The 95,221-nt window shown below is 72.1% G+C and carries 80 protein-coding genes and 2 riboswitches (1 of these 82 running past the window's edge); of the genes, 41 read left to right on the top strand and 39 right to left on the bottom strand.

All coding sequences use genetic code 11. From position 1 onward, the window contains the following. Positions 1-111: 111 nt before the first annotated feature. Positions 112-2,667, top strand: a complete 2,556-nt coding sequence (locus tag ACIBQ1_RS21200; protein ID WP_397279751.1) for an MXAN_6230/SCO0854 family RING domain-containing protein — start codon at positions 112-114, stop codon at positions 2,665-2,667. A 538-nt stretch (positions 2,668-3,205) separates the two neighbouring features. After that, positions 3,206-3,856, top strand: coding sequence for a hypothetical protein (locus ACIBQ1_RS21195; protein ID WP_397279750.1), 651 nt, complete (start codon positions 3,206-3,208; stop codon positions 3,854-3,856). Positions 3,857-4,015: 159 nt separating this feature from the next. Here the strand turns inward: ACIBQ1_RS21195 and ACIBQ1_RS21190 are convergent, their stop codons facing one another. The 5 genes from ACIBQ1_RS21190 to ACIBQ1_RS21170 all read right to left on the bottom strand — a co-directional run bounded on the left by ACIBQ1_RS21190 (position 4,016) and on the right by ACIBQ1_RS21170 (position 11,115). Then, positions 4,016-7,171: a S8 family serine peptidase gene (locus ACIBQ1_RS21190; protein ID WP_397279748.1), complete on the bottom strand. Its 3,156-nt coding sequence runs from the start codon at positions 7,169-7,171 to the stop codon at positions 4,016-4,018. Between the two features lie 79 nt (positions 7,172-7,250). Beyond that, the gene (locus ACIBQ1_RS21185; RefSeq protein WP_397279746.1) at positions 7,251-8,075 is read right to left on the bottom strand and encodes a hypothetical protein; all 825 of its coding nucleotides are present in this window, start codon (positions 8,073-8,075) and stop codon (positions 7,251-7,253) included. A 72-nt stretch (positions 8,076-8,147) separates the two neighbouring features. Beyond that, positions 8,148-9,203, bottom strand: coding sequence for a CU044_5270 family protein (locus ACIBQ1_RS21180; RefSeq protein ID WP_397279744.1), 1,056 nt, complete (start codon positions 9,201-9,203; stop codon positions 8,148-8,150). Beyond that, positions 9,196-10,068, bottom strand: a complete 873-nt coding sequence (locus tag ACIBQ1_RS21175) for a sigma-70 family RNA polymerase sigma factor (RefSeq protein WP_397279742.1) — start codon at positions 10,066-10,068, stop codon at positions 9,196-9,198. The genes ACIBQ1_RS21180 and ACIBQ1_RS21175 overlap by 8 nt, the downstream gene beginning before the upstream one ends. 123 nt (positions 10,069-10,191) lie before the next feature. Next, positions 10,192-11,115, bottom strand: a complete 924-nt coding sequence (locus tag ACIBQ1_RS21170; protein WP_397279740.1) for an SDR family NAD(P)-dependent oxidoreductase — start codon at positions 11,113-11,115, stop codon at positions 10,192-10,194. A gap of 142 nt (positions 11,116-11,257) precedes the next feature. Between ACIBQ1_RS21170 and ACIBQ1_RS21165 the strand changes: the two genes are divergently transcribed. Further along, a complete protein-coding gene (locus tag ACIBQ1_RS21165; protein ID WP_397279739.1) occupies positions 11,258-12,118 on the top strand; it encodes a helix-turn-helix transcriptional regulator in 861 nt (286 codons plus the stop codon). A gap of 165 nt (positions 12,119-12,283) precedes the next feature. On the opposite strand, the gene ACIBQ1_RS21160 is transcribed toward ACIBQ1_RS21165, so the two are convergent. From ACIBQ1_RS21160 to ACIBQ1_RS21125, 8 genes are all read right to left on the bottom strand, one after another. Then, complete coding sequence (locus ACIBQ1_RS21160) at positions 12,284-12,895, bottom strand: TetR/AcrR family transcriptional regulator (RefSeq protein WP_397279737.1); 612 nt, start codon at positions 12,893-12,895, stop codon at positions 12,284-12,286. After that, positions 12,892-14,526, bottom strand: coding sequence for a class I adenylate-forming enzyme family protein (locus tag ACIBQ1_RS21155; protein WP_397279735.1), 1,635 nt, complete (start codon positions 14,524-14,526; stop codon positions 12,892-12,894). The genes ACIBQ1_RS21160 and ACIBQ1_RS21155 overlap by 4 nt, the downstream gene beginning before the upstream one ends. Then, the gene (locus tag ACIBQ1_RS21150; protein WP_397279733.1) at positions 14,517-15,251 is read right to left on the bottom strand and encodes a hypothetical protein; all 735 of its coding nucleotides are present in this window, start codon (positions 15,249-15,251) and stop codon (positions 14,517-14,519) included. The genes ACIBQ1_RS21155 and ACIBQ1_RS21150 overlap by 10 nt, the downstream gene beginning before the upstream one ends. A 1-nt stretch (position 15,252) precedes the next feature. Further along, positions 15,253-16,347: an ABC transporter ATP-binding protein gene (locus ACIBQ1_RS21145; protein ID WP_397279731.1), complete on the bottom strand. Its 1,095-nt coding sequence runs from the start codon at positions 16,345-16,347 to the stop codon at positions 15,253-15,255. Next, positions 16,344-17,129, bottom strand: a complete 786-nt coding sequence (locus ACIBQ1_RS21140) for an ABC transporter permease (protein WP_397279729.1) — start codon at positions 17,127-17,129, stop codon at positions 16,344-16,346. Before ACIBQ1_RS21140 ends, ACIBQ1_RS21145 begins: the two co-directional genes overlap by 4 nt. Beyond that, on the bottom strand, positions 17,126-18,019 hold the full coding sequence (locus tag ACIBQ1_RS21135) for an ABC transporter permease (protein ID WP_397279727.1): 894 nt from the start codon (positions 18,017-18,019) through the stop codon (positions 17,126-17,128). The genes ACIBQ1_RS21140 and ACIBQ1_RS21135 overlap by 4 nt, the downstream gene beginning before the upstream one ends. Then, on the bottom strand, positions 18,016-19,089 hold the full coding sequence (locus tag ACIBQ1_RS21130) for an ABC transporter substrate-binding protein (protein WP_397279725.1): 1,074 nt from the start codon (positions 19,087-19,089) through the stop codon (positions 18,016-18,018). The genes ACIBQ1_RS21135 and ACIBQ1_RS21130 overlap by 4 nt, the downstream gene beginning before the upstream one ends. 74 nt (positions 19,090-19,163) lie before the next feature. After that, a complete protein-coding gene (locus ACIBQ1_RS21125; RefSeq protein WP_397279723.1) occupies positions 19,164-19,646 on the bottom strand; it encodes an ATP-binding protein in 483 nt (160 codons plus the stop codon). A 290-nt stretch (positions 19,647-19,936) separates the two neighbouring features. Here ACIBQ1_RS21125 and ACIBQ1_RS21120 point away from each other — a divergent pair, with 290 nt between their 5' ends. Further along, entirely contained in the window at positions 19,937-21,292 is a 1,356-nt protein-coding gene (locus ACIBQ1_RS21120) for an OFA family MFS transporter (RefSeq protein WP_397279721.1), read from the top strand. Positions 21,293-21,395: 103 nt separating this feature from the next. Here the strand turns inward: ACIBQ1_RS21120 and ACIBQ1_RS21115 are convergent, their stop codons facing one another. After that, on the bottom strand, positions 21,396-24,290 hold the full coding sequence (locus ACIBQ1_RS21115) for a CBM35 domain-containing protein (protein WP_397279719.1): 2,895 nt from the start codon (positions 24,288-24,290) through the stop codon (positions 21,396-21,398). 124 nt (positions 24,291-24,414) lie between these two features. Here ACIBQ1_RS21115 and ACIBQ1_RS21110 point away from each other — a divergent pair, with 124 nt between their 5' ends. Genes ACIBQ1_RS21110 through ACIBQ1_RS21090 form a run of 5 tightly spaced genes read left to right on the top strand, consistent with a single transcriptional unit; the run spans position 24,415 to position 28,793 of the window. After that, positions 24,415-24,999, top strand: coding sequence for a hypothetical protein (locus tag ACIBQ1_RS21110; RefSeq protein ID WP_397279717.1), 585 nt, complete (start codon positions 24,415-24,417; stop codon positions 24,997-24,999). An 18-nt stretch (positions 25,000-25,017) separates the two neighbouring features. After that, complete coding sequence (locus ACIBQ1_RS21105) at positions 25,018-25,734, top strand: fibronectin type III domain-containing protein (RefSeq protein WP_397279716.1); 717 nt, start codon at positions 25,018-25,020, stop codon at positions 25,732-25,734. 7 nt (positions 25,735-25,741) lie between these two features. Continuing rightward, entirely contained in the window at positions 25,742-27,031 is a 1,290-nt protein-coding gene (locus tag ACIBQ1_RS21100; protein ID WP_397279714.1) for an ABC transporter substrate-binding protein, read from the top strand. Then, positions 27,031-27,966: a carbohydrate ABC transporter permease gene (locus ACIBQ1_RS21095; protein ID WP_397279712.1), complete on the top strand. Its 936-nt coding sequence runs from the start codon at positions 27,031-27,033 to the stop codon at positions 27,964-27,966. Before ACIBQ1_RS21100 ends, ACIBQ1_RS21095 begins: the two co-directional genes overlap by 1 nt. Then, a complete protein-coding gene (locus ACIBQ1_RS21090; protein WP_397279710.1) occupies positions 27,963-28,793 on the top strand; it encodes a carbohydrate ABC transporter permease in 831 nt (276 codons plus the stop codon). The genes ACIBQ1_RS21095 and ACIBQ1_RS21090 overlap by 4 nt, the downstream gene beginning before the upstream one ends. Here ACIBQ1_RS21090 and ACIBQ1_RS21085 read toward each other — a convergent pair. Next, the gene (locus tag ACIBQ1_RS21085; RefSeq protein WP_397279708.1) at positions 28,768-30,834 is read right to left on the bottom strand and encodes a glycogen debranching N-terminal domain-containing protein; all 2,067 of its coding nucleotides are present in this window, start codon (positions 30,832-30,834) and stop codon (positions 28,768-28,770) included. The genes ACIBQ1_RS21090 and ACIBQ1_RS21085 overlap by 26 nt on opposite strands. Positions 30,835-30,997: 163 nt before the next feature. On the opposite strand from ACIBQ1_RS21085, the gene ACIBQ1_RS21080 reads away from it, so the two are divergent. The 5 genes from ACIBQ1_RS21080 to ACIBQ1_RS21060 are packed head-to-tail and all read left to right on the top strand — an operon-like array spanning position 30,998 to position 36,232. Next, entirely contained in the window at positions 30,998-31,981 is a 984-nt protein-coding gene (locus ACIBQ1_RS21080; protein WP_397279706.1) for a LacI family DNA-binding transcriptional regulator, read from the top strand. Positions 31,982-32,023: 42 nt separating this feature from the next. Beyond that, positions 32,024-33,274 carry an extracellular solute-binding protein gene (locus ACIBQ1_RS21075; RefSeq protein ID WP_397279705.1) on the top strand — a complete coding sequence of 417 codons (1,251 nt, stop codon included), beginning with the start codon at positions 32,024-32,026 and terminating at the stop codon, positions 33,272-33,274. Next, positions 33,271-34,296: a carbohydrate ABC transporter permease gene (locus ACIBQ1_RS21070; protein WP_397279703.1), complete on the top strand. Its 1,026-nt coding sequence runs from the start codon at positions 33,271-33,273 to the stop codon at positions 34,294-34,296. The genes ACIBQ1_RS21075 and ACIBQ1_RS21070 overlap by 4 nt, the downstream gene beginning before the upstream one ends. After that, positions 34,289-35,134: a carbohydrate ABC transporter permease gene (locus ACIBQ1_RS21065; protein ID WP_397279702.1), complete on the top strand. Its 846-nt coding sequence runs from the start codon at positions 34,289-34,291 to the stop codon at positions 35,132-35,134. The genes ACIBQ1_RS21070 and ACIBQ1_RS21065 overlap by 8 nt, the downstream gene beginning before the upstream one ends. A gap of 54 nt (positions 35,135-35,188) precedes the next feature. Beyond that, complete coding sequence (locus tag ACIBQ1_RS21060) at positions 35,189-36,232, top strand: hypothetical protein (RefSeq protein ID WP_397279701.1); 1,044 nt, start codon at positions 35,189-35,191, stop codon at positions 36,230-36,232. A gap of 24 nt (positions 36,233-36,256) precedes the next feature. On the opposite strand, the gene ACIBQ1_RS21055 is transcribed toward ACIBQ1_RS21060, so the two are convergent. The 5 genes from ACIBQ1_RS21055 to ACIBQ1_RS21035 all read right to left on the bottom strand — a co-directional run bounded on the left by ACIBQ1_RS21055 (position 36,257) and on the right by ACIBQ1_RS21035 (position 44,617). Next, positions 36,257-37,186: an NAD(+)/NADH kinase gene (locus ACIBQ1_RS21055; RefSeq protein ID WP_397279699.1), complete on the bottom strand. Its 930-nt coding sequence runs from the start codon at positions 37,184-37,186 to the stop codon at positions 36,257-36,259. 401 nt (positions 37,187-37,587) lie between these two features. Continuing rightward, entirely contained in the window at positions 37,588-38,850 is a 1,263-nt protein-coding gene (locus ACIBQ1_RS21050) for an FG-GAP-like repeat-containing protein (protein WP_397279697.1), read from the bottom strand. Positions 38,851-38,923: 73 nt separating this feature from the next. Continuing rightward, positions 38,924-39,769: an ABC transporter permease gene (locus tag ACIBQ1_RS21045; protein ID WP_397279695.1), complete on the bottom strand. Its 846-nt coding sequence runs from the start codon at positions 39,767-39,769 to the stop codon at positions 38,924-38,926. Next, the gene (locus ACIBQ1_RS21040; RefSeq protein WP_397279694.1) at positions 39,766-40,656 is read right to left on the bottom strand and encodes an ABC transporter ATP-binding protein; all 891 of its coding nucleotides are present in this window, start codon (positions 40,654-40,656) and stop codon (positions 39,766-39,768) included. The genes ACIBQ1_RS21045 and ACIBQ1_RS21040 overlap by 4 nt, the downstream gene beginning before the upstream one ends. A 121-nt stretch (positions 40,657-40,777) precedes the next feature. Continuing rightward, positions 40,778-44,617 (bottom strand): S8 family serine peptidase, encoded by a 3,840-nt coding sequence (locus tag ACIBQ1_RS21035; protein WP_397279693.1) that lies wholly within the window; start codon positions 44,615-44,617, stop codon positions 40,778-40,780. 115 nt (positions 44,618-44,732) lie between these two features. Here ACIBQ1_RS21035 and ACIBQ1_RS21030 point away from each other — a divergent pair, with 115 nt between their 5' ends. From ACIBQ1_RS21030 to ACIBQ1_RS21020, 3 genes are all read left to right on the top strand, one after another. Beyond that, positions 44,733-45,686: a LuxR C-terminal-related transcriptional regulator gene (locus ACIBQ1_RS21030; RefSeq protein WP_397279692.1), complete on the top strand. Its 954-nt coding sequence runs from the start codon at positions 44,733-44,735 to the stop codon at positions 45,684-45,686. A gap of 49 nt (positions 45,687-45,735) precedes the next feature. Continuing rightward, positions 45,736-46,722 carry a helix-turn-helix domain-containing protein gene (locus ACIBQ1_RS21025; RefSeq protein ID WP_397279690.1) on the top strand — a complete coding sequence of 329 codons (987 nt, stop codon included), beginning with the start codon at positions 45,736-45,738 and terminating at the stop codon, positions 46,720-46,722. A gap of 254 nt (positions 46,723-46,976) precedes the next feature. Further along, entirely contained in the window at positions 46,977-47,339 is a 363-nt protein-coding gene (locus ACIBQ1_RS21020) for a cupin domain-containing protein (RefSeq protein WP_397279688.1), read from the top strand. A 66-nt stretch (positions 47,340-47,405) separates the two neighbouring features. On the opposite strand, the gene ACIBQ1_RS21015 is transcribed toward ACIBQ1_RS21020, so the two are convergent. After that, entirely contained in the window at positions 47,406-48,818 is a 1,413-nt protein-coding gene (locus ACIBQ1_RS21015; protein ID WP_397279686.1) for an N-acetylmuramoyl-L-alanine amidase, read from the bottom strand. A gap of 18 nt (positions 48,819-48,836) precedes the next feature. Beyond that, positions 48,837-49,835, bottom strand: coding sequence for a M23 family metallopeptidase (locus ACIBQ1_RS21010; protein WP_397279684.1), 999 nt, complete (start codon positions 49,833-49,835; stop codon positions 48,837-48,839). A 212-nt stretch (positions 49,836-50,047) separates the two neighbouring features. Between ACIBQ1_RS21010 and ACIBQ1_RS21005 the strand changes: the two genes are divergently transcribed. Then, on the top strand, positions 50,048-52,909 hold the full coding sequence (locus ACIBQ1_RS21005; protein WP_397279683.1) for a BTAD domain-containing putative transcriptional regulator: 2,862 nt from the start codon (positions 50,048-50,050) through the stop codon (positions 52,907-52,909). An 11-nt stretch (positions 52,910-52,920) separates the two neighbouring features. Here ACIBQ1_RS21005 and tenA read toward each other — a convergent pair whose 3' ends face one another. From tenA to ACIBQ1_RS20990, 3 genes are all read right to left on the bottom strand, one after another. Further along, the gene (gene tenA / locus ACIBQ1_RS21000; protein ID WP_397279681.1) at positions 52,921-53,604 is read right to left on the bottom strand and encodes a thiaminase II; all 684 of its coding nucleotides are present in this window, start codon (positions 53,602-53,604) and stop codon (positions 52,921-52,923) included. Continuing rightward, positions 53,596-53,691: riboswitch (TPP riboswitch) on the bottom strand. It overlaps the preceding gene by 9 nt. A 135-nt stretch (positions 53,692-53,826) precedes the next feature. Continuing rightward, positions 53,827-55,959 (bottom strand): hypothetical protein, encoded by a 2,133-nt coding sequence (locus ACIBQ1_RS20995; protein WP_397279679.1) that lies wholly within the window; start codon positions 55,957-55,959, stop codon positions 53,827-53,829. A gap of 120 nt (positions 55,960-56,079) precedes the next feature. Then, positions 56,080-56,298, bottom strand: a complete 219-nt coding sequence (locus tag ACIBQ1_RS20990; protein WP_397279678.1) for a hypothetical protein — start codon at positions 56,296-56,298, stop codon at positions 56,080-56,082. 264 nt (positions 56,299-56,562) lie between these two features. Between ACIBQ1_RS20990 and ACIBQ1_RS20985 the strand changes: the two genes are divergently transcribed. The 13 genes from ACIBQ1_RS20985 to ACIBQ1_RS20925 all read left to right on the top strand — a co-directional run bounded on the left by ACIBQ1_RS20985 (position 56,563) and on the right by ACIBQ1_RS20925 (position 71,576). Next, on the top strand, positions 56,563-57,390 hold the full coding sequence (locus tag ACIBQ1_RS20985) for a class I SAM-dependent methyltransferase (RefSeq protein ID WP_397279676.1): 828 nt from the start codon (positions 56,563-56,565) through the stop codon (positions 57,388-57,390). Positions 57,391-57,577: 187 nt separating this feature from the next. Next, positions 57,578-58,048, top strand: coding sequence for a MarR family winged helix-turn-helix transcriptional regulator (locus ACIBQ1_RS20980; RefSeq protein ID WP_397279674.1), 471 nt, complete (start codon positions 57,578-57,580; stop codon positions 58,046-58,048). Positions 58,049-58,144: 96 nt separating this feature from the next. Continuing rightward, positions 58,145-58,265, top strand: a riboswitch (SAM riboswitch). A gap of 54 nt (positions 58,266-58,319) precedes the next feature. After that, entirely contained in the window at positions 58,320-59,435 is a 1,116-nt protein-coding gene (locus tag ACIBQ1_RS20975; RefSeq protein ID WP_397279673.1) for a PotD/PotF family extracellular solute-binding protein, read from the top strand. After that, complete coding sequence (locus tag ACIBQ1_RS20970) at positions 59,414-60,526, top strand: ABC transporter ATP-binding protein (RefSeq protein WP_397279671.1); 1,113 nt, start codon at positions 59,414-59,416, stop codon at positions 60,524-60,526. The genes ACIBQ1_RS20975 and ACIBQ1_RS20970 overlap by 22 nt, the downstream gene beginning before the upstream one ends. Then, the gene (locus tag ACIBQ1_RS20965; RefSeq protein ID WP_397279669.1) at positions 60,523-61,392 is read left to right on the top strand and encodes an ABC transporter permease; all 870 of its coding nucleotides are present in this window, start codon (positions 60,523-60,525) and stop codon (positions 61,390-61,392) included. Before ACIBQ1_RS20970 ends, ACIBQ1_RS20965 begins: the two co-directional genes overlap by 4 nt. Beyond that, positions 61,385-62,185 (top strand): ABC transporter permease, encoded by an 801-nt coding sequence (locus ACIBQ1_RS20960; RefSeq protein WP_397279668.1) that lies wholly within the window; start codon positions 61,385-61,387, stop codon positions 62,183-62,185. The genes ACIBQ1_RS20965 and ACIBQ1_RS20960 overlap by 8 nt, the downstream gene beginning before the upstream one ends. A gap of 38 nt (positions 62,186-62,223) precedes the next feature. After that, a complete protein-coding gene (locus tag ACIBQ1_RS20955) occupies positions 62,224-64,392 on the top strand; it encodes a hydantoinase/oxoprolinase family protein (protein WP_397279666.1) in 2,169 nt (722 codons plus the stop codon). A 2-nt stretch (positions 64,393-64,394) separates the two neighbouring features. After that, positions 64,395-66,398: a hydantoinase B/oxoprolinase family protein gene (locus ACIBQ1_RS20950; RefSeq protein WP_397279665.1), complete on the top strand. Its 2,004-nt coding sequence runs from the start codon at positions 64,395-64,397 to the stop codon at positions 66,396-66,398. Then, positions 66,395-67,663 carry an amidohydrolase gene (locus ACIBQ1_RS20945; RefSeq protein WP_397279663.1) on the top strand — a complete coding sequence of 423 codons (1,269 nt, stop codon included), beginning with the start codon at positions 66,395-66,397 and terminating at the stop codon, positions 67,661-67,663. Before ACIBQ1_RS20950 ends, ACIBQ1_RS20945 begins: the two co-directional genes overlap by 4 nt. A gap of 200 nt (positions 67,664-67,863) precedes the next feature. Next, entirely contained in the window at positions 67,864-68,088 is a 225-nt protein-coding gene (locus ACIBQ1_RS20940; protein WP_397279661.1) for an RICIN domain-containing protein, read from the top strand. A 123-nt stretch (positions 68,089-68,211) separates the two neighbouring features. Beyond that, complete coding sequence (locus ACIBQ1_RS20935) at positions 68,212-69,156, top strand: hypothetical protein (protein WP_397279660.1); 945 nt, start codon at positions 68,212-68,214, stop codon at positions 69,154-69,156. Next, positions 69,153-70,241, top strand: a complete 1,089-nt coding sequence (locus ACIBQ1_RS20930; RefSeq protein WP_397279659.1) for an NAD(P)/FAD-dependent oxidoreductase — start codon at positions 69,153-69,155, stop codon at positions 70,239-70,241. Before ACIBQ1_RS20935 ends, ACIBQ1_RS20930 begins: the two co-directional genes overlap by 4 nt. 27 nt (positions 70,242-70,268) lie before the next feature. Further along, entirely contained in the window at positions 70,269-71,576 is a 1,308-nt protein-coding gene (locus ACIBQ1_RS20925; RefSeq protein ID WP_397279657.1) for a cytochrome P450, read from the top strand. 60 nt (positions 71,577-71,636) lie between these two features. On the opposite strand, the gene ACIBQ1_RS20920 is transcribed toward ACIBQ1_RS20925, so the two are convergent. Then, positions 71,637-72,536, bottom strand: coding sequence for an ATP-binding cassette domain-containing protein (locus ACIBQ1_RS20920; protein WP_397279655.1), 900 nt, complete (start codon positions 72,534-72,536; stop codon positions 71,637-71,639). 18 nt (positions 72,537-72,554) lie between these two features. Continuing rightward, positions 72,555-73,178, bottom strand: coding sequence for a TetR/AcrR family transcriptional regulator (locus ACIBQ1_RS20915; protein WP_397279653.1), 624 nt, complete (start codon positions 73,176-73,178; stop codon positions 72,555-72,557). Positions 73,179-73,315: 137 nt separating this feature from the next. Here ACIBQ1_RS20915 and manA point away from each other — a divergent pair, with 137 nt between their 5' ends. After that, the gene (manA, locus tag ACIBQ1_RS20910) at positions 73,316-74,473 is read left to right on the top strand and encodes a mannose-6-phosphate isomerase, class I (RefSeq protein ID WP_397279651.1); all 1,158 of its coding nucleotides are present in this window, start codon (positions 73,316-73,318) and stop codon (positions 74,471-74,473) included. A gap of 55 nt (positions 74,474-74,528) precedes the next feature. Then, positions 74,529-75,149, top strand: a complete 621-nt coding sequence (locus tag ACIBQ1_RS20905; protein WP_397279649.1) for a flavin reductase family protein — start codon at positions 74,529-74,531, stop codon at positions 75,147-75,149. 8 nt (positions 75,150-75,157) lie between these two features. Here the strand turns inward: ACIBQ1_RS20905 and ACIBQ1_RS20900 are convergent, their stop codons facing one another. After that, on the bottom strand, positions 75,158-76,732 hold the full coding sequence (locus ACIBQ1_RS20900) for an FAD-dependent oxidoreductase (protein ID WP_397279647.1): 1,575 nt from the start codon (positions 76,730-76,732) through the stop codon (positions 75,158-75,160). Between the two features lie 95 nt (positions 76,733-76,827). Between ACIBQ1_RS20900 and ACIBQ1_RS20895 the strand changes: the two genes are divergently transcribed. The 4 genes from ACIBQ1_RS20895 (at position 76,828) to ACIBQ1_RS20880 (ending at position 79,793) form a co-directional block, all read left to right on the top strand. Continuing rightward, positions 76,828-77,415 (top strand): helix-turn-helix domain-containing protein, encoded by a 588-nt coding sequence (locus ACIBQ1_RS20895; RefSeq protein ID WP_397279646.1) that lies wholly within the window; start codon positions 76,828-76,830, stop codon positions 77,413-77,415. Positions 77,416-77,428: 13 nt separating this feature from the next. Next, a complete protein-coding gene (locus ACIBQ1_RS20890; RefSeq protein WP_397279644.1) occupies positions 77,429-78,025 on the top strand; it encodes a hypothetical protein in 597 nt (198 codons plus the stop codon). Between the two features lie 173 nt (positions 78,026-78,198). Continuing rightward, on the top strand, positions 78,199-78,543 hold the full coding sequence (locus tag ACIBQ1_RS20885; RefSeq protein ID WP_397279642.1) for a YciI family protein: 345 nt from the start codon (positions 78,199-78,201) through the stop codon (positions 78,541-78,543). Positions 78,544-78,614: 71 nt separating this feature from the next. Beyond that, positions 78,615-79,793, top strand: a complete 1,179-nt coding sequence (locus tag ACIBQ1_RS20880; protein WP_397279640.1) for an RNA polymerase sigma factor — start codon at positions 78,615-78,617, stop codon at positions 79,791-79,793. A 288-nt stretch (positions 79,794-80,081) separates the two neighbouring features. Here the strand turns inward: ACIBQ1_RS20880 and ACIBQ1_RS20875 are convergent, their stop codons facing one another. The 11 genes from ACIBQ1_RS20875 to ACIBQ1_RS20825 all read right to left on the bottom strand — a co-directional run bounded on the left by ACIBQ1_RS20875 (position 80,082) and on the right by ACIBQ1_RS20825 (position 93,130). Next, positions 80,082-80,558 (bottom strand): VOC family protein, encoded by a 477-nt coding sequence (locus ACIBQ1_RS20875; RefSeq protein WP_397279639.1) that lies wholly within the window; start codon positions 80,556-80,558, stop codon positions 80,082-80,084. 62 nt (positions 80,559-80,620) lie between these two features. Then, entirely contained in the window at positions 80,621-81,514 is an 894-nt protein-coding gene (locus tag ACIBQ1_RS20870; RefSeq protein WP_397279637.1) for an ABC transporter permease, read from the bottom strand. Between the two features lie 269 nt (positions 81,515-81,783). After that, positions 81,784-82,614, bottom strand: a complete 831-nt coding sequence (locus tag ACIBQ1_RS20865) for a hypothetical protein (protein WP_397279635.1) — start codon at positions 82,612-82,614, stop codon at positions 81,784-81,786. A 101-nt stretch (positions 82,615-82,715) separates the two neighbouring features. Then, positions 82,716-85,739 carry a pyridoxamine 5'-phosphate oxidase family protein gene (locus ACIBQ1_RS20860; RefSeq protein ID WP_397279633.1) on the bottom strand — a complete coding sequence of 1,008 codons (3,024 nt, stop codon included), beginning with the start codon at positions 85,737-85,739 and terminating at the stop codon, positions 82,716-82,718. After that, positions 85,736-86,524, bottom strand: coding sequence for an HAD-IA family hydrolase (locus tag ACIBQ1_RS20855; RefSeq protein ID WP_397279631.1), 789 nt, complete (start codon positions 86,522-86,524; stop codon positions 85,736-85,738). The genes ACIBQ1_RS20860 and ACIBQ1_RS20855 overlap by 4 nt, the downstream gene beginning before the upstream one ends. Positions 86,525-86,614: 90 nt before the next feature. Next, positions 86,615-87,736 (bottom strand): esterase-like activity of phytase family protein, encoded by a 1,122-nt coding sequence (locus ACIBQ1_RS20850; RefSeq protein ID WP_397279629.1) that lies wholly within the window; start codon positions 87,734-87,736, stop codon positions 86,615-86,617. 140 nt (positions 87,737-87,876) lie between these two features. Further along, positions 87,877-88,497: a TetR/AcrR family transcriptional regulator C-terminal domain-containing protein gene (locus ACIBQ1_RS20845; RefSeq protein WP_397279627.1), complete on the bottom strand. Its 621-nt coding sequence runs from the start codon at positions 88,495-88,497 to the stop codon at positions 87,877-87,879. 20 nt (positions 88,498-88,517) lie between these two features. Then, on the bottom strand, positions 88,518-89,387 hold the full coding sequence (locus ACIBQ1_RS20840; protein ID WP_397279626.1) for a putative protein N(5)-glutamine methyltransferase: 870 nt from the start codon (positions 89,385-89,387) through the stop codon (positions 88,518-88,520). Positions 89,388-89,541: 154 nt separating this feature from the next. Further along, on the bottom strand, positions 89,542-92,049 hold the full coding sequence (locus ACIBQ1_RS20835) for a sensor histidine kinase (protein ID WP_397279624.1): 2,508 nt from the start codon (positions 92,047-92,049) through the stop codon (positions 89,542-89,544). Continuing rightward, positions 92,019-92,387 carry a response regulator transcription factor gene (locus ACIBQ1_RS20830; protein ID WP_397279622.1) on the bottom strand — a complete coding sequence of 123 codons (369 nt, stop codon included), beginning with the start codon at positions 92,385-92,387 and terminating at the stop codon, positions 92,019-92,021. Before ACIBQ1_RS20830 ends, ACIBQ1_RS20835 begins: the two co-directional genes overlap by 31 nt. Positions 92,388-92,449: 62 nt before the next feature. Further along, a complete protein-coding gene (locus tag ACIBQ1_RS20825; RefSeq protein ID WP_397279620.1) occupies positions 92,450-93,130 on the bottom strand; it encodes a response regulator in 681 nt (226 codons plus the stop codon). Between the two features lie 175 nt (positions 93,131-93,305). Here ACIBQ1_RS20825 and ACIBQ1_RS20820 point away from each other — a divergent pair, with 175 nt between their 5' ends. The 4 genes from ACIBQ1_RS20820 to ACIBQ1_RS20805 all read left to right on the top strand — a co-directional run. After that, positions 93,306-93,569 (top strand): hypothetical protein, encoded by a 264-nt coding sequence (locus ACIBQ1_RS20820; RefSeq protein ID WP_397279618.1) that lies wholly within the window; start codon positions 93,306-93,308, stop codon positions 93,567-93,569. Then, positions 93,556-94,146 carry a hypothetical protein gene (locus ACIBQ1_RS20815; protein WP_397279616.1) on the top strand — a complete coding sequence of 197 codons (591 nt, stop codon included), beginning with the start codon at positions 93,556-93,558 and terminating at the stop codon, positions 94,144-94,146. The genes ACIBQ1_RS20820 and ACIBQ1_RS20815 overlap by 14 nt, the downstream gene beginning before the upstream one ends. Positions 94,147-94,360: 214 nt before the next feature. Further along, positions 94,361-94,960, top strand: a complete 600-nt coding sequence (locus ACIBQ1_RS20810) for a TetR/AcrR family transcriptional regulator (protein ID WP_397279614.1) — start codon at positions 94,361-94,363, stop codon at positions 94,958-94,960. Next, positions 94,944-95,221, top strand: partial view of an FBP domain-containing protein gene (locus ACIBQ1_RS20805; RefSeq protein WP_397279612.1) — the 5' portion only. Its footprint extends 229 nt past the window's final position; only the first 278 of its 507 coding nucleotides appear in the window; it begins with the start codon at positions 94,944-94,946; the stop codon falls past the right edge of the window. Before ACIBQ1_RS20810 ends, ACIBQ1_RS20805 begins: the two co-directional genes overlap by 17 nt.

The raw sequence follows: 95,221 nt of genomic DNA, 5'->3' as shown, positions 1-95,221 counted from the left end.
ACGAACAGAGTCTGAGGCGATCACGCCGACCGCGGTGGGACCTTGATCGGCGTGTCCCAACGAAACGGGGCAAACCCAAGATGATGCGGCACTAGGCCGCGGGGGTGGCTGGTGAACCGTTCCGGCGAGGTCCTGCTGCGCCGCCGCAGGCTGGTCGCCCTCGGGCCGCTGACCGCGGACGCGCGCGTGCCTCCGCCGGTCGGGAAGCTGCCCAGGCGGCTCGGCATGGTGCGCGCGAACGTGACGTCCGGGGTGGCGGCGCTGGAGTTCGAACTGCTGCAGCTCGGGTTCCTGGTGTCCGGAGAGCTGTACCGGGCGCTGGCGGGGCTCTCGGCGGAGGAGCTGACGAAGGCGGGGCGGCGGTTGCTGCACTGCCTGCGGGACGAGCTCGGGGCGAACGACTCACATATCCCGCTGTTTCGGAAATTTCCGGAGAGCGTGCCATCCGATACGTCCGCCTTCTACGTCCGGCGGGTGTTCAGCCTGCTGCTGCAGGATCCGGCGCGCCCGTGCGTGCTGTGCGGGGAGGCCGGGACCGTGCGTCCCGTGTCGCCGTGCGCCCACCTGGTGTGCCGTACGTGCTGGGACGGCTCCGACTTCAGCGCCTGCCCGATCTGCCATCGCCGGATCGACCTGGACGACCCGTTCCTCCAGCCGTCGGAACAGCAGGTTTCCGCGCACCGCGACACCGTGACCACGACGACGCTGCTGCGGCTGTGCGGCGACCCGGCCGCCGAGTGCCGGGAGCTGGCCACGACCCTGCTGGCGCGCCGCACGCCCATGCAGCCGCCCGAGCGGGCCGACCTCAGGACGCTCCTGGACGACAACTGGCCCGCCGCCGCCTCGTGGCTGCCCGACGCGATCCCGGTCAAGGAGACGAGGGCGGCCGTGGTGGCGTACGGGCTGCGCAGGGGGGCCGACGAGCTGCTGCCGCGCCACGCGGACACCGCGACGGACGTGCTGCGGGTGCTGTACGCGCTGATGGACGCCGATCCCGGGCTGCGCGTCCCGCCCCTGCGGCGCGGGTCACTGCCCCGCCGGGTGCGCCGCGCGGTGCTGGGCTGCCTGGACGCGATGCCGTACCTGCTGGAGGACCTGCTCCGGTACCGCGAGCAGTGGAAGCACCTGGCCGAGGTGCTGCACCCGCACGAGCAGCACGCCCGCTTCCCGCGGGCGGCGGTGGCGTTCGCGGCGGTGCGCGGCACGCGGCTGGACCCTGGCACGCCGTTCGGCCGCGCCCTGCTCGACGGCGCCGCCCGCCATCCCGACGTGGAGGTGCGCGACGGGCGGGTGCGGGTGGCGACGTTCGCCGGGCGGGTGGAGGCGGCCCTGGCCGACGGCCGCCACGCCGACGCGTGCGCCCTGCTGGCCCAGCGCCCCGGCGAGCTGCTGCGCCGCCTGTGCCACCTCCTGCGGCACGGGCCCGTGCCCCTGGACGTGCTGGAGGACGCGGCCCGGCGGGTCGCGCCCGGGGTGCTGCTCGCGGCGCTCGGCCAGGTCAGGACGCCGCCCGGCGGCGTCAGGATGTTCCTGCCGCGCGGCGGCACGTCACGGTTCTGGACGCTGCGCGACGACCGGCCTCCGCTGGCGGACGACGTCGTGCTGGAGGTCGAGCACGTCCTGACCGCGGAGCTGCTGCGGCGGGCGGGCGAGCTGCCGCCGCTGCGGCGCGTGCTGCTGGACGAGGCCGCCGCCGACCTGATCGCCCCCACCTCAGAACGGTCGTCCTCGGCGGCGCTCGTCCGCCTGGCGCGCGGCAGCGTCCAGCCCATCCCCCGCGCCGAGAAGCTCCGCTTCTTCCTGCACTGGGCCGAGCCGCCGGGCACGCGGGTGGACCTGGACCTGTCGGTGGCGGTGTTCGACGAGGGCTGGCGGTTCGCCGGCCTGTGCGACTACACGCGGCTGCGGCTGGGCAAGGGGCTCGTCCACTCCGGCGACCTGACCTCGGCGCCGGTGCCGCTCGGCGCGTCGGAGTTCATCGACGTGGACGTGCGCGCGCTGCCCGCCCGCTATCTCGTGCCGGTCGTGTTCAGCTTCAACGCGGTGCCGTTCGAGGAGCTGGTGCGGGGGTACGCCGGGTTCATGGAGCGGCCGTCGGGGCAGTTCGACCCGGTGGCGGTGCGGCAGCGGTTCGACCTCTCCGGGCCGGCCAAGATCCTGGTGCCGCTGGTGGCCGATCTGTGGACGCGTACGATGCGCTGGGCCGACCTCAACCTGTCCGCCGCCGGCTACGGCAACAACGTGGCGCGTAACGCCGACGAGCTGGCCGCGCTCGGCGCCGCACTGGAGAGCGCCTTCGAGCACCGGGTGACGCTGTGGGAGATCGGCTGCTGGCACGCCGCCGCGCGGGCCGGTGACGTGGTGGTGCGCCGCCGCGACGACTCCCTGGTGCGGTACGAGCGGCGCCCCGGCGAGGACGCCGAGGAGTTCGCCGCCCGCCTGGTGGCGCGCGCCGACGCCCCGCCCCTGGAGGGGCCGCCGGACGGCACGGACCTGGCGGTGCTGGTCTCGGGTGATGTGGAGTTGCCGGGTGCGCGGGCGTACGCGCTGCATCCGTACGCCCTGGGCGAGGCACGCCTGCTGGACGCCGCCGACCTTCTTTCGGGCCTGTCCCCCGCCATGCCGGCGAATGTTCTCCTGGAACCCTCCGAACTCCGGTCGCCATGACCGTCATCGGTTTCTCAACGGCAGTACGCCTACCATTCGTACGCCGATTCGCTCGGGTCAGGACAGGGAAGGGCCGCATCGCATGAAAGCCGTGGTGATCGAGAGCGGACCGGGCGACGCGGCGCACCCGGTGGTGCCCGGTCTGGGCCAGGGCGGCGATTCCCTCCTCAAGCAATTACGCGCTCACCTGCCTCGCCGTCACCTCACGGGTCCTAGTGCCGCCCCTCCTGCTGGCTCATCGTGGTGGAGATCCTGATCAGGAGGCGCGTGGCTCGTCACCAGACTCTCTGATGTCCGGGTGGTGCTCAGCGATCTGGAGCCGTTCAGCAACGCGCCTGCTCAGCGGCTCGCCGGACCTGAGGGAGACCGCGGCGCTCGGCTGCGAGCCGGTGACCTGCTCTCTTTCGACCCGCCCGAGCACATCAGGCTGCCCCGAATGCTCACGCCGGAGTTCGCCGGCCCCCGGATTTTCTCCAACCGCGGATCCAGGACACGGATCTTGCGTCGCCGGCAGGGTTTCCTTGCATAGGTTGAGGTCGTGGATCTTCCTTCCTATTGGCTGCCTCGGCCGCCGTTCAGCCCGGATGACAAGACCTTGGCCGACTTCGCCGCGTTGCTCGCCGACGCGGTCGCCCAAGGACCCGGCAAGCCGATTGCCTATACCTTGGCCGCGCCGAAGTGGCAGTTCCTCTGCTACGTCGCCGATCAAGCCGGATACGTCCTCCACGGCTCGAACAATCCCTCGGTCGAGCGTTTCGATCCACGCCGCTCCTACGACAGCGACGCCTTCGGTGATCGCACAGCCGTCTATGCCGCGTCGGACGGCATCTGGCCGATGTTCTACGCGATACTCAACCGCGATCATCCGCTGTCGATGCTCAACTCGTGCAGCGACCTCGCCGGCGAGACCTGCTACTACTTCTCCATCAGCCGGCCCGTGCTCGACCTCGGCCCATGGCAGGAAGGAACGGTCTATCTCCTGTCCGCCGAGGGGTTCGAGCATCAGCCTCCGGTCCGAGGTGTTCGCCAGCGCCAGGTGGCCAAACTGACGCCGGCCAAGCCAGTGGCCAAGATCCGGGTCATTCCCGAGGACTTCCCCTTCCTCAATGACGTGGCCGGACATGACGACGCGGTGGTTCGCGCCCGATCCGCGGCCGACCCCGACGGCTTTCCCTGGATCGACGGCTGACCAGCGGTCACGGGTAACTCGGCAGCCACACCCATCCTCGGGTGCGAAGGTGTCGTTGTCCTGGGAGGGTCGGCGGCCGCCGGACGGCGTGCAGCTCGGCGGCATCCGCGCGTCGGACACCGACGGCCTCAAGCAAGCCACCACCAACTACTGCTTCGGTTAGGCGACGGCGTAGGCGCGACTGATCGTTTGGATGACGCGGCTACCGGCGGTGTCCGTCGCTGTGGCGCGCAACGAGACGAATCCCGGAGTGCCGGGGTTGGCCAGCAGCGCCGTCCATCCGGAGGTGCCGGACAGCACCGGGATCGGGCGCCAGGTTGCGCCGTCGTCGGTCGACATCTCCAATTTGAGGAACGGCACCGCGGCCTTGGCGGCTCCGGGGTTCCGCTCGATCCAGATCGGGACCCGGGTCACGGATCCCGGACGGGCGCGGTTGGAGTCGTCGAGGCCGGTCGGCGCGTAGCGTACCGCCATCAAGGGCAGCGGTGACGGCTTGGCGGTGCCGGCCGAGCGGAAGGTCCAGACGGCGTCCACCGCCGTGGTGAGAGCCGCGTGCGGCGCCTGCCTGCGTACCGACGCGGTCAGTGTGTAGGTTTCGGCGGCCTGCGGGACCTGAGCTGACAGGCGGCATTTGTCCGGTTCCGTGGGTGCGCAGCCTGTCACGTCGGCTTTCGCGATCACAGCACCGTTCCTGGCGAGGGTGAGGGCGCCGGTGGCCGCGGTATCGGAGCCGCTGCGCCCGGTCACGCCGTCGGTGAACAGCTGTGCGGCCGAGACCTTCACCTCATTCCCGATACGCTCGCCACCGGAGGCGGCGAATCCCGGGCCGACAACCGCGACGTTCCACACCTCTCGGACGGGTCCCCGTTCCAGGCGACCGCTCGTGCCGATCAGCGTGGAGGTGCCGGTCCGGAACTCGCCGTCCCAGACGAACCCGGGCGTTCGGTAGTGCGTCATGGCGCCGGGGAGATCGACGGCGGGTGACGGAAGCGCGAAGGACCAGTCGAGCGTGGGCATGCGGGCTCCGACGGCCGCCGTACCCTGGCCTGGCACGCCCGAGGCCCGATAGGTCGCGCTCACCTTCACCAGGTCGGCCGTGCGTGCGGCGTAGGCGGGGTCGGCCGGGATGCCGCCGGTGTGGTAGTCGACCAGGTCGTAGCGGTAAGGGCTGGGTGAGGTGTCCTTCTTGTGCCAGATGGTGTTGGTCATGTACTGCAGCCCGGGCTGGCGTACGGGAAACACGAAGAAGTCCTGGCCGGGATCCCCGGCGGCTATCCAGCCGAAGTACCAGGCGCCGTTGGCCAGGGTGAGCCCGAGGAACTGCTCCGGGGCGGCGGTCGGCTCGTCCACCGTGAACCGGATCTGCTTGGCCCGGCGCGCGTCCAGCACCAGATCCTGATCATCGCCACCGACGTTCACCGGAAGGTGTGCGGTCGTGGACGTCGAGCCTTCGAACAAGTCCAGGTAGAGGTTCCACGAACCCTTGGGCAGGCGAACCTTGGCCGCGCCTTTCCTGAGCATGACGGGGTGGTAGCTGCCGGTCTTGAGGTTGTAGAACGTACCGAAGCCCGCGGCGGGGCCACCGCTCCGGTTGATGCCCGTGACGGTTACGTCGGCCGATTCCGGCTCCACGTACGCGCCGGCGAGGGTGCGGATGACGGTGTCGCCCGAGGTGGCGGTGACGACGCCGGTGTGCTCGCCGATGCTCTTGCCGTCGGTGTCGATGGTGAGCGTGACCTGGGCCTCCCCTCCCGCCGGCACCTGCAGCCGGTCGGTCGGCAGCTTCAGCACGTCACCCTCGACGGCGAGGTCCAGGGTGACGGGGGCGTCGCCGGAGTTGGCGTAGGTGAGGGTCCTGGTCGTCTGCCGAGCACCCGAGCCGTCCCAGGGGAAGGTTGCCCAGGCGGTGGCCGGTACGGCAACGACCGGCTGCGCGAGCGCGCGGACCAGGTCCACCCGCCCGCCGCCCTGGTCATAAAGGGTGGCGCCGGGGGTGGGGGCGGCGGTGCCGATCAAGGCGGCCTTGAGCCGCTCGCCGCTCCAGCCGGGATGACGCTGGGCGAGGATGGCGGCGGCCCCTGCCACATGTGGCGTGGCCATCGAGGTGCCGCTGTGCGCGACGTAGGTGCCGCCGGCGGCGGCCGCCACGATGTCGACGCCGGGAGCGGTGATCTCCGGCTTGATCGCGTGATCGCCCAGTCTGGGACCACGGCTGGAGAACCCGGCCACCTGGTCCGCACGGTCGACCGCGCCGACGGTCAGGGCGGCGTCGGCACTGCCGGGGCTGCTCACCGCGGCCGGGCCGCCATCGTTGCCCGCGGCCACGACGAACAACGCGCCGGTCCGCGCCGAGAGTGTGTTGACCGCCTCCTCCAGCGGGTCGAGATCCAGGCTGTCGATCCCGCCGATGCTCATGCTGACGATCTTCGCCTTGACCTCGGTGGCAGCCCACTCCATGCCCGCCAGCAACGCGGAGTCGGTGATGCCCTCGGCGTCGCCGACCTTGCCGACGGCGAGCTTGGCCCCCGGTGCCACGCCGCGGTACTTCTCCCCGGCGCCCGCGATGATCGACGCGACGTGCGTGCCGTGGCCGAGCGTGTCGCGCGGGTCGGAGTCGCCCGTGAAGCTGCGCGCCTGCGTGACCACGTTCTTGAGGGCCGGATGGTCGGGGTCGTAGCCGCTGTCGAGAACGGCGACCGTGACACCTTCCCCGGTCATCCCCTGCCGCCAGGCCTCGGTGGCGCCGATCTGCTTGACGCTCTGGTCGAGGGCGAACGGGCGGCGCCCGTCCAGCCAGATCCTCGTCCTGTCCGTGGCCCGCGTCCGGGGCCTGCTGATCAGGTCCTTCCAGGTCTGTCCCGCACTGTTCTTGGGCAGCCGCAGGGCGGTCATGCCGAGCTCGGTGAGCCGCCCGGTCTGCTGTGCGGCTTTCAGCGGTGCCGCCGCCTCCGTGCCTGTACGGGTGATCAGGGGGATGTCGGCCCTGTCCGCATCGCCCAGCCGCCACTGGAACAACTGGGTGACGTCGAACAGGCGCTCGTCCAGAACCCCTTCGACCACCAGTGGCATCGCGTCGGACGGGATCACGTGAAGATGCCCGTCACGGTACTGCGTGAAGTACCTCACCTTCCGCCCCGGTCCGGGCTCCACCCGGTGACCGCCGCCCGTCACGACGACGCGGTCGCCGGTCAGGAGGGTGACGCTACCGGTCTCGTGCGCAGCGCTCGCGCGATCGACGGGAACGGGCTGCTGAACGGCCGCCAATCCGACAGCCCCGGCCAGTACCGCGGCCATCAGCCCACTGCCTAAGCTCATGTCCTGCCTCTCTGAGGTGAAAGATGATCTCCGCTCGGACGCTGCCCGGCGGACCACGCGGTCCGCCGGGCAGCGGTGCTCAGAGCGCGAAGTCCAGCGCGTACTCCTGGTAGACCCGTTCCTGGACAGCCCGTGCCCGGGGCGCGTACGCCGGGTAGAAGGCCTTGCCGCACTCCAGGTCGGCCAGTGCCGCCTTCACCTCCTTGTCCAGGTACGGCTTGGCCTGCTCGGGGGTCAGCCGGGGCATCACGACAGCCCCCTTCGGAAGCGAGCCCTTGCTCTGGGTCCTGGCGACCTCGGTGGCTTGCTTGGTGAACGTGGCCCGCCCTCGATCGGCCAGCGCCGTCGGCCTGGTCTCGGCGATCTTCAGGCAGGCGCCGAAGTCCTTGCCCAGCGCGGACAGCTTCGGATCGGCGTCGAGTTCGCGCAGCCCGTTGCCGAGCGCCGCGTTCACCTCGGAGAGGAAGTCGGCCTCCGAGGTCACCGTCTTGCCCAGCACGGTCTTGACGGACTTGGCGAAACACCTCTCGTCCGCGGCCCGCCAGGCCTTGAGGTCCTTGGCCGACAGGGACATGAGGTGCTTGTTGTTCCTGCTCTCGCCCATGTCCCGGTCGACCGCGGGGTCGCCGGGGAAGACGAGCTTGGACCAGACGCCGAAGCCGTACTTGGCGCGGTAGGCCCGCAGCGCCTCGTGGTCGCCCGCGAGCCGGGCGCGTTCCTCCTTCGTCCGATCGCGCTTGACGACCTTCTCGGGGAGATAGGTGAGGCCCTGCTCCTTCATGCAGTCGGCCCGCATTGATTCGATCTTGGCTTTGCTGGCGTAGGCGGCCTCCGTCCCGGGCGTGGCCAGGCCGCCGAACGAGGTTGCGAGCAGGGCGGCAGCGACCGCCTTGGCAACGAACATGGTGGTTTCCCTTCGTAATCCGGACATGCGAAACAGAACTCCCGGCGCGAAAAGCGCCGGATCGCGGAAGTTTCAGCAGGGGATGCGCAGCCGCGAGGCCTTGGGCGACACCTCCGGCAGCGCGGCGACCAGCTCGACGGTCAGCACGGCAGTGCCCGTCGCCGTACCCTTCGGGGTGGTGTAGACGCCGCCGGGCGCCTTGACCTGGACGTCACTGGTGTTCACCGTGCGTTCACCCAGGTAGAGGTAGGTCCGCCGGTCGAAGATCAGCTCAGAGCGGCGGCCCTTGCCCTCGTCCATGGCCACCGCGACGCCCGGCCGGCCCGCCGCGTCCACCGCGTCCGGGATCAGGCGGATCCCGTCGAGGTCGGACGCCACCTGAAAGAGCGCGGCACTCAGGATCGGGCGGATCACGGACTCCGCGACCAGTTGCTTGAGCTCCGACCACATCCGCAGCGGATCTGTGCCTGCCTGTGCCGCGAGCTTGGCGCGCACTCCTGCGGCATCGGTGGGCCAGGCGCCCAGGCGCACATAAGCACGTCGGCCGGGGCAGGACGACTCGTACAGGGTGTCCTCGACACCTTTGTCCCACAGCCATCTGGGCACTGGGCCCGTGGCGGATTCGGCACGCTCACGGTTCAGCCATGGCTTGTCGGGGTCCGCGGGTTCCCAGCGTTCCTCGTCCGCCGTCACCAGGGCGGTCAGCAGCTGCTCGGTTGACGGGTTTTGCGTGTAGAGCATGCGCTGGACCCGCGTTTTGGTGTGCACGTACTGGCCGGGGCCCGGCACCAGGTCCCGCTGGCCGGCGGCGGCCCGCGCAGCCTGCTCCAACACGGACTGAGCGCTCGCCGGAGGCGCGCCCAGCGGAGCCTCCTGCCCGCCCAGGCCCACCTGCGCTGCGATGATCGCAGCGGTGAGCGCCACCGCCAGCACACCGACCGCGGCCAGCCGGACGGTGTACCGGCGCCGGGCGTGCGCGAGCGACGCCGCAAGCCGGAACCGGAGCGGGCGACGGCGTTCCGGCCGGGCGATCCGAGACACCAGGGCGGCACGGGCGATGGTCAGATCACGCTCGGTGGCCTCGGGGGTGTCCGCCCACAGGTGTCCGAGCTCCTTCATCTCATCCATGATCGGTTCCTTCCAACGCCTGGCGGACCTTGCCTCGTGCCCGGTTGAGCCGCGAGCGGACCGTCCCGACCGGGATGCCCAGCGCGACGGCCACCTCCTCGTAGGTCAGCCCCACCCAGGCCACCAGCAGCAACGCGTCCCGGTCCCCGGTGCGCAGCCCAGCCAGTGCCGCGACCAGCGGCCGGTTGACCGCCAGCGTTCCCACTCCGTCCTCCACCCGGCCGCCACTGATCTCCGCCGGATCCAGGCCGCCACGCGCATACGCCCGATACCTGGCCAGCTCACGGCGCCGCCGCTTGCCGATCACGTTCGAGGCGATCCCGTACAACCAGGGCCGGGCATCGGCCTGGCCTGACTGGTAGCGATGCCGATGTTCGAACGCCGACAGGAACGTCTCGGACACAACGTCCTCGGCCGAGTCCTGGCCAAGCCGGCGGGCCGCATAGCGGTGCAGGGCGGGCGCGTGCCGGTCGAACACCGTGGCGAACGCCTCCGGCTCCCGCAACGATCGGCGGATCAGGTCGTCGTCGGCGGCCTCGGCTATCGCCGGTTCGGCCATGAACTGGTCAGCTCCTTCACGTGGTGCCTGGGCGCGGCAGCGGGCAGATTCGCCTGTACTTACCGCTGCTCCGTCGAAAAGTTCACGCCCGGGCCGAATGACTTCCGAGAAAGCCTCCCCCACCCGGCGCAGAACGCGGCTTTCGTTCACCTGCTCGATGACCCTGCCCAGCACCACGTGGCCGAGGCCGCCGTAGGAGACCGCGGTGCCGGGCGGGCGGTCCGGCGCCACGTCCCGGACCGCCTCGACGTACGTGGCCAGGCAGTCGTCGCCGCGGCCGGAGTCGTGGTCGAAGCCGTTGGTCACGCCGCCGACTCACCAAATGGGACGTCGTCTCAGGTCCAACGGTGGGCTTCCAGGAGGGCGAGTTTCGTCGCTCACCAGCTCACTGCCCGTGAAAGCGTTCCTGGGCCGGAGCTGTCCGGGAGTTCAGGCGGCGTGGGCCGCGGTGAGCCGTTCGGCGGCGTCCCACAACTCGCCTTCGCGCTGCGGGTCGTAGGACTCCTGCGACGACCGGGCCACGCGCACGCGGTCGACGTAGGAGCCGGTCGGCGCCTGGGTCGTGCCGAGGACGAGGTCGGCGAGGTGGCCGCCGGCGGCGCTGCTGGTGGTCGCGAACGGCGTCAGCGTCATCACCGGCAGGATGCGCCGCATCGCGAACCGGGAGACGGGGCCGGCGTTGCGGGCCAGATCGGTGCCAGGGACGAACCCCGGATTGTAGGCGACGACGTCGATCCCGACCGGCAGCCGGCGCGCGTATTCGTGCACGAGGTAGATGGCGGCCAGCTTGCTCGTCGAATACGCGGTACGCCCGCCGGCCGCGGTGTCCGACTTGGCGAAGGCACCGGTACGGGCGAGAACGTCCGGGGAACGCCAGACAGGGCCGGGCACCATGCCCAGGTTGTGCGTGAGATCACCGAAATGTGTATCACTGACCGTGATCACAATCCGGGCTGGACAGACAAATCGGTCTTCAAGCAGGCGGACGAACAGGTGGTTGGCGAGCACGTTGACCGTGAACGTGGACTCCAGCCCGTCGGGTCCCTCGGTGAGCGCGTTCGTGTACTGCACGCCCGCGTTGCCCACGAACCCGCGCAGCGGCGGCAGGCCGCCGCGCTCCAACCGGTCTCGGATCTGCTCGGCCGCCGATCGGACACTCCTCAGCGAGCCCAGGTCCGCTGCGACGTGCGAGACCGCATGCCCACCCTCGGCGAGCTCCCCGGCCAGCCGCGGGCCGGAGGACCCGCGAGCGACGACGAGGAGATGCACCTCCGGCGACAGGCACAGGATGCGCTCGGCCGCGACACGGCCGATTCCGCGACTCGCGCCTGTCATCACGATGGTGTGCCGCATGGGTGACTCCTTCGCTGGTCAGTCGCCCCGGTTGGACGCCCCCCACCTTCGCCGCTCCCGCCACCGTCAACCAGTGCCGTGCCCGTCACTAGGACCGGCAGTACCCAGGCTCATCCCAGCACCTGGCTGCGAGGATGAACCCATGACCGCTTCCCGCTCCGGCTTCGGCGCACTCCTGCGTGCCTGGCGCGACCGCCTCTCCCCGGCCGATGCCGGCTTCACCATGACGCCCGGCCGTCGCGCCCGGGGACTGCGCCGCGAGGAGCTCGCGCAGCTGGCCGGGCTCTCGGTCGACTACGTCCTGCGTCTCGAACAGGGACGGGCGAAGAACCCCTCGGCCCAGGTCGTCGGCGCCCTCTCCCGAGCTCTTCAGCTCTCCCGAGCCGAGCGCGACCAGCTGTACCGAAGCGCCGGACTCCTGCCGCCACAAGACGGCACCATCAGCGCCCACGTGCCACCGGGCATCCAACGGCTCGCCGCGCGCCTCCGAGACGTCCCGATCGGAGTGTTCACGGCCGAGTGGACCCTCGTGTGGTGGAACACCATGTGGAGCGCCCTGCACGGCGACCCCGCCGTCCTCCCCGCCGCCGAACGCAACCTCGCCCGCGCCCTGTTCGGCAACGGCACCGCTCACGCCGCGATGTTGCCCATCCGCTCCGAGCGCGGACAGGATGCCTTCGAAGCATCGATCGTCGCCGACCTCAAGGACGCCGTCTCCCGCTATCCCGCCGACGCCCAGCTCGATCGTCTCGTGCACGACCTGCGAGGAGCGTCCGACACCTTTGCTCACCACTGGGCCACCCAGACAGCCGCCACCCAGCACACCACCGACCGCAAAACGATCCGGCACCCCGATCTCGGCGACATCCTGCTCGACTGCGATGTGCTCATCGTCCCGGGCGCGGACCTGCGCATGGTCACCTACACGGCAGCGGCCGGCACCAGCGACGCGGGCAAGCTCGACCTTCTTCGGGTCACCGGCGCCCATACCGCCACCCCTTGACCGGGCACCAGCCCTCCGTGGCACAAGCCCTGGGCTCAAGTGGACCGGCCACTGGGGTACGGGTGTCGCAGGAGGCCGTCTCCTGGGGTATGGCCGCCCAGGTCCTGCGATGTCCGGCGCGCGAGCGTGTGTTACCGGCTGCGCGCGAAGATCGGGGGCGGTGGCTCAGCCGACGCGCAGCAGCGCCATCGCCTGGCGGGAGATGACGGCCGCGATCTCTTCCAGTGACAGCCGCCCATCCGGGCGGTACCACAGTGCCACGCCGTTGCACATCTGGATGATGGAGAAGCGGGCGAGGACCGGGTCGTCAGGGGTGAAGCTGCCGTCGGCGATGCCGTCCTCGATGAGCTGCCGCCAGATCTGCTCGAACTCGTCGCGCAACGCCACCAGCTCCGCGCGTGCCTCGGCGCTGATGACCTCGAGCTCCGAGCGGTTCAGCCGCCACACGTTGCTGTCGCTCACCTCCATCATGACGTGCGCCCGGACGAGGTTGGCCAGGCGCTCGGCCGGGGTCGAGCCCCTCGTGGCCGCTTCCCGGGCGCTCCTGGTGGCGCTGGCGTAGTTGCGGCGCATCAGCTTGAGGAACAGGTCCTCCTTGCTGGAGGCGTAGTGGTACAGGGAGCCGATCGTCAGGCCGGCCTCGCGGGCGATCTCCCGGATGCCCACCGCGGAGTATCCCTTGGCCGCAAAAAGGGCTCTGGCCGCGTCCATCAGCCGCTGCTCGGTCGGAGCGGGCCCGGCGTCGGGGCTCTTGGCTGTTGTTTCGCTGCTGTTCATCGTCGCTCTCCGAGATCGCAGAAGGGGACCTGGTCGCCCAGCTCCGCCAGGCGGCGTTTGACGATCCGCTCGGTCGGGGTTCGTTCGAAGCGGTCGACGAAGGACACGTACCGGGGCAGCTTGTGCCGCGCCAACGACGCCCGGGCGGCGGCGACCACGGCCTCGGCCCGCTCGCGCACGAGTGGTTCCTGCGTCGGCACGTCGCTCACCTGGAGGAACGCCCAGACCTCCTCGCCGCGGATCGGGTCGGGCCGCGGGATGACCGCCGCGTCCACCACCTCCGGCAGGCCGCGCAGCGCGGCCTCGACCTCCTGGCACGAGATGTTCTCGCCGGCCCGGCGCACGATGTCCTTCATCCGCCGCAGGTAGCGGTAGTCGGGGCCCCGGCGTTCCATGATGTCGCCCGAGCGGTACCAGCCGCCCGGCAGGAACACCTCGGCGGTGGCCTCGGGACGGCGGTGGTAGGCGTCGGTGACCGTCGGACCGCGGACCTCCAGCATGCCGACGCCGTCCCCCTCGATGACCCGCCCGTCCTCGTCGGTCAGCCGGAGCTCGTCGTCCGGCATCGGGCGGCCCAGCCAGCCGGCTCCGATCTCGCGGGTGCCGGAGCGGGCCTCGGAGCGGGCCTCGGACAGGGGCTGTCCCATCGTCACGCCCATCTCCGAAGTACCGTACAGCTCCAGCCAGGGCAGCGCGAACCTGCGTTCCAGCTCCGCGTGCAGGTGGCGCGGCACCGCCACGCTCCACGCGGCCACGGCCTGATGCCCGGTGTCGTACGGGCCGGGCGGCGTGTTGAGGAGCATCGCGGGCATGGAGCCGATGGTCATGAACTTGGTGACCGACCTGCGCGCGATGTTCTCCATGAACGTCTGTGACCGGAACCGCGACAGGTAGACCGCCGTCGCGCCCGTCTGCAGGGCGGCCATGAGCAGCATGAACGGGTCCCCGTAGTACAGGGGTTGGCTGGACATGACCCGATCGTCCTGGGTGAGCTCCATGACGGTCGCCAGGGCACGGCCGTCGAGCAACCACTGACGCTGGGTCTTGGCCACCGCCTTGGGCACGCCGGTGGATCCGGAGGTGAGGCCGAACCGGACTCGCGCGTCGAGGTGGTCGGCGCCGCCGAGATCGTCGAACGGCGCGTCGTCCGGCCGCAGCGGCGGCTCGGCGCCCGGCACGGGCTGCTGGTAAGGGACGACAGCCGGCCCGTGCCGCCGGAGCACGCCGGCGTGCGCGCGGCAGAACTCGGGCGTGGCGAGCACGTGGGAGGGCTCGACGAGGCCGAGGATGTGGTCCAGCTCGGGCGGGGTGAAGCCGGGATTGAGCGGCACCATCGCGGCGCCCAGGTGGGCCGCCGCCGGCACGAGCAGCGGCAGGGTGGAGCCGCTGTCGAGCGACACGGCCAGGACGTCGCCCTGCCGGACGCCGCGCTCGCCCAGCTGCCGGGCCAGGCCTGCCACGCGGGCGGCGAGCTGGGCGAAGGTGAGCCGCTCGCCGTTCTCGTGCTCGAAGGCGAGGCGGTCGGGCCAGGTGCGCGCCGCCCGGCGGGCCAGCCCGGCCAGGTTCGCGCCGGCCAGGCGGATGGGGTCGGTGCCGGGCCGGAGCGGCTGGTGGGCGGGTGTCACCGGCATATCATCACCCATTCGACGCTCGCGACGTGATCTCCGGAGGCGCTGGCCACCACGGCCGCCTCGAACCGGACGACCTCCAGCCCTGGGCGGGAGGCGCTCGGGCGGCGCTCCACGTCGCCCAGCTCGCAGTGGATCGTCTCCTCCAGGGCGAGCGGAGGTCCGAAGGACCAGGTGAAGGCCCGGTTGAGCACGGTGTGGAAGTCGCCCAGGTGCCGGCCGCGTACGATCAGGCCGGAGGCGGTCAGCACGATCAGCGGCCACGGGATGTGGTCGGGATCGGCCTGGTGGCCGGGGAGCCAGCTGTGGAAGAGGGGTGCGTCGGCCTCGGTCATGGTGCGGCCCGCCGAGGCCCGGCCCGGACGCTTGGGCAGGTGCTCGGGCTGCCCGGTGACCGCAGTCCCGTGCGTGACGATCTGGTCGCCGACCGTGCCGCTGATGGTGTGCTCGTCGCCTGAGGAGGCCCCCCGTACGTCGAGCCGGGCCCCCTCGAACAGCGGGCCGTCGAAGGACCACCGCAGGCGGGACATGGGGGTCCAGATCAGCTCGGGGCGGTAGGCGTCGATCGTCAGCAGCATGCCGGTGACGCCTGACAGGATGCGCTGGCCGAACATGCTCCTGCGGGCGGTGAGGCGGTTGGTGTGCAGCTCGTCGCCGGTGCCCTCCCAGATCGACCCCATGAGAAAGTCCCGGGCGGTGACGACGCGGGGTGCGAGATTCACTCCCATGTCAGATCACCACCTGGCATCTGGCGGGGTCGATGTGAACGTGCAACGTCTCTCCTATGGTCCGGTCGCCGGTCTGGTGGATGGGGACGTGGGCGATGAGGGAGCCCAACGCGGTGGTGTCGAGGTCGACGCGGGCGTGTTCGCCCAGGAACACGATGTCGTCCACCCTGGCCTGGACGGCGATGCGGTCACCTGGCTGCGGCTGGAGCGAGATCGCGGTGCGCGGCACCGCCAGCCGGGCGTCCGTGGTCTGCGTGGCCGTCGATCTGATCCGTACGTGCTGCTCTCCCATGGACAGCTCGGCCAGGTCGCCGTGCAGGGTGGTGCCGTCGGGCAGCGCGATGAGGTTCGCGTCGGTGAGCAGGCGGGCGACGTAGCCCGTCGGAGGCCGCTCGTAGAGCCGCGCGGGCGCGTCGAGCCCGACGAGCCGGCCGGCGTGGAAGACGGCGATCCGGTCGGACAGGGCCAGTGCCTCGTCGCGATCGTGCGTCACGTAGACGACGCTGCAGCCGGTGGAGCGGTGAATGCGCCGGATCTCCCGCTCCAGGTCCAGGCGCAGCGCCCGGTCGAGGGCGCCGAGCGGCTCGTCCATCAGCAGCAGTTGCGGCTCGCAGGCCAGCGCCCGGGCCACGGCCACGCGCTGCTGCTGGCCGCCGGACAGCTCGCGCGGCGACCGGCCGCCCAGCTCGGCCAGGTGCACCAGTTCCAGCATCTCCTGGACGCGGGCCCGCCTGCGCCCGGCCGGCCATTTGCGCCGGCGCAGGCCGTAGCCGATGTTGTCGGCGACGCTCATGTGCGGGAACAGCGCGTAGTTCTGGAACACCATGCCGATGTCCCGCTCGCGTGGGGGTTTGCGTGCCACGTCCGCGCCCGCGATGCGCACCGCGCCGTCGTCGCAGTTCTCGAACCCGGCGACGATCTTCAGGACCGTGGTCTTTCCCGATCCGCTCTGGCCGAGGAAGGTGAGGAATTCGCCGTCGGCCAGGGACAGCGACACGTCGTCGACCGCGGTGATGCGGCCGTAGCGCTTGATGACCCGGTCGAGTTCGAGCCGCGGGACAGCGGTGGCGCGGGTCCGGGAGATCGTGACAGTCATCGGCGTCCACTTCTGCGCAGGAGCGCTTCACCGGCGGTCATGAGCGCGGCCGTGAGGAGGATGAGCAGGCCCGCGACCGCGGTGATCGTCGGGTCGACCCCGGTGACGACGGAGTCGAGGATGGCCTTGGGCAGCGTGGTCGTCCGCGGCCCGGACAGGAAGCTGACCAGCACCGCCTCGTCGAAGCTGGTGAGGAACACGGTGATCATGGAGGCGGCGACGGCCGGGCCGAGCAGCCGTACGGTGGTGTCCCACCACGCACGGGCCCGCCCGGCGCCCAGGGTCATGGCCGCCAGCTCCAGGTTGCTGGAGATCGCCCGGATGGCCGGCCACAGGATCAGCACCGCCAGCGGCAGCGTGACCACCGTATGCGCCAGGATGACGCCCGCGTAGGTGTCCAGCGCGTGCAGCCCGGCCAGCAGGCCGTAGACGGCGACGGCCAGGGCGACGCCCGGCACCAGCATGGGAAGCGTGCTGACCGCGACGAGCGCGTTCTTGTACGGCAGGCGGGTGCGTTGCAGCCCGATCACCAGCAGCACGGCCGCGCCGACCGCCAGCATCGCCACCGGCAGGGCGATGACCAGCGACCGCACCGTCACCACGCCCCACACGTCGGAGGTCAGCAGCGACCGGTACTGCCGCAGCCCGAGCCCCTGGGGCGGGAAGGACAGGTAGGAGGTCTGCGAGAACGACATCGCGACGATGACCAGCGCCGGCGCCAGCAGGAACAGCACCGTCAGCCCCACCAGCGTCCGGAACACCACCGTGCCGAGCCGCCTCATCTGTCACCCGCCGAGGGCAGCAGCCGGGACAGCGCCTGGCCGGCGACGACCGCGGCCAGCGCGGCGAGCAGGATCACCAGCGCGAACGCCTTGGCGCCCGGCATGTCGAAGTACTCGAAGACGTAGCTGCCGATCATGGTCGCGACGAACGGCGTGCCGGGGCCGCCCAGCACCACCGGAGTCACGTAGAAGCCGAGGCAGATGACGTAGACGAGCGTCGCCGCCGCGACGATGCCGCGCGCGGCCAGGGGCAGCACGACGCTCGTGATCGCCCTGGCCCGGCCGGCTCCCAGCGTCTCGGCGGCGCCGATGAGCGAGCGGTCGACGCCCGAGAACGTCGCGAACAGCGGCAGCACGGCGTACGGCAACATCGCGTACAGCATGCCGACGATCACGGAACCCTCCGTGTAGAGCAGGCTCTGCTGCGCATCCATCAGGCCCAGGGCGACCAGCAGCCGGTTCAAGGGCCCGCCCTGGCGCAGGATCAGCACGAACGCGTAGTTCTTGACCACGACGCTCATCCAGAACGGCGCGAGCACGGCGATCCACAGCACCACTCGCCACAGGCGGCTGCGGACCGTGCACAACGCCCACGCCATGAACGCCCCCAGCACCACCGCCAGCACGGTCACCTCGAAGCTCACCCACAGCGTGCGCAGCAGCGCCTGCCGGGAGGCGCCCGCGGTCAGGACCGAGACCAGCGCGGCCCGGCCCTCGGGCTCCAGCGTGTCGATGACCAGGGACGTCAGCGGGTAGGCGACCAGGCCGCCCACCAGGATCAGCGCGGGCGCCGTCAGCACCAGCCCGACCCCCGCGGAGGACTGGGCCTGCCAGCGGCCGGGGCGCGCCGCCCGCAGCGCGCTCAGCGGGCCGGTCAGCGGGCCGGTCATCCGCCGACCAACTCTCGCCAGGGCTGCTCGACCGTCTTACGGTTGTCCACCCACCACTGCGGGTCCAGCCGCACCTGGTTGTCCCGCGCGTGGGCCGCGGGAAGCAGCGCCGCCTCGCCGCTCGTGAGATGCCGCGCGGTCTCGACGTTGGACATCCCGTACGCGAGTTGCCTGGCCAGCCCTGCCTGCGCCTCGGGATGGGTCGCGTACCACTCCAGGTAGCGCATCGCCTCCGCGACGTTCGGCCCGCCCTTGACCACCACCATGTAGTTGGGGTTGACCAGCGAGCCCGACCATTCGAGCCGCAGCTTCACGCCCTGGTCCATGAGTGCCTTGGCCCGCCCGTTCCACATGATCGACATGTCGACCTGCTGGTCGCGCATCACCTGCATCTGCTGGTCACCGCTGGTCGTCCACACGTCGACGTGCGGTTTGATCTTCGCCATGCTCGCGAAGGCGCGCTTGGTGTCGATCGGGAACACGTCTTTGGCGGGAATGCCGTCGGCGACCAGCGCGGTGGCGAGCATGGCAGCGGCGTTGTCGGGCAGGGCGCGGCGGCCGGGGAAGGCCTCGATGTCCCAGAACTGCGCCGGATCGGCCGGGCACCTGGCCACCTTGGCCGTGTTACACGCGATGACGTAGCCGGTCTCGGCGAGGGCCACGCCGTAGCCGGTGACCGTCCCGGGCAGGGAGACCTTCTCCAGCCGGGCCTTCACGTCCTGGGGCAGCGGCTCCAGGAGCCCCAGCGCGTTGAGTTGCGCCGCGTCGGCACCGGCCAGTCCCTCGATGACATCCCAGCTCACGTTCCCGCTCTGAGCCTGGGCCTGAAGCTTGGCGGCGAACCCGGTGCCGACGTTGACCTGCTGGAACGTCGTACCGGTCGCCTTCGTGTAGGGATCTTCGAGCTCCTGCTTGAGCGCCTTGCCGGTGACTCCCCCGTAGTTGGCCGCGACCAGGGGCCGGCCGGCGGAGGCGTCGCCGGCGGACTCCCCGCAGGCTGTCAGAGCGAGCAGGCATGTGCCCGCGGCGGTGGCCAGGCAGACGCGCCGCCATGTCCCGGTGATGTCCATGGGACCTCCTGTATTTCAATGCTCAGAACCATATCGATCGTTCGATATGTGTCAAGCATGTGAAACTAGGATTTTTATCGGACGGTGGCGGGGAGCTCGAACCAGGCGGCCTTGCCCGCCGGAGTGGCGGCGCTGCCCCAGCAGCAGGCGAGCGCGTCGAGCAGGCGCGGCCCGTAGCCGCCCTCGCCGCGTTCGAGCGGCTTGCGCGGCAAGGGAGCGACGGGGTGCCGGCCCTCCACCTCGCAGCGCAGGAGCCCGTCGACCAGCCAGACGGTGAGCCGCACCGGCCCGGTCGCGTGATGCAGCGCATCGGTGACCAACTCGCTGACCAGGAGTTCAGCGACTTCGGAGACGTCACCCGCGCTCCAGTCGGCCAGTTGCGCCCGCACGAGCACGCGGGCCACGGGCGCGGAGACGGCGTCGTACGGCAACGTCCAGGACGCCGACCACAGGTGGTCCGCCTGAGCCGGCGGACCGTCCACGGATGCGGCCACGGCCCACGGCGTCTCGAGCGGGCCGTCGGCGGGCTTGACATGGGCAGGGTCTGTCGCGTTCATGCCGGACCTCGCACGGGGCCTGGGAGCGACGGTTCTTGAGTGCGGTGCATACACATGATCGCGTCCTTTCGGCGGCGGATGATGGATATGCCGTCCAACATAGCGATCGTTCGATATGACACTCAACAAAGGGAATTAAGATCCTTGCCGGACCGTTGGCGGCATGGCCGGGGCCGGGAACCTGGTTCGCAACGAGGTTGCCCGCCGCGCCAGAACCGTTCGTCGCGGGTTTCTGACCACTCATCGTAAAGATCTTCAATACTGCATACCGTATGTGGTACGCGTGTGACGTGGTAAGATTCCTCGACCGTTCCCGGATCGTGGCGGCACCCGGCTGGAGCCGGTGGCTGGTGCCGCCCGCCGCACTCTCCGTCCACCTGGCGATCGGGCAGGCATACGCGTGGAGCGTCTTCAAGCCCCCGCTGGAATCCTCCCTCCACCTGTCCGGCACCCAGAGCGCCCTGCCGTTCCAGCTGGGCATCGTCATGCTCGGCCTGTCGGCCGCCTTCGGCGGCACGCTGGTGGAGCGCAACGGGCCACGCTGGGCGATGTTCGTCTCGATGGTCTGCTTCTCCTCCGGCTTCCTGCTGTCCGCGCTCGGCGCCGCCACCGGCCAGTACTGGCTGGTCGTGCTCGGCTACGGCGTCGTGGGCGGGATCGGGCTCGGCATCGGCTACATCTCCCCCGTCTCCACACTGATCAAGTGGTTCCCCGACCGGCCCGGCATGGCGACGGGCATCGCGATCATGGGGTTCGGCGGCGGCGCGCTCATCGCCTCGCCATGGTCGGCGCAGATGCTGGAGTCGTTCGGCAGCAGCACGAGTGGGATCGCCACCACGTTCCTCGTGCACGGCGTGGTCTACGCGGTCTTCATGACGATGGGCGTGCTGCTGGTGCGCGTCCCGGCGGAGGGGTGGTCGCCGCCGGGGTGGACGCGGCCCACGGTCGCGGCCAGGCCGCTGATCACCGACGCGGACGTCTCGGCCCGCAACGCGATCCGCACCCCGCAGTTCTACTGCCTGTGGATCGTGCTGTGCTTCAACGTCACCGCGGGCATCGGGATCCTGGAGAAGGCCGCGCCCATGATCAGGGACTTCTTCGCGGGCACGGCCACGCCGGTCGCGGTGGGGGCGGCGGCGGGGTTCGTCGCGCTGCTGTCGCTGGCGAACATGACCGGCCGCTTCGTCTGGTCGTCCACCTCCGACCTGATCGGCCGCAAGAACATGTACCGCGTCTACCTGGGCGTCGGCGCGCTGCTCTACCTGGTGATCGCGCTGGCGGGCAACTCCTCCAAACCGCTGTTCATCGTGTGCGCGCTGGGCATCCTGTCCTTCTACGGCGGCGGCTTCGCGACGATCCCGGCGTACCTGAAGGACCTGTTCGGCACCTACCAGGTCGGCGCGATCCACGGCCGCCTGCTCACGGCCTGGTCGACGGCGGGCGTGCTCGGCCCGCTGATCGTGAACGCCATCGCCGACGCGCAGAAGGCGGCCGGGCGGTCGGGGCCCGCGCTCTACACGACCTCCCTCTACATCATGATCGGGCTGCTCGCGGTGGGCCTGCTCGCCAACGAGCTGATCCGGCCGGTGAGCGACAAGTACCACGAGAAGCCGGCCGAGCCGGCGATGGAAGGGCAGGCGACATGACGTCCAGGCGGACCCCGCTGATGGTGCTGGCGTGGGCGTGGGTCGCGCTGCCCTTCGCGTTCGGCGTGTACGAGCTGGTGCTGAAGCTCACGCAGCTGTTCGACTAGCCGAGCGAGATCCGGTCCAGGTCGGGCGCCGCCTCCGTGTCGTTGTGGATCTTGATGGTGTTGGCGCCGGCTCGCAGCGTGACGGGCACGGTCGTGGTGTAGGGGGTGTTGTTGCCCACCCCGCTCACCTTCACCTCGACCGGCGCCCCGCCGTTGACGGTCACGAAGTACGAGCGCTGCCCGTTGACGGTGAAGTCGATGGACAGCGTGTACTGGCGGGCCTCGGGCACCACGACGTCCTCGAACAGCACGAAGGCGTCGGGGGCGCCGCCGAGGTTGCGCACCTTCTGGCCGCCGGAGCACGGTGAGCAGCTCGTGATGCCCGCGCTGCCGAGCCCGTTGCGCGAGTCCTCGGCCTCGCGCATGAACACCCGGTCGGCGGGGCGCGGCCGGACCCGTACCTGCCGGGTGACCGTGTTCGGGCGGCCCAGCACCCCGAACGCGGCCGTCACCGGGAGGTCGGTCGCCGTGACGTCCTGGCCGGGCGGCGAGGTGAGGGTCCAGGCGCCTTCGAGCGTCTGCCCGAGCCGCATCGTGGCCGCCGTGACGGGGGCGCCCTCGACGGTCCAACCGGCGGGCGCGGCCGGGGCGAGCCGGACCTGGTCGAGCGCGTCGTCGGCGTCCAGGCGCAGCTTGGCCGACACCTTCAGCGTCTGCTGCCCGGGGCCGGCCCACTGCAGGCCGCCGGGCTCGACGGTCATGGTCGTCTTGGGCACGGACGAGGCAGGCGGCAGCGGCGCGACCGCGAGGCGATCGACGCCCGGCCCCCTGGCCGCGTCGCTGAACAGGGTGATCGTGTTGGCCCCCGCCTTGAGCGGCACCGGCAGCGCGGTGGAGAGCGGGACGTCCGGGTTGTCCCCCGGGACCTGGACCTCTGCGGGCGCGGCGCCGTTGACGGCGACCTTCAGGGAGGTGGCCGCGCCCGCCGTGTGGTCGATCTGCAGGCGGTAGTCGCCCGCCGCCGCCACCGTGACATCCCGGTACGTGACAGCGTTCCGCGCCCCGCCGCCGAGCCCGGCGACCTGCGCGTGACCCGAGCACGCCGGGCAGAGGTCCGGACGGGCGGACCCCGAGCGGTGCCGGCGCTCGGCCTCGAGTGGCACCGGGTCGCCGAAGGAGAGCGGGTGGTCGCGCGCGACCCGGATCTCGTCGATCTGCAGCTCCCGGTGGAAGCGCGGCGCCTGGGGGCCGGCCCAGGTGTTCAGCACCTCCAGCTTGAGGTAGCGGGCGCGGAGCTCGCCCAGATCGACGATCTGGGTGCCGCGGGCGCTGCGCATCGCCCCGGTGCGGACCGGCCTGCCCCAGCGCCGCCCGTCGTCGCTCGCGTAGACCCGGTAGTCCTTGATCCGCGCGGAGTCCTCGGGGCGGCCGAACGTCTCCCGCGCGTAGGTCGGCGACCATTCGCGCTGGCTGACCGCCAGGTACGCGGCCTCGCGCACGCGGCCGAGGTCGAGGGTCATCGAGACGGGCAGGCTCGCGCCGCTGTCCCAGTAGACCTCGTGGCTGCCGTCCACGAGCGCGGTGGCGGGATGCCCGGCCTTTTCGGAGGTCGCGGTGGCCTTGAGCCCGTCGTAGAAGCCCTGGCGGCCGGCCGTCTCGACCTTGAACACCGTGTCGTAGTCGTCCCATCGCGTGACGCCGAGGACCGTCAGGTAACCGCCGGACTGGCTGAAGCGCATCCGCTCACCCGTGCGCAGGTCGCTGACCCGGGTCACCCGGTAGCCGTTGTCACGCAACCGCACCACATCGGTGCTGGGCCGGGTGAGCACGTGCACGTACTGGGTCCCGGCGCCGTCGCGGCTGACGGTGATCACGCCGTGCGCGCCGTCGTTCCAGAAGCCGGGCTGCATGCCGCCGTACAGGTAACCGCCGCCCTCGGTGCCCCGCAGCGACTCCTGGATCGGCGGGACCCACGTGGACATGAAGGCGTTGAAGGCCTCCTGCTGCGGCGGGAACCGGCCGTTCACCATCGGGGTCTCGGCCATCAGCGACTTCATCGACGAGCCCGCGTTGGTGACGTAACGGCCCGTGCTGAGGCGGAAGTCGACCGGGTGGCTGCCGCCGTCGTACCACCAGTCACCGGTCGTGGGCAGCTTGTAGTCGGCCTCGACCAGGCGCGGCATCGGGGTCCACGCGGCCTGCGGGTAGTCGTAGGCCGGGGTCATGCCGGTCTTCTGCTCGTTGCTGACCGTGTCCATGATCGGCGTGTCCTCGTTGTTGTTGCTCAGCAACCAGGACGGGCGCTTCTCGCGGATCTGCTCATAGAGCCGGTTCTGCTCCCAGTACTCGTTGTCGTTGTCGATCCAGAACCCCGCCAAGTCCTGATATTTCGACATTACTTCGAAGAAGAGGTCGTAGCTGAACATGCCGAACCCGGCACGGGTGGTCAGGTCGACCTGCCGCCCCTTGTACGCCGAGTACGCGGCCGAGTCGAGCGTCTCGACGCCCTGCTCGTTGTGCCACTGGGGGTCGTCGGTCATGTAGAGGATGACCCGTACGTCCTTCGCCTTCCCGGCGGCCACCAGTTCACCGAGGAGGTCCCGCTTGGTGCTGCACGAGCCGGGGATCTCCGACGGCCACGGCCGCGCGTAGCCGAGCCTGCTGTGGAAGGTCGCCAGCACGATGTACGAGGCGCCCAGCTTGCGGGCCTCGTCCACCCAGTAGTCCGGGCTCCAGCCGCCACCCGTGACGTCGCTCTCCCAGGCGGCGCAGTCGAGGTGGCGCGGCGCCGTGAACATGCCCCAGTGCAGGAACAGCCCCGCCGTGGAGTCACGTAACCACTGCTGCCTCGGATGCTGGACCTCCGCCCCGGCGGGCGCCGCGCACAGGCTCACGATCACGGCGAGGACGAGCGCGGCGAGGAGGCTACGGCGATGCGGTCGAAGTCTCATGGATCGCTCCCCTTCAGACATCCGACGAATACAGCAGTAACAGCCCTCGGTCAAGAGCCTTGACGCGCCAACGCGCTAAGTGATCCCATGTCTCGTGATAGGAAAGTTTCCTAATGGAGGGTCGATGCGATTACTCACCACGAGCGCGCTGACCGCCGGGCTGCTGCTCCCCACCCTTCCGGCTGCGGCCGACCCCGTGGAATCGGGGCCGTGGACCTCGTACTCGCCCACGTTCACCGTCCAGGAACGGGGCTGCGGCGATGTCAGCGACCTGACGTTCAAGCTGACCTGCTCCACCGACAGCGGCGACCAGCGGGCCGAACGGCGCTACGCCACCTACTCCGGCGGCACGCGCCAGTTCGAGGGCTACTTCAAGATCACCAGCCTGCCCGGTTCCCGGATCAGCCTCAAGCAGACGTTCAAGACCACGGGCCCGTTCTTCATGCTCGCCGTCGAGCGCGGCGGGCGACTGTACGCGGTGCACGGCGGCGACACGATCGCCACGGGCGCGACGATCGGCACCACGGTCCGCGTCAACACCGTCCACGTGGTCGGCAGCGTCCACCGCACCTATATCAACGGATCGCTGAAGCACACCGTGACCAGCGAGAGCGGCAGCTTCTACGACAAGTTCGGCGCGTACCGGACGGCCAGCGGCCAGGGGCCCGCCACGGTCGAGTGGAGCGGCATCCGCTTCTGGCATAAGTAGGGGGCGATGAGGGCCCAGATGGTGTTGGCGTTGGCGTTGGCGCTGGTGGTCGCCGGGTGCGCGGCTCCGCGGCAGGAACGGCCGCCGGACCGGCCGGTCCGGCTGGAGGCCGCGCTCGTGTCGCCGACCGACATCGCGCTGCGCTGGCAGGGCCGCGATCCGGGCGCCGCCGGGCACGTGATCGAGTTCGCCACCGAGGCTCAGGGGCCGTACACGATCCTGGGCTTCCTGCCGCCGGAGCAGACCACGTACACCCATCCCGATCTCATGCCGCGCACCACGTTCCACTACCGGTTGCGGCCCTACTACGGCGCGGCCTCCGCGCCGGTCGACGTCACGCTCGGCGACGGCCCCTATCCGAAGCCCGGCCCCGGCTGGGCCGAGCCGCGCGTGCTCCCGGGAGGGTCCCCCGGGACGCGGCCGGTGGGCGGCGAAGGGGCCGCGCCCACCGGCCTGACGGCCACGGTGACGCAGGCCGACGGCGTCGCGTTCCGGTGGGCCGACCAGGCCCGCGACGAGGAGGGCTTCCTGCTGGAGGACCGGCCGACCGGCCGGCCCGGCTACCGGGTGACCGCCGTGCTGGCGCCGGACGTCAACGCGTTCGGCCTGGTCACCCTGCCCGAGGAGCGGCGCGCGTCGTACCGGGTGCGTGCCTTCCGCTACGGCCCGCCGTCGAACGTCGTCCAGCGGACGACCGGCGACGACACCCCATCCCCCACCACCGAAGAAGACTGAGCTCATCATGAACAAGCTGTCCGCGGCCGGAGCGATCGCGCTGGCCGTCACGTTGGCGCTGAGCGCCTGTTCGAGCGGTACGCCCGGCACGTCCGCCGCACCCTCCTCCAGCGGCGGCAAGCAGAAGGTCACCTTCCTCGTCTTCCCGTCCCCGAACCTGCCGGAGTCGTACTGGAAGGCCCAGGTCGCGCTGGTCACGAAGGCCGACCCCGACCTCGACGTGGAGCTCGTCGCCGCGCCGTCGGAGTCGGAGCGCAACGACTACGCCAAGCAGCTCGCCGCCTCCGGCCAGCTGCCGGACGTGCAGATCGGCATGCAGGACCTGATCGCGCTGGAGCCGAGCCTGGCGACCTGGACCGAACAGGAGCTCAAGGACTTCATCTGCCCGGCCTGCGGGGCGGTCAACGGCAAGGTGGTGCAGCTGCCGGCCAACACCCAGACGATCCCGAACGTCTACTACAGCAAGAAGCTGTTCAAGAAGGCCGGGATCGAGGCGCCGCCGAAGACGTACGCCGAGCTGCTCGCCGACGCCGGCAAGCTCCAGGCCGCCGGGATCACGCCGTTCGTGAGCGGCGGGGTGTTCGTCACCTCCCAGCCCTGGACCGCCATCCTGGCCACCGACCTGTACGCCAGGACGCCCGACTGGATCGCCAAGCGGCGCGCGGGACAGGTGACGTTCGCCGGCGACCCGGCCATGAAGGCGGCCACGCAGAAGTTCGCCGACCTGGCCGCCAAGGGCTTCATCGACAAGCGGCAGATCGGTCAGGACTACCCGAAGACGCAGGAGGCGTTCCTGGCCGGCAAGGGCGCGATGTACCCGATGGGGAGCTGGTTCGCCGCCGCGGCTGACCAGTCGGACATGAAGGACGACATCGGCGTGTTCGCCTGGCCGAGCGACGACGGGAGCCTGCGTCTCCCGGCCTTCACCGGCGGCGGCCTGTCCGTGAGCGCCACGGCCAAGAACATGGCCGCGGCCAAGAAGTTCGCGCTGGCCTTCCAGCTCACCAAGGAGAACCTGGACGCCTCGGTCAAGGCCGACGCGCTCTTCCCCGCCGTCAAGGGCTACACGCCGCCCGCCACCACCGGCCCGGTCTTCAAGGCCGTGTACGACCTGTGGCAGCAGGCCCTCCGGCAGAACGCGACCGTCCCGGCGTTCAGCTGGGAGGCGGGCGACGCGGCGATGCTGCCCGGCATGCAGGGCAAGTTCTGGTCGACGGCTCAGGACCTGGTCAGCGGCAGGAAGACGACGGACCAGGCGCTGGCCTTCCTCGACACCGAATGGGAGAAGAGCGGCTGATGGCCGTCAGCACCACCCATCGCAGGCCCGGCACGCTCGCCCGCCCCGGGAGCAGGCGGCCGGCGTGGCCGGGCCTGTGGCACTTCCTGACGTTCGCGGCGCCGGGCACGCTCGTCTACACGTGCCTGGTGCTGCTGCCGATCGCGATGAGCGTCGGCTACAGCCTCACCAACCAGGCGCTGCTCAGGCCGAACACGCAGTTCGTGGGCCTGCGCAACTACGCTCTGCTGTTCCAGGACGAGACGTTCCTCAACTCGCTGCGCGTCACCACGATCCTGACGCTGATCGTGGTCATCGTGCCGAACGTGCTCGGCGTGGCCATCGCCGTCGTCCTCGACCGGCGCGGCTGGCTCTACAACGCGCTGCGCAGCGTCTTCTTCACGCCGATGGTGATCAGCTCGGTGGTCATCAGCGTGATCTGGACGCGCGTGCTCGCCGACGACGGGCCGGTCAACCAGGGGCTGCGGGCCCTCGGCGTGGCCGAGCCGCCGGGCTGGCTGTCCGACCCGGACATCGCGCTGTACTCGCTGTCGTCCATCGTCTGCTGGCAGATGCTCGGCTTCTGCGTGGTCGTCTACCTGGCCGGGCTGCAGGGCGTGCCGCAGGAGCTGGCCGAGGCGGCGGCGATCGACGGGGCGGGGCCGCTGCGCCGCTTCTGGAAGGTGACGTGGCCGCTGCTGGCGCCCGCGCTGACCATCAACACCGTCGTGCTGCTGATCTCCGCCTTCAAGATCTTCGACCATGTCAAGGTCATCACGAACGGCGGCCCGGGCACGGGCACGACGGCCAGCGTGGCGTTCGTCGTCCTGCAGGAGGGATTCGTGGAGAACCGCACCGGTTACGCCTCCGCCGAGGCGGTCGTCATGCTCGTCGTCATCGCCGCCCTGTCGGTGGTCACGCTGCGGATCCTGCAGCGCAGGGAGGTGCAGCTGTGACGGTATCCCGCCTTCCGTGGGTGCGCCCGCTGGTGGCGCTGGTCATCGGCGCCGTCTTCTTCATCCCGCTCTACATCGCGCTGATCAACGTCTTCAAGACCAGTGGCCAGGTCGCCCGGGACACGATGTCGCTGCCCGCGCCGCCCACCCTGGACAACCTCACCCGCGTGCTGACCGACCCCGGCAGCCTCTTCTGGTCCTCGCTGCGCACCAGCGTCGTGGTCACGTCGTCGTCGATCGTCATCCTGACGCTGCTGTCGGCCATGCTGGGCCACTACCTGGCCCGGCACACCCGGTGGTGGTCGCGCGCGGTCATGGTGCTGCTGCTGTGCGGGCTGATGATCCCGCCGCAGGTCATCCTCATCCCGGTCACGCAGGTGCTGAAGTCGCTCGGGCTGATGTCCACCCTCCAGGGGCTCGTGCTGTTCAACGTCGGCTACTACGTGCCGTTCGGGGTGTTCGTCTTCTCCGGGTTCATGAAGGGCATCCCGCGCGAGCTGGAGGAGGCGGCCGCGATCGACGGGGCGACGCGCTGGCAGACGTTCTGGCGCGTCGTCTTCCCCCTCCTGCGGCCGGCCACCGCGAGCGTGCTGATCTTCCTCGGGGTGTGGATCTGGAACGACTTCCTCAACCCGCTGATCATTTACGGCCCGCGCGAGGGCACGACGATCATGACGGGCGTCTACAAGTCGCTCGGCCAGTACGCGGCGGACTTCGGCGGCATGTTCGCGCTGATGTTCCTGGCCACGCTGCCGATCCTGGTCTTCTACCTGCTGCTGCAGAAGCAGTTCGTCAAGGGCCTCACGGGCGGGGCGACGAAGGGCTGACGGCCTGCGCCAGGCGCACGCCCGCCGGCAAGCCCTTGACCGTGGCCGTGCCGTCGTGGTCCACGCGTACCTCGACGTCCGCGTCGGCCACGCGCAGCCCGGCGCTCAGTGCTCCCAGGGGCGCGCCGGACAGCGGGCGCAGGTCCACCCGTCCCGCCGGAACGTCGGGGTAGAGCCCGGCCGCCGCGTGGGCGATGACGACCGCGGCGGCGGCCGACCACGCCTGGGGGCGGCAGGCCGCAGGGTAGGCCACCGGGCGGCCCGCCCGATCCCGGGCGTCGCCCGCGAACAGCTCCGGCAGCCGGTAGCCGAACGACTCGGCCGCCCCCAGCAGCCCCTCTGTGAGGGCGGCGGCCTGCTCGTCGAAGCCCTCCCTGGCCAGGCCGGCGATGACGATGGCCGTGTCGTGCGGCCAGACGGAGCCGCAGTGGTAGGACAGCGGGCTGAACCCGCCCTCCTGCGACGACATCGTCCGCAGCCCGAATCCCTCCGCCATCCCGGGAGAGGCCAGCAGGTCCGCGACCCGGGCGGACTCCTCGCGCGAGAGCAGCCCGGTGCCGAGCAGGTGACCGATGTTGCTGGTCAGGGAGTTCACGGGGCGCTTGTCGCGGTCGAGAGCGAGCGCCGGGAAGGGACCCTGGGGCCCGTCGACCCAGAAGGCGGCGCGGAAGCGCTCGGCCAGCGCCCCGGCGTAGTCGCGCCACCGGTCGGCCTCCGGCAGGCCGAAGGCGTCCAGCAGGGCGGCGCCGTGCAGGGCGGCCTGGTGGGCGTAGCCCTGCACCTCCACCAGCGCGATCGGCGGCTCGGCCTGGCGGCCGTCGTGGAAGCGCACCGAGTCGCCGGAGTCCTTCCAGCCCTGGTTGGCCAGGCCGCGGCCGCTGGAGTCGATGTACTCGAGGAACCCGTCCCCGTCGGGGTCGGCGTGGTCGGCGAGCCAGCCCAGCGCGGCCCGCAGGTGCGGCAGCAGCGCCTCCACCTCGGAGGCCGGCAGGCCCCACCGCCAGGCGTCGTGCAGCAGGCTGATCCACAGCGGGGTGGCGTCGATGGTGCCGTAGTAGGCGGCGGGCAGCCGTCCGCCCTTGTCGTCCAGGTCGAACGCGTCCCGGCGCAGCTCGTGCATGATCTTTCCGGGGGCCTCGCCGGAGTCCGGGTCCAGGCGCCGCCCCTGGCGGCGGGCCAGGACGCGCAGGGTGCCCGCGGCCAGCCGGGTGCCGAGCGGGAGCAGCATGCGCGCCGCCCAGATGCTGTCCCTGCCGAAGAGGGTCAGGAACCAGGGCGCTCCGGCCGCGAGGAAGGTGTCGCCGGGCGCGCCGGGCTCGGCCAGCCGCAGGGAGCGCAGGTCTTCGAGCGACTGGTCCAGGAGCCTGGTGACGCGCCGGTCGCCGGCGGTGACCCGCGGCGGGCTCCATTCGAGGGCGGCGGCGGGCGGCACGACGACCGCGGCCGGGTCCTCGACGGCCAGCTCCCAGCGCAGCGTCGCCCGGCCGCGGGGCGGCAGGTTCACCTCCCACCGCAGGCGGGCCCCGTCGCCCGCCGTCGCGTGGGCGTCGTGGCCGGTGACGGTGACGCGGGTGGTGCCGTCGTGCCAGGTCAGGCCGTTGTCCCCGGCCGGGCCCGCCGGGGCGGGGGTGCCGGAGCGCCCGGACTTGACCGCCTCGACGGCCGCGAAGTCGCACGCCAGCTCGACGGTGACCGTGGCCGTCACGGGCGACGACGCGGTGGAAACGATCTCCACCTGCTCGCTCATGCCGAACGGCGACACCTCCCGCGAGCGCTCGATCCGGACCGTGGGGTCGGCCGTGCGGTCGCCGAGCCAGCGGGCCAGGGACACGAACCGCGCCTGGCCGGCGGCCCCGGGCGCGTACCCGACGGACTCCGGCTCGCGGCCGTCCACGAGGAGCCGGGCCTGGGACAGCACCCGGCGGTCCGCGCAGAAGAGCCCCTGCACGCCGGCCGGGCGGATCTGGCCGTCGGCGTCGCTCAGCGCGCTCGCCGGCGCCATGACGGTGCTGACCAGATCGTGCAGCAGCGGCTGAAGCACTACGTTTCCCCCTGAGATCGGTTCAATGATCACCACCGGGTCTTGACAGACGGACGCCGGGGGTGCAGATTTCGAAACACTCCGCTAACTTTGAACGATCAAATCATGCCTCACCAGACTTTGAACGTTCAACCCCCTCGAAAGGCGATTTATGGCGGAAAAGGTGACGATCACCGATGTGGCGAAGGCGGCAGGCGTGTCGCGCCAGACGGTGTCGAACACGCTCAACAGCCCGGAAGTGGTGCGAGAGGAGACCCGCAAGCACGTCCTCGAGGTGATCGAGCGGCTCGGCTACCGCGCCAACCAGGCCGCCCGCCAGATGCGCACCGGCCGCTCCCGCCTGATCGCCATCGGCATCGAGCCCGACGGCGACGGGATCAGCGGCTCGTGGGCCGACCGCTTCCTGCACAGCCTGTCGGAGACGGCCGCGCACGAGGGGTACCGGATCCTGCTCTACACCGCCGCGGACGACCCCTCGGAGATCGCGACGTACGAGGACCTGCTCGGCGCCTACAAGCCGGACGCGTTCGTGCTGACCGGCACCCACCACGACGACCTGCGCGCGTCCTGGCTGCTGGAGCGCGGGCTGCCGTTCGTGGCGTTCGGCCGGCCCTGGAGCGACCTGCCCCACGCGCGCCATCCGTGGGTCGACGTGGACGGCGCCGCGGGCACCGAGGCGGCCACCCGCCACCTGCTGGCCGCCGGTCACCGGCGCATCGGGTTCATCGGCTGGCCGCCCGGCTCGGGCGTGGGCGACGACCGCCGCGCCGGCTGGGCCAGAGCGCTCGGCGGTCAGGAACTCAGCGGGCTGCAGCGGTCGGTCGAGGACGGCATCGCCGCCGGGGAGAGCGCGGCCCGTGACCTGATCGCCGCTGACCCCGGCGTGACCGCCCTGGTGTGCGCGAGCGACTCCCTCGCCCTCGGCGCGCTGCAGGCCCGCGAGCCCGGCCGGCCCGTCGCCGTGATCGGCTTCGACGACACGCCCGCCGCCCGGGCCGTCGGCCTCACCAGCGTCCACCAGCCGCTCGGCGAGGCCGCCGCGGCCTGCGTCGAGCTGCTCGCCCGCGCCCTGGAGAGCCCCGACGCCGAGCCTCCTTCCGCGCACGTGCTGCTGCCCCCCTCTTTGACCATCCGCCAGTCCGCCTGACCCCTTCGCCCCCCGAACAACGCGAGAACAGGAACCACTCCGATGACGCCACGTACCCGCCGCGCCGCCGCGATCAGCGGCCTCGCCTGCGCCACGCTCGTCCTGTCGGCCTGCGGCAGCGGCTTCGACGACAAGCCGAGCCAGGCCCCCCAGCAGAGCGGCGGCCAGGTCGACCTGCAGATCCTCATCGGCTCCTCCGGCGACGCCGAGACCGCCGCCGTCAAGCAGGCCGCCCAGACCTGGGCCTCCTCGTCGGGCGCGGCCGCGACGGTGACGCCCGCGCAGGACCTCGCCCAGCAGCTCGGCCAGGCCTTCGCCGGTGACAATCCCCCGGACGTGTTCTACGTGGACGCCTCCCGCTTCGCCGACTACGCCAGCGTCGGCGCCCTGGAGCCGTACGGGGACAAGATCAGCCAGCCCGACGACTTCTACCCCTCCCTGCGCACGGCGTTCACCCGCGACGGCAAGCTCTACTGCGCGCCCAAGGACTTCTCCACCCTCGCGCTGATCGTCAACAAGGACCTGTGGTCCAAGGCCGGGCTCGGCGACGCCGACGTGCCGACCACCTGGGAGCAGCTCACCTCGGTCAGCGAGAAGCTCAAGGCCAAGGGCGTCACCCCGCTGGCGATCGGCCCGACCCGCGACCGCGTCGGCGCGTTCATGGTGCAGGCCGGCGGCTGGCTGACCAGCCCCGACGGCAAGCAGGCCACCGCCGACAGCCCGCAGAACCTCGCGGCGCTCGACTACGTGCGCTCGCTGGTGTCGGCCAAGCTGGCCAGGTACCCCGACCAGCTCGACGCGGGCTGGGGCGGCGAGGCGTTCGGCAAGGCCAAGGTCGCGATGACCATCGAGGGCAACTGGATCAAGGGCGCGCTCAAGGCGGACTTCCCCGACGTCAAGTACTCCGTCCACGAGCTGCCGGCGGGCCCCAAGGGCAAGGGCACGCTGTCGTTCACGAACTGCTGGGGCATCTCGGCCAAGAGCAAGCACAAGGAGCAGGCCGTCTCGTTCGTCGAGGCGATGACCAAGGCCGACCAGCAGATGGCCTTCGCCAAGGCGTTCGGCGTCATGCCCTCGCGCCAGTCCGCCAAGGCCGCCTACACCGCCGAGTTTCCCGACGACGGCCCCTTCGTCAACGGCGCCGACTACGCCCAGGGCCCCGTGAACGCCCCCAAGATGGACAGCGTCCTGGCCGACTTCGACACCGGGCTGCAGCAGCTGGCCACCACCGCGCCCAAGACGCTGCTGCAGCGGACGCAGAAGAACATCCAGGCAGCGCTCGGCACGTCATGACCATTCGCAAGACTCGCGAGCACCTGGCGGGCTGGCTCTTCGTGGCCCCCGTCGTGGTGATCCTGGGCCTGTTCATGCTGGCGCCGATCCTCATGGCGCTGTGGGTGAGCCTGACCGACTGGAACGGGCAGGGCAGCCCGTTCCGGGGCACCGTGCCGTTCGCCGGCGTGGACAACTACACCCGCCTGTTCACCGAGGACGGGCTGGCCAGGCAGGACTTCATGACGAGCGTCCGCAACAACGTCTACTACGTGGCCATCGTGGTCCCGCTGCAGACCGTGCTGGCGCTCGGCCTGGCCCTGATCGTCAACAGCCGGCTGCTGAAGGGCCGGACGTTCTTCCGCGCCGCGTTCTTCTTCCCCTCGGTGACCAGCTCGGTCGCGATCAGCGTCGTGTTCCTGTTCGTGTTCGCCAACTCCGGCGCGGTCAACGCCCTGCTGGGCCTGTTCGGCATCGACGGGCCCCAGTGGTTCGCCGACTCGCGCGGGGTGCTGCACCTGCTGCTCGGGGCCGTCGGCCTGGTCGATCCGGCGGCCCCGCCGGAGGCGCTGACCTCCGGCGGGCCGTTCGGGCTGTCGTGGTGGGAGTGGCTGTCCGGACCCAGCGTGGCGATGACGACGATCATCATGCTGGTCGTCTGGACCACGTCGGGAACGTTCATGCTCATGTTCCTGGCCGCCCTGCAGGACATCCCGGTGTCGCTGGAGGAGGCCGCCATGCTGGACGGGGCGGGCCGCCGCCAGGTCTTCAGGAACGTGACGCTGCCGCTGCTCAAGCCGACCATGTTCCTGGTGCTCACGCTGGGGCTGATCTCGACGTGGCAGGTCTTCGACCAGATCTACGTGATGAGCCAGGGCAACCCGGCCAAGACCACCCTCACGCCGGCGTTCCTGTCGTACCAGACGGCCTTCCGCAGCTTCGAGTACGGCTCGGGCACCGCGATCTCGTTCGTGCTGTTCGCCATCATCGTGGTGCTGACGCTGGTCCAGCGCTGGGTGATGAGAGAGAGGCGTCATGCGTAAGGACAACGCGCGGTCGCTGGCCTCCACGTTCACCGGCTACTGCATCCTGATCTTCTTCGCGCTCGTCTTCCTCTACCCGTTCGTCATCCAGATCGCCACCTCCTTCAAGACCGAGCCGGACGCGGCGGCGCACCCCCTGTCGCCCGTCCCCGACCCGGTGACGATGAGCGGCTACGAGAAGGTGTTCCTCAGCACGGACCTGCCGCTGTGGCTGGGCAACTCGCTGCTGGTGACCGTGGTCGTCACGGTCGGGCGCGTGCTGCTCGACTCCATGGCCGGGTACGCGCTGGCGCGGCTGCGCTTCGCGGGGCGGCGGGCGATCTTCTCGTCGATCATCGCGATCATGGCGGTGCCGGGTGTGGTGCTGTTCATCCCGAAGTTCCTGGTGCTGAACCAGCTCGGCATGTACGACAGCTACACCGCGCTCATCCTGCCGGTGCTCGCGGACGCGGCCGGGGTGTTCATCATGAAGCAGTTCTTCGAGTCGCTGCCGGTCAGCGTCGAGGAGGCGGCCCGGGTGGACGGGGCGGGCGTCTTCCGCACGTACTGGTCGGTCGTGCTGCCGATGGCCCGGCCCGCGCTGCTCACGCTCACCATCATCTCCTTCCAGGGCACCTGGAACGAGTTCCCGCACACGCTGGTGGCGGTGCAGAACCCCGAGCTGTTCACGCTGCCGCGGGGGCTGGCCGACCTGGTGAGCGGGTCGCTGGGCAAGGGCACGCAATATCCGCTCAAGCTGGGGGCCGCGCTGATGGCGACCATTCCGGTGGCGGTGGTGTTCGTGATCTTCCAGCGGTATTTCGTGCGCGGCGCCAACGAGGGCTCCGACAAGGGCTGAGCGTTCCTCTGGGCGTCAGCGGACGTTCAGAAGCGCACCATAGATTCCGGTCACGTGAAAGTCGATGACAGGTCTTCCCCGCTCTCCCGTCGTTCCCTCCTTGCCGGCGCGCTCTCCGGAGCGGGCCTCACCGTCCTGGGCGGCACCGCCGCCCAGGCGGAGACCGGGTTCCTCGGGAGGGCGCCCCGGGTTCTGATCGCCACGAACGAGCCGTGGGGCACCTACCACGTGGCCCCGCTGCTTCCCGAGGCGCGGCGGCGCGGGTGGGAGATCACGCAGCTGGTGCCCGACCTGTCGGGGGTGAAGCCGGGCGACCCGGTGCCGGTCGCGACGCCGGACAGCGCTCCGGACGCCGACCTGCTCGTCGTGACGGGCGCCGGCGACTGGCCGGCGGACTGCGCCGCCCGCTTCCGGCGGCTGCCGCTGGTCGCGAGCTCGCTGGCCTACCAGCTGCCCGTCGAGGCGCCCCGCGCGAAGGAGTTCAGGGACCGGCTCAGGGCGGTCACCGCGTCCTCGCCCGCCGAGGCCGAGGTGTTCGACGACTACCTGGGCACGCGCCGCCCGATCGCGGTGGTGGGCACCCCGCAGACCGACGACCTGCCCGGGCACGCCCCCGAGCCGGGCACCGTGCTGGTGCTCACCAGCGTGACCAAGTCCAGCGGCACGGGCGGGTCGGCCCCCGGCACCGAGCTGCTGCTGGCCGCGGCCGAGCGGCTGGCGGCGGCGGGCAGGCACATCCTCGTGGGGCTGCACCCGCGCGAGGACCGCACGCTCTGGGAGAAGTACGAGATCAGCTCCGTGCCGTCGGTCCAGGCCTCGGCCAGGGCCGAGGCCGCCATCGGCATCCCGGGCACGGTCTTCCCGGTGGTCGCGGCCGTGGGCGTCCCGCTGGTGGGCTGCACCGACCCGCTCCTGAACATCCCCGGCTACCTGCTGAGCGTCTGCTCGCACACGATCACCGGCGCGGACGAGGCCGTGACCGCCGTGACGCGGGCGACGCCGGTGTCACGGAAGGTGCTGCACGAGGCGGCCGGCCCCGTCGGCGGCTCGGCGCGCCGGCTGCTGAAGGTGTGGCGGAAGGCCGGCGTCCGGGTCTAACGAGCCGGCGCTTGATCTGGCTGTCTAGCGCATGGTCTGGCGCAGCCGCTCGGCCTGCTCGCGCAGGGGTTGCGGGATGAGCTCGACGAGCTGGTCCGGTCTGAGCGGCAGGTCGAGCAGGCTGAGCTTGACGCGCTTGCGCTGGGCGTAGGTGTCGGCGTCGAGCCGTACGATGTCCACCGCGTCCGTGCGCAGCCGTACCGACAGCTCGGCCCCGGGCCGGAGCGGCCTGGCGGGGGTGCCGTCCACGGAGAACAGCAGCGGCACGTCGTCCGACGGGTTGCGCAGCGTGATGTGGTCGTCCTTGCCGAGGATGACCGAGCGGCTGATGCCGGACATCGGGGCGACCGGGGTCAGGGCGACGGCCTCGGTGGACGGGGAGATGATGGGGCCGCCGGCGGCGTGGTTGTAGGCCGTCGAGCCGGTCGGGGTGCAGGCGATCACCGCGTCCCCGCGATAGTAGCCGTGGCTCAGGCCGTTGACCTCGAGGTCGAGGGACAGGCTGGCCAGCGGCTCGGCGGCGGTGACCACGATGTCGTTGAACGCGGTGTCTCCGGACGCCGTGCGGTCGTCCACCTCCAGGCAGCTGTGCGGCTCCAGGGTGTAGCGGCCCTCGGCCATGCGGTCGAGGGCCGGCTCCAGCTCCGACGGGGTGACCTCGATGAGGAAGCCCAGGTGGCCGTGGTTGACGCCGAGCACCGGCACCTGGCGGCCGACCACCAGGCGCATCGCGCCCAGCATGGTGCCGTCGCCGCCCAGGCTGATCACTCCGGTCACCCGTCCGACGAACTCCTCGGGCGTGACGATCTCGACCTCCGGCCCCACCCGCCCGGCGTCGCACGGCCGGGCGATGACCGTGCCGCCGCTGCGCCGCGCGTGCCGGACGATCAGCCGTACGGAGTCCCGCACCGGCCGGTCGGGGTGCACCACCAGCCCAAGCGTGAAGTTCCTCACGAGGTGCCCCTACCCAGCGGGAGCGTCAGCGGACCTTGCGGATGGGAATCACCGTCAGGGCGCCGAGCACCGCGAACACCAGGGCGGCCGTGAAGGCGGCGGGAAACGTGAAATCCGGGAGGGGTCGAGTGCCCACCACGCGAGCGTGCCCGTTCGGCCGTCATCAAGCGGCATCGGCAGCGCCGACCAACCGTGCTCGCCGATCGGCCACCGACCGCGCCGGCACCGCGCCGGAGACCGACGAGCATGGCTGAGCTGCGCCCGATCGCCCCCACGTTCGTCGTGTCCGGCCCGTCCGGTGTCGCCGTCCGTGACCGGCTCAAGCACCTCACCCCCGCAGACGATGAGGTGTTGCGTCTGGTAGGCGCGCTCTCCGCGCGGTCGGGCGCGGCCGACGCGGATCAGCGGGGCGGCAGGTCGAAGCGGGTCAGCACGCTCCTGCCGTCCGTCACCGTGACGTTGAGGAGGTCGTCACCGGAGGCGAGGACGAGTTCGTCGTCCCCGTCGCCGTCGTAGTCGCCCGCCGCCAGCGGCGCGCCGCGGACCAGGCCGCGGATCCCGCCACCGGCTCGCAGGCCACCGGGGCCGCCCCAGAACATCCGGACCGGCTCACGCCCCCCGCGCGCCCCGCCGAAGGCGAGGTCGTCGCGGCCGTCGCCGTCGTAGTCGCCGGCGACCGCCTGGCCCGCCGCCCCCTTGAACGTCCAGGTGCGGCCGTCGCCGTAGTAGACGGTCAGCGTCCTGTCCACCTCGGGCGCCTCGGTCTCGTTGCCGGGCTCGTCGTTGCGGCTGCCGTCGTCGCCGACCGCCAGGTCCCTGGCTCCGTCGCCGTCGAAGTCGCCGAACGTGGCCGCCATGCCCTTGCGCAGCCTGCGCCCCGACGTCGCCAGGCCGTCCGGACCGCCGTTCAGCAGCCATCCGGAGGTCTGCTCGCCGTCGTCGCCCGTGAACACGACCAGCCCGGTCGCGTGCCGCCCGTCGATCTCGTCGACGGTCATCCGCCAGAAGTCGTCGCCGGTGGGCGAGGGCTGGACGGTCTGGCGGCTGGGCACGCCCGCGCGGCTGAACGGGCCGTACATCACGGCCAGGCCGTAGCCGCCCCGGCTGTCGTCGGTGGACATCGCCACGTCGGCGGCGCCGTCCCCGTCGAAGTCGCCGGCGACGGACCGGAAGGTCGGCATGTCGGTCTTCATGGGCGGCGGCACCGGGGTCGGGACCGTTCCCGTGTCGATGCCGTCCGGGCCGCCCCAGAAGATGTGCGGGCCCATCGGCTCGTCGCGGTCGCCGCGCCGCCCGTAACCCAGGATGTCGCCGAAGCCGTCTCCGTCGAGGTCGGCTCTGATACCCGGGTCGAACTGCCAGGCGAAGAACGTCTGCGACGAGACGATCGCCGGCCGGCCGGTGCGCAGCCCTCGGGACGAGCCGTAGACGACCGCGAGGAAGCGCAGATGGTCCGGCCGGAGCTCGACGTAGACGAGCAGGTCCGCACGGCCGTCACCGTTGACGTCGTCGGCACGGCCGCCGCCCTTGGCCGCACGCCGCACGGGGGTCGGAGTGGTGCTCGGCGTCGGCGTGGACGCCGACGGCGACTGGGCGGCAGGGCGGGGCTCAGGCCCGACGCCGCCGCAGCCCGCGATCAGCAGGGCCGACGCCAGCAAGATCATCACCCTTCGCGGCACAGCCACCGAGCTTAGTGCGCCGCCCTGCCGGGCGCCGGGTTTCCACGGCCCGCGATCGTCAGATCCGCTGCAGGGCCTTCTCGCGGCGGGCCGCGACGCTGGAGCCCGACTCCCTGCGGGCCATCCTGCGCAGCACGATCGGCGCGGTGACCAGGCTGAGAACGGCCCAGGCCACCAGCACCCCGGCCGTCTCCAGGTGCCGCCAGGACCCGCCGATCTCGACGGCGGCCGCGGCGTCCGGGAGCAGGGCGGAGCGCATGCCGAGCCCGAGCCAGTACACGGGGAACGCCTGCGCGATCCACTGCACCCACTCCGGCAGCGCCGCGATCGGGTAGAAGATGCCGGAGACCGCGATCAGGCCCAGGACGGGGAGCTGGATCAGCCCCTGGCTGCGGGCGCTGACGAACACCGAGCCCAGCACCGCCCCCAGCGGCAGCGTCGCCACCAGCCCCAGCAGGAGCACCCAGAGCACGGTCAGCCAGGCGCCCGGGTCGCCGAACGCCAGGCCGGGCACGAGGAACATGCCGGGAACCAGGAAGATCGCGAGGTCGGCGACCAGGCCGCCGGCCACCAGGATGATCTTTCCGAGCAGGTAGCCGGTCATCCCGTGCGGCGTGGCCTTGGCGCGCAGCAGGGTGCCGTCCTCGCGGTCGGCGGTGAGGTGCTGGCTCATGCTGACCATGGACATCCCGGCGTTCATGCCGAGGATGCTCGGCAGGGCCAGGGCGCCGAGAGAGAGCCCGCTCTGCCCGAAGGACACGTTCCGCAGGAAGTACGTGGTGATCAGCATCAGCACGGGCCAGAGGAAGTGGCTGACCAGGTCCGCGGCGTTCGTGAACGACTGCCGCAGCTCGATCAGGCCGCGGGACCAGCCGGCCCGCCAGGCCGTCGCGACCGGGTTCATCGGACTCCCTCCTCGGCCTGGCGGACGAGGGAGAGATAGGTGTCCTCCAGCGAGGCGCGGCGCACCTCGAGGTTCTCGATCGCCTCGCCGTACTGCTTGAACAACTCGAACACCAGCCGGGTGGACTCGGCGGCCGACTGGCTGAAGCGCTGTCCGTCGCGGGTCCAGCGCACCTCGTCCTGGCCGGCGATCTGCCGGGCGAGCTGCGCGGCCGTGCCGTCCGCGACGATCCGGCCCCCGTCGAGGATCATGATGCGGCCGGCGAGCTTCTCGGCCTCGGCCAGGTCGTGGGTGGTGAGCAGGATCGTGGTGTCGCCCTCGGCGGCGAGGTCCACGACCAGATCGTGGAAGGCGCGCCTGGCCACCGGGTCGAGCCCGGCGGTGGGCTCGTCGAGGAAGACCAGCTCGGGACGGCCCACGAGGCCGACGGCCACGTCGAACCTGCGCCGCTGGCCGCCGGAGAGCGTCCTGATCTTGTGGTCGGCCTGCCCGGTCAGGCCGACCGCCGCGATGAGCCGGTCGGCCGGCCACGGCCGGGCGATGGTCTCGGTGGAGTACGCGGCGTAGTAGCGGCCGAGGTGGTCGAGCAGCTCGCGTACCCGCCACTTGCCGTGGTCGCGCCAGGACTGCAGGACGACCCCGACCCGCGCCCGCCAGTCCTCGCCGCCGCGCGCCGGGTCGGCGCCGAGCACCTCGACCCGGCCGGCCGACCGCGTCCGGAAGCCTTCGAGGATCTCGATCGTGGTGGTCTTGCCCGCGCCGTTCGGGCCGAGCAGGCACACCACCTCGCCCCGCCGCGCCTGGAAGGTCACGTCGTGCAGGACGTCGGCCGGGCCGTAGCGCATCCGCAGGCCGTCGACGTCCAGCACGACTTCGCTCGTCGTCATGGATCTCGCCTCTCATGGGAGCACGCCGCAGCGTGGCGCCCGGAGATCCAGGACGCACAAGCAACCGTAGTTGACTAACTCCAACTTAGTCAACGCGGGTTGCTTGTGCGCCCGTGCGAGGTCACTTCAGGCCGTACGCCCGCTGGACGGTCTGCTCGACGGTGTTGCCCTCGGTGTCCGTGGCCTGGGCCCTGAGGCCCACGGCGCCCGTGGTGGCGGCCAGCGCGGGAGGCGTGATGGTGGCCTGGCCGGAGGCCGAGACGCGGACCGGCGTCCAGTGGGCGCCGTCGTCGTACGTGACCGAGAGCTTCACGTCCTTGACCTTCGCGTCCGGCGTGCCGTAGGACCCGTGGTAGCCGGTGACGGTGATCCGGTGTGACGTGCCCGCCTTGGCGCGGTTGTCCAGGTCGAGGGGCACGTCGTAGCGGAGGTTGAGCCGCCGGACCGGCTCGCACGGCGCCAGCTTGCCCGTGGCGAACCAGGCCATGCAGAGCCCGTCGTCCGTGGTCTGCATCCCGCCGGTGGGCCGCTTCGACCGGAACGTCCAGGCCGTCTCGACGTCCTTGGCGTACAGCTGGGACGGGTTCGGGGTGTGGAACTTGTCGGTGAGCCGGTAGGTGGCCTCCGTCTCCGGGAGGGTGAAGGTCGGCACGATGATCGCGAAGATGGCGATCACGATCGTCGCCTCGACGAGCGGGACCTCCTGCCCGTCGCGGAACAGGCGCAGCTCGTCCTTGCCGCCGTGCTTGTCGCTCAGGAAGTTGGCGTTGTACGCGAACGCCTCCTGGTGGTTCGGCACCGGGCCCATGACCGGCAGGGCCGCCATGAAGGTGTCCTTCGTCCGGCAGGGGAAGCATTGGGCGGTCCCGGAGCGGAGCACCGCGTCGGAGACGACCACGTTGCCCGGCACGCGGGGCTGGATCCCCCACGGCTCGGTCCTGGTGCCCCCGGTGGTGAACACGTCCACGGCGGTCGCCGCCATCGCGCGCCTGTTGTAGAAGTCGGCGCCCTCGTCGTAGTTCATCGTGTTCGAGCGGGTCCAGACGACGTCCGGCGAGACCGGCCCCACGTACTCCGTGAAGGTCGTCTGCGCCCGCACGTTGTGCTCCATGGACCACGTGGGGGCGAACCTGCCCGGCCGCAGCATCGCCGCCCCCGTGCTCAGCTCCACCGCCCCGGGCCGGTCGGCATGGAAGCGGTCCTCGATGCGCTGCAGGTCTCGCGTCCTGACCGAGTAGTCGAGGTCGGCGGGGACGCGGCCCTGCTCGGGCAGCATCAGCGAGTACAGGTACGGCGTGGTCGCCACGCCCTCAGCCGTGACGGTCACCGGCCGGCGCCCGGCCAGGGCCGCCAGCGCCCGCCCCTGCTCGGCGGTCAGGCTCATGGTCGGGATCGGGTACGTGGGCCAGCTGCCCGACGGGTGGAGGAAGGCCCGGTTGACGGCCCCGTACCCGAGGACGCCCACGGCGCCGGCCTGCTGGGCGGCCTTGACCCGGTCCAGGGCGTTGCCCGTGCAGGCCATGGCCGGGCAGAGGTCCTCCAGGTTGAGCAGGACGAGCTTGCCACGCGCGTCCAGACCGGTGAAGTCGGTGCCCTTGCCGGCGTAGACCAGGGAGAGCCTGCTGCGGCCGTCGAGCTTGGGCGTCTGCGGCGTCACGTTCTGGTAGCGGGGGGTGATCCGGGGGCCGCCGGGCACCTCCATGGTGATGGCCGGGGCGCCGAGCTGGTAGCGGCCGGCGAGGGTGAACGTGCCCTGGGTGACCTTGCGCGTGGGCAGCATCACGTAGTTGCGCAGCCCGTAGTCCGGGTACGCGGACTGCACGTCGATGTAGGCGACGGGGTTGGCCGCGATGCGCCGGTAGCCGAGCTGCGAGAGGTAGACCTCCGAGTCGCGCGGCGTCCGCACGGACACCTTGCGTGCCTTGCGCAGGTCGAGCGTGACCGTGGTGTCCTTGGTGACGTCGATCTGCGGGTCGGACGGCAGCGACTGGACCCACTCGCCGTCCGCGCCGCGCCAGGCCAGCGCGGTGAGCACGGTGTAGGTGCCGGGGTACACCTGGGCCTCGCTCTCGGCGCCGGGGGCGGGGCTGTAGGCGTACTGGAGGTCGTCGCGCTCGTCGGTGCGCATGAACAGCCACGGGATCGCCGTTGGGGCGCTCGCCCCGTCGGGCAGCACCACCCGGGCCCGGACCGTGACCTTCTTCGGCTCGACGAACGCGCCCACGGCCGTGTTCACCTGGACCTGGCCGTCTTGGCCCGTGGCGCGGACGAGGCCCTCGTACCAGGTGTCGGGGCCCGCGGGGTCGAACGTGACCGAGACCGGCGCGGTGCCGTGCGCCGGAACGGTGACGGTGTCCCGGTCGAGGGTCAGCGTGGTGGCGGGCAGGTCGCCGCCCCGGTGCGCCTTGACGCCCGCGCTCAGGGTGAGGGTGACCGGCTGGTCGCCGTCGTTGGTGTAGGTGAGGGTCTTGGTCACCGGGCCGTTCTGAGGCGAGGTCAGGAAGCCGTAGTCGATGGCGCCGGAGCCGCGCACCTGCTGCTTGACGGCGCGGGCGACGTCCACGCGGCCCGAGCCCTGCTCGTAGGCGTCCTGGCCGTCGCCGTGGGCGGAGCTGGTGAGGGCGGCCTTGAGCTGGGCGTTCGTCCAGTCGGGGTGCTGCTGGGCGAGCAGCGCGGCGGCGCCCGCGACGTGCGGGGTGGCCATCGAGGTGCCGGACGCGGTGGTGTAGTCGTCCTCGGCGGGCTCGCCCATGGACGTCCCGGCCGCGCGGGCGGCGACGATGTCCACGCCCGGCGCGCTGATGTCGGGCTTGAGGCTGTAGTCGATCGCGGTGGGGCCCCGGCTGGAGAAGGACGCCAGCGCGTCCTCGCGGTCCACGGCGGCGACCGTGAGCGCCGAGGCGGCGGTGCCCGGGGAGCCGATCTGGCGGCTCTGGCCGTCGTTGCCCGCGGCGATCACGAAGAGCGCGCCCGACTCGGCGGACAGGTTGTTCACGGCCTGGTCGAGCGGGTTGTCCGGGCCGGGGCAGCAGCCGCCCAGGCTCATGCTGACCACGCGGGCCTGCTGGGCGACCGCCCACTGCATGCCCGCGATGATGTCGGAGGCCAGGCCGCTGCCGTAGTTGTTGAGCACCTTGCCGACCACCAGCGACGCCTCGGGGGCGACGCCCCGGTACTTGGCGCCGTTGCCGGCGATGATGGAGGCGACGTGCGTGCCGTGGCCGTGGCCGTCCTGGGCGGTCTTCTCCGAGCTGAAGTTCTCGGTCGCGGCGATCCGGCCGGCGAGGTCGGGGTGGGTGGCGTCGATGCCGGTGTCGAGCACGGCCACCTTGACGCCCGCGCCCTTGAGCCCGGCCGCCCACGCCTCGGGCGCGCCGATCTGCTTGACGCTCCGGTCGAGGGAGACCTGGACCTTGCGGTCGAGCCAGATCTTCTCGGACGCGGCCCTGGCCGTGCTCACCCCGGACCAGAACTGCCCGGCGGCCTTCTTGTCCACCTTCACGGCCGCGGCGTCGATGCTGGCCAGGGTGCGGGACCCGGCGATGCGTTGCTGCGCCCCGTGCTGGACGATCAGGGGCAGGGTGGGGCTCTCGGCGTCGGAGTAGCCGTTGCCCGCCAGGTAGGCCACGTCGAACAGGCCCCGGTCCAGGCGGCCCGCCGACACCAGGCCCATCACGTCCGTGGGGTAGACGTAGTACGAGCCGGGCTCGCGTACAGACATGAAGAACACCGGCGCGCCGTCCGGGCGCCGGGCCGGCTCGACCTGAGCCTGCGGGCTGCCGTCCGGAGTGGTGCTGTAGGTGACCACGTCCCCGGTGATCAACGTGATCTTCTTCGCGGATTCTCCCGCCACGCCGGCGACCGGCGGCGGTGCGGCGTAGGCGGGGGTGGGAGGTGGGGTCGGGGCGGCCATCCCGGTGGAAAGCAGCACGCCCAACGCGACAAGCGACCGGCCGATCATGCGTCTCCTCAGAGATCATCGTGTCCCCGGGAACCATGACAGATCGCAGTAAAGCCGCGAAAGACGATTGTGAGTCCTCTTCCCGCCATGTACGGAAATAGGACACGATGTGATCGTGTTGGAGATCATCGGGCTCTCGTACGCCGAGCAGGCCCTGTACGAAGCGCTGGTGGAGCGCTCTCCGGCAGCGCTCGCCGAGCTCGGGCACGCCGCGTCCACGGCCGCCCGGCTGGAACAGCTGGGGCTGATCACCCGGCTCCCGGAGGACCCGCCGCGCTACGTGGCGGTCTCTCCCGAGATGGGGCTGGACGCGCTCATCCGGGCGCGCACCCGCGAGCTGGCCGCCGCCCGCCACCGCGCCGCCCAGCTCGCGGCGCGCTTCCACCGCTCGGTGCCGGACGGGGACTCCGCCGACCTGGTCGAGGTGGTGATCGGCAAGGAGGCGGTGGGCCGATGGTTCCAGCGGCTCCAGGAGAGCGCGCGACGGCAGATCCGCGTCTTCGACGCTCCCCCGTACGCGACGCCCATGGGCGGCAACGCGGTGGAGTTCGAGCTGCTGGAGCGGGGCGTCGAATACCGGGCGCTCTACGACCGGCGGGCCATGGAGGTGCCGGGCACCCTCTCGCTCATCACCCGCTACGTCGCGGCCGGCGAACAGGCCAGGGTCGGCGACGTGCCCGTCAAGCTCGCGCTGAACGACCGTCCCATGGCGATCATGCCGCTCCGCCACGACGAGCACGCGGTGGAGTCCGCCCTGGTGGTGCACGACTCGACGCTGCTGGACGCGTTGTCGGCGCTGTTCGAGATGTACTGGGAGCGGGCGGTGCCGTTGCAGGTCAGGCACGGGCGGCTGGCCGAGGCGACCGGTCCCGCCGACGCGCAGCGGGACCTGCTGCCGCTGCTCACCGCCGGGCTGACCGACGCGGCCATCGCCGCCCACCTCGGCTGGAGCGACCGTACGGTGCGCCGCCACGTGCGCGCGATGATGATCCGGCTCGACGCCCGCACCCGCTTCCAGGCGGGCTACCAGGCGGTCATGCGCGGCTGGCTGGACGAGGAGGCCCCGTGACCGCGCCCGGGATGGACGGGTCCGGGCTCGGCGCGGGCCGGGAGGCGTCGTGACCTCGCTGGGCGCGATCGGGCTGGGGCCCGACGAGGAGGCGCTGTACGAGGTGCTGCTGGAGCGCTCCCCCGCCACCCTCGACGAGCTGGCCGCCGCCTGGCCGCGCGCCGACCTGCAGCCCCTGCTCGCGTCGCTGGAGGCCAAGGGCCTGCTCAGCGCGTCCCCGGGAGCTCCGCCCGCCTATGCCGCCGTCGCCCCGGAGATGGCGCTCGACGTCCTCCTGCTCGCCGCCGAACGCGACCTGCTGCGGGTCCGCGAACGGGCCCGCGAGCTGGAGGAGGTCTTCCAGGAGCGCGCCCGGGAACGTACGCCCCCGGTGGTCGTTGAGGTGGTCACCGGGCGGCGGGCGGTCGAGCAGCGGCACGCCCAGATCCAGCGCGCCGCCCGGCAGCAGCTCCGGTGCCTGTCCAGGCGGCCGTACTTCGACCCCCTGGGCAGCGTGGCCGCACAGCGCGAGCTGCTGGAGCGCGGGATCACCAGCCGCATGATCTACGAGCGGGAGTTCGTGGCCGCCGAGGGCGCGATACGGCAGATCGAGGAGATGGTCGGGGCGGGACAGCAGGCGCGGGTGCTGCCCGAGCTGCCGATGAAGCTGTACCTGGTGGACGACCGGCTGGCGTTGCTCCTGCTCCGGCACGAGCCTGCGGACGCGGTGGCGGCGCTCGTCATCCATCCGTCGGGGCTGCTGGAGGCGCTGATCAGGCTCTTCGAGGGATTGTGGCAGCGGGCGCTGCCGCTCGGGCTGGCGCCGTCCGCGCGCAACCCGCCGCCCAGGGACTCCGGGGGCGACGCGCGGCTGATCGCGCTCCTGCTGTCGGGCCTCACCGACGAGGCCATCGCCCGTCAGCTCGGGGTCGGCCACCGGACGGCGGAGCGGCGGATCGCCGAGCTGATGTCCCGGCTCGGCGCCCGCACCCGTTTCCAGGCCGGCGTCCAGGCCGCCCTCTCCCAGCCGCCCCCGGCCTCCCCACCGCCCCTTTGAGGAGATCGGCGGCGAGCCACGCCGTCTGTGGTCGCGCTCCCTCGCGGAACACACCCCGCCGACCGCGGTCGCCGTCCTCGGAGGCACCGGCCCCTCCCCCGCCGGCCGGGGTGCCGTTCCAGCGGCGTTCGGCCTCCGGGGGAGGGGTGCGTCGCCCCTCCCCCACCGGCCCCCAAACGCCGGGCGACCCCAAAGGAAGATCAAAAATCGTGAAACCGCAGGTCGTAGACTGAATCTGACGAAAGGGGGACGTCATGATCGAGGTCAAGAGCATCGACAAGCCGGACGAGCGCCGCGACTTCCCCATGGGGCATTTCGAGGTGTGCGACCTGGAAGGGCTGAGCTTCGGCGTGGCCACGTTCGAGCCCGGCTGGCAGTGGTCGAAGTCGGTGAAGCCGATCGTGGGCACCGATTCGTGCCAGTTCCACCACAACGGGTTCATCGTCGAGGGCCGGCTGCGGATCCGGATGGACGACGGTCCCGAGGTCGAGGTGGGGCCGGGCGACGTCTTCGTGTGCTCCCCCGGGCACGACGCCTGGGTCGTGGGCGAGGAGCAGTGCGTGATGTACGACTTCGCGGGCGGGGCCGCGAGGTACGCCAAGGCCGAGACCGGCTGAGAAGGACACAGCTGTGGCCGGATCGCGAGCCCGCGCGATCCGGCCACAGGTCATCGGGTCAGCGGATCACCCGCAGTGTTCGAAGGGGCTCTCGTACGTGCTCGTTCCGACCTTGCCGCCCCACTGGACGCACTTGTCGGCGGCGGCGGCCCGGACGGGTCCGGCGTAGTACTCGAAGTTGCCCTCGTCGGTGACCCGCGCCTTGTCCTCGACCTCCAGGAAGGCGCTGGTGGCGGTGGCCGTGCCCAGCGAGGTCTTCTTGATCGTGGCCACGCAGTTGTTCCCGTTGTCCGCGTTGTACAGCAGGAAGACCGTGCCCGCCGTGCCCAGCGCCTGAGAGTCGATCACCTTGTAGCCGGTGCCGCACACCGACTCCGGCGTGTGCGGGTTGGTGCCCCCGCCGCTGCCGCCGACGTACTGCATGAACTTGGTCCAGTCCCAGTACTGGCCCGGGTCGGTGTGGTCGGCGCCGGGAACCTCGACGTGACCCACGATGTGGGTGCGGTCCTTGGGGATGCCGTACCGGTCGGCGATGTTGCGGACCAGCGCCGCCGAGGAGCGGTACATCGTGTCGGTGAACCAGGTCGCGTTGTCGACCCAGCCCTCGTGCTCGATGCCGACCGAGCGCCGGTTGTAGCTGCCGGCGTGGAAGGCCCGGTCCTTCTCCCTGACCATCTGGGTGACGGCGCCGTCGGAGGAGCGGACGACGTAGTGGGCCGAGGTGGGGTTCGGCCGGGGCCCGGTCTGGAACCAGGAGATCGTCCCGGCGTAGGTGCCCTGCGCCACGTGGATGACGATGCGGTCGATGGCGTCGCTGGTGGGACGGTTGGAGACGGCGTAGTTGGTGCTGTGCGCCGGAGCCCACGCGGCCGACGGGTAGTCGGTGGCCGCCGCGAGCGCGCTGGGCTTGTCCAGGTCGTCCGCCTTGGCGTACGGGCCCCGGTCGGGCGTCACGGCGCGGGCCGGCGCGGTGACGGTCTCCCCGGCGGGCGTCTTGGCGCTGACGCCCTTGGCGAGCTGCTCGTACACGGTGTCGGCATACAGCCGGGCGACCGACTGCGAGGAGGCGCCGGAGTACTTGGCGACCGCCTGGTACCACTTGCCCGCGTCCTTGCGGGCGGTGGCGTCCAGCTTGAGCTCGTCGGCGAGGGCACGCAGGACGGCCGCGCCGCCCGCGATGTTGGCCGCGTCGTCCGCCTTCAGCGACGAGGCGGGCTGCTTGGTCAGCGTGGCGGCCTTGTCGAGGGTCTTGGAGGTGACCAGGTGCATCACGCCATAGCCGCCGTCGGCGCTGGGCCGTCCCTGGTGACCGTCCAGGTGGGTCTCGGAGTAGGCCACCGAGACCAGCAGGTCACGAGGCACCTCATACGTCGACGCCGCCTTGGCGAACGCGTCGGTCATCGGATCGGCGGCCGCCGCCCCGGCCGGCTGCCCCACGAGCAGCGACAGAGGCAGGACGGCGGCACCGGCCAGGATCATGCGCAGATTCAAAGGGGTTCAGCTCCCGCAGTGCTCGGACGGGCTGTTGTACGTGCTGGATCCGGCCTTGCCGCCCCACTTGACACACTTCTTGGCCGCCGCGGCGCGCACCGGGCCCGCGTAGTACTCGAAGTTGCCGGTGTCGGTGGCCCGGGCCTTGCCCACGACCTCCAGATAAGCCGTGGTGGCGGTCGCCTTGCCCAGCGAGGCCTTCTTGATCGTGGCCACGCAGTTGTTGCCGTTGCCGGCGTTGAAGGTCAGGTAGACCGTGCCCGCCGTGCCCAGCGCCTGCGAGTCGATCACCTTGTAGCCGGCGCCGCACACCGACTCGGCGGTGTTCGGGTTGGTGGAACCGCCACCGCCGCCGCACTTGTTCTTCGAGGTCACGCTGGCGTTCGGGTAACCGAAGGTGGCGCCGTTGAAGACGGCCTTGCGGATGTTGCCGGGGTAGCTCGTGCCCTGGCGCACCTCGAAGTGCAGGTGCGGGCTGATGTTGTTGCCGGGCTTGCTGGTGTTGCCGACCGTACCGATCTTCTGGCCCTGCGTGACCTGGGCGCCGGCGGAGACCGACCGCACCGTCAGGTGGGCGTAGTACGTGGTCCAGCCACCACCGTGGTCGATCTTGACCAGATTGCCGTAACCGTTGGCCGAACCCTGGTGGGCCGAGATGACCACGGTGCCACCCGCGGCGGCGACCACGGCGTCACCACGGTCGGCATCGGCCGTGCTGCCCCGATTGAAGTCGATCTCGTACGACTTGTGCGCACTGCTGTTGCTGGAGTTACCCGTCCAGGTCTGACCACAGGGGAACGGGAGCTGGAAGCCCGGCGCCGCCAGGGTGGAGACCGGCGGGACGTCCACCTGGTTCGGCGGGTTGGCCGTCTCCCCCTCGTCCTCCTTCGCCGTCGACGACGGGGAAGGAGTGGGGGTCGGGGCGGCCCACGCCGTCGCGATCGGACCGGCTGCGAGGCTGAAGAGCAGGGCGAACCCGGCCGTAAGCACCCCTCTGGTTCTCATGCGGATACCTTTCTGCACGCACCGGAGGGGCCACGCCCCCGCCGACGCCGCGAATCCTGTCCGTTGGATCTTTCGAAGCGCTCTTGCTGGGGATCAAGATTGCGAGTCCGGCATACAAAGAACATCCAAAATCGGTATAAAGGCCCTTCCAGCTTGAACGCTTCACTCAACGGACGCCCCGCACGGCGCCCAGCTCAGGAGAACGCGCGGTCATGGTGGTTGAACAGCCCGTATTCAAGGTCCTCGGGCCGTTACAGGTCCGGGGCCCGGAAGGGCCCTTGCACGTAGCGGGCAGGAAGCCCAGGCTCCTGCTCGCCTCGCTGTTGCTTGAGGCCGGCGAGGTGGTCAGCTCGGAGGCGCTCGTCGAGGTGCTCTGGCCGCGGACGCAGCCGTCGTCGGCCGTGGCCAACCTGCGCACGTACGTGAGCACGCTGCGCTCGGCCGGCGTCCAGATCGAGGCCCGCGCCTCCGGCTACACGATGGAGCTCGGCCCGGAGCGGCTGGACGCCCTGGAGTTCGAGGACCTGGTGGCGCGGGCGGCGGGGCGGCCCGAGAAGGCCGCGGAGCACTTACGCCGGGCGCTGGCGTTATGGCGCGGCACGCCGCTCGGCGACCTGCCCGCCAGCCCGCTGTGGGACGGGCGCCTACGCTCCCTCACCCAGGCCCGGCTGGCCGCGGCCGAGGAGCTCGTGGCGCTGAAGGTGGCCCGCGGCGAGCACGCCGCCGCGATCGACGACCTGCGCGGCCTGATCGGCGAGCACCCCTACCGCGAGGATCTGTGGCAGCAGTTGATCCTCGCCCTGCACCACAGCGGCCGGCGGGCCGAGGCCCTGAACGCCTACACCACGATCAGGCGGCAGCTCGTGGACGAGCTGGGCATCGAGCCGGGGCAGGAATTACGCGAGGTGCACGCCTCCGTACTGGCGGGTGATCCCCCGCCCGCGCCCGTCGCGCCGCCGCCCCACCAGCTCCCCCCGCCCGCGCCCGTCGCGGCCCCGCCCCACCAGCTTCCCGCGGACGTGCCGGACTTCACCGGCAGGGCGCGGGACGTCGCGGCCGTGACCCACGCCCTGTCCCCCGAGGCGCGGCGGCCGGACGGGCCGCCCGTGATCGCCGTGGTGACCGGACCGCCGGGAATGGGCAAGTCCGCGCTGGCCGTGCACTGCGCCCACGCGTTACGGCCGGACTACCCCGCCGGCCAGCTCTATCTGTGCCTGGGCGGCACCGACGCCGATCCCGCCGATCCTCTCGACCTCCTCGCGGAGGCGCTACGCGCGCTCGGCGTCGCGCAGGCGACCCTGCCGCCGACCGTGCGCGAGCGGGCCTCGCTCTACCGTTCTCTGCTGTCCGAGCGCCCCATGCTCGTCTTCCTGGACGACGCCGCCGACACCGCCCAGGTACGCGCCCTGCTCCCCGGCAGCGGCAGCGCGGTGCTCGTCACGAGCCGGCGGCGGATCGCCGAGCTGCCCGGCGCGCTCCAGCTCGAACTCGACGTGCTGCCCCCCGCGGAGGCCGAAGAACTCCTGGGCCGGATCGTCGGCCCCGAACGGGTGACCGAGGAGCACGAGGCCGCCCAGGCGATCGTGCGCGCCTGCGGCCACTTACCGCTGGCCGTCCGGGTGGCCGGCTCTCGGCTGGCCGGACGGCCCGGCTGGTCGCTGGCCGTGCTGCGGCAGCGGCTGGAGGACGAGGCCGGCCGCCTCGACGAGTTACGCGTCGGAGACCTCGAGGTACGCGGCTCCTTCGAGCTCAGCTACCAGCGGCTGCCCGACGACGCCGCCCTGGCCTTTCGCGCGATCGGCCTGCTCGGCGAGCAGTCCGTGCCGGGCTGGGTGGCCGACGCCGTGCTCGACCGGCCCCGCGCCGACGCCGTCGTGGACGCCCTGGTCGACGCGAACCTCCTGCGGCTGGCCGGCACCGACCACGTCGGCCAGCCCCGCTACCGGCTCCACGACCTGATCCGCTGCGCCGCCAAGGAGAAGGCGGGCGGCGACACCGAGCGGCACGCGCTGGCCCGGGTGCTCGGCGGCTGGCTGACCGCCGCCGAACACGCCTCCTTACGACTTCCCACCACCCTCTTCGGGCTGACGTCCGACCTGGCGCCCCGCTGGAGCCTGGAGCGGGAGACCCTCGGCCGCCTCACCGCCCAGCCGCTGTCGTGGTTCGACGCCGAGCGGGAGTCCCTGGTGGAGGCCGTACGGCTGGCCGCCGACGCGGGCCTGGCCCAGTCCGCGTGGGGGCTGGCCGCCACCCTGGTCCCGTACTTCGACCTGCACTGCCTCCTGGACGAGTGGCAGCTCACGCACCGCCTCGCCCTGGACAGCGCCCGCGCGGCCGGCGACCGCCACGGGGAGGCCGCCATGCTCCGCGGCCTGGCCCAGGTCTGCCTCTACCAGGACCGCTACGCCGAGGCCGAGGACATGTTCCGGCGGGCCCGCGTCATCTTCCACGAGCTGGGCGACACGCGCAGCGAGGCCATCTCGATCTGCGGGCTGGCGGCGGTCAACCAGTTCTCCAACCGGCACCTCAAGGCGCTCGGGTCCTTCCGGCACGCGCTGGCCATGTTCCTGGCCATCGGCGACCGCAGCGGCGAGGCGTACGCGCGGCAGGCGATCGGGCGCGTCCACCTGTCGCTGCGGGACCTGCGGCAGGCGTCCAGGTGGCTCGGGGACGCGCTGCGGCTGGCCGAGGAGCTCGGCGACGCCCACCGCGAGGGCTGCGTGTCGATGCAACTCGGCCGCCTGTACGACATGTCCGCCGAGTCGGAGCGGGCCATGCGCTTCCAGGGGCACGCGCTGGACATCTTCGAGGCGCTCGGCGACCGCCACTGCGGCGCGTACGCGATGCGGAACCTGGGCGGGCTCCAGGTGGCCAGGGGCCACCGATCGGACGGCTCCGACCAGCTGGAGCGCTCCCTGGTGATCTTCCAGCAGCTGGGGGACCGCCGCGGGGAGGCGGACACGTACCAGACGCTCGGGGAGCTCTACCGCTCCTCCGGGCGCGCCACCCTGGCCACCCACTACCTGCACCAGGCCCGCGAGCTGCGCAGGGAGCTCAGCGAGTCGTTCGCGTGAGGCCCGGGGGCCTAGGAGAGCCATTGCCCGGTCGGCCAGGTCTCCAGGCGCCAGGCGCTGTCCCAGAACATCCACTCGTACTCGGTGGCCCGGCAGAACGCCTCGTCCATCGCCCGGCGCGTCTCGGGGTCGGCGGTCGCGGCCAGCCGGTCGGCGATGGCCTTGGCCTGCTCGACCGAGGCGGCGAAGGAAGGGTCGGAGTAGGTGCCGATCCAGGTCCCGTACGGGTGGTCCGCCGCGCCCGCCGTGCGTTCGAGCAGCGCCGCGCCGACGTCCTGGTAGACCCAGAAGCACGGCAGCACGGCGGCGGCCAGCACGGGCAAGGGGGCGGCCAGGGCCGTGGCCTGGAGGTAGGAGGAGTAGGCCAGGCAGGTCGGCGAGGTGGCCACGGCCGCAGTCTCGTCGGCCGTCAGCCCGAACTGCTCCAGGTAGCCGGTGTGCAGGGCCCGCTCGACGACCAGCGCCGTGTGCGCGCTCTGCGCGAAGAACGCGGCGTCGGCCGGGGAGGTGGCGCGGGCCGAGGCGGTCGCGAGGACCTTGGAGTAGGCCACCAGGTAGCGCCCGTCCTGGACGAGGTAGAACGCGAAGCGCTCCCGGTCGAGGGTGCCGTCGCCGAGCGCGGTGTTGAACGGGTGGTCGTGGATCGCCTTGAGCAGCGTGGCCGTGCGCGTCCAGAGGTCATCACAGAAGGTCACCGATGACGTCCCTTCGCTAGTGCGAACTAGATCAGGTTCGACGGGTGTGATCTCAGCCCGGCAGCCCGGGCACCCCGCGTCGCGGCCAACGCTAGCAGAAGGCACGGCCCGGTCGTGAGGAAGGCTCGGAAGCTAGACAGCCAGTAGGCCCGTGGGGCCTACCTGGATTCGAACCAGGAGAAGGAAGCCCCCGAATGGCCTCACGACCGGAAGTCGAACGTATCAGGCGGGGATCAGTTCGTGCAGCGTGCCGGGCGTGTAGACGCGCGCCCCCTCCGGGAGGTCGGCCGGCGCCTCCAGGCCGATGTAGGTGGTGTGCCCGGCCGGCGAGCTCTTCGCGCGCAGCAGGTCGGCCAGGTAGCGGACGCGCAGGTAGTCGCGTTCGACGATGGAGCGCACCAGCAGGGAGGCGGTGAGGCGGTTGCCCTCCACCTGGTTGAAGCCGGGGTGCCCCTTCAGGTAGAGGTGCAGCCACTTCACCAGCCATCCGCCGTCGCCGCCGCGCAGGAAGACGAGCGGCAGGGCGATCTGGCCGGAGCCGCGCAGGTCCGACTTCATGCGCACGGTACGCGGCTCGAACGGCCTGCCCTCCTGCGCGGCGTCCCTGATCATGTATCCGAAGAACGCCTCGGCGACCTGGTCGAACCGCTCCCCGGCGTAGATGTGCACCTGCGGGATGATGATCGGCTGGGTCGCGGCGGCGAGCCGGAGGTTGATGAACTCGGACGCGCCCTCGGGCGCCTCGGTGAGGTCACCGGAGTACTCGGCGAAATCGTTGGTGTAGTTCGTCCAGGAAATGTGCGTCGGGTTGTCGTAGGAGTCGTCGAGCATGAGCGCGGACAGGTCGTAGTCGGTGCGCTGCCCGGCCTCGCGCCAGTGGACGAAGAACCTGAGCAGCTCGCCGTCCACCGCCGAGACCGAGCCCCGGGGCAGCATGCCGAGGCCGGGCGCGACGGCCTTGCCGGACAGCGGCAGGGCGACGTCGAGCACGTCGGGATCGACGATCAGCTCGCCGGGGTCGGGGAGGCGGCGGGCGATCTCCTCGTCCAGGATGGCCAGCGCCCGCGACAGGGCCTGCTCCGCCAGCGGGGAACGCGAGTCGGGGGTCGCCCACGCTCTGCCGTACCGGTTGGTGAAGACGCGGCCCGCGACGGGGGCGAGCCGGTTCTGCAGATGCTCGCGCAGCGACAGCAGGACGCGGCCGGAGGCGCCGGCGGCGGCTCTTTCCGCCGCGTCCAGCACGTCCTTGGCGTCCGTCGCGGACTTGTCGGACCCGCCGGTCCGCAGCAGGTGGTCGAGGCGGCGCAGCAGCGCGCCGGGCGCCTTCTCCAGCAGCTTCACCGCCTCGGCGGTGCGGCCCTCCGACAGGGCGGCCTCGACCCGGCTGTCCAGGCTCACGGCCCGGCGCGTGCCCCTGGCCGTCTCGAAGACGGCGGCGGCGTTGGGGAACTGCGGATACTCGTGGGGGTGCAGCCGCTCGCCGAGGCGCTTCCACTCCTCCCGGTGGCGCGGCACGTCGCCGAGCTTGGCCGGGGACGCGACCGCGTCCAGCGCCCCCAGCAGGGCGCGGCGCTCGGCGCGGCGGAACGAACGGAACCTGGTGGGCTCGGCCAGCGTGACGTCGCCGCCGGAGCAGCCGCAGGCGAGCCGGAGCACGTCGGTCACCGTGTCGACCAGCAGCGGCCGGCCGCCCGCGAGGCGGACCTCGTTGACGATCGCGCGGTTCTCGCGCACGGGGATGCGCTCGGGCTCGTCGGCGCAGAACCCGGCCAGCAGCCGCAGCGCGTCCAGGTCCTCGGCGGCCAGGGGCACCTCGGAGCCGGCCAGGGAGAAGTAGAGCTCCCGTGCCTCCGACTCCAGGCTCCCGCCCAGCTCCAGCACGGTCACCCGGTCACCGGCCAGCGGGACCAGCTCGTCGTGCGCGGCCAGCAGGTCGGCGTAGGTGTGCTGGTAGCGGCCGTAGCCGGGCAGGGAGAGCAGGTTGAGCGTCGAGGTCTCGACGCGCGCGGCGGCCACCGGGTCGAGCAGCGCCTCGCGCAGCAGCCCGGCCCAGAACTCCAGCGTGTCGGGCACGTTCTTGGGGAAGTTCAGGAAGTACGCGTTGTGCTGGACGTGGTCGCCCACGAGGGTGCGGACAGTGGCCAGAATGCGGACGCCGAGGTCGACCACGGTCTCGCCGCGCAGCCCCGACAGCCGCTCGAGCAGCGCGGCCGAGCACGTGAAGCCGACGCTGAGCAGCGCCGCGTCGAGCTGGCGGGCGGCGGTCTCACCCCAGCCGGACGCGGAGCCGGCCGGGGCGGCGCCGATGGGGACGCGCAGCCGGCGGGCGATGACGAGGCTTTCCAGAGTGTCCACGAACGGCACCATATAGCCGGGACACGCCCGAACGCCGGGGGTTTTCCGTGGGCCCTCCGGCATGTCCGCCTTGATCGCCTGGAGAAGCTCGCCGCCGAGGACGGCGTCCCGTTCACCGCACTACCGGACCCAGAGTTCCCAGTAGCTGCCGCTCCCTGAGCACTCGTACTCGTTCCAACCCTCGCGGACCCACATCTGGCCGGCGTCGACGCAGTTGTACTTGCTGGTGTACACGCCGATTTTCGTCCAGGCGGCCGCCTGAGCAGAAGCAGGGGCGCTGAGCACGCTGACGATCGCGGCGGCCATGCCGGCTACCAGGAGCCCTGCACGTAGACGCATCCGTTCCTCCTTGAAATCCGGGAAGCGATACATCATGATCATGCTGGAAGCGCGCCCCCGAACACAAGTGTTCAGCAATTCTGTTCACGATCAGTTCAAGCTGGGCAGACGCCGAGCCGGGTGCGGTCGCCTTTGCCGGTGACTCGTGGCCCGGCTCGCATCGTTGGCCGGGTGATCGACGTGTGGCCCGCTGCTCGCAGTGACGTCGGCGGTTGCCGTTAACCAGTGGCGTCCCCGTGGACGAGTCTCCTAGCCTTTGCGCTCGTGGCTGATGATCCGAAGACGCGCCCGGAGCGACGTGACCTCGGTCGGGTGTTCAACGAGGTGCCGGAGCTCTACGACCGGGTCCGGCCGGGATACCCCGACGAGTTGTTCGCGGACCTTGGCGGCATCACCGGGATGGACGAAAGGTCGTCGGTGCTGGAGGTGGGCTGCGGTACCGGTCAGGCGACGCGCTCGCTGGCGGCGCTCGGATGTTCGGTGACCGCGGTCGAGCCGGGCGAGGAGATGGCCGCACTCGCGCGCCGGCGGCTCGCCGGCTTCCGCAACGTCACAGTCGAGAGATCGACGTTTGAGGAGTGGGACGACCGCGGCAGACGCTTCGACGTCCTCGTGGCCGCGTCCTCGTGGCACTGGGTCGACCCGTCGATCGGCTGGCGGCGGGCGCACGACGTGCTCCGTCCCGGAGGCTGGATGGCACTGCTCGGCAACGTCGTCGTCCGCCGGCTGGGAGAGCCCGAGGTGTACGCCGAGACCGCCGATCTCCACGAGCGTTTCTGCCCCGGGAATCCTGGTTGGGGTCATCCGCCGCTGGAGGACGACGTGCGCACCACCGACGTGGGCTGGGGTCTGGTCGACGATCCCGGCGGCTTGTTCGGCCCGACGATCGTGCGCTGGCACCCGACCGTTCAATGGTTCGACGGGGACGGCTTCGCCGATCACCTTCGTTCGACGTCGCTGTATCGCAGGCTCGACCGCGATGTCCGTGAGCCCCTGCTCGACGCCGTCGCCGAGCGCATCCGCACGCGGATGGGCGACCGGGCGTCACGCCGTTATCTGAGCGTCCTGCGTGTCGGACGGCGCGCCGAGTGAGTCCAGGATGGTCGCCGGCGGCTGGTCATGCGGCCTTGGCCGGGGGTGGCCGATCCATGATCGGATGCTACGCGCGCATCGCCCTCGGCGACGCCCTGATCAACGCCCTGATCAACGACTGACACCCTGCGCCGCGGGATTGCTAGACTGATCGTTCGCTTTCCGAATCAATCAGAGGGTCGGCGGCATGGCCAAGGCAGCGGATGGGCACATGGGGGTCGTCGCCGGGCTGGTGCGCGCCTCCTTCCTGGTGAACGCCGTCTACGCGGAGTCGGCTCGCGAATACGGGATCACCGCGCAGCAGGGGCAGCTGCTGTGCGTGCTGATGGCGCAGCCGTACGGGATGCGGGAGCTGGGCGGGATCCTGCACCTGGCCAAGTCCAGCCTCACCGAGCTGGTCGACCGCAGCGCCCAGCGTGGCCTGGTGCGGCGGGAGCCGGACCCGCATGACGGGCGCGCCGTCCGCGTGGCGCTCACCGAGCGGGGCGCCGAGCTGGCCGACGCCTTCTACACCGCGACGTGCGCGCGGATCGACGAGCTCCCCTCGGGCCTGGAGCCCGGCGAGCGCGACGCGCTCGGGCGGCTGCTGGGCCGCGTGGTCGAGGACAACCAGGTCCCGGTGGTCTTCATGGAGCCCGCCGACGCGACCGCGCGCTGACGCGCGACCCCCAGGAAGACCGGAACAAAAGAGACAAAGGCCACTAAACATCGCCCTGCGCCATATCTATGTAAATCCTACTGATATAGTCGCTTATGTCACGAGTCCAGTGCGAAGCCCCGGCTTGCTGGACGGCAACCCTCCCACCGCGGCGGGGTGCCCCGGGTGATGACATGGTCGTCGAGCTGAACGGTGCTCCTGGCGGCAAGCGCGGATGTCGAGTCGTGCTGCCATGCGCCCTTGGCCGGCTGCTCGAAATGGGAAGGGAAAGATGAAGGGCGGATTCACTCGCCTCGCGGGACTGGGCATGGTGCTCGCGCTGGCGGTCACGGCCTGCGGCGGCGTCGACACGGCCGGCTCCTCGGGCGGTTCCTCCGGCACCGGCGGCTCCTCGGGCGGAGCGAAGCAGGAGCTCACGGTGACCGCGTTCGCGGGAGCGTGGGGAGAGTTGTTCAAGAAGTCGTTCGTGGAGCCGTTCGAACGCGACACCGGCGCCAAGGTGAACCTCGTCTACGGCGCGAACGCCGAATGGCTCACCAAGCTGCGCGCGGCCGGCGGCAAGAACCCACCGTTCGACGTCATCGCCTTCACGCCGGACGCGTCGCTGCCCGCGGCCTCAGCCGGGCTGCTCCAGCCGCTGGCCACCGACAAGCTGGCGCACTTCAAGGAGCTGGACCCGGTGCTCGCCGGCAAGTCCGCGTACGACGGCAAGCAGTACGGAGTGCCGCTGACCACCGGCTCCACCGGCCTCCTCTACCGCACCGACAAGATCAAGACGCCGCCCGCGGACTGGGCGGACATCTTCGACAAGCAGTACTGCGGCCACGTCGCCCTGCCGCCGCTCACCTACAACCCCGGCCTGGAGTTCTTCTCCGCCCTGGTCACCTCCCAGGGCGGCAAGCTGTCCGATCCGGCCGCCGTGGACAAGGCGTTCGACAAGCTCGCGACGCTGAAGGGCTGCGTGTCCTCCTTCCCCGCCAACGCGGGCAACGCCGCCACCGTCATCGAGAACGGCGACGCCTGGATCATGCCCTTCTGGGACGGCCGCGCCTTCGCCATGGCCCAGGCGGGCTCCCCGATCGGCTTCACCTACCCCAAGTCCGGCCCCGTGGGCGCGCTGACCTCGTACTTCATCGCCGGCGGGACGCAGCGGAGCGACCTGGCGAACAAGTTCCTCGACTACCTGACCGCCGCGCGGAACCAGAAGCCGTTCGCCGAGGGCACCTGGTACGCCGCGGGCAACGACTCGATCTCCTACAGCGAGCCGTTCGAGCAGAAGGTGAAGCACGGTCCCGACGTCTTCAAGAAGTTCATCTGGGTGGACTACGCGGTCGCCACCCCCAAGCTGAACGAATGGCAGCAGCGGTGGAACCAGATCTTCGGCTGACCGCGGAAGAAGGCGGCGGGCACGTCGAGATCGACGGGCTCGCCGCCGGGTACGACGGCGCGCGCGTGCTCGACGTGGACCGGCTGTCGATCCGCAAGGGCGAGTTCCTGTCGATTCTCGGGCCCAGCGGCTGCGGCAAGACGACGCTGCTCAACTGCGTCGCGGGCTTCGTCCGGCCCACGGCCGGGCGGATCGTGATCGACGGCTCCGACGTGACCGGGCGGCCCCCGTACCGGCGGGGCCTGGGCATGGTGTTCCAGAACTACGCGCTCTTCCCGCACATGACTGTGGCCGCCAACGTGGCGTACGGGCTGCGCGTCCGCCGGCTCGACCGGCGCACGCGGGACGAGCGCGTGCGGGAGGCGCTGAGCCTGGTCGGCCTGGAGGGGTACGCCGGGCGGCGGCCCGGACAGCTGTCCGGCGGGCAGCAGCAGCGGGTCGCCCTCGCCCGCGCCCTGGCCATCCGGCCCGCCGTGCTGCTCCTGGACGAGCCGCTGTCCAACCTGGACGCCAAGCTGCGCAGGGAGATGCGGGTGGAGCTGCGCGCCCTCCAGCGGCGCATCGGCACCACCATGGTCTTCGTCACGCACGATCAGGAGGAGGCGCTCGCGCTGTCCGACCGGGTGGCCGTCATGCACGGCGGCCGGGTCGAGCAGCTCGGCACCCCTGACGAGGTCTACCGGCGGCCGGCCAGCCGGTTCGTCGCGCAGTTCATCGGCGCGGCGAACGTCCTGGAGGGCACGGTGACCGCCTCGGGCGCGCTGGACGCCGGCGGGCTCGTCGTCGGGTGCGGCCCGCTGCCGCTGCGGCCGGGCGACCGCGCCGTCGTCGCCGTCCGCCCCGAACGCATCCACCTGACCATCCCGGGCCCGGACGATGCGGGCGCGGGTGGGGTGGCCGGGACGGTGGGCTATCGGGCTTTCGCCGGGGACGCGTGGCACGTGGAGGTGCGGCTGGCCGGCGGGCGCACCCTGAGCGTCCAGGTCGCCGACACCGGCGCGGGCGCCGGCGACCCGCCCGGCGCGGGCACGTCCGTGTTCGCGAGCTGGGATCCCGCCGACGTCATCCTCCTGGAAACGGAGGCGCGATGACCCGCCGGTGGGCGGGCCTGCCGTACGCCCTGCCATACGTCCTGCCGCTCGTCGCCTTCCTGGCCGCCCTGTTCCTGGTCCCCCTCGTACGGCTGCTGCGGCTCAGCTTCAGCCCCGTCGACGCCTTCAACGCGGCGCTGCCCGGATTCACCTTCGAGCAGTACGCCCGGGTGTTCACCGACCCGTACTTCTACGGCTCCCTGCTCCGGACCCTGGCCACCGCGCTCCTGGTGGCGGTGCTGTGCGTGGCGCTGGCGTATCCGGCCGCGTACTTCCTGGCCCGGCGGCGCCCCGGCGTGCCGCGGACCCTGCTGTTCGTCATCGTGATCTCGCCGCTGCTGACCAGCGTGGTCGTACGCACCTACGGCTGGGTCGTGCTGCTGTCCGGCAACGGGCTCGTCAACCGGGCGCTCGTCGCGTCCGGGCTGCGGGACCAGCCCGCCCAGCTGCTGACCAGCTACCCGGCCGTCGTGGTCGCGGTGACGCACGTGCTGCTGCCGTTCGCGATCATCCCGCTCACGACGGCGCTCGGCGGCCTGGACCGCGACCTGCACCGGGCCTCGCAGACGCTCGGGGCCGGGCCGATCAGGACGTTCCTGCGGGTCACGGTCCCGCTCAGCCTGCCCGGCGCGGTCACCGGCGCCCTCATCGTCTTCGCGCTGGCCATGGGCATCTACATCACGCCGCTCCTGGTCGGCGGGGTGACCCAGCCGCTGACCGGCATCCGGGTCTACGACCAGGTGACGACGGTGTTCGACTACCCGGTGGCGGCGGCGCTGAGCTTCGCGCTGCTCGCGCTGACCGTCGTGTCCACGGGGCTGCTGGCGAGCGTGTTCCGGATCTGGGAGAGGCGCCTTCATGGGTGAGCGGGGCTACGACAGGATCGTGCGGCTGGTGGCCGCGGGCCTGGCGGCGCTGGTGTTCCTGTTCCTGATCGCGCCGCTGGTCGTGCTGGTGGTGAGCTCGTTCAACCGGGCGGGCTCGATGGCGTTCCCGCCGTCGGGGCTGTCGCTGCGCTGGTACGCCGAGGTGCTCGGCTCGCCCGACTGGCAGGTCTCGTTCCGGCTGAGCGGCCTGCTGGTGCTCCTGGTGGTCCCGACGACCGTGGTCATCGGGACCCTGGCGGCGTACGGGCTGACGCAGGGGTCGTTCCCCGGGCGGCGGCTGCTGCGGGGATTCGCGCTGTCCCCGCTGATGGTCCCGGAGATCATCGTCTCGCTCGGCCTGCTCTACTACTTCCACGGCGTCGGGCTCATCAATTCGGTGACCGGGCTGTGGCTGGCGCATTCGCTGGTGGCGCTGCCGTTCGTGGTGCGGGCGGTCATGGTGAGCGCGGCGCAGCTCGACCCGGCGCTGGAGCGGGCCGCCCTGAGCCTGGGCGCGGGGCGGGTCCGGGTGTTCCTCACGGTGACGCTGCCGCTGCTGCGGCCCGGCATCCTCGCCGGCGCGATCCTCGCCGCGGTCACGTCGCTGGGCGAGGTCGCCGTCACGGCCCTGGTGGCGGGCGCCAACACCACGACGGTGCCGCTGCGCATCTTCTCGGCCGTGCAGTACCAGCTCGACCCGTCGATGGCCGCGGTGTCCACGCTGCTCATGGCGGCCAGCGTGGTGGTGATGGTGGTCGCGGACCGATTCGCTCGCATCTCGGAGGCCCTGTGACGAACCCTGTGACAAGCCCTGTGACAAGCACGGGTACGGTGACCGCGGCAGGCGCGCGGATCGGCATCGACGTCGGGGGAACGTTCACCGACCTCTTGGCCGCCGTACCGGAACGCGGCCTTGTGGTGCACCACAAGGAGCCGAGCACGCCGGCCGACCCGTCCCTGGCCGTCGCGGACGGGCTGGCGGCCCTCCTCGCCCGCGCGGACCTGCGGCCCGACGAGGTCACGGGCCTCGTCCACGGCACCACGATCGGCCTGAACGCCGTCATCCAGCGGCGCGGCGCGCGCATCGCCCTGGTCGTGACCGAGGGCTACCGCGACATCCTGGAGATCGGCCGCAGCCGCATGCCGTCCTCCTTCGACCTGTACGCGGGCAAGGAGGAGCCCCTCGTCCCCCGGAACCTCGTCGTCGAGATCCCAGCCCGCCTGGGCCCGCGCGGCGAGCGCGTGACCGAGCCGGACGCCGCCGAGCTGGACCGCGTCGCCGCGCGCCTGCGGACCACCGGGGCCGACGCGGCGGCGGTCGTGATCCTGCACGGCTACACCGACCCGGCCTTCGAGGAGGGCGTCGCGGCGGGCCTGCGCGAGCGGCTGCCCGCGTTGCCGGTGACGGCCTCGGCGACCGTGTGGCCCGAGGTACGCGAATACGAGCGTGCCCTGGTGGCCTGCATGAACGCCTACATCCAGCCGCTCATGCGCGACTACTTCGCCCGTCTGGAGAGCCGGGTGCGCGATCTCGGGGTGTCGGCGCCGATCTTCATCAGCGCGTCCAACGGCGGCTCGATGAGCCTGCGCTCCGCCGCGCAACGGCCCGTCGAGACCGTCCTGTCGGGGCCGGCCGCCGGCGTGGCCGCGGCCGCCCGGCTGGGCGCCGGGGCCATCGTCACGTTCGACATGGGCGGGACCAGCAGCGACATCGCCGTGTCCGTGGACGGGTCGCCCGAGCTGGCCACCCACACCACGGTGGGCGGGCTGCCCCTGATCGTGCCGGTCGTGGCCGTGCACGCGATCGGCGCCGGGGGCGGGTCGGTCGTCTGGGTGGACGGGCAGGGCGTGCTCAAGGTCGGGCCGGGCAGCGCGGGCGCCGACCCCGGCCCGGCGGCGTACGGCAGGGGCGGCGACCGGCCGACCGTGACGGACTGCTACCTCGCGACCGGGCTGATCGACCCGCGCACGTTCCTCGGCGGCCGGATGCCGCTCGACGCCGGCGCCTCGCTCAAGGCCCTGTCGGGCATCGCCGCCCACCTCGCCTCCGGGGACGGGCACCGGGAACGCGCGAACGGCGACGTGGCCGGGCCGGATGGCGGCAGTGACGACGTGGCCGCGTACCGGGTGGCGGAGTCGGCGTTGCGGGTGGCGACGGCGGGGATGGCGACCGAGCTTCAGAAGATCATGGCGCAGCGCGGGCTCGACCCGCGGCGGTTCGCGCTCGTGCCGTTCGGCGGCGCGGGTCCCACGCATGCCGCCATGCTCGCCGAGGAGGTCGGGATCGCGCACATCGTGGTCCCGCCGACCGCCGCCACCTTCTGCGCCCTGGGCGCCGCGGGCGCCGACCTGCGCCGCGACTTCGCCCGCAGCCTGCGCCGCCCCCTTGAGACCGCGAGCGCCACCCGCCTGGCGGGCGTGCTCGCCGAGCTGTCCGCCCAGGCCCGGGAGTGGCTCGCCGAGCAGAACGGCGCCCCCCGGTCCGCAGCGCCACCGGCGGCGTCCGGGGTGCGCCGGCCCGGGGGGCGGCTGTCGTTCGCGGCCGACCTGCGGTACTCCGGCCAGGCGTACGAGCTCCGCGTCGCCCTCGACCCCGACCGGCTCGACGTCGAGGCGGTCTCCGAGGCGTTCCACGCCGAGCACGAACGCCTGTACGGCTTCCGCGACCAGGACGCGACCATCGAGCTCGGCACCGCCAGGCTCGGCGTGGCCGCTCCGGTGACCGAGCTGCCGCCCGCCGCCGTCCCCCCGGGCACGGGCGCTCCCCGTCCCGCGAGCGGCAGGCAGGTGCTGCTGGCCGGCATCTGGCACGACGCCCACGTCCACCTGCGCGAGTCCCTGGGCGTGGGAGACGCGTTCGACGGTCCGGCGATCGTCGAGCAGGACGACACCACCGTGGTCGTACCGCCCGGCTGGTCGGCGGACGTGGACGAGGCCGGCAACCTGCACCTGCGCCGGCCGGACGGCGCCGGCGCCCCGAACCACCGTCGGAAGGCCTGAACGTGCGGCTGGACCCCGTGACCCTGGAGATCGTCGGCAACCGGCTCAGCGCCATGACCGAGGAGATGTGCCTCACCCTGCAGCGCACCAGCCGCTCCCTGTACGTCAAGGAGACCGCCGACTTCTGCTGCGCCTTCGCGGGCCTGGACGGCGGCTTCGTGGCCTACCCGCGCGGCATCGGCGTCTCCGGCTTCGTCGGCCTGAACGTGCTGACCGCCGTGCGGGCCGCCGGCCCGCTGGAACCCGGCGATGTGATCATCACCAACGACCCGTACCGCTCCGGCGGCCTGGCCACCCACCTGACGGACATCCAGCTCATCGAGCCGTATTTCCACGAGGGCGAGCTGGTCGGGTACGGCTGGGCGTTCATCCACTGCTCGGACATCGGCGGCCGGGTGCCGAGCAGCCTGTCGCCGGTCAACGACGAGATCTTCCAGGAGGGCCTGCAGATCCCGCCGGTCAAGCTGGTGCGCGCCGGAGAGCCGAGCCGCGACGTCGAGGCGCTGATCACGGCCAACAGCCGCACCCCCGAGGCGAACCTGGGCGACATCAGGGCCATGCGCGCGGCCCTGCGCACCGGCCGGGAGCGGCTGGCCGGCGTCGTCGCCCAGCACGGCCTGGCCGCCGTGCTCGACGCGCAGCGCGACCTGGTCGAGTACACCGCGGGCAAGGCACGCGCCGCCCTGGCCACGCTCGGCGACGGCACCCACCGTTTCGTCGACTACCTCGACGACGACGCCGTCTCCAACCTCCCGGTCCGCCTGTCGGTCACCGCGACGCTGCGCGCGGGCAACTTGCACCTCGACTTCACCGGTACGGACCCGCAGGTCGCCGCGGCGTTCAACATCGCGACCCTGGGCCGGCCGCACGCCTGGATCACCACCAGGGTGCTCGCGCTCATCTGCACCCTCGACCCCGCCGTCGCGCTCAACGCGGGGCTCATCGCGCCGATCACCGTCACCACGCCCGAGGGCTCGCTGGTCAACCCCGTGCACCCGGCCGCCGTGGGGGTGCGGCACGCCTCGGCCAACCGCGTCAACGACGCCATCGGCGGCGCGCTCGGGCTGGCCGCCCCGCACGTGCTGCCGGCGGCCTCCAGCGGGCTGGTGGTGCCCGTGGTCGTCGCCGAGCAGCGCGGCGCCGGCCAGAACGTGCAGGTCCTGGAGCCGATGGTGGGCGGTACGGGGGCCCGCGACGGCGCCGACGGGGTGGACGGACGCGACAGCGGCATCTCCAACCTGTCCAACAACCCGGTGGAGACCGTCGAGACGGAGATCGGGGTCGAGATCCTCAGGTACGGGCTGCGTACCGACTCGGGAGGCGCCGGGCGCTGGCGCGGCGGATGCGGGCTGGAACTGACGTTCCGGGTGCGCGGGGAGGGCTCGAAGCTGCTGGCCCGGGGGCTGGAGCGGATGTGCTTCCGCCCGTGGGGCGTGCTCGGCGGCGGTCCCGGCGCGGCCACCGAGCTGATCGTCAATCCCGGCACGCCTCGGGAGCGCAGGCACTTCAAGATCGATCTGCTGCCGCTGGAGCCCGGCGACGTCGTCACGCTGCTGACCTCGGGTGCGGGCGGCTACGGCGACCCGTACACCAGGGATCCGGAGGCGGTCCTGCGGGACGTGGAGCGAGGCGTGGTCTCCTTCGAGGCGGCGGCGCGCGAGTACGGCGTGGCGCTGGCGGAGCGGGACGGCGGCCTGGCCGTGGACGCCCCGGCCACGGCGAACGCCCGCCGCGCACACCGCCAGGACCGACCCGCCGCCGGCAGCGGGGAGGAGCGGCGGGCGTGGGAGTCGGTGTTCGACACCGCCACCGTCGACCGCCTGGTGGCCGCCCTGTTCCGGCTCCCCCGCCCGGCCCGCACCCCGCGCAGGACGGCCCTCTACACCGCGGTCCTGGCCGGGCTGCCGGCCGACTTCCCCAGGACGCCCCCGACCCCCGAGCAACGCGACGCGGCCCGCCGTACCCTCGTCCAAGAGATCTCCCAACTGGAACGGATGTCGGTATGAGCGATCAGGACGTCATCGATGCGATCATGGCCGGGCTCACGGGCCCGGCGCTCGACGAGCTCGCCGAGCTGTACCGGGACCTGCACCGGCACCCCGAGCCCGCCTTCGAGGAGAAACGCACGGCGGGCATCGCCGCCGACCGGCTGCGCGCGGCCGGGTTCGAGGTCGTCGCGGGCCTCGGCGGCACCGGCGTGACGGGCGTGCTGCGCAACGGCGAGGGCCCGACGGTGGCGCTGCGCGCCGACATGGACGCGCTGCCGGTGCTGGAGGCCACGGGCCTGCCGTACGCGAGCACCGACACCACGCCCGACGGGGTGCCGCTCATGCACGCCTGCGGCCACGACATGCACGTGACCTGCCTGAGCGGCGCGGCGCGGCTGCTGGCGGCCGGCCGGGACCGGTGGCGGGGCACGCTCGTGGCGCTGTTCCAGCCGGCCGAGGAGATCGCGGCCGGGGCGCGGGCCATGCTGCAGGACGGGCTGTTCGACCGGATCGGCACCCCCGACGTCGTGCTCGGCCAGCACGTCTTCCCCAACCCGGCCGGGACGCTGCTCCTCAGCCCCGGCGAGATCCTGGCCGCCGCCGACAGCATGGAGATCCGGCTGTACGGCCGGGGCGGGCACGGCTCGCAGCCGGAGCGGACCGTCGACCCGGTGGTCCTGGCCGCCTCGACCGTCATGCGGCTGCAGACGGTCGTCTCGCGCGAGGTGTCCCCGTTCGAGCGGGCGGTGCTGACGGTGGCCCAGATCCACGCGGGCCACAAGGAGAACATCATCCCCGACGAGGCGTCCATCACGATCAACCTGCGCTCGTTCTCCCCCGAGGTGCGCCGCACCCTGCTGGCCGGGGTCGAGCGCGTGGTCAACGCCGAGGCGGCCGCCTCCGGCGCGCCCCGCCCGCCGGAGATCCGCACGCTCAACTCCTTCCCGCTGACCGTCAACGACGACGACGCCACGGCCCGGGTGCGCGCGGCGTTCGCCGGCCGGTTCGGCGCCGGGCGGGTGCCGGAGATGGCGCCGCTGATGGGCAGCGAGGACTTCGGACTGTTCGGCGCCGCGGCGGGCGCGCCGTCGGTCTTCTGGGGCCTCGGCGGCGCCGACCCCGAGCTGTACGCCCGCGCCGAACGGGAGGGCCGGCTGCGCGAGGACGTTCCGGGCAACCACTCGCCCTTCTTCGCCCCGCGGATCCTCCCCACGCTCCCCACGGGCGTCGAGGCCCTGGTCACCGCCGCGCTGGCCTGGCTACCACCCGTAACGGATCGATAGCGATGCTCCGAGCCCCGGCACGCCGCCGTGACGGGGCTTGATTTACCGAGGACGCCACTTCGCCCGTCCCGCCGGACCAGGACCCCTCATGGCGCAGAGTGGGCGCCGGGGCCGGCGGTCCGCGGCAGCCTCCCGCGGGCCTTCTTCGGCGGCGAGCGCATGGCGATGCTGGCCCGGCGCCGGGACGCCGTTCCTGCGCGTTGAAAGTTTCACGCGCCGACCTGCGCGTCATCCAGTACGCCTGCGGCGGCGGCGCCAACCAGCAGTGGACGCTGCAGGACGCCGGCGGCTACCTGCGGCTGGTGGCCAGGCACTCGGGCAAGTGCGCCGACCTGCCGAGCTCGTCGCAGGCCGACGACGTGCAGTTCAAGCAGTATCCCTGCAACGGCGGCCAGAACCGGCAGTTCACCCGCACCCAGCAGTGAGCCCGCGCCGTTCAGCAGCGGCAGCGCACGAAAGCCCCAAGCCACAGAAGAGCACGTCAAGCGCCGGTCAATACCCCGACCCCGCCTCTTTCGGCACAAATCGTGACGTTAGAGTGACGTATTGTGAACGAATCGAAGCGTGTGGAAATCACCTGGCCCAGCCTCGGTATCACCGTGAAGGCCGAACTCGACCAGCGCAACCGCGCCCTGGCCCAGTGCCTGTGGGACGCCCTGCCGTACCGCAGCCTGCAGGGCCACGCCCTGGTCGCCGGATATCACCTCTACCACGTCGCACCGGTCCATTCGCTGCTGCACACACCAGCGGAATACCGCGTGGACCGGCGCACCGTGCCCGACGGCACCCTGTTCTGCTCGCGCCTGCAGCACCTCGGCATCAAGTACGGCGAGCTCACCGAGCCCATGACCGCCACCCCGATCGGCCAGGTCATCCCGGAAGACCTCGACGCCCTGATCCAGGCCGGACGCGACGTCTGGCACTCCGTCTACACCACCAAGCGACCCGTCATCGCCGAAGTACGCCGCGAGGGCGAGCCCAGCGGCCACCAGCTGCCGCGGCTGCCCATCGGCGACCCGCAGCTCAACGAGCTCGTCAAGGACGTGCACGCCGAGACCGAGCGCATCTGGCTCGAACCGCCGCGCGAGCTGCTCGACCTGCACGCGGGCCGCATCCCGTCCGGCGCCGGCAGCTACGAGACGGTCCTGACCACGCTGCTGTTCGTCAACGGCGAGACCCGGCCGCTCGGCTACAGCTGCTACGGCGGCCTCGTCCGCGCCGCCCTCGACGGCATGCCGATGCCGTGGCTGCGCCAGATGACCCGCCAGCTCGCGCACACGCCCGCCGAGTTCCTCGGCTACTGCGGCCTCGACACCCTGTGGGGCTTCACCCAGCGGCTGCTGGACGGGCTCGACCGCCTCGACGACCACGAGGACTTCGTCTCGGTCATGGCCCACATGGCCCTCTACTGCAACTGCCTCGGCGGCTGGAACCTGCACCTGTTCCCATGGGAGGCGGGCGAGCACCTGCGCCGCGAGGAGACGCCCGCATGAGCAGTCCGCGGGTAGTGGTCGTCGGCGGCGGCGTGATCGGCCTGTCGATCGCGTACCACCTGGCCGAGGCCGGCGTCGACACCACGCTGTTGGAGCGGGACACGCTCGGCTCCGGCGCCTCGCGCGCCACCGCCGACGTGGTCCGCTCCTACTTCGCCGGCAACCCGGTCAGCTCGGCGCTGGCCGTGCGCAGCCTCGCGGCCTACCACGCCTTCCCGACCAGGCCCGGAATCGACCTGCCGCTGCGGCAGGTCGGTTACCTGGTGCTGTTCACCGAGGCCGACCAGGTGAGCGCGTTCGAGGCCGACCTGCCCGCCCAGCACGCCGCCGGCGTCGAGGTGAACCTGATCAGCGCGGCGGAGGCCAGGGAGCGCAACCCGCTCATCGGGGACATCCCGCTGCGCGCCGCCGCGTACTCGCCGCAGGCCTACATCTCCGACACCACGGCCATCGTCACCGCCTACGCGCGGGCGGCCGAGCAGGCGGGCGCGACACTGCGCACCGGCTGCCCGGTCACCGCCATCGACACGCGGGCCGGACGCGTGCGGACCATGGGCGGCGAGATCGACGCCGACGCCATCGTGTGCGCGGCCGGCGCCTGGTCGGCCTCGCTCGTCCGCGAGGCGGGCGTGGACCTGCCGCTCACCGAGCCCATCGAGCAGGAACTGCTCACCACCGACCCGCTCCCGCCGGACACGCCCGACATCCCGGTCACCCTGCACGCCGCCAGCGGCCTGCTCGTACGGCTGCGCGGCGACCGGCTGCTCATCGGCATGGGCTACCCGGGACCCGACCGGCAGGCCTGGCGGCGCCAGGTCGCCGAACGCCTCGCCGCCACGTACCCGAGCCTGGCCGGGGTCGCGCTGCACACCGCCGTCACCGGCCTGCGCGACGCCAGCCCCGACAAGACCGCCTTCATCGGCCACCACCCGGGCCCGCCGGCCTTCCTGTACGCGACCGGCTTCTCCGGGCACGGCCTGTGCAACGCGCCCGCCGCCGGAGAGCTGGTCCGCGACCTGTACCTCGACCAGGACCCCGGCTTCGACGTGACCGCGCTGGCCCTGAGCCCGCGACGCGCCGGATGACCCAACGACAGATGGACGGGGAGACCCATGAGCCAAGACAGCCGCCTCGACCAGGACACTCTCGAAGCTCGGGAAGAGGAAGCCGCAGAAGGCCACGCCCCGGACAGCGGCCCAGGATGCCCGCATGCCCGGTTCGTCCTCGACCCGGCCACCCCGAGCCTGCACGCCGACAACGACCGGCTGCGCGAGGCCGGCCCGCTCGTGCCCGTCACGGCCGAGGGCGTGCCCGCCTGGGCCGCCACCCGTTACGCCACGCTGCTGACGGTCCTGACCCATCCGAACCTGTCCAGGGACATCCGCCACTGGGCCACCCGCGACACCTGCCCGGCGGGCACCGCCATCGACCGCATCGTCACCGACACCTCGATGCTCAACGCCGAAGGCGAGGACCACCGGCGGCTGCGCACCCCCGTGGCCGGCGCGTTCACCGCGCGCCGCCTCCAGCAGCTGCGCCCCAAGATCGAGGCGCTCACCCAGAGGCTCGTCGACGCGCTCGCCGACCTGCCGCCCGACCAGCCGGTGGACCTGCGCAAGGAGTTCGCCTACCCGCTGCCGCGCGAGGTCATCTCCGAGCTGATCGGCATCCCGGCCGAGCACCAGGACGCGCTGCACGAGCTCTCCGACGCCGTGGCCCAGGTCTCCGACACCCTCGACGACTCGCCCGAGGTACGCCGGGCCCTGCACGAGCTGCTCGACCGGATCATCGAGGAGCGCCGGGAGACGCCCGGCGAGGACCTCATCACCGACCTGTTCAGGCTGCGCGAGAAGGACGGCGACCGGCTGTCGGCCGACGAGCTGTTCGCCACCATCGAGCTGCTGTTCATCGCCGGGCACGTGACCACCGTCAACCTCATCACCAACGCCATCGGCGCCCTGCTCAACCGGCCGGACCAGCTCGAACTCCTGCGCACCGGCCGATGCGACTACGGCTCGGCGGTCGAGGAGACGCTGCGCTGGGACTCGCCGATCGCCTACTTCCCCATGCGGTACGCCGTACAGGACATCGAGATCGACGGCGTGCACCTGCGGGCCGGCGAGCCCGTACTGGCCTGCTTCGCCGCCACGGGACGCGACCCCGGCCAGTACGGCGAGAACGCCCACCGCTTCGACATCGCCAACCCGCCGAGCGCCCACCTGGCCTTCGGGCACGGGCCGCACTTCTGCCTCGGCGCGCCGCTGGCCAGGATCGAGGCCGAGATCGCGCTGAAGGCGCTGTTCGAGGCGTTCCCGCAGATCGCGCCGGCCGCGCGGCCCGAGGACCTGGCCCCGCTGGACACGCTGCTGGGCAACAGCACCCGCAGCATGCCCGTCCTGCTCGGCCCGCGGGCCCGCTGAAGCGCCCCGGGCGGGCGGGCCTGCCCGCCCGGGGTCAGCGGACGCTCCCAGCGCACACGCTCAGCGCACACTCTCTGGGCGCCGGTCGTAGTGGCGCAGGAACATCTCCTCCAGCGTCGGCGGCCGGCTCACCAGGCTGCGCACGCCCGCCTGAGCGAGCCGGCGCATCACCGGGTCCAGCGCCGTGCCGTCCACGCTGAAGCGCACCCGCCCGTCACCGGCCCGCAGGTCGTGCACCCCGGGCAGCTCGGCCAGCCCGTCCGGCGGCCCCGCCAGCTCGGCCTCGATCGACGTGCGGGTCAGGTGCCGCAGCTCCGCCAGCGTGCCCGTCTCGACCGTGCGGCCGTCCCGGATGATCGTCAGCCGGTCGCACAGCACCTCGACCTCGGCCAGGATGTGGCTCGACAGCAGCACCGTACGCCGCTCCCGCTCCTCCCTTATGCACTCCCGGAACACCGCCTCCATCAGCGGGTCCAGGCCGGAGGTGGGCTCGTCGAGGATCAGCAGCTCCCCTTCGGAGGCCAGCGCGGCGATCAGCGCCACCTTCTGCCGGTTGCCCTTCGAGTACGTACGCGCCTTCTTGCGCGGATCCAGGTCGAACCGCTCCAGCAGGTCCGCCTTGCGCCGCTCGTCCAGCCCGCCGCGCAACCGCCCCAGCAGGTCGATCACCTCGCCGCCCGACAGATACGGCCACAGCGTCACGTCACCCGGCACGTACGCCAGCCGCCCGTGCAGCTCGGTCGCCTCCGACCACGGGTCACCGCCCAGCAGCCGGGCCGTGCCCCCGTCGGCCCGCACCATGCCCAGCAGGATCCGGATCGTCGTGCTCTTCCCCGCCCCGTTGGGCCCCAGGAACCCGTGCACCTCACCCGCACGCACGGTGAGATCGAGGCCGTCCAGCGCCTTGACCGTCCCGTACGATTTCACCAGCCCCTGCACCGCGATGGCGTCGTCAGTCATGGTGCCACTCCTCCACATTCACGCGGTCGCGCCCCGATCGAGGGCCTTCCTGGTCTCCGCGGCCTCTTCCAGGCTGAGCAGCGGGTGAGAGTAGATGTCCACGATCACCCGCATCAGCTTGACCTGCCCCTCCGGGCTGGTCAGATCCACACCCATGCCGCGCTCGACGTGCTGACGGAGCACCGTGGCCGACAGCGCCATCGCCGCGATCATCGCCGAGCGGGACCGGGCGTCCACGTCGGGCGGATCGGGGCGGCTCTTGTCCGCCTCGGCGATCCACCCCTCGCCGAGGTCGACCATCTCGTCGAACAGCGGCGCCGCCCACCCCTCCGTCAGCGCCCGCGCCAGATAGGGCTGGTAAGGACCCATGACGGCGGCCGGGTTGAGCCCGGTGCCGTACGGGTCGTCCGCGGCCTGCTCGCTCAGCCTGCGGATCGTCTTCATCAGGTGCTCGTCGCACGCCTCGCGCAGCGCCTGCTTCGAACCGAAGTGATGGCGCACCAGGCCCAGGGACACGCCGGCCGTCTCCGCGATGCCGCGAATCGTCGCCCGCTCGAAGCCGTGCTCGCCGATGTGCTGCATCGCCGCGTCCCTGATCCGCGCGCGTGCCGTGAGATCCTCCGGATCCGGTGCGGTCGTCATCCCGTTCCCTTGTACAGCCGACTGTTCATCTGAAAAGCAGACTATACCCACGTATAGCCGCCCGCAACGCGACCCCCGGCTACGCGCATCGGCCCTTCTCGTTCTACGCTCCATGCACGACGATCGGAGACAACGCCGTGCCACAGCCCGACCCGGCGCCCATGCGCCTGGCCACCGCCATCCGCCCCTACGACTGGGGCTCGGTGACGGCCCTGCCGCAGCTCTTCGGCACCGAACCCACCGGCCGGCCGCAGGCCGAGCTCTGGATGGGCGCCCACCCCGGCGACCCCTCCACCGTCGGCGGCACCCCGCTCAACGAGCTCATCGCCGACGACCCCGCGGGCACCCTCGGCGAGCCCGCCGCCGCCCGTTTCGGCCCCGCCCTCCCCTACCTGCTCAAGGTCCTGGCCATCGAACGGCCGCTCTCCCTCCAGGTCCACCCCACCACCGAGCAGGCCCAGGCCGGATACGCCGACGAGGACGCCCGCGGCATCCCCCTCGACGACCCCACCCGCACCTACAAGGACACCTCGCACAAACCCGAGATGGTCTGCGCGATCACTCCCTTCCACGGCCTGTGCGGCTTCCGCGACCCCGCCGCCACCGCCGGCCTCCTCGACCGCCTCGCCCTGCCGGACCTGCGCCCCTGGACCGACCTGCTCAGGGCGGGCGACCTGCGGACGGTCTTCGCCCAGATGCTCGACGACGCCCACGAGCCGCTGCGCGCCCAGGTCGAGCAGGCCCTTCGCGAGTCGGACGACCCCGATCTGACCGTCTACGGCGACCTCGCCCGCGCCTGCCCCGGCGACCCCGGCGTCACCGCCGCCCTCCTGCTCCACCACGTCAACCTGGCCCCCGGCCAGGCCCTCTACCTCGGCGCCGGCATCCCCCACGCCTACCTCGGCGGCATCGGCGTCGAGATCATGGCCAACTCCGACAACGTGCTGCGCTGCGGGCTCACCACCAAGCACATCGACGTGCCCGAGCTCATGCGCGTCGTCGACTTCACGCCGGCCGGCCCGCACCTGGTCCGGCCGGAGCAGGACGTACCCGGCGAGCACCACTACCGGCCGCCGGTCCCCGAGTTCGCCCTCACCCGCTACGACCTGGAGACCCCGCACACGCTGCCCGCGGGCCTCCCCCAGATCGTCGTCTGCGTCGACGGGGAGGCCCGCCTGGCCGACCTGACGCTACGGCCGGGCGAGTCGGCGTTCATCCCCGCAGCCGCCCCGTCGACGCCGCTTGCCGGCAAGGGCACGGCGTACCGCGCCACACCGGGCGCCTTTACAAAGTAGATCCGCCACGACGCTTCGATCCGGGCTTGAACGTCCCGTTCCTAGGCTCGCCCACATGAACACCGCGGCCGCCGCCACCCATGTGACCATCGAGCCGAGCATCCTGTACTTCGGGACGCCGGTCGTCCTGCTGTCCACGGAGAACCCGGACGGGACGTTCAACCTGGCCCCGATGTCCTCCGCCTGGGCCCTGGGCCAGGTGATCGTGCTCGGGCTGGGCGCCGAGGGGCAGACCGCCCGCAACCTCATGAGCCGCCCGGAGGTGGTCATCAGCCTGCCCGCCCCCCACCAGTGGGAGGCGGTCGAACGGCTGGCGCCCCTCACCGGACGGCACCCGGTGCCGGCGGGCAAGCAGGCGCGCTGCCGCTACGAGCCCGGCAAGTTCACCGCGGCCGGCCTGCGGCCCGAGCCCTCCGAGACCGTACGGCCGCCGCGCGTGGCCGAGTGCCCCCTCCAGTTCGAGGCGCGGGCGGAGCGGGTGGGCCACGACGTCTCGGGGTCGTTCGTCATCGCGGAGGCCGTCGTGAGCAGGGTGCACGCCGACCCGCGCATCGTCGTGCCCGGCACCCAGCACGTGGACCCGGCCGCGTGGAGCCCGCTCGTCTACAACTTCCGCCACTACTTCGGCCTCGGCCCCGAGCTCGGCCACTCCCACCGCAGCGAGACGCCCCGCTAGGGACCAGGTCAGCCGGGCAGCCGCCGCACCTTGAGCACGTTGTCCCTGCCGGTCCCGGACCGGGGGACCGGACCGTGCTGGGCTCGCTCGTACTCCTCGCAGAGCAGCACCTCCCACTGCCCGTCGGGCAGTTCGAGCGCCGCCAGAACCTCCTGCGGCGTGGCGAAGTGCACGTCGGGGTGCGGGTCGTGCGCTTCGGACGGCCATCCCGCGTGCCCGACGACCAGCAGCACCCCGCCGGGGGCGACGGCCGACGCGGCGGCGCGCAGGATCTCCTCGCGCGGCATGTCCGCGAACGAGTGCAGGAAGCAGGCCGACACGAGGTCGAAGACGCCTTCGGGGAAGGACACGCCCAGGTCGTGCCGCTGCCAGTCGACGCGGTCGGCGACCCCCGCCGCGGCGGCGTGCCCGGCGGCGCGTTCGAGCGCCACGCCGGAGACGTCTGCCGCGGTGACCCGCCATCCCCTGCCGGCGAGCCAGATCGCGTCGCCCCCCTCACCGGACCCCAGGTCCAGCGCGGTGCCGGGCGCCAGGTCCGACGCCTCGCGGACCAGCATCTCGTTGGGGTTCCCGCTCCAGATCTGCGCGCTCGCGGCGTAGCGGGCGTCCCAGTATTCCTCGGAGGTCGCGTGGGCGTCCATGGCGGCGACGGCGCGGCGGGTCTCCTCCGCGACCAGGTCGGCGTTGATGGCCGCCGCCGCCCGCACGCCCGCCGCCGCGGCGCCGATGACCTGCTCGTTCAGGGTGGTGACGTTGCCGGCCACCCACACCCCGGGCACGCTCGTGGCGCCGGCCGGGTCGGCGGGCACGCGGGTGCCGATCACGTGCCCGGACATCTCCATCTCCTCCGTCTCCAGCCCCAGCGCGGCCAGCAGGCCCGCCTGGGCGGTGAGCAGTCCGGCGGTCGCGACAGCCTGGCAGCCGACCACGCGCCCGTCGGCGAGCCGCACCCCGGACAGCCTGCCGTCCGTCACCTCCAGGCCCGCCACCTTGCCCTCGACCACGCTGACGCCCCTGGCCGCGAGCTGCCGCCGCTCGTCGTGGCCGAGCTCGGGCGCGGTGTGCGGGAAGAGCGTCACCTCGGCGCTCCACTGCCGCCACAACAGCGCCTGGTGAACGGAGAGCGGCCCCGTGCCCAGGATCCCGATCTTCTGGTCGCGCACCTCCCAGCCGTGGCAGTACGGGCAGTGCAGCACGTCCTTGCCCCACCGCTCGGCCAGGCCCGGCACGTCCGGCAGCTCGTCGGTCAGGCCGGTGGTGACCAGCAGCCGGTCCGCCTCGACCGACCGCCCGTCCGCCAGCACGACGCGGAAGCCCCCGCCGTCGAGCCGCTCGGCGGTGGTGACGGTGCCCGTCACGATCTCCCCGCCGTACCCGATCACCTCCTCGCGGCCGGCGGCCAGCAACTCCAGCGGCGAGACGCCCTCGCGCCCCAGGTAGGTGTGCACGCCCTCGGCGGGAGCGTTGCGCGGCCGCCCGGCGTCGACCACCAGCACGCTGCGCCGCGCCCGGCCCAGCGTGAGCGCCCCGCTCAGCCCGGCGGCCCCGCCCCCGACCACGACCACGTCGTATCTCGCGTCCATCACGCCTCTCCTTCCGGTGATTCCGACGTCCGACACTGTCCGCGCCCCGCCGCCGATTTGACAATTCCCGTTGCCGAAATGGCAAAGTAGGTCGCATGGACCTAGACGACGTGCTCCAGTCCGTGGGGCCGCGGCTGCGGGCGCTGCGCCAGGAGCGCGGCTCGACGCTGGCGCAGCTGTCCACGAGCACCGGCATCTCCGTCAGCACCCTGTCCCGCCTGGAGTCCGGCGGGCGCCGGCCGACCCTGGAGCTGCTCCTGCTGCTGGCGCGGGCGCACCAGGTCCAGCTCGACGAGCTGATCGACGCGCCGGTGACCGGTGACCCGCGCGTGCACATGCGCCCCATGAAACGCCACGGCGCGACGTTCATCCCGCTGAGCCGCCGGCCCGGCGGGGTGCAGGCGTACAAGCAGATCCTCCCGCCGCGCTGGCCGGGCTACGAGCCGGGCCGGGAGGACCAGAAGGTCCACGAGGGCTACGAGTGGCTGTACGTGCTGTCGGGGCGGCTGCGGCTGCTCCTCGGGGAGCACGAGGTGATCCTGACGCAGGGGGAGGCGGCGGAGTTCGACACGCGGACGCCGCACGCCTTCTCCAACCCCGGCCAGGAGCCGGCCGAGGTCCTCGCCCTGTTCGGCCCCCAGGGGGAGCGCATGCACGTCCGGGCCCGACCCGCCGCCCGGTGAGGTGATCTGGTGCATGATGAAGCACGTGACCGAGTCGGTGATGCGGTGGGTGCGGCGGCACCGGCCTGACGGCAACCCGCTGCGGCGGCGCTCCGACCGTCTGGAGAGCGCCGCGCTGCTCGTGACGGTGCTCCTCGTCCTGCTCAGCGTCTGGCCCGCCGCGGCGGCGGGGAGCCAGGCCTACGACCACGCGCTGCGGGTGGCCGACGACGGGCGCCGGGAGGTCGTGGCGACGTTGCTGGCGAGCGCGCCGGTCACGAGCCTGTCGTTCGGGGAGGTCTCCCGGAGCGAGCCGGCCCCGGCGCGCTGGACGACGCCTTCCGGGCTGGAGATCTCCGGCTCGGTGATGGCGCCGCCCCTGGCCAAGGCGGGCACGCGGATCCGGATCTGGATCGACCCCGCGGGCCGGCGGGTCGCCGCGCCTCCGACCCCGGTCGACCTCCGGGTCACGGCGGTGGCGACCGCGCTGCTGCTGGTGCTGGCGGCGACGGTGGTCGCGGCGACGGGGTTCGCGGGCGTCCGCCGGCTGCTCGACCGGGGGCGTTACCGCGAGTGGGAGGCGGCCTGGTCGCTGGCCGACGCGCGGTGGCGGCGCCGGCGCCGGTCGTAGGCGGAGCGCCGGCGCCGGCGCCGGTCGTAGGCGGAGCGCCGGCGCCGGCGCCGGTCGTAGGCGGAGCGGCGGCGCCGGTCGTAGGCGGGCGAAATTCTCCGCGCCGCCCTGTCGATTCCGGTCTGCCCCGGTGGTCGGTGCTGTAGAAGGACCGTGACAGCGAGCGGAGGAACATGATGGCGCAGTACGCGGTGCTGCTGTACGAGCAGGTCCCCCCGGAGGACCTGCCCGAGGAGGTCCAGCGGGGGCACCTGGCGCTGCCCGCCGAGGTGGCCGCGCGGGGCGGGCGGATCGTCGCCGGGATGGGGCTGGAGCCGCCGGAGACGGCCACCTCGCTCCGCGGCGACCTGGTGACCGACGGGCCCTTCATCGAGACGAAGGAGGTGCTGGCCGGGGTCTTCGTGCTGGAGGCGCGGGACCTCGACCACGCGCTGGAGCTGGCCCGGCTCACCCCGATCGTGCACGGCGGGGTCGAGGTCAGGCCGCTGGTCGGCTTCGAGATCGTGGAGGAGGACTGAGCGCCGCTCCCGACCGGGGCGCCACGGTCGAGGAGGCCGTCGCCGAGGCGCACCGCCGCGAGTGGGCGCTCGTGCTCACCGCGACGGTGCGCGTCACGCGCGACCTGGACGCGGCCGAGGAGGCGGTGCAGGACGCCTACGTCCAGGCGCTGCGCACCTGGCCGCGCGACGGCGTGCCCAGGCGGCCCGGCGCGTGGCTGACCACGGCCGCCCGGCGCAACGCGCTCAACGTGCTGCGGCGCGCCAGGACGCTGGACCGGAAGCTGCCCCTGCTGCTGGAGCCGGAGGACGCCCCGATGCCCGAGCCCGGCGCCGTTCCCGACGACCGGCTGCGGCTGATCTTCACCTGCTGCCATCCGGCGCTGGCCCCCGAGGCCCGCGTCGCCCTCACGCTGCGGCTGGTGTGCGGGGTGGCGACGGCGGACATCGCGCGGGCGTTCCTGGTGGCCGAGGCGACGATGGCCGCCCGGCTCACCCGGGCCAAGAAGAAGATCGCCGCCGCGCGGATCCCGTACCGGGTGCCGCACGGGGCGGAGCTGGCCGATCGCGTGCACGCGGTGCTGACCGTCGTCCACCTGCTCTACAGCACCGGTCACACCGCGCACTCCGGGCGGGAGCTCGTCCGCGACGACCTCACGGACCGGGCGCTCGACCTCGCGCGCCTGCTCCACCTGCTGCTGCCCGCCGAGCGGGAGGCCGCCGGGCTGCTCGCGCTGCTGCTGGTGCACCAGGCCCGGCGCGCCACCCGTACCGACGGGCGCGGGCGCCTGCTCCGGCTGGCGGAGCAGGACCGCTCGGCCTGGGACCGCGAGCTGATCGCCGAGGCGGACCGGCTCCTGGTGGCGTCGCTGACGTCGGGGCCGCCCGGGCGGTTCACGCTCCAGGCGGCCATCGCGGCCGTGCACGCCCAGGCGGCCACGTACGAGGAGACGGACTGGCCGCAGATCCTCGTCCTGTACGGGGAGCTGCTCCGCGTCTGGCCCTCGCCCGTGGTCGCGCTCAACCGGGCGGTCGCCCTGGCCATGGTGGACGGCCCCGCGGCGGCGCTGGCGGAGGTCGAGTCGCTCGAACGCGACGGCCGCCTGGCCGGTTACCGCTACCTGCCCGCCACCAAGGCCGACCTGCTGCACCGGCTGGGGCGGGACGCGGAGGCGGCGGAGGCGTACCGGGCGGCGCTGGCGCTGAGCGACAACGCGGCCGAGCAGGAGTTCCTCGCCGAACGGCTCGCCCACCTGCGCCAGGAGCCCTGACCCGGATTCGTCCTATACCGAAATCGCATGCGTCGTCAGGGCCCGAGTCAAGGCCCCTCCCTGGTCAAGGCCGGTATTCGCGCGAATCGCGGTGATCTCCGAGCGTCTAAGGTGAAGGGGATGGGATGCGTCACCCGGATGAACCCGGTTGGTGGACGGGGTGCGGGCGCGGGGCGCCCCGTCCGGCCCGACGGTGCTGGAGCCGCCGCGGCCGGTGCGGGCGCCCCGCAGACGCCCTCAGGCGTCCGGGGTCCGGTCCGCGTCGGTGCGGGCGCCCCGCTGACGCGCTCAGGCCTCCGGGGTCCGGCCCGCGTCGGTGCCGAAGCCGTCGAGCGTCTGGCGCTCCTCCAGGTCGCGCAGCTCCTGGAAGACCGTGATGTGCAGGCCCGCGGGCGTGTCCAGCCGGGCGTTCAGCGACTCCCAGGGGGTGACCGTGGGCGGCGCCACCTCCGTCGCGCCCGCCGCCACCAGCCGCTCGGTGGTGCCCCGCGCGTCGTCCACCTCGAACGCCACCCGGAGCTTGGGCGCCACCTGGCGGCCCACCTCGACGTCGTCGATCATCTTCTTCTGCGCCGGGTTCGCGATCTCCAGGGTGGCCCGCCCGGCGTCCAGGATCGCCACCCGCGCGCCGTCGTCGCCGGAGAAGGCGGCCTGCTCGGGCAGGCCCAGCACATCGCGGTAGAAGGCCAGCGCGGCCTCGTAGTCCTCGGCCTCCACCACCAGCCGGAGCTGCCGTACGGGGTGGTCGTCGGTGGGTGCGCTCATGCGGTCTCCTCAGCGGGATCGTGGACGTTCATTCCCTGGTGCAACCCGCCCGCCCCACCCGATCATCCCCGGCCGTAGCGGTCCTCGGCCCGCCAGAAGTACCAGAATCCGAAGATCAGCGCGAACACCGCCCAGAACACGCACGACAGCCACACCGTCCGCGGCGGGACGTGGCTGCCGATCAGGATGTCGCGCATCCACTCGATGTAGGAGGCCGCCGGGTTCAGGTACATCACCGTGGCCACCCACTCCGGCAGGCGCGCGCTGTTGACGACCTTGTCGTGGATGGCGAAGAACACCCCGGACGCGTACAGCCACGTGCGCATGATGAACGGCAGCAACTGGCTGAGGTCCCGCAGCGTGGACCCCAGCCGGGCCAGCACCAGCCCCGCCCCGATGTTGAACGACGTCTGCAGCGCCAGCACGACCGGCACCATCAGCCAGAACCACGTGGGGAACTCCCCCGTCAGCGTCACGATCAGCAGCAGCACCCCCATGGAGATGGTGAGCTGCTGCAGCTCCTGGATCGTGTACGCCAGCGGCAGCGACGCCCGGGGGAAGTGCAGGGCGCGGATCAGCGACAGGTTCCCCGAGATCGACTTGGCGCCCGCGGTGACGGTCCGCTGCGTGTACGTGAACACGAACATCCCGGTCAGCAGGAACGCCGGGTAGTTGTCGATGTTCTTGCTGCCGCCGAGGATGAGGCCGAACATCACGTAGTAGATGGCCGCGTTCAGCAGCGGGGTGAGGACCTGCCACATCTGGCCCAGGGCCGAGCCCGAGTATTTGGAGACGTTGCGCGAGGTCGCGTATGTCAGGATGAAGTGCCGCCGCTCCCACAGCTGGCGCGTGTAGACGGACAGTCCCGGGCGCGCGATGGCGGGGCGCAGCCCGTGCTTCCTGGCGAGTTCGGCCAGTGACCCGCTCTCCGGCGGGGCGTTCTCCAGTTGGCTCATGAGCACCTCGCTGCGTTGCGGTCTCCGGGCCCCGGTCCTGGCGGCGCGCGTACACGCCTCTTCCAGATGCCGAGGCTAACGGATCAACCGGTGACATCGCAGCTAGCGGGGGGTATGCGTTTCCGTGCGGCGTCGCCGGGACGGCGTCCTTATGGGGCGATGCCGGGACGCAACATCTCATCCGGCGCCGCCCGCGAATCGCGGGCGGCGGGCAGGCGCGGGCGGGCGGTGGCGGGCGGTGGCGGGCGGTGGCGGGCGGTGGCGGAGGGTCAGGACGGGGGGACGTTCACGCCCGTCACCGCGAAGCGCTCGACGGTCGCCACATGGCCGCCGGTCGACACCACGACGGTCAGCGTCCGTCCCGGGGGCGTCTTGAAGGCGACCCGGGCCGACCACGACGCGTCGGTCCCCCCGGCGCCGACGCAGCACGACTCCCCCACCGGGGTTCGCGAGCCCGGCCGGCGGACCTGGACCCTGATGCTCTCGTCCACGCCCGTGATCCGGCCGCCCACGGCCAGCGGGGACCGCACGACGGCGCCGTAGGGGGGTCTGGTCAGCGAGAACGCGGTGTCGTCCGTGCCCACCACCTCCCACGGCGCGTCCTCGCCCGTGCCGTACCTGACCAGGTGCACGACGGCCGCCACCAGCAGTCGCGGGCCCTCCTCCGCGTTGTAGGCGACGTGCACCCGCGCGTGGTCGCCGGTCCGGACGGACTTGGCGACCTGGTCGATCTCGGTGAAGCCGAGGTAGTCGCGGCTGAAGGCCACCGCGGTGCGGCGGGCGTCGAGGTGCCACGCCTGGCGGCCGTCCCTGCGGTACGCCTCCCGCCACGCCATCGCCTCACCCGGCGTCGAGAACGGCCACAGCGGCTGGTAACGACCTGCGACCAGGCCCCCGCGAGGGGCCGGCGTGGCGGTGCCGGGTGGTGTGCCCGGTGATGTGCCCGGTGATGTCCTCGTGGGCCCGGCCTCCGGGGTGGTGTCCTCGGGCGAGGCCGTCACGGTGACCGAGCTCCGCGGGGCTCCGACGGCTCCGCAACCCACCGCCGCCACCGCGAGCACGACCAGCACCGGAAGGGTACGCCCGGTGAAGCGCTTCATGCGGGACCTCCTGACAATGACGATCGTGCCCGCCGGCCAGGGAAGTATCCCAGCCGACCGCCTCTGATCAGCAGCGAAACGCCGCCGTTGGTCTGCCGGTGCTACATGCCGTGGATGCGGCGGCCCGCGATCTGCTGCGGGACGACGCGGATGTAGAGGCGGCGTTCGCCGCCCGCCCAGGGCGTGACCCCCGAGTCGGCCACCTCCTCCATCTCCTCCGCCGTCACGTGGTGGGCGGGCCCCTGCACCAGGACGCTCCACCCTTCGCGGTTGGCCTCGTCGATCTTGTCGACCTCGAAGGCGATCTTGATGTCCACCCCTTCCAGCCCCGAGCGGAGATCCTCGTCCATCGGGCCGCCGGACGCGGTGCGGAAGACGATCACGCCGTGGTGCAGCTTGTAGTTGACGGGCAGCACGGTGGGCCCGCGCCTGCCGCTGAACGCCACCCGCCCGATCCCGCCCGGTGAGATCAGCCGCAGGCACTCCTCCTGGTCCAGCACCTCCAGCGTCGGGTTGGCCATGGCGGGGCCGCGCCCGGGCGGGCGGTCCACGTCACCGCCCAGCAGCTCGTGCACCGTGGTCTGGAGCGCGTCCGCCAGGCGGTAAAGAGCGCCAGTGTCCGGCATATCGGGATTTTCCTCTAGATATTTCAGGTAGCCGGCTGACATGGCCGCGCGCTCGGCGACCTGTTCGCGGGTCAGGCCGAGACGTTCGCGGCGATGGATGAGGCGGCGTCCGAGATCTCCGGTGCCAGTCATGATCGCTTCTCCTCGCGTATAGGTACGGCGCGCGGTGCCGTTCACACGTGCCTCGTGGTGGTCGGCGTCGATGAAGATCCGGCGCCCGTGGTAGCGGATCGGCATGGACAGCACGCCGAGCCGGCCGGGCAGCAGCGGGTCCAGCCGCAACCCGTCCGGCCGCAGCTCCAGGCCCAGGTAGCAGCGTTGCAGGAGGTCCAGGGTGCCGCCCATGGCGCCCAGGTGGATGCCCTCCGCGGTGGTGCCGCCCTGCACGTCCTTGATGTCGCTGTAGAGGGCCTCGGTGAAGAACCTCCAGGACCGCGCCCGGTTGGAACGTGCCAGCACCCAGGCGTGCACGACCGCGCTGAGCGTCGAGCCGTGGCTGGTGCGGTCGAGGTAGTAGGAGACGGTACGGGGAATCAGCCCGCGTTCGACCGGGTAGCCGAGCCGTTCCAGGATGGCGGTCAGCTCGTCGCCGGTCAGGAGGTAGCAGAGCATGAGGGTGTCGGCCTGCTTGGAGGCCTTGTAGCGGTTGACGTCGTCGCCGTCGGCCTCCAGCGCCCGGTCCAGGCGCCGCACGCCGCGGTAGCGCTCCCAGTCGAGCTCCGGCAGGTCCCCGTACCCGGTGAACTGGCTGATCACGCCGTCGTGGAAGTCCACCCGCAGGCGGCGGCTGATGTCGTCCCAGCGGGCCAGCTCCACGTCCGAGGGTGCGAGCTCGGGCGTCAGGGAGGCGGTGTCGCGGGCGCGCATGAGCAGCCAGGCGGTCATGACGTTCGTGTAGGCGTTGTTGACCAGCCCCGGCACGTCCGCGCCCGGGTAGCCGTCGTGGTACTCGTCGGGCCCCATGACGCCGCGGATCTCGTACCGGCCGCCGTGCGGCACCGCCAGCGAGGCGAAGAACCTGGCGATGTCCAGCAGCAGCTCCGCGCACCACGCCGGCATGGCGCCGGTGGCCAGGTAGTGCTGCCACACGTTGTAGGCGATGGCCAGGCCGACGTGCCGCTGCAGGCGGGAGCGGTCGGGCAGCCAGCGCCCGGACAGCGGGTTGAGGTGCAGGGCCGGGGTCTCCTCGCGGCCGTCGCTGCCGCTCTGCCACGGGAACATCGCGCCCTTGTGCCCGGCCGCCCTGGCCGCGGCCCTGGCCTCCGGCAGCCGCCGCCAGCGGTAGCGCAGCAGGCCGAGCGAGACCTCGGGGAAGCGCAGGCTCAGCCACGGCTGCACGAACAGCTCGTCCCAGAACACGTGGCCCCGGTACGCCTCCCCGTGCAGGCCGCGGGCGGGCACGCCGACGTCGAGGTCGGCGGTGTGCGGGGAGAGCGTCTGGAGCAGGTGGAAGATGTGCACGTGGACGGCCTGCGCCAGCCGGTGGCCGCCCAGGTCGAGCCCGGCCCGCCGCCACAGCCGCTCCCACGCGGCCTCGTGGGCGGCCAGCAGGCCGTCGAACGGGGGCGCGCGGCGCACGTGCCCGAGCGCCGCCGAGCGCGGGTCGTGCGTGGCGGGGTCGCGCGAGGTCGTCACCGCCACGATCTTGGTGAGCGTGGCGGGCCGGCCCTGCGCGAGATCGAGCACGTGGTCGGAGAAGACATGGCCCGCCCGGGGCCGCGGCCGCGCCCCCGGCGACCGGTCGGGGGCGGGCGCGAGGGCCAGAGTGGAGGCCGACGTGCGGGCCGACGCGCGGGCAGGCGCGGACGCCGACGTGCGGGCGGGCGTGGGAGCCGGTGCGGGGGCCGGTGCGGGGGCGCTGACGTCCACCCGGGCGGCCAGGGCCACGGTGACGTGCGAGCCGCGGGTGCGCGCCGCCAGCCAGGCCACCTCGCCCTCGGAGCCGGTGGCGTGCCCGGTGAGGTGGTCGCCGCGCAGGTCGTGGTAGCGGGCCACCCCCCGGTTCGCCACCCGGCCGTCCAGGGTGGCGCGCACGCTCATCGGCCCCGACCAGTTCTCGGCGGTGAAGGTGGTCTCCAGGGCGGCCAGGCACGGCTGGGCCATCGACACGAGGCGGCGCTGCCGTACCCGCGTGACCCGGCCCTCGCCGTCGCGCCAGCGCAGGTCGCGCACCAGCACGCCGTGCCGCAGGTCCAGCTCGTGCCGGTAGGACAGCAGCGCCGCCCGCTCGGGCCGGAACCACGCGCACCCCGGGGTGGCGAACGTCAGCGGCAGCCAGTCGGGCAGGTTGACCATGTCCTCGTTGGTCACGGTGTGCCCGGCGACGATGGATTCGAGGCGGTCGTAGCAGCCCGCCACGTACGTGCCCGGCGTGCGCGGCTCGCCGTCCGGGGTGGCGCCGCGGGTGGCGAACCTGCCGTTGCCGAGCGTGCACAGCGCCTCCCGCGTCCCCTCCCCGCTGGGGTCGAAGCCGTCGTACACGAGCGTCCAGTCGTTCATGGCCGTCCCACCGGCACGCGGCCGGAGACCTCGGCGTCGGCCAGATCGGCGACCACGACGTCCGCCCCGGCGGCCCGCATCGCCTCGGCGGCGCTGCCCGCGACGGCCCGCGGCCCGTCCCCTGGCTCCCGCAGCCCGCTCCTGTCCACCCCGACGACCAGGCCGAACCCGCCCTTCCTGGCGGCCTCGACGCCCGGCAGGGCGTCCTCCACGATCGCCACCACGGCCGGGGCCAGCTCCAGGCGGCGCGCGGCCTCCAGGAACAGCGCGGGATCCGGTTTGCCGCTCAGCCCCAGCTCGGCGGCGTCGTCGCCGCCGACCAGCACGTCGAACAGGTGCAGCAGCCCCGCCGACGACACCACCGCCCGGCAGTGCCTGCTGGCCGACACGACGCCGGTGCGGCAGCCGCGGTGCCGCAGCTCGTGCAGGAGCGCGACGGTGGAGGGGAAGGCGGCCACGCCGTGGTGCGCGATCGCCTCCACGAACAGCGCGTCCTTGGCCAGCCCCAGCCCGTGCACGGTCTCCGCGCCCGGCTCGTCCTGCGGGCCGCCCTCGGGGATCGAGATGCCGCGCGCGGCCAGGAACGTGCGCACCCCGTCCAGCCGGGACCGCCCGTCCACGTAGGCGAGGTAGTCCGCGCGCACGTCGAACGGCGCGGACCGGCCGCGCAGGAACGCGTCGAACACGTGCTTCCACGCGGCGGCGTGCACCCGCGCCGTGTCGGTGACCACGCCGTCGGTGTCGAAGACGACCGCCCGGATCCTGGTCAGGTCGAAGGTGGCCATATCCAGCACGCTACCCACCCACGTGGCGGCCAGCCCTGCCGCCTGACCAGGCACGATACGGCTCGGCGCGGTGGCGCGCCCCCGGCGTCCTCACGGGCACCCCGTCGCGGCGAAGGCGAGGAACTGGGTCACCTCGCGCTGGTCGAAGTTGTCGTCCGAGCCGATCACCAGCGTGCACGTCCCGTCGGCCAGGCGCGGCCCCCAGGCCAGGCTCTCGAGGTTCTGCGTCGGCGGCCGGAAGGCGCCGAGGTCCTGGACCAGCCGCTTGGTCACCGGCCGGTACGGCATGCCCTGCGCCAGGTCGTCCCTGGCCAGCACGTTCGTGGCGCCGCGCAGGTCGATCTCGTACAGCTTGACCCGGTAGTTCACGCCCTGGATCCAGGAGCGTTCGAGCGCGAGATAGCGGTTGTCGTCGATGGCCAGGATCTCCGAGACGCCACTGTCGGACTCCCCGCCGGGCGGGATCGGCGCGGTGGGCAGCGGGTCGAGCGGGTAGGCGTACTGGGCGCGCGCGGTGCCCTGGCGGTTCCACACGGTCAGGCGCGCGGGCGCGCCGCGCTCGACCGAGGGCACCGGCCCGTCCTCGTAGCGCGGCCCCTCGGTGACGCCGACGATCGCGTTTTCCGTGACCGCCAGCCCTTCGAAGCCGAAATTGCGCCGAGGCCCGCTCTCGGTCTCCGTCAGCCGCAAATTCGGCGGCACCCGCAATTCTCCGATATGACGCCCCAGAACGTCGGTCGTGCGCACCCCCGCGGCGGAAATCGGAATGGCCGGATTGCGGCCGTCCGGCCGGTCCCCCTCGTCTCCCCAGACCAGCCGCCCGCTCCACCGGTCGAATCTGATCGACTCGGGGTCGGCCGCGCCCGGCTGGCCGTAGGCCGGGTAGGGCGTGCCGTCGGCCCTGGTCAGGGTCTTGACCCCGGTCACCCGCGCGCCGACGAACTCCCCCGTCTCGCTGTCGAACTCCAGCCGCCCGGTGTAGAAGCGGGCGGGGTTGTAGCGCCAGCGGTCGTCGGAGATGAAGTACCAGGTGCCGGTGGCCGGATCGCGGTCGATCCCCGACAGCCCGCCCACCGTGGTGTCCTGGAACTTCAGCAGGTGCGACAGCCGCTGCTCCCCGAGGAAGCGCGTGATCCGCACGGGGTCGCGCCGCGCCGCCGACGCGGGAGGGGCGGCGCCCACCGCCAGCGTGAATGCGACGGCGATTTGCATGATTCTCCGCGAACGAGCCATCTGACCCCCGTAATTCAAAGCCGAACCGACGGAGAAAATGAAAGCGCGGATCAGTGGCGAAGTCCACGGACAAATAACAGCACGCCGCCCATCAAAAGGGGCAAATCATTCCAGGAGTTTCAGTCGCTCCGGAGGGAGGCGGCCACGCCGTCGAGGATGAGCCGCAGCCCGTGCGCGAACGCCTCCTCGCTCGTGGGGGCCCCGCCCTCGCGCACGCCCGCGACCGTCAGGGGGAAGTCGGCGTACGCGGACAGCTCCCGGGTCTCGCCCCGCTCCCGGCGCTCGCGCTGCGCCTGCTCGTTGAGCACGAAGCCGAGGGTGTAGTGGCTGATCGACCCGATGGCGTGCAGGCCCTGGCCGGGCGTGAACCCCAGCGCGACCAGGGTCTTCAGCTCCTCCTCGAACGCCCGCGCCACGCTCGCGCCCGGGTCGCTCCCGGTGACCAGCCGTGCCCCGTCACGATGGCTGAGCAGCGTGCGCCGATATCGGTGGGCCCGCCGGGCCAGCCACTCCCGCCAGGACTCGCCCGCGCCGGGGCCGCCCATCTCGGGGTCGAGCAGCTCGCGCGCCATCTCGTTCAGCAGCTCCTGCTTGTTGCGGAAGTGCCAGTAGAGCGCCGGGTTCTGCACGCCGAGGCGGGCGGCGAGGCGGCGTACCGACAGCCCGTCCAGGCCCACCTCGTCGAGCAGCTCCAGCGCGGCGCGCACGACCGTGTCCCGCGCCAGTCCCTTCTGTGCCATCGCGGGACACCTTAACATCGCTAAGGGCGGGTCCCGATCACCGCGGTGGCGTCCAGCTCGTCCGAGCTCGCCACCCGGGCGGCCAGTCCCGCGCGGGCGACGGCCTCGGCGGTGGCGCCGGCCTGCCGCTCGCTGGTCTCGACCAGGAGGTGGCCGCCGGGGGCGAGCCACCGCGGCGCGCCGGCGATCACCCGCCGCACGACGTCGAGCCCGTCGCCGCCCCCGTCGAGCGCCATGAGCGGCTCGTGCAGCCGGGCCTCGGGCGGCAGCAGCACGATGGAGCCCGAGGGCACGTACGGAGGGCTCGCGATCACGATGTCCACCCGGCCCAGCAGCGAGGCGGGCAGCGGGTCGTACAGGTCCCCCTGGTAGACCCGGCTCCTGAGCGTGCCGCCGGGGCGGAGGGGCGCGGCGGCGAGATTCCGGCGGGCACAGCGCACGGCGGCGGGATCGAGGTCGACGGCGTGCAGTTCGGCCCCCTCCAGCCCCGTAGCCAGCCCCGTAGCCAGCCCCGTAGACAGCGCCGCAGCCAGCGCCGCCCCGGCCGCGCCGCTGCCGCAGCACAGGTCGAGGATGACCGGCGGCCCGGGGAGCCGGCGGGCCAGCGCGGCGGCCTGGCCGATGAGGAACTCGGTGCGCGGCCTGGGCACGAACACCCCCGGCTCCACGACCACCCGCAGGCCGCAGAACTCGGCCCAGCCGAGGACGTGCTGGAGGGGTTCGCCGAGGACGCGGCGCTCGACCATCGCGGCGAGCTCGGCGGGGGTGCGGGCGGTGGAGACGAGCAGCTCGACCTCGTCCTCGGCGAACACGCAGCCGGCGGCGCGCAGCCTGGCGACGATGGCGGAGGTGGAGGCAGTTGAGGGGACAGATGACGAAAAAACCGACATGAGAGCCTTTCGGGATGCCGATGGGCGCTCCCGCGGTCACCTAATCCTGATCGTGGGGAGGGAGCACCCGGCCTGCCACAGCGCTGATGGGTCTCACCTCCTGAGGACGATCTCTCCGAGAGAGTATCAGAGCTTTCCCCGCGCCCGGAGGGGGCTACCCGTCGATGCGCGGGACGTCCGGGATGTCGCCGTGCAGGCGGAGGCCGGCGCCGGGGCTGGTGTCGATGGTGAGCGTGCCGCCGATCGCGCCGAGGCGGTCGTACATGTTGGTGATGCCGTACCCGCTGCGGACCAGGTCGGGGCGGCTCCCGCGCCCGGTGTCGCGGAAGTCGAAGGAGAGCCCGTCGCCGCCGCTCAGCGCAATCGTGATGCCGGCCCCCTCCCCCGCGTGCTTGTTGGCGTTCTGCAGGGCTTCCAGCAGGCAGAAGTAGACGTTGGTCTCGATCTCGGGCGGGTAGCGCCCCAGCCCGGAGGCGCGGACGGTGGCGGGCAGCGGGCTGTGCCGCGCAGCGGCGCGCAGGGCCGTCTCCAGCCCGTGCTCGGCCAGTTGCCGCGGGTAGATCCCGTGCGCCAGGTCGCGCAGCTCGGACTCCGCCTCCCGCAGGTCGCCGCAGAGCTGCGCCAGCAGCGGCCCCACCTGCTCGGGGTCGGTGGCCAGCAGCCGCTGCGCCACCCGCGACTGGACCGCCGCCGCCACCAGCCGCTGCTGGGCGCCGTCGTGCAGGTCGCGCTCGATCTGGCGGCGCTCCCGGTCGGCCGCCGCCACCAGCCGCGCCCGCGACTCCTGCAGCGCCTCGGCCCTGGCGACCAGCATCACGTGGTTCTGCCAGGCCAGGAACGAGGCCCTGGTCAGGCCGAGCACGACCAGGACGATGACCAGGACGTCCACCGCCGGGCCGCCGAGGCCGACGCCGGGCGAGAAGCGCGCCGCGAGCGTGACGGCCGCGGCGGTGCCGATGGTGCAGGCCATGACCGCCTTGAAGCGCCGCCGGGGCAGGTACGCGACCGACAGCAGCACGGGCGACACCGTCATGAGCGTGGCGTACGGAAGGGCGGCCGGGAGCATCGCGGTCAGCGCGAGCGCGTAGCACCAGGTGACGGCCGCGGAGATGCCGATGGCGCGTTCGAGGCGGCCGCGCCTGACGACGCGCAGGGTCCCCACGATGATCAGCGCCACGGCGAGGCAGCCGCCCGCCAGGACCAGCAGCCAGGCGGCGCGCGAGCCGGCGAAGTCCGCGACCGCGCCCGTCCCGGCGATCAGCGCGACCCCCAGGATCGCCCACAGGCCGGTGGTGATGTACCGGTGCGGATGCGGATCGGTACGGCGCTGGAGGCCGACGTACAGCCGGGCGATCACGTCCCAGACGCGCTGCAGGAAGGTGCGCATGGCGGCGCCGGGCTCGCGCACCGGACGCCGGACCCCGGCGCTCTCCAGCGCGGCGCGGGGCAGGTGGCCGTGCAGGTGCAGCCCGCCGCCCGGCGGGGTGTCGATGGTGAGGGTGCCGCCGATGGCGCCGAGGCGGTCGTTCATGGTCGTCACGTCCTCGCCCGCGTGGAGCAGGTCGGACGTGGAGCCGGGGCCGGTGTCGTGGAAGTCGAAGGACAGGCCGTTGCGGTCGAGCAGGGAGATGGTGACCCTGGCCCGGTCGCCCGCGTGCTTGATCGCGTTCTGCAGGGCCTCCAGCAGGCAGAAGTAGATGTTGATCTCGATTTCGGGCGGGTAGCGGCCCAGCCCGGAGGCGCGGACGGTGGTCGGGAGCGGGCTGTGCTGCGCGGCGGCGCGCAGGGCCGTCTCCAGCCCGTACTGGGCGAGTTGGGGCGGGTAGATCCCGTGCGCCAGGTTCCGCAGCTCGGCGCTGGCCTCCTGAAGGGCGTCGGAGAGCCGCCCCAGCAGCGGTCCCACCTGGCCGGGGTCGGTGGCCAGCAGCCGCCGCGCGACCCGCGACTGCGCGGCCGCGGCGTCCAGGCGGCATTGGGCGCCGTCGCGCAGGCTGCGCTCGATCTGGCAGCGCTCGCGGTCGGCCGTGGCCACCAGCCGGGCGCGCGACTCCTGCAGCGCCTCGGCCCTGGCGACCAGCATGACGTGGTTCTGCCAGGCCGCCAGCGACACCAGGATGGTGATGAACGGGACGAACACGATGGCCAGCGCGTGCGTGACCGCCGGGGGCGCCGCCTGTTCGAGGCCGACCCCGCCGAGCAGGCTGCCGGCCGCCACCAGGGCCGTCCCGGCCAGCATGGTCGCGCCGAGCATCGCCGACAGCCGCGCGTGGTTCATGTGCTGCACGGCCACCAGCACCGGCAGCAGCACGGCCAGCGTCAGGGTGGCCAGCGCGAAGGGCACCATCGCCGTGACGGCGACCGCCACGACCCAGTTGGAGACCGCGAAGACGACGACCGCGGCGAAGCGCCGGTAGCGGTGGATGAGGTGGATGGCGCGCAGCAGGAACGCGGCCATGACGAGGAGCAGCGCGACGATGGCGATCAGCCAGTCGTTCCGCACGACCCCGGCGCGCAGCGCGACGAGCCAGCCGGTGGCCACGGCGACGCCGGCGAGGTCCGCCAGGATGTAGGTGCGCAGCCGCTCCCACTCGGGCGCGCCCATTTCGATGGTCTCCGTCCCCCACAGGCCCGCTAAGACGCCGCGGGCCCCCCGTCGCTCCACAGTGCCTCCAATTCGTCGGGGCCGAAGCGGTCCTTGTGCCGGTAGTGGGCACCGATCCCCCTCGCCTCCCGGGGCAGCTCCTCGGTGTCGTCCACCGACAGCAGGACGATCACCGTCTCGGGATGGGAGCACCTGATCCGCCGCGCGGCCTCCAGCCCTCCGATGCCCGGCATGTTCACGTCCATCAGCACCATGGCGACCGCCCGCTCCTCGATGAGGCCCAGCGCCTCCTCGCCGCTGGCCGCCTCCCCCGCCAGTTCGAAGCCGTCGGCCACGGCGATCACAGCGGCCACGGCCCGGCGGAACGACGGCAGGTCGTCCACCACCAGAACGCTCACGCGGTGCTGCTCCACAAGCCCGATCGTCGCACCCGCGCGCCGTCCTGTCGGTGGTGCCAGCATCACTGTCGCGGCGACGAATCGGAGTCGAGGAACATCAGGACGGCCTTGACCCGCCGGTTGGTGTCGCGGTCGCCGTGCAGGCCGAGCTTCATGAAGATGGAGTTGATGTACTTCTCCACCGCGCGCTCGGAGACCCCGAAGCCGGCCGCGATGGCCAGGTTGGACCGGCCGGCGGCGACCTCGGCCAGGGTCTCGCGCTCCCTGGGCGTCAGCCGCCGCAGCGCGTCCCCTTCGTTGCGGACCTTGGCCGAGACGAGCGAGTCGACGACCACGGGATCGATGAACGACCCGCCGGAGGCCACCGTCCGCACCGCCGAGATCAGCTCGCCCGGGGCGGCGACGCGCTCCTTGAGCAGGTATCCGCGCCTGCTGCTGCCCCCCTCGATCAGCGCCAGCAGGTAGCCGGGGTCCAGGAACTGCGACAGCACGAGAACCGCCACCTCCGGGTGGGTCCTGCGCAGCGCCGTGGCCGCCCGGATGCCCTCGTCCGTCAGGGTCGGCGGCATGCGGATGTCGGTGACGACCACGTCGGGCTTCTCCCGCTCGACGCCGGCCATCAACGCGTCGTAGCCGGAGCAGACCGCGGCTACCTCGACGCCCGGCTCGGTGGCGACGAGCGCCTGGATGCCGGCGCGCACGAGCAGGCTGTCCTCGGCGATCACTATCCGCAACTGCGTCACCGTCAAACGGTAGTCCGCGCGTGCGCACCCGCTCAACACACCTTGATCGGTTCGCACCCTCCGGTGAGGAAAACCGAACCACGAATCGGAAGGCAGCTTTATCGGACATTTGATGCTCCGGCGGGAAACTGGCCACACGACAGCGATTCGGGGGACTTTCAGCTGAGGGGGGACGATGATTCACCTCGCCGAGCGGATTTCGCGAATCCGGTCCTGGGCCGCCGCGCTGCTCGTCCGAGCCGACTTCGCGCTCTGCGTGGAGGAGGACGAGTGGGCCCTGCGCCGGGGATGGACGGTCGCCAAGACGGGTTTCGGCGCCCGGCGCTACCGCGACCCGCGCTTCGACGCGCTCAAGGCCGCCCGGACGGCGGCGGACCTCAAGACCGCCCGGACGGCGGCGGACCGGGCCGAGGAGGTCGGGCGCCATGTCTTCTCGTAACGAGCGGCACAATCCGTACGCGCGGGCCGAGACGCCGTTCCCGGCCGCGCGGCCGGTCGTCGTGCTGTGGCGGTGGCGTACGGAGATCGCGCTGCTGGTCCTGGCGGGGGCCGCGATCACCGTGACGGCCGCCGCCGCGGGGCAGGGGCAGTGGTGGGCGGCGTTCGCGCTGGCCGGGAGCGTCAGCGTGCCCGCGACCGTCCCCGCCGGCCGCGCCTGGCTGCGCCGTCACTTCTGGTGCCTGTTCTCCCGGCACCGGCTGCAACGGGTCTTCCTGGAGACGCCGATGCACACGCGGAAGGGCAGAATTCCGCTGGTGCTCTGGATGACGCCGCGGGAGTTCGGGGAAAGGGCCTTCCTCCTGCTGCGGGCAGGGATCTGCGCCGAGGACCTCGAGGCGTTCGCGGGGGAGATCGCGGCGGCGTGCTGCGCCTCCTCCGCCCGCGTCTCCCGGCACCCGCGGCAGGCGCAGTTCGTGACGGTCGAGATCGTACGCCGTGAGGAGCCGGCCGGGGCCGGCGCGTGGCGCGGCGGCGACCCGGACGAGGGGCGCCCTCTTCAGCGCCTGGCCGGGTGATCGGCAGGGTCTGGATCACGGCCCCGTGACCCTTTGGGAGAGTGGCCCCGCGCGTCGGGCGGCTACGTGGTCGCGGGCGGCGGGCGGGCTGAGCGGGCGCCGTCTTCGCCGCCGGCCCCGGCCTGCGCGGACGGCCGGTCCTGACCACCACCCTGCGATGCTAACCTAGGGCTCCTAGGATAACTACTAGGTGGATTAGGTTCAGGAGGTGGCCATGGCGCGTGCCGGGCTGACGGCGGAGCGGGTGACCGAGGCGGCCGCGGATCTGGCCGACGAGGTCGGGTTCGACGGCATCACCGTGTCCGCGCTGGCACGCAGGTTCGGGGTCGCGGACGCGAGCCTGTACTCGCACGTCAAGAACCTCAAGGACCTGCGGGTCCGCGTGGCGGTCGTGGCCGCGCGCGAGCTGGCCGACCGGCTCGCGGACGCGACGGCGGGGCGGGCGGGCAAGGAGTCGCTGGCCGGGTTCGCCAGTGCCTGGCGCGAGTTCGCGCGCACCCGTCCCGGCCGCTACCAGGCGACCCAGATGCCCCTGGACCCGGCCGTGGTGGCCGAGTCCGCGGGGCATCTGCGCATCATGTCCATCACGTACGCGCACCTGAGCGCGTACGGGCTGCCCGAGCCGGACCTGACCGACGCCATCCGCCTGCTGCGCAGCACGTACCAGGGATTCTTCAGCCTGGAGGCGAGCAGCGGGTTCAACCATCCGCGCGACCTCCAGGACACCTGGACGAAGATCCTCGACGTGCTCGACGTCGCGCTGAGGCATTGGCCGAGCAACCCCCAAGGAAACGATCGTGAATCCCCTCACTGAGAACGACATCCGCACGTCCTTCGTCAACTGCTCCAAGGGTGAGGCGCGCCGGCTCGGCCTCCCGCGCGGCCTGTCCGGGTCCCCCTGGTCCGACCTCGACTTCCTGGGCTGGCGCGACCCGGGGGCGCCCGAGCGGGCATACCTGGTGGCCGAGCGCGACGGCGGGCCGGTCGGCGTGGCGCTGCGCCTGGCGCAGGAGGTGCGCAGGAGCTTCACCAAGTCCACGCTGTGCTCGGTCTGCGTGACGCCGCACTCGGGCAC

The organism is Nonomuraea sp. NPDC050153 (assembly GCF_044460125.1).
Taxonomy (GTDB): domain Bacteria; phylum Actinomycetota; class Actinomycetes; order Streptosporangiales; family Streptosporangiaceae; genus Nonomuraea.
Note: the sequence above shows the minus strand (reverse complement) of the source record. Positions and strands in the feature narration are given on the sequence as shown.

Bases quoted from the DNA above. Each gene is read 5' to 3' on its own strand.
- ACIBQ1_RS21105 (WP_397279716.1), top strand. From the start codon at position 25,018: ATGGTGTTGGCGTTGGCGTTGGCGCTGGTGGTCGCCGGGTGCGCGGCT.
- ACIBQ1_RS21185 (WP_397279746.1), bottom strand. From the start codon at position 8,075: ATGTTCGTTGCCAAGGCGGTCGCTGCCGCCCTGCTCGCAACCTCGTTC.
- ACIBQ1_RS21165 (WP_397279739.1), top strand. From the start codon at position 11,258: ATGACCGCTTCCCGCTCCGGCTTCGGCGCACTCCTGCGTGCCTGGCGC.
- ACIBQ1_RS21140 (WP_397279729.1), bottom strand. From the start codon at position 17,129: ATGAGGCGGCTCGGCACGGTGGTGTTCCGGACGCTGGTGGGGCTGACG.
- ACIBQ1_RS20975 (WP_397279673.1), top strand. From the start codon at position 58,320: ATGAAGGGCGGATTCACTCGCCTCGCGGGACTGGGCATGGTGCTCGCG.
- ACIBQ1_RS21135 (WP_397279727.1), bottom strand. From the start codon at position 18,019: ATGACCGGCCCGCTGACCGGCCCGCTGAGCGCGCTGCGGGCGGCGCGC.
- ACIBQ1_RS21110 (WP_397279717.1), top strand. From the start codon at position 24,415: ATGCGATTACTCACCACGAGCGCGCTGACCGCCGGGCTGCTGCTCCCC.
- ACIBQ1_RS20870 (WP_397279637.1), bottom strand. From the start codon at position 81,514: ATGAGCCAACTGGAGAACGCCCCGCCGGAGAGCGGGTCACTGGCCGAA.
- ACIBQ1_RS21160 (WP_397279737.1), bottom strand. From the start codon at position 12,895: ATGAACAGCAGCGAAACAACAGCCAAGAGCCCCGACGCCGGGCCCGCT.
- ACIBQ1_RS20865 (WP_397279635.1), bottom strand. From the start codon at position 82,614: ATGAAGCGCTTCACCGGGCGTACCCTTCCGGTGCTGGTCGTGCTCGCG.
- ACIBQ1_RS20840 (WP_397279626.1), bottom strand. From the start codon at position 89,387: ATGTCGGTTTTTTCGTCATCTGTCCCCTCAACTGCCTCCACCTCCGCC.
- ACIBQ1_RS20860 (WP_397279633.1), bottom strand. From the start codon at position 85,739: ATGAACGACTGGACGCTCGTGTACGACGGCTTCGACCCCAGCGGGGAG.
- ACIBQ1_RS21075 (WP_397279705.1), top strand. From the start codon at position 32,024: ATGACGCCACGTACCCGCCGCGCCGCCGCGATCAGCGGCCTCGCCTGC.
- ACIBQ1_RS20930 (WP_397279659.1), top strand. From the start codon at position 69,153: ATGAGCAGTCCGCGGGTAGTGGTCGTCGGCGGCGGCGTGATCGGCCTG.
- ACIBQ1_RS21155 (WP_397279735.1), bottom strand. From the start codon at position 14,526: ATGCCGGTGACACCCGCCCACCAGCCGCTCCGGCCCGGCACCGACCCC.
- ACIBQ1_RS20945 (WP_397279663.1), top strand. From the start codon at position 66,395: ATGAGCGATCAGGACGTCATCGATGCGATCATGGCCGGGCTCACGGGC.
- ACIBQ1_RS20905 (WP_397279649.1), top strand. From the start codon at position 74,529: ATGAACACCGCGGCCGCCGCCACCCATGTGACCATCGAGCCGAGCATC.
- ACIBQ1_RS21035 (WP_397279693.1), bottom strand. From the start codon at position 44,617: ATGATCGGCCGGTCGCTTGTCGCGTTGGGCGTGCTGCTTTCCACCGGG.
- ACIBQ1_RS21150 (WP_397279733.1), bottom strand. From the start codon at position 15,251: ATGGGAGTGAATCTCGCACCCCGCGTCGTCACCGCCCGGGACTTTCTC.
- ACIBQ1_RS20845 (WP_397279627.1), bottom strand. From the start codon at position 88,497: ATGGCACAGAAGGGACTGGCGCGGGACACGGTCGTGCGCGCCGCGCTG.
- ACIBQ1_RS21130 (WP_397279725.1), bottom strand. From the start codon at position 19,089: ATGGACATCACCGGGACATGGCGGCGCGTCTGCCTGGCCACCGCCGCG.
- ACIBQ1_RS21020 (WP_397279688.1), top strand. From the start codon at position 46,977: ATGATCGAGGTCAAGAGCATCGACAAGCCGGACGAGCGCCGCGACTTC.
- ACIBQ1_RS21100 (WP_397279714.1), top strand. From the start codon at position 25,742: ATGAACAAGCTGTCCGCGGCCGGAGCGATCGCGCTGGCCGTCACGTTG.
- ACIBQ1_RS20920 (WP_397279655.1), bottom strand. From the start codon at position 72,536: ATGACTGACGACGCCATCGCGGTGCAGGGGCTGGTGAAATCGTACGGG.
- ACIBQ1_RS21115 (WP_397279719.1), bottom strand. From the start codon at position 24,290: ATGAGACTTCGACCGCATCGCCGTAGCCTCCTCGCCGCGCTCGTCCTC.
- ACIBQ1_RS21015 (WP_397279686.1), bottom strand. From the start codon at position 48,818: ATGATCCTGGCCGGTGCCGCCGTCCTGCCTCTGTCGCTGCTCGTGGGG.
- ACIBQ1_RS20855 (WP_397279631.1), bottom strand. From the start codon at position 86,524: ATGGCCACCTTCGACCTGACCAGGATCCGGGCGGTCGTCTTCGACACC.
- ACIBQ1_RS21125 (WP_397279723.1), bottom strand. From the start codon at position 19,646: ATGAACGCGACAGACCCTGCCCATGTCAAGCCCGCCGACGGCCCGCTC.
- ACIBQ1_RS21050 (WP_397279697.1), bottom strand. From the start codon at position 38,850: ATGATCTTGCTGGCGTCGGCCCTGCTGATCGCGGGCTGCGGCGGCGTC.
- ACIBQ1_RS21170 (WP_397279740.1), bottom strand. From the start codon at position 11,115: ATGCGGCACACCATCGTGATGACAGGCGCGAGTCGCGGAATCGGCCGT.
- ACIBQ1_RS20895 (WP_397279646.1), top strand. From the start codon at position 76,828: ATGGACCTAGACGACGTGCTCCAGTCCGTGGGGCCGCGGCTGCGGGCG.
- ACIBQ1_RS21070 (WP_397279703.1), top strand. From the start codon at position 33,271: ATGACCATTCGCAAGACTCGCGAGCACCTGGCGGGCTGGCTCTTCGTG.
- ACIBQ1_RS20810 (WP_397279614.1), top strand. From the start codon at position 94,361: ATGGCGCGTGCCGGGCTGACGGCGGAGCGGGTGACCGAGGCGGCCGCG.
- ACIBQ1_RS20965 (WP_397279669.1), top strand. From the start codon at position 60,523: ATGACCCGCCGGTGGGCGGGCCTGCCGTACGCCCTGCCATACGTCCTG.
- ACIBQ1_RS21045 (WP_397279695.1), bottom strand. From the start codon at position 39,769: ATGAACCCGGTCGCGACGGCCTGGCGGGCCGGCTGGTCCCGCGGCCTG.
- ACIBQ1_RS21095 (WP_397279712.1), top strand. From the start codon at position 27,031: ATGGCCGTCAGCACCACCCATCGCAGGCCCGGCACGCTCGCCCGCCCC.
- ACIBQ1_RS21010 (WP_397279684.1), bottom strand. From the start codon at position 49,835: ATGAGAACCAGAGGGGTGCTTACGGCCGGGTTCGCCCTGCTCTTCAGC.
- ACIBQ1_RS20820 (WP_397279618.1), top strand. From the start codon at position 93,306: ATGATTCACCTCGCCGAGCGGATTTCGCGAATCCGGTCCTGGGCCGCC.
- ACIBQ1_RS20980 (WP_397279674.1), top strand. From the start codon at position 57,578: ATGGCCAAGGCAGCGGATGGGCACATGGGGGTCGTCGCCGGGCTGGTG.
- ACIBQ1_RS21145 (WP_397279731.1), bottom strand. From the start codon at position 16,347: ATGACTGTCACGATCTCCCGGACCCGCGCCACCGCTGTCCCGCGGCTC.
- ACIBQ1_RS21065 (WP_397279702.1), top strand. From the start codon at position 34,289: ATGCGTAAGGACAACGCGCGGTCGCTGGCCTCCACGTTCACCGGCTAC.
- ACIBQ1_RS21005 (WP_397279683.1), top strand. From the start codon at position 50,048: ATGGTGGTTGAACAGCCCGTATTCAAGGTCCTCGGGCCGTTACAGGTC.
- ACIBQ1_RS20990 (WP_397279678.1), bottom strand. From the start codon at position 56,298: ATGCGTCTACGTGCAGGGCTCCTGGTAGCCGGCATGGCCGCCGCGATC.
- ACIBQ1_RS20850 (WP_397279629.1), bottom strand. From the start codon at position 87,736: ATGCAAATCGCCGTCGCATTCACGCTGGCGGTGGGCGCCGCCCCTCCC.
- ACIBQ1_RS20875 (WP_397279639.1), bottom strand. From the start codon at position 80,558: ATGAGCGCACCCACCGACGACCACCCCGTACGGCAGCTCCGGCTGGTG.
- ACIBQ1_RS20900 (WP_397279647.1), bottom strand. From the start codon at position 76,732: ATGGACGCGAGATACGACGTGGTCGTGGTCGGGGGCGGGGCCGCCGGG.
- ACIBQ1_RS20925 (WP_397279657.1), top strand. From the start codon at position 70,269: ATGAGCCAAGACAGCCGCCTCGACCAGGACACTCTCGAAGCTCGGGAA.
- ACIBQ1_RS21190 (WP_397279748.1), bottom strand. From the start codon at position 7,171: ATGAGCTTAGGCAGTGGGCTGATGGCCGCGGTACTGGCCGGGGCTGTC.
- ACIBQ1_RS20960 (WP_397279668.1), top strand. From the start codon at position 61,385: ATGGGTGAGCGGGGCTACGACAGGATCGTGCGGCTGGTGGCCGCGGGC.
- ACIBQ1_RS21040 (WP_397279694.1), bottom strand. From the start codon at position 40,656: ATGACGACGAGCGAAGTCGTGCTGGACGTCGACGGCCTGCGGATGCGC.
- ACIBQ1_RS20915 (WP_397279653.1), bottom strand. From the start codon at position 73,178: ATGACGACCGCACCGGATCCGGAGGATCTCACGGCACGCGCGCGGATC.
- ACIBQ1_RS20890 (WP_397279644.1), top strand. From the start codon at position 77,429: ATGATGAAGCACGTGACCGAGTCGGTGATGCGGTGGGTGCGGCGGCAC.
- ACIBQ1_RS20815 (WP_397279616.1), top strand. From the start codon at position 93,556: ATGTCTTCTCGTAACGAGCGGCACAATCCGTACGCGCGGGCCGAGACG.
- ACIBQ1_RS20885 (WP_397279642.1), top strand. From the start codon at position 78,199: ATGATGGCGCAGTACGCGGTGCTGCTGTACGAGCAGGTCCCCCCGGAG.
- ACIBQ1_RS21180 (WP_397279744.1), bottom strand. From the start codon at position 9,203: ATGGATGAGATGAAGGAGCTCGGACACCTGTGGGCGGACACCCCCGAG.